At 62.9% G+C, this 104,798-nt stretch carries 135 protein-coding genes, 1 pseudogene and 1 riboswitch (2 of these 137 only partly in view); of the genes and pseudogenes, 84 read left to right on the top strand and 52 right to left on the bottom strand.

Translation table 11 applies throughout. The features are described from left to right. A protein-coding gene (locus ACVWZ5_RS01160) for a methyl-accepting chemotaxis protein (RefSeq protein ID WP_375547227.1) crosses the window boundary here: on the bottom strand, window positions 1–317 show its 5' portion. 1,267 nt of this gene lie to the left of the window's left edge; only the first 317 of its 1,584 coding nucleotides appear in the window; the start codon lies at window positions 315–317; its stop codon lies beyond the left edge, outside the window. A gap of 259 nt (window positions 318–576) precedes the next feature. Continuing rightward, window positions 577–1,779 (bottom strand): NAD(P)/FAD-dependent oxidoreductase, encoded by a 1,203-nt coding sequence (locus tag ACVWZ5_RS01155; protein ID WP_280070872.1) that lies wholly within the window; start codon window positions 1,777–1,779, stop codon window positions 577–579. Window positions 1,780–2,050: 271 nt separating this feature from the next. On the opposite strand from ACVWZ5_RS01155, the gene ACVWZ5_RS01150 reads away from it, so the two are divergent. The 3 genes from ACVWZ5_RS01150 (at window position 2,051) to ACVWZ5_RS01140 (ending at window position 4,091) form a co-directional block, all read left to right on the top strand. Continuing rightward, complete coding sequence (locus ACVWZ5_RS01150; protein ID WP_062573795.1) at window positions 2,051–2,593, top strand: RrF2 family transcriptional regulator; 543 nt, start codon at window positions 2,051–2,053, stop codon at window positions 2,591–2,593. 127 nt (window positions 2,594–2,720) lie between these two features. After that, window positions 2,721–3,626 carry a LysR family transcriptional regulator gene (locus ACVWZ5_RS01145; protein ID WP_028689398.1) on the top strand — a complete coding sequence of 302 codons (906 nt, stop codon included), beginning with the start codon at window positions 2,721–2,723 and terminating at the stop codon, window positions 3,624–3,626. Window positions 3,627–3,833: 207 nt separating this feature from the next. Next, the gene (locus ACVWZ5_RS01140; protein WP_062575712.1) at window positions 3,834–4,091 is read left to right on the top strand and encodes a DUF1652 domain-containing protein; all 258 of its coding nucleotides are present in this window, start codon (window positions 3,834–3,836) and stop codon (window positions 4,089–4,091) included. A gap of 8 nt (window positions 4,092–4,099) precedes the next feature. Here the strand turns inward: ACVWZ5_RS01140 and ACVWZ5_RS01135 are convergent, their stop codons facing one another. Further along, the gene (locus tag ACVWZ5_RS01135; RefSeq protein ID WP_062573796.1) at window positions 4,100–4,387 is read right to left on the bottom strand and encodes a hypothetical protein; all 288 of its coding nucleotides are present in this window, start codon (window positions 4,385–4,387) and stop codon (window positions 4,100–4,102) included. Window positions 4,388–4,506: 119 nt separating this feature from the next. Next, window positions 4,507–4,857, bottom strand: coding sequence for a response regulator (locus ACVWZ5_RS01130; protein WP_062573797.1), 351 nt, complete (start codon window positions 4,855–4,857; stop codon window positions 4,507–4,509). A gap of 253 nt (window positions 4,858–5,110) precedes the next feature. On the opposite strand from ACVWZ5_RS01130, the gene ACVWZ5_RS01125 reads away from it, so the two are divergent. The 5 genes from ACVWZ5_RS01125 to ACVWZ5_RS01105 are packed head-to-tail and all read left to right on the top strand — an operon-like array spanning window position 5,111 to window position 11,618. After that, entirely contained in the window at window positions 5,111–8,578 is a 3,468-nt protein-coding gene (locus ACVWZ5_RS01125) for a response regulator (protein ID WP_280070871.1), read from the top strand. Between the two features lie 4 nt (window positions 8,579–8,582). Further along, window positions 8,583–9,404, top strand: a complete 822-nt coding sequence (locus ACVWZ5_RS01120; protein ID WP_062573799.1) for a CheR family methyltransferase — start codon at window positions 8,583–8,585, stop codon at window positions 9,402–9,404. After that, the gene (locus ACVWZ5_RS01115; RefSeq protein WP_028689404.1) at window positions 9,401–9,976 is read left to right on the top strand and encodes a chemotaxis protein CheB; all 576 of its coding nucleotides are present in this window, start codon (window positions 9,401–9,403) and stop codon (window positions 9,974–9,976) included. The genes ACVWZ5_RS01120 and ACVWZ5_RS01115 overlap by 4 nt, the downstream gene beginning before the upstream one ends. Further along, window positions 9,970–11,196, top strand: a complete 1,227-nt coding sequence (locus ACVWZ5_RS01110) for a hybrid sensor histidine kinase/response regulator (protein ID WP_062573800.1) — start codon at window positions 9,970–9,972, stop codon at window positions 11,194–11,196. Before ACVWZ5_RS01115 ends, ACVWZ5_RS01110 begins: the two co-directional genes overlap by 7 nt. Before the next feature lie 44 nt (window positions 11,197–11,240). After that, window positions 11,241–11,618, top strand: a complete 378-nt coding sequence (locus ACVWZ5_RS01105; protein WP_028689406.1) for a response regulator — start codon at window positions 11,241–11,243, stop codon at window positions 11,616–11,618. 69 nt (window positions 11,619–11,687) lie between these two features. On the opposite strand, the gene pvdN is transcribed toward ACVWZ5_RS01105, so the two are convergent. Beyond that, window positions 11,688–12,968 carry a pyoverdine-tailoring periplasmic protein PvdN gene (gene pvdN / locus ACVWZ5_RS01100; protein WP_084942363.1) on the bottom strand — a complete coding sequence of 427 codons (1,281 nt, stop codon included), beginning with the start codon at window positions 12,966–12,968 and terminating at the stop codon, window positions 11,688–11,690. Next, on the bottom strand, window positions 12,961–14,331 hold the full coding sequence (gene pvdM, locus ACVWZ5_RS01095) for a pyoverdine-tailoring dipeptidase-like protein PvdM (RefSeq protein WP_186599868.1): 1,371 nt from the start codon (window positions 14,329–14,331) through the stop codon (window positions 12,961–12,963). Before pvdM ends, pvdN begins: the two co-directional genes overlap by 8 nt. Window positions 14,332–14,533: 202 nt before the next feature. On the opposite strand from pvdM, the gene ACVWZ5_RS01090 reads away from it, so the two are divergent. After that, on the top strand, window positions 14,534–14,980 hold the full coding sequence (locus ACVWZ5_RS01090; RefSeq protein ID WP_081100272.1) for a hypothetical protein: 447 nt from the start codon (window positions 14,534–14,536) through the stop codon (window positions 14,978–14,980). Window positions 14,981–15,033: 53 nt separating this feature from the next. Here the strand turns inward: ACVWZ5_RS01090 and pbpG are convergent, their stop codons facing one another. From pbpG to ACVWZ5_RS01040, 10 genes are all read right to left on the bottom strand, one after another. After that, on the bottom strand, window positions 15,034–15,960 hold the full coding sequence (gene pbpG, locus ACVWZ5_RS01085) for a D-alanyl-D-alanine endopeptidase (protein ID WP_062575714.1): 927 nt from the start codon (window positions 15,958–15,960) through the stop codon (window positions 15,034–15,036). 131 nt (window positions 15,961–16,091) lie between these two features. Then, complete coding sequence (locus ACVWZ5_RS01080) at window positions 16,092–17,225, bottom strand: tyrosine-type recombinase/integrase (protein WP_457340414.1); 1,134 nt, start codon at window positions 17,223–17,225, stop codon at window positions 16,092–16,094. Continuing rightward, window positions 17,126–17,470 (bottom strand): hypothetical protein, encoded by a 345-nt coding sequence (locus ACVWZ5_RS01075; protein ID WP_232532244.1) that lies wholly within the window; start codon window positions 17,468–17,470, stop codon window positions 17,126–17,128. Before ACVWZ5_RS01075 ends, ACVWZ5_RS01080 begins: the two co-directional genes overlap by 100 nt. A 37-nt stretch (window positions 17,471–17,507) precedes the next feature. After that, window positions 17,508–17,885, bottom strand: a complete 378-nt coding sequence (locus tag ACVWZ5_RS01070; RefSeq protein ID WP_457340348.1) for a hypothetical protein — start codon at window positions 17,883–17,885, stop codon at window positions 17,508–17,510. A gap of 423 nt (window positions 17,886–18,308) precedes the next feature. Continuing rightward, window positions 18,309–18,644, bottom strand: coding sequence for a hypothetical protein (locus ACVWZ5_RS01065; protein WP_457340347.1), 336 nt, complete (start codon window positions 18,642–18,644; stop codon window positions 18,309–18,311). A gap of 73 nt (window positions 18,645–18,717) precedes the next feature. Continuing rightward, window positions 18,718–19,017, bottom strand: coding sequence for a hypothetical protein (locus tag ACVWZ5_RS01060; RefSeq protein WP_457340346.1), 300 nt, complete (start codon window positions 19,015–19,017; stop codon window positions 18,718–18,720). Continuing rightward, window positions 19,014–19,253 carry a hypothetical protein gene (locus ACVWZ5_RS01055; protein WP_457340345.1) on the bottom strand — a complete coding sequence of 80 codons (240 nt, stop codon included), beginning with the start codon at window positions 19,251–19,253 and terminating at the stop codon, window positions 19,014–19,016. Before ACVWZ5_RS01055 ends, ACVWZ5_RS01060 begins: the two co-directional genes overlap by 4 nt. A gap of 76 nt (window positions 19,254–19,329) precedes the next feature. Beyond that, entirely contained in the window at window positions 19,330–20,208 is an 879-nt protein-coding gene (locus ACVWZ5_RS01050; RefSeq protein WP_457340344.1) for a hypothetical protein, read from the bottom strand. Next, window positions 20,189–21,004: a HipA family kinase gene (locus ACVWZ5_RS01045; RefSeq protein ID WP_157966826.1), complete on the bottom strand. Its 816-nt coding sequence runs from the start codon at window positions 21,002–21,004 to the stop codon at window positions 20,189–20,191. The genes ACVWZ5_RS01050 and ACVWZ5_RS01045 overlap by 20 nt, the downstream gene beginning before the upstream one ends. After that, window positions 20,961–21,638, bottom strand: a complete 678-nt coding sequence (locus ACVWZ5_RS01040; protein WP_457340343.1) for a hypothetical protein — start codon at window positions 21,636–21,638, stop codon at window positions 20,961–20,963. The genes ACVWZ5_RS01045 and ACVWZ5_RS01040 overlap by 44 nt, the downstream gene beginning before the upstream one ends. 105 nt (window positions 21,639–21,743) lie before the next feature. Between ACVWZ5_RS01040 and ACVWZ5_RS01035 the strand changes: the two genes are divergently transcribed. Genes ACVWZ5_RS01035 through ACVWZ5_RS01020 form a run of 4 tightly spaced genes read left to right on the top strand, consistent with a single transcriptional unit; the run spans window position 21,744 to window position 22,606 of the window. Continuing rightward, window positions 21,744–21,947 carry a Cro/CI family transcriptional regulator gene (locus ACVWZ5_RS01035; protein WP_457340413.1) on the top strand — a complete coding sequence of 68 codons (204 nt, stop codon included), beginning with the start codon at window positions 21,744–21,746 and terminating at the stop codon, window positions 21,945–21,947. Window positions 21,948–21,976: 29 nt separating this feature from the next. Further along, on the top strand, window positions 21,977–22,189 hold the full coding sequence (locus tag ACVWZ5_RS01030; RefSeq protein WP_263155403.1) for a hypothetical protein: 213 nt from the start codon (window positions 21,977–21,979) through the stop codon (window positions 22,187–22,189). An 18-nt stretch (window positions 22,190–22,207) separates the two neighbouring features. After that, window positions 22,208–22,420 (top strand): hypothetical protein, encoded by a 213-nt coding sequence (locus ACVWZ5_RS01025; RefSeq protein ID WP_457340342.1) that lies wholly within the window; start codon window positions 22,208–22,210, stop codon window positions 22,418–22,420. A gap of 18 nt (window positions 22,421–22,438) precedes the next feature. Beyond that, on the top strand, window positions 22,439–22,606 hold the full coding sequence (locus ACVWZ5_RS01020; protein WP_457340341.1) for a hypothetical protein: 168 nt from the start codon (window positions 22,439–22,441) through the stop codon (window positions 22,604–22,606). Here the strand turns inward: ACVWZ5_RS01020 and ACVWZ5_RS01015 are convergent. Then, the gene (locus ACVWZ5_RS01015; protein WP_457340340.1) at window positions 22,596–22,796 is read right to left on the bottom strand and encodes a hypothetical protein; all 201 of its coding nucleotides are present in this window, start codon (window positions 22,794–22,796) and stop codon (window positions 22,596–22,598) included. The two genes, ACVWZ5_RS01020 and ACVWZ5_RS01015, sit on opposite strands and share 11 nt — an antisense overlap. A gap of 157 nt (window positions 22,797–22,953) precedes the next feature. Here ACVWZ5_RS01015 and ACVWZ5_RS01010 point away from each other — a divergent pair, with 157 nt between their 5' ends. The 10 genes from ACVWZ5_RS01010 (at window position 22,954) to ACVWZ5_RS00965 (ending at window position 28,270) form a co-directional block, all read left to right on the top strand. Continuing rightward, a complete protein-coding gene (locus ACVWZ5_RS01010; RefSeq protein ID WP_457340412.1) occupies window positions 22,954–23,769 on the top strand; it encodes a Rha family transcriptional regulator in 816 nt (271 codons plus the stop codon). After that, the gene (locus ACVWZ5_RS01005) at window positions 23,766–23,942 is read left to right on the top strand and encodes a hypothetical protein (protein ID WP_457340339.1); all 177 of its coding nucleotides are present in this window, start codon (window positions 23,766–23,768) and stop codon (window positions 23,940–23,942) included. Before ACVWZ5_RS01010 ends, ACVWZ5_RS01005 begins: the two co-directional genes overlap by 4 nt. Further along, window positions 23,939–24,694 (top strand): hypothetical protein, encoded by a 756-nt coding sequence (locus tag ACVWZ5_RS01000; protein ID WP_457340338.1) that lies wholly within the window; start codon window positions 23,939–23,941, stop codon window positions 24,692–24,694. The genes ACVWZ5_RS01005 and ACVWZ5_RS01000 overlap by 4 nt, the downstream gene beginning before the upstream one ends. Next, a complete protein-coding gene (locus tag ACVWZ5_RS00995; RefSeq protein WP_457340337.1) occupies window positions 24,691–25,452 on the top strand; it encodes a replication protein P in 762 nt (253 codons plus the stop codon). The genes ACVWZ5_RS01000 and ACVWZ5_RS00995 overlap by 4 nt, the downstream gene beginning before the upstream one ends. Before the next feature lie 169 nt (window positions 25,453–25,621). Then, window positions 25,622–25,843: a hypothetical protein gene (locus ACVWZ5_RS00990; RefSeq protein ID WP_457340336.1), complete on the top strand. Its 222-nt coding sequence runs from the start codon at window positions 25,622–25,624 to the stop codon at window positions 25,841–25,843. Window positions 25,844–26,079: 236 nt separating this feature from the next. Continuing rightward, complete coding sequence (locus ACVWZ5_RS00985; RefSeq protein WP_457340335.1) at window positions 26,080–26,550, top strand: hypothetical protein; 471 nt, start codon at window positions 26,080–26,082, stop codon at window positions 26,548–26,550. Further along, the gene (locus tag ACVWZ5_RS00980; protein WP_457340334.1) at window positions 26,547–27,152 is read left to right on the top strand and encodes a recombination protein NinG; all 606 of its coding nucleotides are present in this window, start codon (window positions 26,547–26,549) and stop codon (window positions 27,150–27,152) included. Before ACVWZ5_RS00985 ends, ACVWZ5_RS00980 begins: the two co-directional genes overlap by 4 nt. Beyond that, window positions 27,149–27,271 (top strand): hypothetical protein, encoded by a 123-nt coding sequence (locus tag ACVWZ5_RS00975; protein WP_457340333.1) that lies wholly within the window; start codon window positions 27,149–27,151, stop codon window positions 27,269–27,271. The genes ACVWZ5_RS00980 and ACVWZ5_RS00975 overlap by 4 nt, the downstream gene beginning before the upstream one ends. Beyond that, window positions 27,268–27,957, top strand: a complete 690-nt coding sequence (locus ACVWZ5_RS00970; protein ID WP_457340332.1) for a hypothetical protein — start codon at window positions 27,268–27,270, stop codon at window positions 27,955–27,957. Before ACVWZ5_RS00975 ends, ACVWZ5_RS00970 begins: the two co-directional genes overlap by 4 nt. After that, complete coding sequence (locus ACVWZ5_RS00965) at window positions 27,947–28,270, top strand: hypothetical protein (RefSeq protein WP_457340331.1); 324 nt, start codon at window positions 27,947–27,949, stop codon at window positions 28,268–28,270. The genes ACVWZ5_RS00970 and ACVWZ5_RS00965 overlap by 11 nt, the downstream gene beginning before the upstream one ends. A gap of 139 nt (window positions 28,271–28,409) precedes the next feature. On the opposite strand, the gene ACVWZ5_RS00960 is transcribed toward ACVWZ5_RS00965, so the two are convergent. Together ACVWZ5_RS00960 and ACVWZ5_RS00955 are read right to left on the bottom strand one after the other, a co-directional pair. After that, a complete protein-coding gene (locus ACVWZ5_RS00960) occupies window positions 28,410–29,126 on the bottom strand; it encodes a type II toxin-antitoxin system HicB family antitoxin (RefSeq protein ID WP_457340330.1) in 717 nt (238 codons plus the stop codon). Between the two features lie 49 nt (window positions 29,127–29,175). Next, window positions 29,176–29,355, bottom strand: a complete 180-nt coding sequence (locus tag ACVWZ5_RS00955) for a type II toxin-antitoxin system HicA family toxin (protein ID WP_457340329.1) — start codon at window positions 29,353–29,355, stop codon at window positions 29,176–29,178. Between the two features lie 103 nt (window positions 29,356–29,458). Between ACVWZ5_RS00955 and ACVWZ5_RS00950 the strand changes: the two genes are divergently transcribed. Both ACVWZ5_RS00950 and ACVWZ5_RS00945 read left to right on the top strand, forming a co-directional pair. After that, complete coding sequence (locus tag ACVWZ5_RS00950; protein WP_457340328.1) at window positions 29,459–29,830, top strand: chemotaxis protein; 372 nt, start codon at window positions 29,459–29,461, stop codon at window positions 29,828–29,830. Then, window positions 29,830–30,147: a hypothetical protein gene (locus tag ACVWZ5_RS00945; RefSeq protein ID WP_457340327.1), complete on the top strand. Its 318-nt coding sequence runs from the start codon at window positions 29,830–29,832 to the stop codon at window positions 30,145–30,147. Before ACVWZ5_RS00950 ends, ACVWZ5_RS00945 begins: the two co-directional genes overlap by 1 nt. A gap of 13 nt (window positions 30,148–30,160) precedes the next feature. Here the strand turns inward: ACVWZ5_RS00945 and ACVWZ5_RS00940 are convergent, their stop codons facing one another. Both ACVWZ5_RS00940 and ACVWZ5_RS00935 read right to left on the bottom strand, forming a co-directional pair. Then, a complete protein-coding gene (locus ACVWZ5_RS00940) occupies window positions 30,161–30,715 on the bottom strand; it encodes a hypothetical protein (protein ID WP_457340326.1) in 555 nt (184 codons plus the stop codon). Window positions 30,716–30,818: 103 nt separating this feature from the next. After that, window positions 30,819–31,034 (bottom strand): hypothetical protein, encoded by a 216-nt coding sequence (locus ACVWZ5_RS00935; RefSeq protein ID WP_457340325.1) that lies wholly within the window; start codon window positions 31,032–31,034, stop codon window positions 30,819–30,821. 85 nt (window positions 31,035–31,119) lie between these two features. On the opposite strand from ACVWZ5_RS00935, the gene ACVWZ5_RS00930 reads away from it, so the two are divergent. From ACVWZ5_RS00930 to ACVWZ5_RS00885, 10 genes are all read left to right on the top strand, one after another. Beyond that, window positions 31,120–31,716 carry a putative metallopeptidase gene (locus ACVWZ5_RS00930; protein WP_457340324.1) on the top strand — a complete coding sequence of 199 codons (597 nt, stop codon included), beginning with the start codon at window positions 31,120–31,122 and terminating at the stop codon, window positions 31,714–31,716. A gap of 32 nt (window positions 31,717–31,748) precedes the next feature. Continuing rightward, entirely contained in the window at window positions 31,749–32,225 is a 477-nt protein-coding gene (locus tag ACVWZ5_RS00925; RefSeq protein ID WP_457340323.1) for a DUF2280 domain-containing protein, read from the top strand. Further along, a complete protein-coding gene (locus tag ACVWZ5_RS00920; protein ID WP_457340322.1) occupies window positions 32,200–33,528 on the top strand; it encodes a phage terminase large subunit family protein in 1,329 nt (442 codons plus the stop codon). The genes ACVWZ5_RS00925 and ACVWZ5_RS00920 overlap by 26 nt, the downstream gene beginning before the upstream one ends. Continuing rightward, window positions 33,528–34,979 carry a DUF4055 domain-containing protein gene (locus ACVWZ5_RS00915; protein ID WP_457340321.1) on the top strand — a complete coding sequence of 484 codons (1,452 nt, stop codon included), beginning with the start codon at window positions 33,528–33,530 and terminating at the stop codon, window positions 34,977–34,979. Before ACVWZ5_RS00920 ends, ACVWZ5_RS00915 begins: the two co-directional genes overlap by 1 nt. After that, entirely contained in the window at window positions 34,906–36,000 is a 1,095-nt protein-coding gene (locus tag ACVWZ5_RS00910; RefSeq protein ID WP_457340320.1) for a minor capsid protein, read from the top strand. Before ACVWZ5_RS00915 ends, ACVWZ5_RS00910 begins: the two co-directional genes overlap by 74 nt. Before the next feature lie 49 nt (window positions 36,001–36,049). Then, on the top strand, window positions 36,050–36,709 hold the full coding sequence (locus ACVWZ5_RS00905; RefSeq protein ID WP_186595600.1) for a hypothetical protein: 660 nt from the start codon (window positions 36,050–36,052) through the stop codon (window positions 36,707–36,709). A gap of 69 nt (window positions 36,710–36,778) precedes the next feature. After that, entirely contained in the window at window positions 36,779–37,552 is a 774-nt protein-coding gene (locus ACVWZ5_RS00900) for a hypothetical protein (protein WP_457340319.1), read from the top strand. Between the two features lie 3 nt (window positions 37,553–37,555). Continuing rightward, on the top strand, window positions 37,556–38,533 hold the full coding sequence (locus ACVWZ5_RS00895; protein WP_457340318.1) for a major capsid protein: 978 nt from the start codon (window positions 37,556–37,558) through the stop codon (window positions 38,531–38,533). Window positions 38,534–38,580: 47 nt separating this feature from the next. Beyond that, window positions 38,581–39,021 (top strand): HeH/LEM domain-containing protein, encoded by a 441-nt coding sequence (locus tag ACVWZ5_RS00890; protein ID WP_457340317.1) that lies wholly within the window; start codon window positions 38,581–38,583, stop codon window positions 39,019–39,021. Window positions 39,022–39,024: 3 nt separating this feature from the next. Continuing rightward, entirely contained in the window at window positions 39,025–39,402 is a 378-nt protein-coding gene (locus ACVWZ5_RS00885; RefSeq protein WP_457340316.1) for a hypothetical protein, read from the top strand. A 6-nt stretch (window positions 39,403–39,408) separates the two neighbouring features. Here the strand turns inward: ACVWZ5_RS00885 and ACVWZ5_RS00880 are convergent, their stop codons facing one another. Continuing rightward, entirely contained in the window at window positions 39,409–39,633 is a 225-nt protein-coding gene (locus ACVWZ5_RS00880) for a hypothetical protein (RefSeq protein ID WP_457340315.1), read from the bottom strand. 40 nt (window positions 39,634–39,673) lie between these two features. Between ACVWZ5_RS00880 and ACVWZ5_RS00875 the strand changes: the two genes are divergently transcribed. The 6 genes from ACVWZ5_RS00875 (at window position 39,674) to ACVWZ5_RS00850 (ending at window position 42,564) form a co-directional block, all read left to right on the top strand. Continuing rightward, on the top strand, window positions 39,674–40,066 hold the full coding sequence (locus tag ACVWZ5_RS00875) for a hypothetical protein (RefSeq protein ID WP_457340314.1): 393 nt from the start codon (window positions 39,674–39,676) through the stop codon (window positions 40,064–40,066). Between the two features lies 1 nt (window position 40,067). Then, window positions 40,068–40,742 carry a hypothetical protein gene (locus ACVWZ5_RS00870; RefSeq protein ID WP_457340313.1) on the top strand — a complete coding sequence of 225 codons (675 nt, stop codon included), beginning with the start codon at window positions 40,068–40,070 and terminating at the stop codon, window positions 40,740–40,742. Continuing rightward, window positions 40,739–41,167: a phage tail terminator-like protein gene (locus tag ACVWZ5_RS00865; RefSeq protein ID WP_457340312.1), complete on the top strand. Its 429-nt coding sequence runs from the start codon at window positions 40,739–40,741 to the stop codon at window positions 41,165–41,167. Before ACVWZ5_RS00870 ends, ACVWZ5_RS00865 begins: the two co-directional genes overlap by 4 nt. 36 nt (window positions 41,168–41,203) lie before the next feature. After that, complete coding sequence (locus ACVWZ5_RS00860) at window positions 41,204–41,857, top strand: phage tail protein (RefSeq protein ID WP_457340311.1); 654 nt, start codon at window positions 41,204–41,206, stop codon at window positions 41,855–41,857. A 9-nt stretch (window positions 41,858–41,866) separates the two neighbouring features. Further along, window positions 41,867–42,250 (top strand): phage tail assembly chaperone, encoded by a 384-nt coding sequence (locus tag ACVWZ5_RS00855; protein ID WP_160290738.1) that lies wholly within the window; start codon window positions 41,867–41,869, stop codon window positions 42,248–42,250. A 62-nt stretch (window positions 42,251–42,312) separates the two neighbouring features. Further along, window positions 42,313–42,564: a DUF1799 domain-containing protein gene (locus ACVWZ5_RS00850; RefSeq protein WP_457340310.1), complete on the top strand. Its 252-nt coding sequence runs from the start codon at window positions 42,313–42,315 to the stop codon at window positions 42,562–42,564. A 140-nt stretch (window positions 42,565–42,704) separates the two neighbouring features. Here the strand turns inward: ACVWZ5_RS00850 and ACVWZ5_RS00845 are convergent, their stop codons facing one another. Then, the gene (locus tag ACVWZ5_RS00845) at window positions 42,705–42,956 is read right to left on the bottom strand and encodes a hypothetical protein (protein WP_457340309.1); all 252 of its coding nucleotides are present in this window, start codon (window positions 42,954–42,956) and stop codon (window positions 42,705–42,707) included. A gap of 200 nt (window positions 42,957–43,156) precedes the next feature. On the opposite strand from ACVWZ5_RS00845, the gene ACVWZ5_RS00840 reads away from it, so the two are divergent. Together ACVWZ5_RS00840 and ACVWZ5_RS00835 are read left to right on the top strand one after the other, a co-directional pair. Beyond that, on the top strand, window positions 43,157–43,576 hold the full coding sequence (locus ACVWZ5_RS00840) for a hypothetical protein (protein WP_457340308.1): 420 nt from the start codon (window positions 43,157–43,159) through the stop codon (window positions 43,574–43,576). Beyond that, window positions 43,573–43,938: a hypothetical protein gene (locus ACVWZ5_RS00835; RefSeq protein WP_457340307.1), complete on the top strand. Its 366-nt coding sequence runs from the start codon at window positions 43,573–43,575 to the stop codon at window positions 43,936–43,938. Before ACVWZ5_RS00840 ends, ACVWZ5_RS00835 begins: the two co-directional genes overlap by 4 nt. A 1,075-nt stretch (window positions 43,939–45,013) precedes the next feature. On the opposite strand, the gene ACVWZ5_RS00830 is transcribed toward ACVWZ5_RS00835, so the two are convergent. The 8 genes from ACVWZ5_RS00830 to ACVWZ5_RS00795 form a co-directional block, all read right to left on the bottom strand. Next, the gene (locus tag ACVWZ5_RS00830) at window positions 45,014–45,259 is read right to left on the bottom strand and encodes a hypothetical protein (RefSeq protein WP_457340306.1); all 246 of its coding nucleotides are present in this window, start codon (window positions 45,257–45,259) and stop codon (window positions 45,014–45,016) included. 152 nt (window positions 45,260–45,411) lie between these two features. After that, window positions 45,412–45,708, bottom strand: coding sequence for a HigA family addiction module antitoxin (locus tag ACVWZ5_RS00825; protein ID WP_435827605.1), 297 nt, complete (start codon window positions 45,706–45,708; stop codon window positions 45,412–45,414). A 23-nt stretch (window positions 45,709–45,731) separates the two neighbouring features. Continuing rightward, window positions 45,732–46,010: a type II toxin-antitoxin system RelE/ParE family toxin gene (locus tag ACVWZ5_RS00820; protein WP_267302207.1), complete on the bottom strand. Its 279-nt coding sequence runs from the start codon at window positions 46,008–46,010 to the stop codon at window positions 45,732–45,734. 819 nt (window positions 46,011–46,829) lie between these two features. Next, window positions 46,830–47,024 (bottom strand): hypothetical protein, encoded by a 195-nt coding sequence (locus ACVWZ5_RS00815; RefSeq protein ID WP_457340305.1) that lies wholly within the window; start codon window positions 47,022–47,024, stop codon window positions 46,830–46,832. 140 nt (window positions 47,025–47,164) lie between these two features. After that, window positions 47,165–47,452 (bottom strand): hypothetical protein, encoded by a 288-nt coding sequence (locus tag ACVWZ5_RS00810; RefSeq protein WP_457340304.1) that lies wholly within the window; start codon window positions 47,450–47,452, stop codon window positions 47,165–47,167. A 247-nt stretch (window positions 47,453–47,699) separates the two neighbouring features. Beyond that, a complete protein-coding gene (locus ACVWZ5_RS00805) occupies window positions 47,700–48,029 on the bottom strand; it encodes a hypothetical protein (protein WP_457340303.1) in 330 nt (109 codons plus the stop codon). Continuing rightward, on the bottom strand, window positions 48,030–48,602 hold the full coding sequence (locus tag ACVWZ5_RS00800) for a hypothetical protein (RefSeq protein WP_186595635.1): 573 nt from the start codon (window positions 48,600–48,602) through the stop codon (window positions 48,030–48,032). A gap of 95 nt (window positions 48,603–48,697) precedes the next feature. Further along, window positions 48,698–49,099: an RDD family protein gene (locus ACVWZ5_RS00795; protein WP_457340411.1), complete on the bottom strand. Its 402-nt coding sequence runs from the start codon at window positions 49,097–49,099 to the stop codon at window positions 48,698–48,700. A gap of 186 nt (window positions 49,100–49,285) precedes the next feature. On the opposite strand from ACVWZ5_RS00795, the gene ACVWZ5_RS00790 reads away from it, so the two are divergent. The 15 genes and pseudogenes from ACVWZ5_RS00790 to ACVWZ5_RS00720 all read left to right on the top strand — a co-directional run bounded on the left by ACVWZ5_RS00790 (window position 49,286) and on the right by ACVWZ5_RS00720 (window position 63,153). Then, window positions 49,286–49,588 (top strand): hypothetical protein, encoded by a 303-nt coding sequence (locus ACVWZ5_RS00790; RefSeq protein WP_457340302.1) that lies wholly within the window; start codon window positions 49,286–49,288, stop codon window positions 49,586–49,588. Between the two features lie 55 nt (window positions 49,589–49,643). Beyond that, entirely contained in the window at window positions 49,644–52,385 is a 2,742-nt protein-coding gene (locus ACVWZ5_RS00785; protein ID WP_457340301.1) for a phage tail tape measure protein, read from the top strand. Continuing rightward, entirely contained in the window at window positions 52,385–52,723 is a 339-nt protein-coding gene (locus tag ACVWZ5_RS00780) for a phage tail protein (protein WP_457340300.1), read from the top strand. The genes ACVWZ5_RS00785 and ACVWZ5_RS00780 overlap by 1 nt, the downstream gene beginning before the upstream one ends. Before the next feature lie 9 nt (window positions 52,724–52,732). Further along, window positions 52,733–53,482 (top strand): phage minor tail protein L, encoded by a 750-nt coding sequence (locus ACVWZ5_RS00775; RefSeq protein ID WP_457340299.1) that lies wholly within the window; start codon window positions 52,733–52,735, stop codon window positions 53,480–53,482. 2 nt (window positions 53,483–53,484) lie between these two features. Beyond that, window positions 53,485–54,240: a C40 family peptidase gene (locus tag ACVWZ5_RS00770; RefSeq protein ID WP_457340298.1), complete on the top strand. Its 756-nt coding sequence runs from the start codon at window positions 53,485–53,487 to the stop codon at window positions 54,238–54,240. Then, entirely contained in the window at window positions 54,237–54,857 is a 621-nt protein-coding gene (locus ACVWZ5_RS00765; protein WP_457340297.1) for a tail assembly protein, read from the top strand. The genes ACVWZ5_RS00770 and ACVWZ5_RS00765 overlap by 4 nt, the downstream gene beginning before the upstream one ends. Window positions 54,858–54,886: 29 nt before the next feature. Next, entirely contained in the window at window positions 54,887–55,345 is a 459-nt protein-coding gene (locus ACVWZ5_RS00760) for a hypothetical protein (protein WP_457340296.1), read from the top strand. 44 nt (window positions 55,346–55,389) lie between these two features. Then, complete coding sequence (locus tag ACVWZ5_RS00755) at window positions 55,390–58,866, top strand: host specificity protein J (protein WP_457340295.1); 3,477 nt, start codon at window positions 55,390–55,392, stop codon at window positions 58,864–58,866. A gap of 301 nt (window positions 58,867–59,167) precedes the next feature. After that, window positions 59,168–60,028, top strand: a complete 861-nt coding sequence (locus ACVWZ5_RS00750) for a hypothetical protein (RefSeq protein ID WP_457340294.1) — start codon at window positions 59,168–59,170, stop codon at window positions 60,026–60,028. A 12-nt stretch (window positions 60,029–60,040) separates the two neighbouring features. Beyond that, on the top strand, window positions 60,041–60,901 hold the full coding sequence (locus ACVWZ5_RS00745) for a phage tail protein (RefSeq protein WP_457340293.1): 861 nt from the start codon (window positions 60,041–60,043) through the stop codon (window positions 60,899–60,901). A 2-nt stretch (window positions 60,902–60,903) separates the two neighbouring features. Next, window positions 60,904–61,500 carry a tail fiber assembly protein gene (locus ACVWZ5_RS00740; protein WP_457340292.1) on the top strand — a complete coding sequence of 199 codons (597 nt, stop codon included), beginning with the start codon at window positions 60,904–60,906 and terminating at the stop codon, window positions 61,498–61,500. Window positions 61,501–61,559: 59 nt separating this feature from the next. Further along, a complete protein-coding gene (locus tag ACVWZ5_RS00735) occupies window positions 61,560–62,012 on the top strand; it encodes a structural protein P5 (RefSeq protein WP_457340291.1) in 453 nt (150 codons plus the stop codon). 129 nt (window positions 62,013–62,141) lie between these two features. After that, on the top strand, window positions 62,142–62,444 hold the full coding sequence (locus tag ACVWZ5_RS00730) for a DUF2514 family protein (protein WP_457340290.1): 303 nt from the start codon (window positions 62,142–62,144) through the stop codon (window positions 62,442–62,444). A 69-nt stretch (window positions 62,445–62,513) separates the two neighbouring features. After that, complete coding sequence (locus ACVWZ5_RS00725) at window positions 62,514–62,888, top strand: hypothetical protein (protein WP_258801906.1); 375 nt, start codon at window positions 62,514–62,516, stop codon at window positions 62,886–62,888. A 77-nt stretch (window positions 62,889–62,965) separates the two neighbouring features. Next, a pseudogene (locus tag ACVWZ5_RS00720) lies at window positions 62,966–63,153 on the top strand (hypothetical protein). On the opposite strand, the gene ACVWZ5_RS00715 reads toward ACVWZ5_RS00720, so the two are convergent. Beyond that, window positions 63,147–63,812, bottom strand: coding sequence for an SOS response-associated peptidase (locus ACVWZ5_RS00715; protein WP_457340289.1), 666 nt, complete (start codon window positions 63,810–63,812; stop codon window positions 63,147–63,149). The pseudogene ACVWZ5_RS00720 and the gene ACVWZ5_RS00715 sit on opposite strands and share 7 nt — an antisense overlap. Before the next feature lie 106 nt (window positions 63,813–63,918). Between ACVWZ5_RS00715 and ACVWZ5_RS00710 the strand changes: the two genes are divergently transcribed. From ACVWZ5_RS00710 to ACVWZ5_RS00700, 3 genes are all read left to right on the top strand, one after another. Next, window positions 63,919–64,212, top strand: coding sequence for a hypothetical protein (locus ACVWZ5_RS00710; RefSeq protein ID WP_028688982.1), 294 nt, complete (start codon window positions 63,919–63,921; stop codon window positions 64,210–64,212). After that, window positions 64,205–64,516, top strand: coding sequence for a hypothetical protein (locus ACVWZ5_RS00705; RefSeq protein ID WP_457340288.1), 312 nt, complete (start codon window positions 64,205–64,207; stop codon window positions 64,514–64,516). Before ACVWZ5_RS00710 ends, ACVWZ5_RS00705 begins: the two co-directional genes overlap by 8 nt. A gap of 242 nt (window positions 64,517–64,758) precedes the next feature. Next, the gene (locus ACVWZ5_RS00700) at window positions 64,759–65,193 is read left to right on the top strand and encodes a GNAT family N-acetyltransferase (protein ID WP_280087908.1); all 435 of its coding nucleotides are present in this window, start codon (window positions 64,759–64,761) and stop codon (window positions 65,191–65,193) included. Window positions 65,194–65,230: 37 nt separating this feature from the next. Here ACVWZ5_RS00700 and ACVWZ5_RS00695 read toward each other — a convergent pair whose 3' ends face one another. The 3 genes from ACVWZ5_RS00695 to ACVWZ5_RS00685 form a co-directional block, all read right to left on the bottom strand. Continuing rightward, window positions 65,231–66,046, bottom strand: coding sequence for a protein phosphatase 2C domain-containing protein (locus ACVWZ5_RS00695; RefSeq protein ID WP_457340287.1), 816 nt, complete (start codon window positions 66,044–66,046; stop codon window positions 65,231–65,233). 61 nt (window positions 66,047–66,107) lie between these two features. Continuing rightward, on the bottom strand, window positions 66,108–66,716 hold the full coding sequence (locus tag ACVWZ5_RS00690) for a hypothetical protein (RefSeq protein ID WP_084942366.1): 609 nt from the start codon (window positions 66,714–66,716) through the stop codon (window positions 66,108–66,110). An 83-nt stretch (window positions 66,717–66,799) separates the two neighbouring features. Further along, entirely contained in the window at window positions 66,800–67,291 is a 492-nt protein-coding gene (locus tag ACVWZ5_RS00685) for a GNAT family N-acetyltransferase (protein WP_062573806.1), read from the bottom strand. Between the two features lie 155 nt (window positions 67,292–67,446). Here ACVWZ5_RS00685 and ACVWZ5_RS00680 point away from each other — a divergent pair, with 155 nt between their 5' ends. The 3 genes from ACVWZ5_RS00680 to ACVWZ5_RS00670 all read left to right on the top strand — a co-directional run bounded on the left by ACVWZ5_RS00680 (window position 67,447) and on the right by ACVWZ5_RS00670 (window position 68,678). Continuing rightward, a complete protein-coding gene (locus ACVWZ5_RS00680; RefSeq protein WP_051555631.1) occupies window positions 67,447–67,818 on the top strand; it encodes a VOC family protein in 372 nt (123 codons plus the stop codon). After that, window positions 67,815–68,126, top strand: a complete 312-nt coding sequence (locus tag ACVWZ5_RS00675; RefSeq protein WP_230962658.1) for a DUF2388 domain-containing protein — start codon at window positions 67,815–67,817, stop codon at window positions 68,124–68,126. Before ACVWZ5_RS00680 ends, ACVWZ5_RS00675 begins: the two co-directional genes overlap by 4 nt. A gap of 72 nt (window positions 68,127–68,198) precedes the next feature. Further along, window positions 68,199–68,678, top strand: coding sequence for a VOC family protein (locus ACVWZ5_RS00670; RefSeq protein WP_062364272.1), 480 nt, complete (start codon window positions 68,199–68,201; stop codon window positions 68,676–68,678). 12 nt (window positions 68,679–68,690) lie between these two features. Here ACVWZ5_RS00670 and ACVWZ5_RS00665 read toward each other — a convergent pair whose 3' ends face one another. Both ACVWZ5_RS00665 and argC read right to left on the bottom strand, forming a co-directional pair. Beyond that, on the bottom strand, window positions 68,691–69,377 hold the full coding sequence (locus ACVWZ5_RS00665; RefSeq protein WP_062573807.1) for a GNAT family N-acetyltransferase: 687 nt from the start codon (window positions 69,375–69,377) through the stop codon (window positions 68,691–68,693). A gap of 72 nt (window positions 69,378–69,449) precedes the next feature. Then, entirely contained in the window at window positions 69,450–70,379 is a 930-nt protein-coding gene (gene argC / locus ACVWZ5_RS00660) for an N-acetyl-gamma-glutamyl-phosphate reductase (protein WP_084942367.1), read from the bottom strand. 284 nt (window positions 70,380–70,663) lie between these two features. Here argC and ACVWZ5_RS00655 point away from each other — a divergent pair, with 284 nt between their 5' ends. Beyond that, on the top strand, window positions 70,664–71,545 hold the full coding sequence (locus tag ACVWZ5_RS00655; RefSeq protein WP_280070869.1) for a LysR family transcriptional regulator: 882 nt from the start codon (window positions 70,664–70,666) through the stop codon (window positions 71,543–71,545). Between the two features lie 49 nt (window positions 71,546–71,594). Here the strand turns inward: ACVWZ5_RS00655 and ACVWZ5_RS00650 are convergent, their stop codons facing one another. Next, window positions 71,595–71,804 carry a tautomerase family protein gene (locus ACVWZ5_RS00650; protein WP_325925755.1) on the bottom strand — a complete coding sequence of 70 codons (210 nt, stop codon included), beginning with the start codon at window positions 71,802–71,804 and terminating at the stop codon, window positions 71,595–71,597. Window positions 71,805–71,820: 16 nt separating this feature from the next. Beyond that, window positions 71,821–72,555, bottom strand: coding sequence for an SDR family NAD(P)-dependent oxidoreductase (locus ACVWZ5_RS00645; protein WP_457340286.1), 735 nt, complete (start codon window positions 72,553–72,555; stop codon window positions 71,821–71,823). A gap of 124 nt (window positions 72,556–72,679) precedes the next feature. On the opposite strand from ACVWZ5_RS00645, the gene ACVWZ5_RS00640 reads away from it, so the two are divergent. From ACVWZ5_RS00640 to ACVWZ5_RS00625, 4 genes are all read left to right on the top strand, one after another. Then, complete coding sequence (locus ACVWZ5_RS00640; protein WP_062573812.1) at window positions 72,680–73,600, top strand: LysR family transcriptional regulator; 921 nt, start codon at window positions 72,680–72,682, stop codon at window positions 73,598–73,600. 66 nt (window positions 73,601–73,666) lie between these two features. Next, complete coding sequence (locus tag ACVWZ5_RS00635; RefSeq protein ID WP_028689424.1) at window positions 73,667–73,936, top strand: hypothetical protein; 270 nt, start codon at window positions 73,667–73,669, stop codon at window positions 73,934–73,936. A gap of 100 nt (window positions 73,937–74,036) precedes the next feature. Continuing rightward, entirely contained in the window at window positions 74,037–74,735 is a 699-nt protein-coding gene (locus ACVWZ5_RS00630) for an MOSC domain-containing protein (RefSeq protein WP_062573813.1), read from the top strand. A gap of 41 nt (window positions 74,736–74,776) precedes the next feature. Continuing rightward, a complete protein-coding gene (locus tag ACVWZ5_RS00625; protein ID WP_028689426.1) occupies window positions 74,777–75,712 on the top strand; it encodes a 5'-nucleotidase in 936 nt (311 codons plus the stop codon). Between the two features lie 38 nt (window positions 75,713–75,750). Here the strand turns inward: ACVWZ5_RS00625 and ACVWZ5_RS00620 are convergent, their stop codons facing one another. Further along, entirely contained in the window at window positions 75,751–76,068 is a 318-nt protein-coding gene (locus ACVWZ5_RS00620; protein WP_028689427.1) for a DUF2388 domain-containing protein, read from the bottom strand. A gap of 191 nt (window positions 76,069–76,259) precedes the next feature. Here ACVWZ5_RS00620 and ACVWZ5_RS00615 point away from each other — a divergent pair, with 191 nt between their 5' ends. Next, complete coding sequence (locus ACVWZ5_RS00615; RefSeq protein ID WP_062573814.1) at window positions 76,260–76,886, top strand: glutathione S-transferase family protein; 627 nt, start codon at window positions 76,260–76,262, stop codon at window positions 76,884–76,886. Window positions 76,887–77,022: 136 nt separating this feature from the next. Here the strand turns inward: ACVWZ5_RS00615 and mrdA are convergent, their stop codons facing one another. Both mrdA and ACVWZ5_RS00605 read right to left on the bottom strand, forming a co-directional pair. After that, on the bottom strand, window positions 77,023–78,915 hold the full coding sequence (mrdA, locus tag ACVWZ5_RS00610) for a penicillin-binding protein 2 (RefSeq protein WP_062573815.1): 1,893 nt from the start codon (window positions 78,913–78,915) through the stop codon (window positions 77,023–77,025). A 152-nt stretch (window positions 78,916–79,067) separates the two neighbouring features. Then, the gene (locus ACVWZ5_RS00605) at window positions 79,068–81,158 is read right to left on the bottom strand and encodes a TonB-dependent siderophore receptor (RefSeq protein WP_081100273.1); all 2,091 of its coding nucleotides are present in this window, start codon (window positions 81,156–81,158) and stop codon (window positions 79,068–79,070) included. A gap of 137 nt (window positions 81,159–81,295) precedes the next feature. On the opposite strand from ACVWZ5_RS00605, the gene ykgO reads away from it, so the two are divergent. Then, window positions 81,296–81,442: a type B 50S ribosomal protein L36 gene (ykgO, locus tag ACVWZ5_RS00600; RefSeq protein WP_023632134.1), complete on the top strand. Its 147-nt coding sequence runs from the start codon at window positions 81,296–81,298 to the stop codon at window positions 81,440–81,442. Window positions 81,443–81,486: 44 nt separating this feature from the next. Here the strand turns inward: ykgO and ACVWZ5_RS00595 are convergent, their stop codons facing one another. From ACVWZ5_RS00595 to ACVWZ5_RS00585, 3 genes are all read right to left on the bottom strand, one after another. Then, window positions 81,487–82,941, bottom strand: a complete 1,455-nt coding sequence (locus tag ACVWZ5_RS00595; protein ID WP_457340410.1) for a PepSY domain-containing protein — start codon at window positions 82,939–82,941, stop codon at window positions 81,487–81,489. A gap of 5 nt (window positions 82,942–82,946) precedes the next feature. Then, complete coding sequence (locus ACVWZ5_RS00590) at window positions 82,947–85,100, bottom strand: TonB-dependent receptor (RefSeq protein WP_457340285.1); 2,154 nt, start codon at window positions 85,098–85,100, stop codon at window positions 82,947–82,949. Window positions 85,101–85,171: 71 nt separating this feature from the next. After that, the gene (locus tag ACVWZ5_RS00585; RefSeq protein ID WP_457340284.1) at window positions 85,172–85,561 is read right to left on the bottom strand and encodes a DUF2946 family protein; all 390 of its coding nucleotides are present in this window, start codon (window positions 85,559–85,561) and stop codon (window positions 85,172–85,174) included. 136 nt (window positions 85,562–85,697) lie between these two features. Continuing rightward, window positions 85,698–85,890: riboswitch (cobalamin riboswitch) on the top strand. 90 nt (window positions 85,891–85,980) lie between these two features. On the opposite strand from ACVWZ5_RS00585, the gene ACVWZ5_RS00580 reads away from it, so the two are divergent. From ACVWZ5_RS00580 to ACVWZ5_RS00570, 3 genes are read left to right on the top strand one after another with little or no spacing between them, the layout of a single operon-like run. Next, window positions 85,981–87,936: a TonB-dependent receptor plug domain-containing protein gene (locus ACVWZ5_RS00580; protein WP_457340283.1), complete on the top strand. Its 1,956-nt coding sequence runs from the start codon at window positions 85,981–85,983 to the stop codon at window positions 87,934–87,936. An 11-nt stretch (window positions 87,937–87,947) separates the two neighbouring features. Beyond that, entirely contained in the window at window positions 87,948–88,673 is a 726-nt protein-coding gene (locus ACVWZ5_RS00575) for a hypothetical protein (protein ID WP_062573818.1), read from the top strand. Then, entirely contained in the window at window positions 88,666–89,589 is a 924-nt protein-coding gene (locus ACVWZ5_RS00570; RefSeq protein WP_062573819.1) for an ABC transporter substrate-binding protein, read from the top strand. Before ACVWZ5_RS00575 ends, ACVWZ5_RS00570 begins: the two co-directional genes overlap by 8 nt. 5 nt (window positions 89,590–89,594) lie before the next feature. On the opposite strand, the gene ACVWZ5_RS00565 is transcribed toward ACVWZ5_RS00570, so the two are convergent. After that, window positions 89,595–90,953 carry an 8-oxoguanine deaminase gene (locus ACVWZ5_RS00565; protein WP_062573820.1) on the bottom strand — a complete coding sequence of 453 codons (1,359 nt, stop codon included), beginning with the start codon at window positions 90,951–90,953 and terminating at the stop codon, window positions 89,595–89,597. Window positions 90,954–91,512: 559 nt separating this feature from the next. Here ACVWZ5_RS00565 and ACVWZ5_RS00560 point away from each other — a divergent pair. Further along, window positions 91,513–94,365, top strand: a complete 2,853-nt coding sequence (locus tag ACVWZ5_RS00560) for an HD domain-containing phosphohydrolase (RefSeq protein ID WP_253249265.1) — start codon at window positions 91,513–91,515, stop codon at window positions 94,363–94,365. A 15-nt stretch (window positions 94,366–94,380) separates the two neighbouring features. Here the strand turns inward: ACVWZ5_RS00560 and ACVWZ5_RS00555 are convergent, their stop codons facing one another. Next, the gene (locus tag ACVWZ5_RS00555) at window positions 94,381–94,734 is read right to left on the bottom strand and encodes a hypothetical protein (RefSeq protein WP_062573823.1); all 354 of its coding nucleotides are present in this window, start codon (window positions 94,732–94,734) and stop codon (window positions 94,381–94,383) included. Continuing rightward, window positions 94,731–95,099 carry a glyoxalase superfamily protein gene (locus ACVWZ5_RS00550; RefSeq protein WP_028689440.1) on the bottom strand — a complete coding sequence of 123 codons (369 nt, stop codon included), beginning with the start codon at window positions 95,097–95,099 and terminating at the stop codon, window positions 94,731–94,733. Before ACVWZ5_RS00550 ends, ACVWZ5_RS00555 begins: the two co-directional genes overlap by 4 nt. A 284-nt stretch (window positions 95,100–95,383) precedes the next feature. Here ACVWZ5_RS00550 and ACVWZ5_RS00545 point away from each other — a divergent pair, with 284 nt between their 5' ends. The 9 genes from ACVWZ5_RS00545 to ACVWZ5_RS00505 all read left to right on the top strand — a co-directional run bounded on the left by ACVWZ5_RS00545 (window position 95,384) and on the right by ACVWZ5_RS00505 (window position 101,355). Beyond that, window positions 95,384–96,217: an urease accessory protein UreD gene (locus ACVWZ5_RS00545; protein ID WP_062573824.1), complete on the top strand. Its 834-nt coding sequence runs from the start codon at window positions 95,384–95,386 to the stop codon at window positions 96,215–96,217. Window positions 96,218–96,228: 11 nt separating this feature from the next. After that, the gene (locus ACVWZ5_RS00540) at window positions 96,229–96,531 is read left to right on the top strand and encodes an urease subunit gamma (protein ID WP_038706005.1); all 303 of its coding nucleotides are present in this window, start codon (window positions 96,229–96,231) and stop codon (window positions 96,529–96,531) included. A gap of 10 nt (window positions 96,532–96,541) precedes the next feature. After that, window positions 96,542–96,859 carry an urease subunit beta gene (locus ACVWZ5_RS00535; RefSeq protein WP_028689443.1) on the top strand — a complete coding sequence of 106 codons (318 nt, stop codon included), beginning with the start codon at window positions 96,542–96,544 and terminating at the stop codon, window positions 96,857–96,859. Next, window positions 96,856–98,559 carry an urease subunit alpha gene (gene ureC, locus ACVWZ5_RS00530; RefSeq protein WP_028689444.1) on the top strand — a complete coding sequence of 568 codons (1,704 nt, stop codon included), beginning with the start codon at window positions 96,856–96,858 and terminating at the stop codon, window positions 98,557–98,559. The genes ACVWZ5_RS00535 and ureC overlap by 4 nt, the downstream gene beginning before the upstream one ends. A 10-nt stretch (window positions 98,560–98,569) precedes the next feature. Further along, a complete protein-coding gene (gene ureE / locus ACVWZ5_RS00525) occupies window positions 98,570–99,055 on the top strand; it encodes an urease accessory protein UreE (protein ID WP_457340282.1) in 486 nt (161 codons plus the stop codon). Between the two features lie 19 nt (window positions 99,056–99,074). Next, entirely contained in the window at window positions 99,075–99,620 is a 546-nt protein-coding gene (locus ACVWZ5_RS00520; RefSeq protein WP_062573826.1) for a HupE/UreJ family protein, read from the top strand. Further along, the gene (locus ACVWZ5_RS00515; RefSeq protein ID WP_062573827.1) at window positions 99,620–100,294 is read left to right on the top strand and encodes an urease accessory protein UreF; all 675 of its coding nucleotides are present in this window, start codon (window positions 99,620–99,622) and stop codon (window positions 100,292–100,294) included. Before ACVWZ5_RS00520 ends, ACVWZ5_RS00515 begins: the two co-directional genes overlap by 1 nt. Before the next feature lie 11 nt (window positions 100,295–100,305). Then, window positions 100,306–100,947, top strand: coding sequence for an urease accessory protein UreG (gene ureG / locus ACVWZ5_RS00510; RefSeq protein WP_028689448.1), 642 nt, complete (start codon window positions 100,306–100,308; stop codon window positions 100,945–100,947). A gap of 165 nt (window positions 100,948–101,112) precedes the next feature. Continuing rightward, the gene (locus ACVWZ5_RS00505; RefSeq protein WP_143514939.1) at window positions 101,113–101,355 is read left to right on the top strand and encodes a hypothetical protein; all 243 of its coding nucleotides are present in this window, start codon (window positions 101,113–101,115) and stop codon (window positions 101,353–101,355) included. A 15-nt stretch (window positions 101,356–101,370) separates the two neighbouring features. Here the strand turns inward: ACVWZ5_RS00505 and ACVWZ5_RS00500 are convergent, their stop codons facing one another. The 4 genes from ACVWZ5_RS00500 to ACVWZ5_RS00485 all read right to left on the bottom strand — a co-directional run. Next, entirely contained in the window at window positions 101,371–101,982 is a 612-nt protein-coding gene (locus ACVWZ5_RS00500; RefSeq protein WP_084942374.1) for a cell wall hydrolase, read from the bottom strand. A 47-nt stretch (window positions 101,983–102,029) separates the two neighbouring features. Next, window positions 102,030–102,947, bottom strand: coding sequence for an AEC family transporter (locus ACVWZ5_RS00495; RefSeq protein WP_280070863.1), 918 nt, complete (start codon window positions 102,945–102,947; stop codon window positions 102,030–102,032). A gap of 128 nt (window positions 102,948–103,075) precedes the next feature. Then, on the bottom strand, window positions 103,076–103,939 hold the full coding sequence (locus ACVWZ5_RS00490) for a LysR family transcriptional regulator (RefSeq protein ID WP_062364478.1): 864 nt from the start codon (window positions 103,937–103,939) through the stop codon (window positions 103,076–103,078). A 55-nt stretch (window positions 103,940–103,994) separates the two neighbouring features. Next, window positions 103,995–104,798, bottom strand: partial view of an ABC transporter permease gene (locus ACVWZ5_RS00485; RefSeq protein ID WP_084942376.1) — the 3' portion only. 45 nt of this gene lie beyond the right edge of the window; 804 of the gene's 849 nt are visible here — the last part of the coding sequence; its start codon lies beyond the right edge, outside the window — the gene reads right to left on this strand; the stop codon is at window positions 103,995–103,997.

Genomic DNA, 104,798 nt, shown 5'->3' with positions numbered 1-104,798 from the left:
CCCATGAAGGTGTCGAACAGGGCGCGGTCATCCGCAGCGTTGATGGTGCGCTCGTAAGTCTTGAGGTCGCTTTCGAGCTGCTGGTTGATCTGGACGATCTTGTCCAGGGTGGCGTGGCGGGCGCTGCTGCTGTCCTCCAGGACACTGCGCAGGGTCAGGGCGCGGGCCCGGCCGAGGTTGCTGCTGACCTCGCCCAGGGCGAGTACGGAGGGCATCCAGGTGAGACGGATTTCGTCGGTGGCGCTGTCCATCCGCCGGGTTTCGTAGAGGGCGATCAGGCCCAGGGCCAGGACCAGGACCCCGAGCAGGGTGAACATTCCTGCTGCCCGAATACCGATCTTCATGTTCCGTAACTGCATGCGACGCTCCTTGACGGTGGCTGGCAGGCGTCAAGAGCGCGGACTGACCGGGCTCGGCTGGAAAGGCTCTCGATGCACTGCGAAAGGGGTTATATCCTCACGGTTCATGTTGTTTTTTCTGAATGATGACATAACGCCACCATTATTGACCAGTCGTTCAATGTAATGACGCATGCAAACAGGCCCGTCACTTCCGGGACGGGCCTATTATTTTCGTTCATGCGACGATCGGAATCAGCGGGTCGGCTGCCGCCAGGGCCTGGGCGCGGTCAGCGGCTGGCGGGTAGATCCATACCGAGTTGATCTGGCGCTTGAGGTCCTTGCCTTCCCGGCCCTGCAGCTTCAGTTCGCGGTTCCAGCCTTCGCTGTACGCGGCGCCCCAGTCGCCAAGATCCAGGCAGGTGACGTACTTGGGCTGGCGGTACGCCACCGGCGCCACGCCCAGCAGGTCGGCCATGGCGTTGTTGCCGCTGTGGCGGCCCATGGGGATGGCGTGCTGGCAGGTCATCAGGGCATGGTTGCCCAACTCGTCCACCGCCGCCCAGGCCACGTCGCCGGTGGCATAGATGTGCGCCTGGCCGATCACCTTGAGGTGATCGTCGACCCGCAGGCGACCGAAACCGTCACGTTCGCCGGCCACCTGCGCGGTCAACGGGCTGGCCTTGACGCCGGCAGTCCAGATCACGGTCTTGCTGGCGATGTATTCGCCGTTGTCCAGGGTCACGCCGCCGGCATCCACCGCCACCACCGAGGTGCCGGTCAACCATTTGACACCCGCCTGTTCGCTGGCGGCGACGATGGCCGGGGTGATCCCGGCGCCGAGGGCGGCACCGACGCTGGCGCCCCGGTCGATCAGCACCACGCGGGCATGACCTTCGCCGAGGATGGCGCGCAGGCGCTGCGGCATTTCGGTGGCGGTCTCGATGCCAGTGAAGCCGCCGCCGCAGACCACCACGGTGTTGCGTGCCGGCGAGGCGGGCAGGCTGGCCAGGCCGTGCAGGTGCTGTTCCAGGCGCACGGCCGATTCCATCTGGTCGACATCGAAGCTGTGCTCGGCCAGGCCCGGCACGGCGGGGCGGGCCACCTGGCTACCGGCGGCGAGAATCAGACGGTCGTAGGCGAGCTGCTGCGGCAGGCCATCGGCATCGCGATAGCCGACCTGGCGGGCAGCACTGTCGATGCTGTCGGCGGTGCCATGGATGAATTCCACGCCCACCACGTCGAACAAGGCCTCCAGCGGTGCCTGCAGCGTGTGAACGTCGGTCTCGTAGAAGCGTGGACGGATGCGCAGTTGCGGCTGCGGGGCCAGCACGCTGATGCGCACGTCGCCGCGCTGGGCCTGGTCAAGCAGGCGGGCGGCGCTCAGGGCGCTCCAGACACCGGCAAAGCCGGCACCGATGATCAGGATACGAGAGGTCATGTGGGTGCTCCGCAAGGATAGGAAAAAGGTCTTCGATGAGGCGTTCACAGCCTGTCGAATAACTACGACTGTATTTGTCGCAGTTTATATCGGCAAGTGTTTTTTCCCGAGGCGTGCGTTCGCAAGCCCTGGTGCATTGGCTGTAGCCAGCGTGCTTACTTGCTTCTGCGGGGCTGTTGATATGCCTGTGCAGCGACGGACGGCGCCGCCCAGCTTTGCCTGTCACCGATGAAGGGCGTACTATTTGCGACATATCTAGTCGGAGATTGACATGTCTCTTTACAGCGCCGGCGTCGAATACGGCATCCACTGCCTGCTGTTTTTGGTGGACGAGCGTGGCGACAGCCGCGAGTCCAGTGTGCGCGACCTGGCCGAGTTGCAGGGCGTGCCCCAGGAATACCTGGCCAAGGTCTTCACCAAGCTGGCCCGCGCCGGACTGGTGGCGGCGACCGAAGGCGTGCGCGGTGGCTTCCGCCTGGCGCGACCTTCCGACGAGATCACCGTGCTGGATATCGTCACGGCTATCGACGGGCCGAAGAAACTCTTCGATTGCCGGGAGATCCGCGAGCGTTGCGCGGTGTTCGAAGGCGCCGCGCCGACCTGGGCCAGCGAAGGCACCTGCGCGATCCATGCGGTGATGCTGGGGGCGCAGAAGCGCATGGAGGAGGCACTGGCCCAGCAGACCATCCTCGACCTGGCGCGGCGCTTCGGGCGCAAGGCGCCGGCCGAGTTCGGACAGAAGGTCAATGACTGGATGAGCGAGCGGCGCGACGGCAAGGGCGGTGCCGGGGAAATTCCGTTGCAGACCGTCTGACGAGGGGGCGGTTTGGCGGCGCAACGGAAAATTGTACTCAACCTCAAGGTAAATCCTTGCCTGGGCGATCGGCGCATAGGCGTCAAGCCGAGGTAAGCTGGCAGAAAAGATCCCGTGAGAGGTCAACGTGGCTTCCTATACCTTGCGCCAACTCAGGTACTTCGTTACCACGGTGGAGGCCGGCAGCGTCGCCGAGGCCTCGCGCCAGCTGTATATCGCCCAGCCGTCGATCTCCACCGCGATCAAGAGCCTGGAAGAGAGCTTCGGCGTGCAGCTGTTCATCCGCCATCACGCCCAGGGCGTGTCGCTGACGCCCAGCGGCAAGCGCTTCTACGCCAAGACCCGGGCCCTGCTGCAGATGGCCCATGAGTTCGAGCAGAACGCCCTGGCCGACAATGACACGGTGGCCGGGCAGATCGACATCGGCTGTTTCGAGACCGTGGCGCCTTTGTACCTGCCGCGGCTGATCGCCGGTTTCCGCCAGCGTTATCCGGGGGTGGATATCCGCCTGCGCGACGGCGAACAGCAGGACCTGATCCAGGGCTTGACGGCGGGCACTTTCGACCTGGCGTTCCTCTACGACCATGATCTGGACGGCACCATTGAAACCGAGCCGCTGATGCCGGCGCAGAAACCCTACGTGCTGCTGCCGGAAAAGCACCGTTTTGCAGGGCAAACCCAGGTATCGCTGCGCGACCTGTGCCCGGAGCCGATGATCCTGCTCGACGTGGCACCGAGCCGCACCTACTTCGTCAGCCTGTTCAATGAGCTGGGACTGACGCCGAACATTGTCTTCAGTTCGCCGTCCATCGAAATGGTCCGGGGCATGGTGGGGCAGGGCTTTGGCTTCTCGCTGCTGGTGACCCGGCCGCACTCCGAGTTTACCTATGACGGGCAGCGCCTGGTGACCCTTGACATCACCGAGCCCGTGGCGCTGTCGGGCTTGGCGGCGGCGCACCTCAAGCGCGTGCAGTTGACCAAACCGGCGCAATTGTTCGTGGAGTTCTGCCGTGAGGAGCTGGCGCAACTGTAGGTGGCGACCACCCGTCGCGAAATTGACATTGACGATCGAACGTCGACCTGCCGGTGCTTTCTTCCACTAAGGTGCTAGAGGCACTTCGACGTAGTCATTGCCTGGGCGAATGGACCTGTACCCAGGCATGGGCAATATCAATTGGTGACACGCCAGCCGAGGGCGTACCACATCCTACAGGCCATCCAGTACAGAGAGGGTCGTACCATGTCGTTGATTGGCGTTTCAATGCTTGAGATGCGGCAGATGATCGAACAGGCCTGCCTGCCTGACCGCTGCGAGGTGAGCTGCCCGGACGGCGAACACCTTACCATTCGCCTCGGACAGGGCGAGAGCCTGGACGACTGCCTGACCGTGACCGGCGTGCCTGTGGCCAGTCTCAATTCGTGCCATGATTTGTTGGGATTGGTCGCTCGTGTGAAAGCACAGCGTGTTCAGCCAGGTGTGCGTAAGGCTATCGCTTAGCGGAAGGTTTATTGCAGCTCAAGTAGCAGGTTGATTCCGCCATCGCCGCATTTGACGTAGTCGCGGACCAGTCCGCGGTAGCTACGCCCCTCCCAGGCGAAGGCGACACTGTGGGCCTTTTCCATCTTCACCGGCAAAGGCGGTTGGATATGCAGGCGCAAAGCTGGGCGACCTTGCAGATTGACGGCGGCCAGCTGAACCTGGCATTCGGCGCGCTGGGCCATCGGTCCGAACAGGGTATCGCGGACGAAGTCCAGTTCCAGCAAGGCGCAGGGGGCGCGGCAGGGCATTTTCATGGTGGCTTTCCGGCGAAAGAGGCATACCTCGAACGTTGGAAGCTTAAAAGCACAAGACGTTCAAAATATTTCAGCCTTTGCCGGACGCCAAGGAGCGGCCTTGTGCCGAAGGCGGTCCGCTATGGCGGGCCCAGAATCTCCTGCACTTTATCGCGCAGTTGATCGATGCTGAACGGCTTGCTGATCAGGTGCATGTCCTCGGGCACGGTGACACTCTCTGCATAGCCGCTGGCGAATAGCACCGGAAGCCCTGGCCGGGCCTTGCGGGCTTCGGCGGCCAGTTCCTCGCCGCGCAGGTCGGGCAGGCCGACGTCGGTCATCAACAGGTCCAGGGCCTGGTCGGGATCCTCGATGATCTTCAGGGCCGCGCCGGCGCTGTCGGCCTCGATAGTGGTGTAGCCCAGTTCGTCGAGCACTTCGACTATCAGCATACGTACGATGTCGTCGTCTTCGACTACCAGAAGGTGCATGGGGCGGATCCTGTTTCGATGGATTGTCTCTACTCTGTGCGCAAGGCGATGGCAGAAGTTCCCAAGCTTAACGGCATGGGCAAATAGATGGAACGATTGCAGCAGACAGGCTTCAAATACTGGCTAAATGCCCTGCCAGATCCACCAAAGCTGGTTAGACTCGCTGTATTCTCCGGCAGTCTGGCACAGGCAGTATTTACAAGACGTAGCCGTCGGACTGTTCAATGGATTTTTTTCACTCGGGCACTTTCAGATGATTCAAGCAGCCTCGATGGACCAACGCAGCTTTCGCAAACTGCTGAGCCGCAATGTCGGCCTGCCCCTGGGCGTGGGGCTACTCGGTGCCGTGGCGTTTGTCGCGGTGATCAACTACCTGCTCTCGGCCATGCAGTGGGTCGAGCACACCGACCGGGTGATCGGCAATGCCAACGAGGCGATAAAGCTGTCGATCGACATGGAGACCGGCATGCGCGGCTTCCTGCTGACCGGCGAGGAGCGCTTTCTGGACCCCTACGAGGTGGCCAAGCCACGTATCCTGGGTAGCCTGGACTCGTTGAAGGTGATGGTGGCGGACAACCCCCAGCAAGTCGACCGTATCGACCGCATCGCGGCCTTGCAGCGCGAGTGGAACACCTTCGGCAACGAAATGATCAGTCAGCGTCGCAACCAGGGCGACGTAACGTCGTCGATCGGTCGTGGGCGGGGCAAGCGCCTGACCGACGAGATCCGCAGTGAATTCGACGCCTTTATCAACTCCGAGCAGCAATTGCGCACGACGCGCAACGAGACGGTGAGCACGGTTACGGTCACGGCGATCTCGGCCTTCATATTGTTCATCGTCACGCTCAGCGCCTTGCTCGCCTACCTGGGGCGGCGCGACCTGCTGGCATTGTCGTCCAGCTACGTGGCGAACCTGGAGGCCCAGCAACGCGCCGCCGAGCGCCTGGAACACCAGGCCTGGCTGCGCGCCGGACAGACCCAGCTGGCCGAGCAGGTGCTGGGGCAACTGACGTTGCCCATGCTCGGCGACAATATCCTGCGCTTCTTCGCCGGCTATCTGGGCAGCGTGGTCGGCGCGCTGTACGTACGCGACGAACATGGCCAGTTGGTGCGCGTCGCCACCTACGGCCTGGACGCCGAACAGCAGGGCAGCGAGCCGCGCCTGGGCGATCATGCCGGCTTGTTGGGCGAGGCGGTGGTTCAAGGGCGCCTGATGCGCCTGGACGCGTTGCCCGAGGACTACTACCGCTTGAGCTCGGGCCTGGGCCAGGGCCTGCCACGCAGCGGCGTGCTGGTGCCGTCCCACGACGACGGGCGGGTCAATGGTGTATTGGAACTGGGCTTCCTGCGCGCGCTGCAGGACCGAGACGTGGAGCTGCTGGAGCGGATCACCGAGAACCTGGGTATCTCCATCGAGAGCGCGCGCTACCGCCAGCGCCTGCAGGAGGTGCTGGCCGAGACCCAGCAGCTCAACGAGGAACTGCAGGTGCAGCAGGAGGAGCTCAAGACCGCCAACGAAGAGCTCGAGGAGCAGTCGCGGGTGCTCAAGGAGTCCCAGGCCCACCTGGAGACCCAGCAGGCGGAACTGGAGCAGACCAACGAGCAATTGGCCGACCGCACCGAGGCCCTGGACCGCAAGAACAGCGAGCTGAACCAGGCCCAGGTCGAACTGCAGGCCCGTGCCGACGACCTGCAGCGTTCGAGCAAGTACAAGTCCGAGTTCCTCGCCAACATGTCCCATGAGCTGCGCACGCCGCTCAACAGCTCGCTGATCCTGGCCAAGCTGCTGGCCGAGAACGCCGAGGGCAATCTCAGCGGGGAGCAGGTCAAGTTTGCCGAGTCGATCTATTCGGCCGGCAACGACCTGCTGAACCTGATCAACGATATCCTCGACATCGCCAAGGTCGAGGCCGGCAAGATGGAGGTGCGCGCAGAGAGCACCCCGCTGGAGCGCCTGGTCGATGGCCTGCGGGGCATGTTCCAGCCGTTGGCCCAGGACAAGGGCCTGGGCTTCGAGGTGAAGCTCGAGCAACCATTGCCGGCGACCCTGTTCACCGATCGCCAGCGCCTGGAGCAGATCCTCAAGAACCTGCTGTCCAACGCCATCAAGTTCACCGAGCGCGGCCAGGTCAGCCTGGGCATCAGCCACCAGGCCGGCCTGGGCATCGTCTTCGCGGTGCGCGATACCGGTATCGGCATCGCCGCCGACCAGCAGAAGGCGATCTTCGGCGCCTTCCACCAGGTCGACGGCACCAGCAACCGTCGTTACGGCGGCACCGGGCTGGGCCTGTCGATCTCCCGTGACCTGGCGCACCTTTTGGGCGGGCAGATCAACGTCGACAGCAGCCCGGGGCAGGGCAGCGTGTTCAGTCTGATCCTGCCCGAGCACTTCGAACCGTTGACGCAGCAAGTCGAGGTGCACAGCCTGCGTCCGGCGGTCGATGAACTGCCGCCGGCACCGGCGGTAGCGGCGCCGGTGCGCACCGAGCGTCCGGCCCCGACCTTCGCCGACGACCGCGCCCAGGCGCCGTTCGACAACCGCTGCATCCTGGTGATCGAGGACGAGCCGAACTTTGCCCGCATCCTCTTCGACCTGGCCCACGAACTGGGCTACAGCTGCCTGGTCGCCCATGCCGCCGACGAAGGCTTCGAGCTGGCCGCGCAGTACCTGCCCGACGCCATCCTGCTGGACATGCGCCTGCCCGACCATTCCGGGCTCACCGTGTTGCAGCGCCTGAAAGAGCAGGCCGGCACCCGACATATCCCGGTGCATATCATCTCGGTCGAGGACCGCGTCGAGGCGGCCATGCACATGGGCGCGGTGGGCTACGCGGTCAAGCCCACCAGCCGCGAGGAGCTCAAGGCGGTGTTCGGCCGCCTGGAGGCCAAGCTCACGCAGAAGCTCAAGCACATCCTGCTGGTGGAGGACGATGACCTGCAGCGCGAGAGCATTGCCCGCCTGATCGGCGACGACGATATCCAGATCACCGCGGTGGCCATGGCCCAGGACGCCCTTGCATTGCTGCGCGAGAACATCTACGACTGCATGATCATCGACCTCAAGCTGCCTGACATGCTCGGCAACGAGCTGCTCAAGCGCATGACCGCCGAGGATATTCGCAGCTTCCCGCCAGTGATCGTCTATACCGGGCGCAACCTCACCCGCGAGGAGGAGGCCGACCTGCTCAAGTATTCGCGCTCGATCATCATCAAGGGCGCGCGTTCGCCCGAGCGCCTGCTCGACGAGGTGACGCTGTTCCTGCACAAGGTCGAGTCGCAGCTGTCCAACGAACGCCAGCGCATGCTCAAGACCGCGCGCAGTCGCGACAAGGTGTTCGAGGGGCGCAAGATCCTGCTGGTGGACGACGACGTGCGCAACATCTTTGCCCTGACCAGCGCCCTGGAGCACAAGGGCGCCATCGTCGAGATCGGCCGCAATGGGCGCGAGGCCATCGAGTGCCTGGAGGCCAACGACGACATCGACCTGGTGCTGATGGACGTGATGATGCCGGAGATGGACGGTTACGAGGCCACCCGCCTGATCCGCCAACAGCCACGCTGGCGCAAGCTGCCGATCATCGCCGTGACCGCCAAGGCGATGAAGGACGACCAGCAGCGCTGCCTGCAGGCCGGGGCCAACGACTACCTGGCCAAACCGATCGACCTGGACCGCCTGTTCTCGCTGATCCGGGTCTGGCTGCCGCAATTGGAGCGAATCTGAAATCTTGACCAGTGAACGCAACACCGATATCGAGATCCGGCTGCTGATCGAGGCGATCTACCTCAAGTACAGCTACGATTTCCGCGATTATTCCGGCGCTTCGATCAAGCGCCGGATCCTCCACGCCGTGCGCCAGTTCGACTGCCGCACGGTGTCGGCGCTGCAGGAGCGGGTGCTGCACGATCCGGGCATGTTCCTCGAGCTTTTGCAGTACCTGACGATCCCTGTCAGCGAGATGTTCCGCGACCCCGGGCATTTCCTCGCCCTGCGCAACGAAGTGGTGCCATTGCTGCGCACCTGGCCGTCGCTGAAGATCTGGATCGCCGGCTGCAGTACCGGCGAGGAAGTGTACTCAATGGCTATCCTGCTGCGTGAGGAGGGCCTGCTGGAACGCACCATCCTCTACGCCACCGACATCAATCCGCACTCGCTGGAGCGTGCCAAGCAGGGCATCTACTCGATGCAGGTCATGAACGAGTACGAGGATAACTACCGCAAGGCCGGTGGCCGACGGGATTTCTCCGAGTACTACACCGCCGCCTACGGCAACGCCATCATGGACTCCAGCCTGCGTGACAATGTGACCTTCGCCGATCACAGCCTGGCCACCGACAGCGTGTTCTCCGAAACCCAGCTGGTGTCGTGCCGCAACGTGCTGATCTACTTCAACAAGGGCCTGCAGGACCGTGCCCTGGGCCTGTTCCACGAGTCGCTGTGCCACCGCGGCTTCCTGGTGCTGGGGAGCAAGGAGTCGGTGGACTTCTCGGCCTACAGTGATGGCTTCGAGCCGCTGGTGCGGCCCGAACGGATCTACCGCAAGACATGAACGGCGTGCGCGCAATCGTCATCGGCGCCTCGGCGGGCGGCGTCACGGCGCTGTTCAGCGTGCTCGGCGCGTTGCCGGCGGATTTCGCCATTCCGGTGCTGTGCGTGTTGCACCTGCCGGACGACCGCCACAGCCAGCTCGCCGAGGTGCTGCAGCGGCGTCTGCAGCGGCCGGTGCACGAAGCCCTCGACAAGGCGCGGATTGAACCGGGCCAGATCTACGTGGCGGGACCGGGTTATCACTTGTCGGTCGAGCGCGACTTCAGTTTCTCGCTCAGCCAGGAAGCGCCAGTGCATTTTTCGCGTCCGGCGATCGATTTTCTTTTCGAGTCGGCCGCCGATGCCTATGGCACGGGCCTGCTTGGCGTGCTGTTGACCGGGGCCAACGAAGACGGCGCCCGCGGACTGTTGCACATCAGACAAAGCGGAGGCCGGACGGTTGTCCAGGACCCCCGCGACGCACAGGTCGCGTTGATGCCGGAGGCCGCACTGGCCCTGCACGACCCCGACCATATTCTTTCCCTTGGCGGTATCGGGCAGCTGCTCGCTACCCTGGAATCCAGCGCATGCTAAGCCACATTACCGCGAAACTGCTGATCGTCGACGACCTGCCGGAGAACCTGCTGGCCCTCGACGCCCTGATCCAGGGCGAGGACCGCGAGGTGCACCAGGCGCAGTCCGCCGAGCAGGCCTTGTCGCTGCTGCTCGAACACGAATTCGCCCTGGCCATTCTCGATGTGCAGATGCCGGGCATGAATGGCTTCGAGCTGGCCGAACTGATGCGCGGCACGGAAAAGACCCGCAATATCCCCATCGTCTTCGTCAGCGCTGCCGGGCGCGAGATGAACTATGCCTTCAAGGGTTACGAGAGCGGCGCCGTGGACTTCCTGCACAAACCGCTGGAACCCCTGGCGGTGAAGAGCAAGGTATCGGTGTTCGTCGACCTGTTCCGCCAGCGCAAGGCCCTGGATCGCCAGTTGCAGGCCCTGGAGCAGAGCCGCCAGGAGCAGGAGCTGCTGCTGGCCCAGCTGCAGTTGGCGCGTGGCGAGCTTGAGCGCGCGGTGCGCATGCGTGATGACTTCATGTCGATCGTCTCCCACGAGGTGCGCACGCCGCTCAACGGCTTGATCCTGGAAACCCAGCTGCGCCGCCTGCACTTGTCCCGTGGCAACCTGGCGGCGTTCAGTGAGGACAAGCTCAAGGCCATGGTCGAGCGCGACGAGCGCCAGATCAACAGCCTGATCCGCCTGGTCGAGGACATGCTCGATGTCTCGCGGATCCGTACCGGCAAGCTGTCGATCCGCCCCCGGACCTTCGACCTCGGTCAGCTTGTACGGGGGCTGGTGGAGAACTTCGCCGCCCAGGCTGGTGCGGTGGACACCCCCCTCGAACTGCAGCGCTGTGACGCCCTGCGGGGCGAGTGGGACGAGTTTCGGATTGAACAAGTGGTGGCCAACCTGTTGTCCAATGCCTTGCGCTATGGTGATCGCAAACCGGTACAGGTGCGGGTGTTCGAAGAAGCCGACATGGCCTGTGTGCAGGTGCAGGACCATGGCATCGGCATCGATGCCCAGCACCTGCAGCGGATCTTCCAGCAGTTCGAGCGCGTCGCCGCGCAGCAGGCCACGGGCGGTCTGGGCCTGGGCCTGTACATCTCCGAGCAGATCGTCCTGGCCCATGGCGGGCGGATCCAGGTCGACAGTCAGGCCGGTGTCGGCTCGACCTTCACCGTGCATCTGCCGCTGTCGGCACAGTCGCAACATTGTGACCCCGCCCGCGCAACCTCTGCGTAGCGCTGGGGTCTGATGGCCAACCTGTTGAATTTGAAGGCGTTGTCATGAGTGAAGATGCACAAGATGTGGTACTGGTGGTCGAGGATGAGCCGGCGATCCGCATGATCCTGCGCGATTACCTGGCCGGCGAGGGCTACCACGTGCTGGTGGCCGAGGACGGTGAGGAAGCGTTCGCGATCCTGGCGAGCAAGCCGCACCTGGACCTGATGGTTACCGACTTCCGCTTGCCAGGCGGGATTTCCGGGGTCGAGATCGCCGAGCCTGCGGTGAAGCTGCGCCCGGACCTGAAGGTGATCTTCATCAGTGGCTACCCGGCGGAGATCGCCGAGTCGGGCAGCCCGATCGCGCGCCAGGCACCGATCCTGGCCAAACCGTTCGACCTTGATACCTTGCACGAGCAGATTCAGGCGTTGTTGCGCTAGGCCAGGCACTTGGCATCGGCGTTGCCGGCGAAAGGGCCGCAGAGCGGCCCGATTACGACGAGTGGTGTCTCAACCAACCTGCGTGCGCAACAGCGCCATGGCCCGGTCGACCTGCTGCTCGTCATTGAGCAGGCTCGGCGCAAAGCGGATTACCGGTCCGACATCGCGGTCCACGGCATCGACCATGACCTTGTTGGCGTTGAGATAAGCCGCCACCGCGTCGGGGTCGCGGTCCTTGATACGGAAGAAGGTGAACCCGGCGGAGAACTCGCGGCTGGCCGGGGTCACCAGCTCGATGGCGCGGTGCTCGGCCAGGCGTGTCTTGAGGTAGTCGTTGAGCTGGTGGATGCGCGCCTGGACATCGGCCTTGCCAAGTGCCAGGTGCAGCTTGAAGGCCTCGCCCAGCGCCCAGCGGTGCTCGAAGGCGTGATAGCCGCCCGGCGTCATGATGGTGCCGAAGTCTTCGTTGCGCGAGAAGGTGGCGAAGGTCGGCGTCAGGTGCTGCATCTGCTCCGAGGCTGCACAGATGATCCCCGTGCCCCGCGGGCCGAACATCCACTTGTGGGTGCCGGCGATGAACCAGTCGCAGTTGAAGTCGGCAAAGCACACGTTCTCCACGCCGAAACCATGTACACCATCGACCACGTAGAGGATGCGCTCGGCCTCGTCGCGGTTGCGGTTGTGCTGGCGTACCAGCTCGCCGATGGCGCCCACCGGCAGCTTGACGCCGCTGCCCGAATGTACCCAGGTCATGCCCAGCACCCGAGTCTCGGGGCGGATGCTGCGGTCGATCAGGCTCAGTACGCGGTCGGTGGAAACTTCGCCGGGCTTGTCGAACAGGCGCAGCTTGCGCACCTGGGTGCCGTGCTGGCGCTGGCGAAACGCCAGGCAGTTGTGGGTCGAGTAGTGCTCGTGCTCGGTGGTGAGGATCTCCTGGTGCGGCGCCACGTGCAGGCCGCCGTAGATCATGCCGAGGCCCTCGGTGGTGCTGCCGGTCAGGGCGATCTGGCGCGGGCGCACCTCCAGGTAGCGGCCTGCCCATTCACGGACCTCATCCTCGCGTTTCCATTCGTACTGGCTTTCCCAGTCCATGCACAGGGCCGGGTTGCGGTCCAGGGCGGCGCGGTGGCGGTCGATCGCCTCCTGCACCGGATGCGGGTGGGCGGTGATCAGGAAGTTGGCGAAGTGCGCGACATCGGGCGCCAGGGGGAACAGTTGGCGCAGTTGGCGCCATTTGTCCGGGCCTTGCAGTGTCGGTGACGTCGGATTGGCGGCCAGGGCGCTGGGCAGCAAGGGCAGGCTGGCCGCCAGGGCGGCGGCCTGCTTGAGGAAGGCGCGCCGGTCAGTCATGGCGGGCTTCCCGGTTGTTGTCAAGCAGGGCCACCGGGTTGGCGGCTTTTTGCACCTGCCCCCACACACGCAGGAAGTTGCCCGCCCAGAGCTTGGCGATATCGGTTTCGGAGTAGCCGCGGGTCAGCAGCTCGGCGGTCACGTTGCGGATCTCGCCGACATTCATGAAGCCTGTGACGCCGCCGCCATCGTTGAAGTCGGAGCTGATGCCGACATGGTCGATGCCCATCTTCTTCACGGCGTAGTCGATGGCGTCGACGTATTCCTTGAGGCCGGCGCGGGGCTCCTCGTCGACGATGGCGTAGAGGCTGCTGGCATATTCGCCGAAGCGCGCCTCGGGCCAGATGGCAATGATCGGGTCGCCTGGCATCAGTGCGTTGGTCAGGCCTTGCAGCGGTTGCAGGTCGAAGCGTGCGCGCAGGGCCTCGAGTTTTTCCAAGGTCGGCTTGCTCAGCGGCTTGAGGTAGGTGGTGAAGGCCACGACTTGCAGCACGCCGCCGCTGTCCTTGATCAGCTGCATCTCCTTGTCGGAGAGGTTGCGCGGGATGTCCACCAGCGCCCGCGGTGCCGAGTGCGAGGCGACGAACGGCGCGCGGCTCAGGCGGGCCACATCTTCCAGGGCCAGGGTGGACATCTGCGAGACGTCGATGATCACGCCCAGGTCGTTGAGCCGCTTGACCGCCTGTTCGCCCAGGGGTGACAAGCCGCCGAGGGCGTCGGGGGTGTCGTTGAAGAACGGTAGCGGGCGCGATGAGTCGGCCCAGGCGTTGTTGCCGGTGTAGCTGAAGCCGAACATGCGCATGCCGCGCTTGCTCCACAGGTCGAGCTGAGACAGGTCGCTGCCTAGCGGGTAGGCGTTGAGCATGCTGATGAAGATGGCGAACTTGCCTTCGCCGTTCAGGCGGCGGAAGTCGTCGGGGGTGTAGGCGATGCCGACCTGATTGGGGAAGTCGCGCACGATTCCGCTGATGATCTTGTAGCGCACTTCCTGCTGGTTGCGGGCCTCGTCGACGAAGCCCGGGGTCGGGCGGTGCGGCGCGTTCGGGCCGTTCCACAGCTCGGGCCAGCCGAAGATGGTCAGCGCCGCGCCCGACAGCCGACCCTTGGCCGCTTTGGCCAGGTCGAACTGGCCACGACCGTCCTTGTCGGCCTCGTAGCCGTCGCTGCCGTAGCCCAGCGGCACGGTGACATGGCTGTCGAAGGAAAGCATATGTTCGTGCAGGGCGTTGGCTTGCTGCACGATCGCACGGGGATAGCCGCTGTCCTGCTTCCAGAAGTAGTAGCCGGCGGCTGCGCCCAGGGCGGCCACCAGGGCCAGGGGCAGGCCGATGTACAGGGCTTTGCGGGAACGGGTCTTGGTCATTGCCATCTCGTTGCGGGGCTGATCGGGTCGGTCTGCCGGCGGGGCAGGGCCTGGGTATCAGGTGGACGAACGAGTGGTGGGCAAATTTACTTCGAGAAGGGAGCACCGCAGGACAGGCCTGCTTTCACTGATTGATGATTCAAGAACGAGGAGGCCTGGCCGATAACTGCCATGTAAGAATCCACCTCAAGGAAGGTAAGAAATGGTTGGAATAACCGCGGCCAATCTCAACATCCCGAGCGTTGCTGGCGCCACATCTGCGGGCGCATCGGCCAACTCGAGCGCCTCGCCCGGCACACCCTCGATCGACGAGCGGGGCGGCCTGGTGTTCAAGGGCGACACATTCAAGCACGAGACCAAGGCCGCAGAGATCGAAAGCAGCCTGGAAAGTAATGAAGATCCGGCCATCAAGGAGCAGCGCGAACAGATCAAGCGCCTGCAGAAGCAGCTGGCCGAAGAGCAGAAACAACTGGCCCAGTTGATGGAACAAGCCAGGCGTGACCCGTCCAAGATGGCGGCGGTCACGGCCAAGCAGGCCAGTATCGCCACCCTCACCGGACTGATCATGGCGGCTACCGCTCAATTGCTCGAAGCGCTGCGCCAGGCCGGGGGCACCAGCGCCGGCGGCTCGGTCGACACCCGCGCCTGAGGCGTAGGGTCAATGCTACAGGGGGGCTGCCTCGCAGCCCCTTGGTCAGGTCTTCAGTCCACCGCCACGCGGGCGCGGTTCTGCCGCTCGCTCTTGTACTGCATGGCCACTGCCGGCGCCGGCTTGGCCGCGCCAGTCTCCAGCCACTGGCGCATGCGGCTGGCGTCGGCGAAGTGGGTGTACTTGCCGTAGGCGTCGAGAATCACCATGGCCACCGGGCGGTTGTCCATCTTCGTCAGCAGCACCAGGCAATGCCCTGCCTCGTTGGTGAACCCGGTCTTGGTCAGGGCGATGTCCCAGTTGCTCTTGTTCACCAGGTGGTCGGTGTTACGGAAACCCAGGGTGTAGTTAGGCTTGCGGAACGCCACGGTCTTCTCGCGGGTGGTCGACAGCTCGCTGAGCATCGGGTACTTGCGCGAGGCCATCAGCAGCTTGGCCAGGTCGTGGGCAGTGGACACGTTCAGGGTCGACAGGCCGGTCGGCTCGACGTAGCGGGTGTGGCTCATGCCCAGGCTGCGGGCCTTGGCGTTCATCGCCTTGATAAACGCGCCATAGCCGCCGGGGTAGTGGTTGGCCAGGGTATTGGCCGCACGGTTTTCCGACGACATCAAGGTGATCAGCAACGTCTCGCGACGGTTCAGCTCACTGCCAAGGCGCACCCGCGAGTACACGCCCTTCATCTCCGGGTTGTTGGCGATGGTCATGCTGAGCATTTCGTCCATGGGCAGCTTGGCGTCGAGCACGACCATCGCGGTCATCAGCTTGGTGACCGAGGCGATGGGGCGCACGCGATCGGCGTGGCTGGCGTACAGCTCCTTGTTGGTGTTGAGGTCGATCAACAGGGCGCTGCCGGAGGCCAGGTGCAGCTTGCTTGGGTCGCGCTGGACCTGGGCCGGGGGTTGTGCAGCAGCGGTCGACGGTAGGGTCGCGGTTCCTGTGAGCAACAGCAGCAGGCTGAGGATGGACAGGGAAGTTTTCACGTTGAGGCTCACTAAATGTTGGTATGTCGTTGGCTGTGCAAGGGTTTTCCCCCAAAAAACCGTTGCATTCTGGAGTATGGCTCAGCGGCTGTCGAATGCCTTATATCTAAAGGGCGCAACGTGAACGAAATTTAATCCTGTACCAATTCTGTACCAATTACCGCTGCCTCAAGCTTGGCCAGCTCGGACCAATCGTTCGCTGAATTTAGCCACTTCGCGTAGGTGGTGAGTAGGACCTGGACGGAGTGTCCAAGCTGTCCGGCGATGAAGGCCGGGTTCATTCCTGACATGAGGCACATCGTGGCATATGTGTGCCTGCAGTTGTACTGTGGCCTCGCTCGGATCGAGGTCGCTTCGATCGCTTCGTTGAAGTGCCCGCCAGGCGTGCTTGGGCCTTTCATGTGGGGCGATCTTCCAGCCGGCTGGAAGACGAATGGAGATTCAGCTGAGACCCGTCTGCCGTTGCGCTTCCTGGAGTCGGCTATGTGTTTTGCTCGCCCGAGAGCTGCCAGGGCGCGACTGTTGAGCATGATTGTTCGGGTGTACTTGGTCTTCGTCCGCTCCACGACCTGGTTCTCTACAACGATCCGGCAGACGTGGGCCGTCTTCTTCTCGAAATCGATCTCGTCCCAGCGCAGCGCCATGATCTCGCCGGTGCGCATGCCGGTATAGAAGGCGAACTCATAGAAGGCTGCGAACACCTGGTTGCAACGTGAAAAGTTCTTGTACATCCAACTGATCAGCTCCTCCGCCTCTTCAACAGTGAAAGGGTCGACCTGCTTCTTGTTCTTCTGCGGCAGTTGGATTGATGCCGCCGGGTTCCTATCCACCACCTCGTCATACACTGCTGCGCGAAACATCGCTTTAACCCGGGTGATGGCGGCGCGTTTGACTGTCGAGCTCTTCCATTCGGTCTTCGCGACCACCTCCCTCAGCACCATCGGCGTTACCGCCTTGATCGGCAGTGTCGCCAGATGGGGCATCCAGTAGTTGTTCATCAGTCCTTTGTAGTTGACTCGGGTGTCGTGCACCACCTCCAGGCTGTTCAGCCAGCTTTGCGCGTATTCGCCAAACATCAGTTCGTTGGCTGGCGCTGTGTAGCTGGAGGCCGGGAACAGTTCGGCGTACCTTTTTTCGTCTAGCACGCCGTGCTTGGCCAGGCTGACTACTTGAGTGCGTAGATCGGCTGCCGCCTTGATCCCTTTGGCGGTTTGGGGATATGCGAGCGTTTCGGATCGACGCTCACCGTTCCAAGTAAAACGGATCCGAATTGACTTGCCGATGAGCTCGACTCCAGTGGGTAGCCCCAGCTTCCTTCCAGCCACGCTTCGTATCTCCTGATGCTGTAAAAAATCCGGCCGTCGATCTTCTTCCAAACCCCCTCAGGGATCACGCCGCGGCTTCGCTTTCCTTCCAAGGCCCGCTTGGTCGTCCCGATCAGTTCGGCCATTTTTTCCTCTGGGACCTTGTCGGATACATAGGCCACCGGCTGGCGTTCTTCGTCTTGCATGTTGGTCTCCACGCCGCCGGTGGCGGCAGGTTGGTGGTCAGGCCGTTGCCGCGGCGATGGCCCGCTCAAAGCGCGAGGCCAGTTCGGCGTTGACCTCGGCCTTGGCCAGGCTGTCAGCGGTGCCCTTGGCGCGGTGCAGGGTTTCGTACTTGCGCAGCTGGGCGGCAGCCTCAACCAGATCAACCAGAAGGTTCGGTGCCTGGGCGATCAGCCGGGCATTCGCCCTGCGCAGATCCATGCTGAGCTCGACAAGCCCAACCTCGGTGAATGTCATAGCATCGCCACAATCGGCGATCATCCAGCCATCGGAGGGCAGCGCCTTCACGCCGTCTCCGCTGTCGGCGCCCAGGCCGGTGAAGACTTCGGTTTCGTTCAGGACTTCCCAGGGGCCTGGCGTGTGCTTGTGTTTCGTCATGGCAGTAGCTCTCCATGCCCGCGCATGTCGGCGGGCTTGAGTAGTTGGGGGAGGGGTTATGCTGCTTGCTTGCGCTTGGGAGGGGACGGTGGATAGCCGAAATGCATCCGGACACGGCCGGTGTATCCGCATTCTCGGCAGCCGGCCGGCTGGTGGGCGTTGTAGCCATAGCTACAACTCGAGCAGTCGCAGCTGCAGCCTGAGCACTCCATCGAGCACACCCCAAGCACCTCGACCTCGCCTTCTCTGCTGATGGAGTAGTTGTGGCGACTGTCCAGGCGGAACCCGGTGATTTTCTCGGCCTCCTCGTAGGTTGCCGGGACTATGCGGAAGCCCCACTCTGCGGAAGGATCGGCAACTGTGCGGGTTACCTTCCTCATCGCGGTGCCCGATAGATCAGATAGGCCATGTAGGCGAGGGCGATCATGGCTTCCACCTCTTGCCGACGCGGTACACCATCATCATGTTGTGATGGAGTGGCACTTTCAGGACGTGGTTGAAGAACTCGCCCTTTCCAGAGATGAATCCGGTAGGCACCTTGGTTCCTCCGGCGCCGAATTCACGCCAGCATTCTTCTCCGCCGTTCTTTTCCCAGTAGGCGCGCTCGCGCTTTGGGATCTCATCGTAGGTTTTTTCGAACACGGAGATATCCGGGATATCGCAGATCCGGCGCCATGCGGGATTGCGGTTGCACCATTCAGCAGCATGCTGAGAGGCTTGATCCACGGAGTAGAATTCCTTGGTGCTTTGTTCGGTCATGGCTTGACCTCCTCTGGCGGATGAACCGGGCACGGCCAGCGCAGTGAGCCGTCGCCGGATGGGCAGGTGCAGGTCATGGCGCCACCTTCAGGCCCTGGGCCTCGATGGACGCACGACACTCATCGATGCCTTCCTTGTGGGCAAATGCGGATTCAGCATGTTGGTAGCGGCGGGCGCCAGCAATTGCGTCGGGCAGCTCCACCACCACAGCCTCGCGAGAGGCCTGCCAGGCCCACCAGGACATGCTCACCAGCGGCGGATTTGCAGCCAGGGTATGGGCTGCGAGTTCGCGCGAGCCTTCACCGAGAACCCTGACGTACTCCTCGACAAATTGAGCCTCGAACTGCTCGCGCATCTTTTCTGCTTTCGTCACAGCTGATACCTCTCATCATTCCAGGCCGCCGGCGCGGCAGCAGGTGTAGGTTCTGGTTGGGTTTCGTGCGGGGAGAGCTGGCGCTCGTTGCCGGCCTGCAGCTGGCTGTCGGGGATGCAGAAGATCGCTTGCCGGCTGCCATAGCTGCCGTACAGCACCCAGCAGGTCGCGCCGCGCTTCTGGTCGTGCACGACGGAGATAAATATATCCATGGGATATACCATGGTCAACTCCATTGGATATAAAAATTTCTTTGGGCATGAAAAAGCCCGCGCTAGGCGGGCTCATCTTGGGGGGGGAATTCCGTGAGGGCTAAGCTACGGCGCGCTCCAGCCTCTGGATTTCTTTCGCACCGTCGAATGCGCTGTGAACCGTGAGCAGGTCAAAACCCTTCTTCTCAGCCATGTCTTGGAGCTGCAGAATTCGTTCGTTGTAGCTTTTCCTGGTAGTCGGCCTCGATGACTCAATGCTTGATTCATAAGGAACCACCAGCATCATTGCAGCACGATGCTCATGCCGTATAAGGGCATCATGGTCCTTGAGCTGTTCAAGCCTGAAAACCTTCGCTGTGGCGGTTTCGAATAGAGACCCAAGGCGATAGTTGGGAGAAATGCTACAAACGTTCACCGCTACCCTTGAAGAGAAGTAGTCGCACTGAAGAGAAAGGGATGCTCCGCGAATCGTCACGTCAACCATGGCATTGAAATAAGGGGTCAAGCCGGCGTCAACCCGTTCCATTGCTTTGCAGACGCGCTTCCAATAGGAAGAGCGATCATGGCTAGATTTTCCTCCCTCCGCATGAATATGACTGAGGCTTGAGCACAGATCGGATCCTTGAGAGATGACGTCCTGTAGGTCGTAGCCAATCCCTTCACGAGCATCACCAAATATCACTCCGTGAATGCCTGAGGTTTGGCCCTTGATGAATCCGCGTTTTGCATGGCGCATAGCCTTGGTAAGCGCGAGGCTCATCATAGCCTTCATCCCAGGAGCGGAGTCACCGTAGAGGCATTGAAGCGCTTTATCAGTGATGGTCAGCTCGCCAGCAACTTGACCGTTTGCCGCAGCCACAATTCCTATGGTCAGTCGTTCGCCGGATTCGACGACGGGCTCGAGATAGACTGGAGCCCACTGGGCTTCGCAGGATGGGAATTCCGGGACTCCCTCAAAATCAGGCACGTGGACGTTCATTGGATAGATCTATGTGAACTTGGCGGAGTCCTAGGCCGCTTTCTAGCAGCGCAGGCATATGGCTGAGTCGGTCCTGTAGGAACTGCATTACTTCGGTAACGTGAGCTTCAGTGACCTTGCATGGGCCTGGGAGAGACCCGCTGCCATGAGCATGGTAGTCGATCTCAGAGAGGCAAAGGGCCTCCTCTTTCAGGCGCTGCTCGGTCCTGCGAAGCTCGAAATTGCCCAAGTCTTCGGATAAGCGAGCAAGAAGGTAATTCTGGACCTTTTCATGCGCTCGAACAATCGGGTGACGTAGCGCTTCCTCGTGGTCAATTAGCCAAATTTTTCCATCGGCGCCCATGAGAATGTTGCGAAGGTTGCGGTCCCCGTTGGCGATCAACTCATCGAACACGATAGCCATACGCACGTGAGCCCACTTGTTAAGCAGGTCATTAACATCATCTAGCCTGGCGATGCGAGAGATAGGTGCCGCGCCGCAGTCCAGACTCGCTACGCAGAGCTCGTAGTCAGATGCGGTACCGACCGTCTGGCCGCGTGCATATACGGGAATCGTTACGGGGATCGGAAGCCCCAACGATTGCCCTAAGAGCGAGCTCAGCACCTCTGCGTAAATCAGCTTTGCTGGGAGCATCTTCACGTAGGCGTTGAATCGTTCGCGACCTTTTACCTGGACGGTGCCATAGAAAAGGGGATGCTGCCCGCAGACCGATGGGTCCGATACACGCTTACCTGTTAGGAACAGCCCTAGATCAATCTGGCTTGGAACCCGTTTTTTTGTTTCGAGCATGGACATTTTTGCTGCCCTGTTCCTTCAGATTTTCTTTGGTTTCTCCATGCTTAACCATGGAGAGGAGGTCATCAGGGCTGTCCCCGCTTTCTGCAGCCTTGAAGGCTGCCCCGATAAGGCCTGCGATATGGCCTGAAAAGCTCGTTCCAGGCTCAATGCCATTCATGTGAATGATTTCATTGCGAAGCTTGATTAGGGTCTCAACCTGCCTCCGAGTCAGGCTTTTTGCCGAAGCCTGAGCAGCTATCACAGAAATGGCAGCCGTGACCTCTAGAAGCAGCTCGTCCGCATGCGAAACCCATCGCGATGTAGTTTCTGGCTCTCTCGGCAAGCCTTCTGGGTACATCGTTGAGGCTATCGCTTTGATCTCTGCATCCAGTCTCTTGCTGTACCTCCCAACCGGTATTCCAGTTAGGGAGTAGATTTTTGCGGCCATTTCCTTATTGAGCGGTCTCTTTCCGTTCAGATGACCGTTCAGGTTCCCCTGGGTCATTCCTAGCTCTGCGGCCAGTTTGTCCTGGGTGAGCCTCATATCCTTCGGCAAAGAGGCGTTATGAACCCTAAGCGCCTCTTTAAGGGCGGCGCACTCGGCTTTTTCCCAGTCTTCCAGCTCTCGCCGGTCAGTGCTCGATCTCGTCATTCCGCAATCCTATTGCCATTGGAAATACTTTGCTATTTCCAATGGGCTTGATAAAAATATCCCTTGGATATAATCTTGACCCGAACACAACCTGAGGGCGATCACATGCGCCGCATACCTCTCAGCCAATTCGCAGACGAGCAGGGGCAGACCCGAGCGGCATGCCTGCTTGGCATGACTCAGGGAGCCCTGAACAAAGCCCTTCGAGTTGGCAGATTGATTTTCGTGAATGAAGGCCCTGATGGCGCCTTCACAGCAGAAGAATTGCGTCCGTTTCCGGTCCAGTCCGCGAAAAGAAGCGCCGCATAACCCATTTCAACGCAAGGAGCAGTACCCGTATGGCCTATGACAACCCCGCCCACAAACGCAGCGAAGTAGTGAAGTCCCGCTACAAGCCGGAGGACGTTCGCATGCTTCGAATGGAAGCCCGCGCGGCCGGGATGCAGTTGGCTACCTACGTTCATGAGCTCTCGATGATCGCCAGGCGCCTGGGCGCAGCTGAGCTGATCCGCGAAATCCACGGCTACGGCAAGCAGGATAAGACGGCTTAAAGGCCTTATGGAGGGCCTATGCCTGAAAGCACCTTCGATTTGCTGGAGAAGGGGGCTCAGGAAGAGGTTCGGCAGTTGAGTGCCGAGCTTGGATGGAGCCTCGAGTACGCCGCCAGCCAGTACCTGGAAGCAGGTCGATCACTGGCGGTGCAGGCCCAGCTGAAGCAGATGCGGCATACAGCCCCACTGCTGTCGCTGGTAGATCACAAAAAGGGCCTCGAAAGGGCCTAAGTAGAGCAGGAGAAGGGCATGAGCGCGAGAGAACCGAGCAAAGCAGAGATTGAAGCCTTGAAGGAAGTGCTCATTGCAGTGCTTCCGAAGACAAGCATGGATTCTCTGGCGGCTGTTGCAGAACAGAGCGCAGCAGCCGTCAGGGCAGCTTTCGAGAAGCTGCATCAGAAGAATGCTATCGAGTGAGAGAGCTGCTTCCCACAGGCATTCCTTTGACCTGCTCAAAGTGCTCAGTGAGCTTCTGATGGGTGGCGATTATGGAATCAGCTTCTCGGCCTGCGATTCCAGATTTCAGTTGTCCTGCTCGAATGAGCTCTATCACCACCTGAAGGGCTGCTGTGGCGGCAGTACGGTTCAAATCAACTACTTCAGCCATGTCCGGTCTCCTTGGACCTTGTTGTGTGGAAGCAAAAAGCTACCACGGAAGTGCCGGACACCCAATGCAGCACCGCAACACCAAATCGCAGAGACAAAAAAGCCGGGTTCGCGGCCCGGCTCTCTGCAATACACAACTTGTGAAGGGAATTATGCATATGCAGACCCCAAGTGTACAGGCCCTGCAAATGGTCGCGCCACAAAACGACGGGCGCGATTCTGTGGCGCGGATGTCCTCCAGAGAGATCGCCGAACTGGTAGGTTCCAGACATGATAGCGTGAAGCGAGCCATGGAGCGCCTTCAGGAAAAGGCCATTGTGAGCTTTTCACCGTTGGTGGAAACCTCTCATCAAGGCCCAGGCTCCCGGCCTGTCGAGGTTTATCTGGTCAACAAGCGCGACAGCTTCGTAGTTGTCGCCCAGCTGTGCCCGGAATTTACCGCGGCGCTGGTCGACCGCTGGCAGGAGCTGGAGGGGCAGGTGGTCGCCACACTGCCAGATTTCACCAATCCAGCTGCCGCCGCGCGCGCATGGGCCGACCAGGTCGAGCAGAGGGAGGCCTCCGAGAAGGCGCGTTTGCTGCTCACTGTCGAGGTCCAGGCCCAGGCCAAGAAGATCGACCACCTTGAGAACCTGTTCAAGGAAGGCATGAGCCATGTCCAGTTCTGCAAGGGCCTCAATGGGGTCAATGTTATGCAGGTGGGCCACTTCCTCGAGCGCCGCAACTGGCTCTACAACGAGAGCAAGTCCGGTACCCGGTACCGCGTGGCTGCCTATGCCCGCGACAAGTACATGACCGAGCATCAGCAGGAGATCACCCCGCACGGGAAAGAGGCGTTCATCAGCTACACGCCGATCCTCCTGCGCAAGGGAGCCGTGCGCCTGTACGAGCTGTACCTGGCCGGCGAGCTGCCCATGAAGAAAAACTGGGACGGCCTGCATACCCACGACAAGGCCGTGCGGGGTGCAGCATGACCTACGACGAGATGAGGGAAGAGGTCGCTGAGGCGATCTGGGATGTGCGCCGGGATCATGAAGACCGGTGCGATCAGGAGCTCGAAGAGCTGGGCAAGGATCATCCCGTTTGGGAAGAAGCTGATTCGGTGATCACCACATTGGCTGGGCTTGGCCTGCTGGTGCTGCTATGAGCATCATCCGCGCGCCTCGTCCCGAAGCCAATTTCTACATGCTCAACAAGTCAATCAGCGAGGACGGGCGCCTGAGCTGGGCTGCCCGTGGCTTGCTGGTATTCCTGCTGGGCAAGCCAGATCACTGGGCCGTGTCCGTTACCCACCTGCGCAACGAGACTGCTAAATCCTCGAAACCGACTGGGCGTGACGGCGTGTACGGCCTGCTGCAAGAGCTGATCGCCGCCGGCTACGTCGAGCGCCGCCAAGACCGTGGCGAGTCCGGTTTGCTGGGCGAAACCCACTACTTCGTCTCGGAAACACCGCTTCCGGCTTTGCCGTATCCGGTTGAACCGCTTCCGGCTCAGCCGTATCCGGCAAATCCGACACTAGTAAGTATTGAAGGTAAGCAAGGACGGAAGGGAGCAAGTACCGACGCTCGCCAAAGCGAGCTGGTGGACTTCGAACGCTTCTGGAAGATCTACCCGCGCAAGGTTGGCAAGGCCGACGCCAAGAAGGCCTGGGCGAAGATCAAGGTCTCCGCTCACCTGTTCGACCTGATGGCCGCCTCCTTGGCTGCCTGGACCGTGTCGACCGACTGGACCAAGAACAACGGCCAGTACATCCCGCACGCCGCCACTTGGCTGAACGGCAAGCGCTGGGAAGACGAACTTCCACAACCGGCAGGCGCCACCCCATTCGCATGCCGCCGCCCGGCCAGCGGCCCTAACTTCAACGACACCAGCTGGGCTGATGACCTGGGGGATCTATGAGCGCACAACCGAAACTGCGAAGCGTCACGCAGATCATGGCGGTGACCAAGAACGTGCCGGCCGAGGTACAGGCCCCGACCAAGCAGCTCGACCCCGGCACCACCGAAGTCGTCAACGCCCTGTTCAAGGAGCTGCAGGCCATCTTCCCAGCGTGGAAGCAGGCCTGGCCGGATGACGAGGCCCTTAAGGCTGCCAAGCGCAGCTGGATCAAGTCCTTTGTCGCCGCAGGCATCAACACGCTCGAGCAGATCCGCTTCGGCATACAGAAGTGTCGGGTGCTGGGTACCGACTTTGCTCCGAGCAGCGGCAAGTTCATCAAGCTGTGCCAGCCGACTCCGGAAGAGATGGGCATTCCGCCTCTTGCGCAGGCCCTGGCAGAGGCGCTGGAGAACTTCCACCCCAGCAGGGCAGGTTCCCGCACCTGGTCGCACGTAGCGGTGCGCCACGCTGCCCTGCAGTGCGAGGCGCAGAACCTAGGATCGATGGAGGTGGAGCGGGCCGAGAAGGTGTTCGCCCGGGCCTACGACATCACGATCCGGATGCTGGTCGCCAGCGAGCCACTGGGCGACATCGCCACCGGCATCGGCCACGACAGCCAGAAGAGCGCCGCTCAGCTGGCGGACGAGTACGCCGCCCAGAAGCAGGTTCGCCTGCTGGAAATCCAGCAGATCCCAACCAGCGCCGCTCAGTGTCGCGCCAGCCTGCTGGCCAAGTTGAACATCAAACGCGCCGGGCAGCCGGCCGGGGAGGGGGTGTGAAGAGTGAAAGCTTGAGCGGGAAAACTGATCGGCCTCTCACCCGCGATGACACTTTTCCGCAAGGTTTCCGCGGGCTTGAGGCCGTTGAGCGAGATTTTATAAATCCGAAAAGTGTTGATCAAGAGGGATGGATGGCTGAGTTAACCATTCGCTTGCAAGGAGGCCGCGCATGACCATCGACAAGCAAAAGCTCCAGCCCCTGCTGTGGTCGGTAGTCGCCTCCTGGCGCGCTGGCAGTGATGCCCTCGAGCGCCACACGGATGCCCTGGACGAGTTCCTCGGCGAGACGACGGTGGAGGAGGTCGCACTGGGCCTGCTGGACGAGATCAGCCAACTCACAGCTCGGGTGCGCGCCGCAGAGAAGCAACTGCAGGAGGTGGCCAATGCCTGACCTCAACATGATGTCTCAGGCTGCCCGTTCCGCTGCCATGCGCGGAGGCACGGACGGCTGGGGACGGGTCGGAGGACTACCGGGCCAAATTCGATACTACGAGCCTGCAAGCGGAATCCGCCGGCTCTGTAACTGCGGATGTCGTCGAAGGGCTACGCACCGCGGCATGGCAAATGGCGTGTGCCTGACCATGGGCTGCGAACTCTCGATGCGCCGCTGGGTGAAGGAGGCGAACCGTGACTGAGAAGATCAGCGTCAACAGCCAGGCCAAGCTCTCCGAAGCGGTGACCAGGCTCACCCGCCTGTTCCGCGACAAGAAGTTCGTCGTCGTCAGCATGCGCCCGGGCAAAGACCGCACCCTGGACCAGAACGCCTTGTGGTTCGCCATGTACGACCGCATCGCCAAGAGCACCGAGATGGGTGACATCGAGGACGTGCGCCGGTACTGCAAGCTGCACTTTGGCGTGCCAATCATGCGCGCTGGCTGCGAGGAGTTTCGCACCGGCTGGGCGGAGTCGTTCATCCACCTGCCGTATGAGGTGAAGCTTCGCCTGATGGGGCCGTGTGCCATGTTCGGGCCGGATGGCTTCCCGGTCACCCGGCTGTTCGACCGGGCCCAGGGCTGCCAGTACACCGACCGCATCGTGGCGGAGTTCGCGCAGCAGGGCGTGGTGTTCAGCGACCTTCTTAGCGAGGAGGCAGCATGACACTGGCCAAGGAGATCAAACCGAAGAAGTGCAAAGCGCCAGGCTGCGGCAAGCACTTCAGGCCGGCCATGACCACGCAGAAGGTTTGCAGCGTCGCCTGTGCTCTGGCCATGGCCAAGGAGCCGAAGGCGCAGAAGATGGCGGCCAAGGCCATCACCAAGCAGAAGCGCGAGGAGCTGCAGGAGCGCCGGGAGAAGCTGAAGACCCGCCGCGAGCACATGGCCGAGGCGCAAACTGCGTTCAACGCTTACATCCGCGAGCGTGACGCCGGCCTGCCGTGCATCAGCTGCGACTCGTTGCCGAGCGATCACGACCTCATCACCGGCAGCCGCTGGGATGCTGGGCATTACCGGTCAGTGGGCGCCTGCCCGGAACTGCGGTTCGAGCCGCTGAACGTCCACCGCCAGTGCGTGAAGTGCAACCGGAACCTGTCAGGTAACGCGGTCGAGTACCGCATCCGCCTGGTTAAGCGCATCGGCGCCGACCGGGTGGAATGGCTCGAAGGGCCTCATAAGCCCCAGCGCCTGACCATCGAAGACCTGCAGGCCATAAAGGCCCTATACCGCCAGAAACTCCGTGACCTCAAGAGGGCAGCAGCATGACCTGGACCACCGAACAAATCGTCGGCCTGCTCCTGCTGGCCATGTTCATCAGCTCCACCTGGTGCGTCACACGCGGCCAGCTCATCGCGGATCGCCGGAAGAAGGAGAACGGCCAATGAAGTGCCAAAGCGTTTTGGCAGCAGTGGTTCGCGCCCTGGCGGCGGATACCGTGAGCGGTGTAGGTGGTGGCGACTTCGAGCCGAAGGTCCAGGCGTCCAAGCTCAAGGGCGAGATCACCGGGAAGGATGCGGCGATGCTGGTGGACTGCTGGGTGCACGCGAGGCTGCACCGAAAATTGATCCCGCGGCACTGGAATGCGCTGACGGCCAGGTTCTCGACCCACAAGGCCAAGAAGGTGGAGGCGATCGGCAAGCTGGTTCCGCTGATTGCCTCCCAGGCGCCGAACCTATTCCGGTACAAGGCGGTGACGGCCTGGGCCATTCCGCCGGTAAAGGGCGTGCACGCTCAGTCGGGCCGAGAGGTGGCCAGCAGGTCGGCTCGAGAGCGAGCAGAGTTCGATTCGCTGCAAGCTGGCGTGGTGCAGCACCTGGCGGGTGGCGAGATGCCCGAGGATGCCGGCCAGGCACGCCGCGAGCAGTACGTGAAGCGGTCCTCCGACATGATCGTGCTGCCGGCCGAGTTCTACGACATCAACACCTGGGACGGGCAAGGCCTCAACCGCACCACCTACTGGCGCTGGAAGAAGGCCATCGAGAAGGTGCTAGACGAAATGGTGGCCGAGGCGCTGGCAGCGTCTAGCAAGATCCTTGAGGAGGAAGGAATTTTGATGGCAGATGCCGCTTGACACCCGTGCAACGATGCAACATTATTTGTTCATCCTGTCATTCTTGCGTGTGTTGAGGAATGATGACCGAGCACTGGCATGCGGTTATGTCACACCCGGGTGGTTGTTGATGGTAGTTGGCCTTGTGGTTCTGTTGGTTATCTGGTTCCTGCAAGCGCTCACTGATTCACCTAAAGCAGTACAACAACTTGGACAAGAAGGGGAAAAACGTATGGGTAAGGCTATTACTAAAGCAAGTGTAAATCTCGCAGCAAATGCTTCTACGGCCTACTACGTCAACAACCTGCCCGCAGTAACCATTGGGGCCGACTGAAATTTTTCAGGGGCCCAGAAGAGCATTAAGCCACTTGTCCGGCTGCCTCAATACGAAACCCGGCCCTTAAAAGCCGGGTTTTTTGTTGCCTGAAGAGGGCCTCAAAAGTGCCCTGCCTTGAGGCTGCGGCTTTTGCCTATTAGGTCAGGCGAATGAACCCGGCTGCGACGCCTGGTTGTTTTTGAACATGCTCGAATTTCCCAGTTGCGACCAAGTCATCGATAACCTCTCGCACGGCTTGCATCGTGTCAGGGTTTTTCGCGTACCGGGTCCGCAGGAAGTGATCGAGAGATTCTTCCTTGACCTGGCTCAGCCCGCCAGTAACTGCCCCAACAAGCATCTTACGGTCAGGGCGCTGCTGCAGTTCATCAATCAGGCGGCCTGCGTAGAACCCTGCTTGACCACCGCCGTAGGGCAGGTTGATCCACTCAGGGTCAGCAGGTGCAACGCGAACAGGGGAATTCAATGCGTCCAAGGCTTTCTCCAGTTGTTCCATTTTCGATGTGTGGGTGAAGTCAACCAGGCGGTCTCCAGTGGTTTGGGATACGCCAAGTTGCCTGCATAACTCAGCCTTCTTCATCCCGCGCCGCATCATCTCGTTCCACAGAGCGATCTTTGCCACGGTGACAGCTGGCAGATGAACAACGTGCTCACCATCTTGGGCAGGCGTCGCCTCAGGAATCTGACGGCGCTGCTCAACGTACAACGACAGGACGGTTTCAATCCCGTCGAGAGCTTCGCGAATGGCGTGCTCTCGGTCATCACCAAAGCTGTTCACTTCTGGCAGGTCACGGCAGAACACCGCCAAACCAGGGGCGCTATCGTCCTTCTCAAATCGTACTGCGTAGTCGTACATGGTCACTCCTGGTGGGTGATAGTCCAGCGGTCGCAGGCGAAGGGGGCTCTCAGAGCCCCAGTTGCTTGATGATCGCCTTGCGGGTCGGCTCGGGCATTTCCTTGCTACCGTGGTCCGCGAAGACAGTCTTGTTGCCGTTCGGGGCGGTGATCTTGAAGTGGCTTCCTTTGCCTGCTTCGAAGGTCACCCCTTGGGCCTTCAACCATCGTCTGAACCCGCTGAACTTCATCACCTCATCTCTGTTGTCTGGATGAATCAAGAATACAACACAAATGTGGTGCTTACAACATTTTTGTGGTGCTTCTCGCTTGAGATTCACCTGGAGAATCTGGATGGACCCGACCGACTTCGGCCCAGGCACAGCCACCTGGCTGGGCGGAACGGGCACTGTCTTGCTGGGCGGCTTTCTCTGGCTGCGCAAATGGCTGTCCAGGGACGCTACCGATAGGGCGATGGACACTGCCGACATCGGCGTCGTCCGGCGCCTGAATGAGCTGCTCGACATCGAGCGCGAGGCCCGGAAAGAAGCCGAGGCCCGCGCCGATCAGTTCGCCAAAGAGCGAAACGACCTGGTGGCCACGGTAGGGCGCCTGGAGGGCAAGATTGAAGCGCTGACCAGCCAGGTCGGCCAGCTCAATGAGCGCGTAGCTGCGCAGAGCGATGAGCTCGCCCGCCTGCGCGGAAAGCTGGGAGGTGCTTCCTGATGGACAGATGCGCACTTGAATTCATCGCCCGCCGCTGGTGGCGCCGGGCAGAGGTCTGGATCATCGCTGCGCTGCTGGTCACCGGCGGGGCGGTCCTGGGATGGCAGTCGGCCTTCTGGTCGATGGCCACGACCCAGGCCAACCAGGTGGCCGAGATCCGGGCCGCCTATGATGCCGCCATGGCCGAGCGCGACAAGCGCCTGGATGAGCTGACCCGGAAGGCCGAGAACGCCGCGACCAAGGCGTCGAGGGCAGCGACCACCGCAACCCAGGCAGCAGACAAGGCTGATGAGGTCCTTAATCGAGCGACGCCGTAGCCTACATTCACTCTCAGCCCGTTGGTTGCACATTATGGGATAAGCATGTTCTGAGAGATTGCTGGTGAGCTTGCAACTGCGCAATTGTTTCGTCGCGGCGAGGTCCTCGGAGCGCATGACTCCAAGGCGGGTCCACAGCTAACTGCTTCTCAAAGTCGGCTATTACTCGCTGAATTGATAGGCAGGGATCAGAAGACTTAGCTCTTCGGTCCAGCTGGGTGTTAAGAGCCTTGTAGTCATCAAGCATACGGTTAGCTTGAGCGAGTTGCAGGTTAGCGAGAGTCAGATCGGCCTCTGACTTAATCACCTTCAGCTCAAGCTCGTGGGAATGCGTTTTAAGCTGGTCAGTTTTTTCAGACAGTATCTTTTTCTCGGCCTGAAGGTCTTTGATCAGAGTCGCTTGTAGCTCAACGGTGGATTGGATCTTACCCAGGCCGACGAGCTTTTCCGCTCCTACACCGAGAAGGTTCAGCAACGGCAAAGCTGCGACAAGGCCCGCACCAAAGGTCGCGGCAAAGCGTAAAAGAGTGCGTGGTTTAGCTCCCGACTGGGGAGGTGCTCTTCTCATCAGTTAATTCGTCTGTGAATGGTGAATATGCGCCTCCTGGGCTGGAGGGCATCGTTATCGGAAAATGCTGGGGAGTGCCGCAGGTGAGTGCGGCACGGCAGGATCACTCTGCTGCGATCTGCAGAGCCGCTTGAATCTGATCTGCGTACAGCGAGAGGCGCTCCATCTCCTCCTTCAGTGCAAGTGCTTTATCCGGGGTGTTGGCGACCTTCGAATTGATGAGCACAAGCGCAGCGCCTACTGCTGCTTCACGAATGCTGAGTCTAGGGCCGACTCCAGACATACCGGAGCGGTTAAGGTTCTTGAACAGGTCCGACATACTGCTCTCCATGCTTTGATTGGATCCCTATCAATACCGGCAACTCGCCACTATATCAAGACTCAGGGGGCACATGAGCAGACCAATGCCTCCGGCCGATCTGCTCGAATCGCTGTGGCTCACTTTGCGCCCGGCAACCGGTGTCTGGGATTGGGTCCAGAGCGAGATCTTCGCCGAAACCGGCAGCATTCATAATCCAGAGCATTCTCACCTGATTGACGCCAACATCGGCGTGCTGTGGGCATCGACTGGGTTCGCCAAGCAGGGGCGGGTAGTTCTCGGCCAGGCTGAGCAGCTGATGTTCCGCGCTGGTGGATGGCAGAAGGCCCGGCAAGAGCAGCAGATGCGGCAGTGGTTCGGCGAGGAGCCGGCCTACCTCATCACTCTGGCTGCCGACTACTGTGCTCAATGCACCGACGCCGAGTTCTGCGCCCTGGTTGAGCACGAGCTTTACCACATCGCCCAGGCGACTGATGAGTACGGCGCACCCAAGTTCACCCAGGACGGGCTGCCTAAGCTCTACCTGCGCGGCCATGACGTCGAAGAGTTTGTCGGTGTGGTGAGGCGCTACGGTGCCAGCAACGATGTACAGCAGCTGATCGACGCTGCAAGCCGGCCGCCTGAGGTGGCCAAGATTAACATTTCGAGGGCCTGCGGAACCTGTCTGCTCAAGTTGGCCTGATTCCCTGACGGGGTTTGACGGATGGCAACCATATGGCAGCACTACGAAGCGAGGTCAAAGCCTACATCGTGCAGGCCCTGGCCTGTTTCGACACGCCGTCCCAGGTAGCCGAGGCGGTCAAGAAGGAATTCGGCATCGAGATCAGCCGGCAGCAGTGCGAGTCGCACGACCCGACCAAGTACGCCGGGCAGAAGCTCGGGCAGAAGTGGGTGGACCTGTTCAACCTGTGTCGGGAGCGCTTCCGCAACGAGACGGCTGACATCCCAATCGCGAATCGGGCGTACCGGCTGCGCGGCCTTGGGCGAATGGCCGAGAAGGCCGAGAACATGCGCAACCTGGCGCTGACCGCCCAGCTGTACGAGCAAGCCGCCAAGGAATGCGGCGACATGTACGTCAATCGCAAGATCGAACCCGACAAGCCCCTGGGCTCCCAGGCGGACCAGCAGCACGCCGTTGCTGAGTACAAGCTGGAGCCAGACGAGAATGTCCCGACTACCCCGTACCTATGAGGCGCCGGTAAAGCTGACGCCCAAGCAGGCGAACATCTATGTCTGGGGCTTCCAGCCTGAGGCACGCTTCCGAGATGCAGTATGCGGGAGGCGGTTCGGCAAGACCTTCCTAGGGAAGGCAGAGATGCGTCGTGCTGCACGTCTGGCTGCGGAGTGGGGCGTGAGCGTCGAGGACGAGATCTGGTATGGCGCGCCGACGTTCAAGCAGGCCAAGCGGGTCTTTTGGCGCCGGCTGAAGCAGGCCATCCCTGAAGCGTGGCGCGCGGCCAGGCCGAACGAGACTGAGTGCTCGATCACCCTCAAGTCCGGCCACATCATGCGCGTGGTCGGCCTGGACAACTACGACAACCTGCGGGGCTCCGGCCTATTCTTCGTTCTGGTGGACGAGTGGGCGGACTGCCCGTGGGCAGCTTGGGAGGAAGTGCTCAGGCCAATGCTCTCGACCTGTCAGTACACGATCCCCCAGACCGGGGAGTCGAGAAAGGGCGGTCATGCGCTGCGCATCGGAACGCCGAAGGGCTTCAATCACTGCTACGACACGTACCGCGACGGGCAGCCTGGCGGGGAGCCCGATCACAAGAGCTGGCAGTACACCTCTCTGCAGGGCGGCAACGTCCCGGCCGATGAGCTGGACGCGGCCCGCCGCAAGATGGACCCGCGCACGTTCCGCCAAGAATACGAGGCCGGGTTCGAGAACTACGCCGGGGTGGTGTACTACACCTTCGACCGAGTCGAGTGCCGTACCAGCGAGCGCATCAAGCCGGGCGAGGCCGTGCACATTGGCATGGACTTCAACGTCATGAAAATGGCCGCGGTGGTGTACGTGGTCCGGGACGGCCTGCCGCTGGCACTGGATGAGTTTCACTCGGTGCGGGATACGCCAGAGATGATTGAGAAGATCAAGGTTCGTTTCTCCGGCCACAGCGTCTCCGTGTACCCAGACGCCAGCGGGCAAAACACCAGCAGCAAGAACGCCAGCGAGTCGGACCTTTCCCTGCTCAAGAAGGCCGGCTTCACCGTCGTGGTCGACTCACAGAACCCCGGCGTGAAGGACCGGATCAACGCGGTCAATTCCATGTTCCTCAACACCTACGGGGAGCGGCGCCTGAAGGTCAACATCGACCAGTGCCCGCAGCTGACTCAGTGTCTGGAACGGCAGACCTACACAGACAAAGGTGAGCCGGACAAGGACCCCAAGAAGGGGCACGACCACATGAACGACGCCGCCGGCTACTTCATCGCCAAGCGGTTCCCGATCAAGACTCAGTCCGCCGGCACCCGCCGCATTGGAGGTTTGGCGTAATGCCTGTTCAATCCACCAATCCAGACTACGACGCTCACATCGAAGAGTGGCGGATGATGGACGACGCACTGGAGGGCGAGGGCGCTATCAAGCGCAGTCCGCGCAACCTGCCCAAGCCCAGCGGCATGGTCGAAGCTGAAAAGCTCGACGGCCAGGGCAATGCGTACCTCTACCGTAACTACACTGACCGGGCCCAGTACGAACACTGGGTGCGGGATTCTCTGCGGTCGATGATGGGCCTGGTTTCGCGGCTGATCCCCGAGGTGAAGCTGCCCGCAGGCTTGAAGGGCTTGGAGGACAACGCCACGGCTGATGGCTTCGGCCTGACTCAGTTGTTCCTGCGGATCGTGCGCCAGGCCATTTCCCACGGCCGGGTGCCGCTGGTGGTCAACATCGATGATGCCGGCCAGCCGTACTTCGCCACCTACGCGGTGCGCAACGCCATTAACTGGGACACCGCCGATCAAGGTGGTCGTCAGGACCTGGTGCTGGCGGTGTTCCGCGAATTTCGGCGTAAGGAGCAGGATCGCTACAGCCACGAGTGCGAAACGGTGTACCGCGAGTTCTATATGGACGGCCTGGTCTGCCGCACAGGCGTGCGCAACGAGGCTGGCGAGCTGATCGAGGACGACCGCCCCCTGGGCACTGTCGACGGCAGCAACAACCTGGTGCGCGGCCTGGGCTACATCCCCGTCATCTACTGCGGTTCCACTGACAACTCGCCTGATGTGGACGAGATCCCGTTGCTGACCATGGCCAGAGCCGCGCTGAAGTCCTACCAGCTGAGCGCCGACTACTTCACCGCGCTGCACCAGACCAGCCACCCGCAGCCGTGGGTCTCCGGCCTGGACGAGAGCGTGGAGCTCAGTGTAACCGGTCCTTCCGCAGCCTGGGATCTCGGGCCGAAGGGGCAATGCGGCTATCTGGAGTTCCAGGGTGCCGGAATCGAAGCTGTTCGCACGGCGATGGCAGACCAGAAGAGCTCGGCCCTCGAGGCGGGCGCCAAGGTCATGGACGTGTCCGGTACGGAATCGGGCGAGGCCCGCAAGACCCGGCAGAACGACCAGCATGCCACCCTGCACAGCATCGTCATCACTGCGGCTGAGGCCATCGAGCAGGCCTTGCGGTACGCCGCAGAGTGGACTGGCTACGATCCGGACGATGTCGTCTTCACGGTCAAGCCGGAGTTCTTGATTCCAGAGGTCAACGCCCAGGTGTTGGCCGAGCTGCAGAAGAGTGTCATGGCCGGCACCATCAGTGCCGAGACCTACTGGCAGTACCTCACCACCGGGAAGCTTCCCGAGCACCCCTACGACGAAGAGGCCGAACTTATCGCCGATGACCACGGCGCCGGCGGCGTCAACTTGGACAAAGATGATGGCGACGAAACCGGAGCAAACGGCGGACGAGAAGCTGCTGGAGCAGGTCAGCCGCCACTCGGTACTGCTTGAGCGGCTCAAGGCTGGCGAGGTCAAGAAGTTCGAGACCTACCTGCGCCGCGCTGACACCCACATCCGCGACCAGCTCACCCGCAAGGAGCTGACCACCTACGGCCGAAGCCGGCTTGAGGAGTTTTTGGGGCGGGTGGGCGGCAAGCTGCTGGAGATCTACAAGGCCTTCAGCGACCGGATGCAGTCCGACCTGGTTGACATCGCGCAGTACGAAGCCGCATTCGAGGGGCGCAGCCTGGCGAAGGCGCTGCTGATCGACGCGGTGATGCCAGCGGATCCCCTGATCCGGGCGGCGATCAACACTCAGCCCCTGCAGGTGGCCGGGGTGGATGGCGGCAAGCTGCTCAAGCCGTTCCTGAGCGGATGGACCCGAACCGAAGCTGACAGGGTCACCAACGCCATCCGGATGGGTGTCGTGCAGGGCCAGACCAACGCCGAGATCACCCAGGCCGTGCGCGGCACCGCGGCGCAGAACTTCACAGACGGAGTACTGGCGGTCACGAACCGGAGTGCTCGGGCAGTCGTTCAGACCGCAGTCCAGCATGTGTCCACCACAGCGCGCATGGAAACGCTCAGGGCGAATACCGAGGTGGTGCCTGGATATCGGATCGTCGCCACCCTGGACCGGAAGACCAGCGTGCAGTGTCGGAGCCTCGATGGTCGTGAGTATGAAATGGGCAAGGGGCCGGTGCCGCCGTTTCATATCCACTGCCGGACGACTATTACGCCAATCACTAGGTTGTCGGCGCTGTTCGGGCAAGGAGCTACGAGGGCGGCTGTCGGCGCAGGCGGTGGCGGGCAGGTCTCTGCAAGCCTCAGCTACTACCAGTGGCTCAAAACGCAGCCAGCGGCCTTCCAGGACGCTGCGCTGGGGCCGGTACGCGGCAAGCTGTTCCGCGACGGTGGCCTGACTGCTGAGCGCTTCGCCTCGCTGCAGCTGGACAAGAATTTCAAGCCACTGACACTGGACCAGCTTAAGGGGCTGGAGCCTTTGGCGTTTGAGCGAGCTGGTTTGGATTGATCAAGCACGCAGCTACGGTATCGTATGACTCCCCCGCAAGGAGAAGCGCATGCTGACTGCAACTAGATCTAGGAAATACTTGACCGACAGTTTTATTGGTACGGACGAAGGGTGCGGAATATTCATCCCTGCAAATCGTATGCTGTATCGATTCGTGAGCGATAACCCCAGCAATACTGACCGAGACCAGATTGCATCTAAGGCGCTGATCATTGGTAGGAGCCTAGCCGCTTCCGCTGAGCGCCGAACCATAAAAGGCGAGCGTTTGTCGTCTGCAGACTTCTTCAACGGATTGGCAGATGCTATTTCCAAGTCAGGCGTAGAAGAGCTGCTTGGCTTCATTCCCCAAGGGGAAGCCATTTCGCGTTCGAGCGCGACTGACGTACATAAGGCGCACGCTTTTCTCTGCACTGCGATTACTGGTTACACAGGGAGAGATTGCAGTAGCTTCGCCTCGAAGTACCTTCACTTCCACAGGCCTAATCACTTTCCAATGATGGATTCTCGAGCACGCACTGCGTTGAAGTGGGTGGCGGAGGAAGAGGAATGGGTCTTTGCGTTCACCACCTCCAGATCCGCGAAAAACTACCCTGAGTACGTGCGCATTTATCTCGACGCCAAGGATGTTTTCGAAGCCGAGTTGGGAAGACGTTTGAGTCTCCGTCAAATGGACAACATTCTGTTAAATAGATACGACAACTACATCTAGAACCAACCCGCTTCGGCGGGTTTTTTTATGCCTGCCAGGCGGGCCAATGAATCCCAAGGGGATAGCCAAATGCCTTTCGACTTCGACCCGGCCGCACACGGCCTCACCCTCGACGAAACTCAAACCACCGCGCTGAAAGCAGTGCTGGGCGGCGAGGTACAGAAATTCTTGGACGGTGAGGTCTCGGGCCTTAAGTCCAAAAACGCCGAGCTGATCGGCTCCAACAAGACCATCAAAGCCGAACTGGACAAGCTGAAAGGTCAGTTCGACGGCCTGGACATCGAAGCAGTCAAGGGTCTGCTGGCCAAGGCCGGCCAGGACGAAGAGACCAAGCTGATCGCTGAGGGCAAGCTGGACGAAGTCATCAGCCGCCGCACCGAGCGCCTGCGCACTGACCTGGACAAGCAGGTCAAGGCCGCCAACGAGCGTGCGGACAAGGCCGAAGCCTTCGCAGCCAAGTACAGCGACAAGGTGCTGGCTGATTCAATCCGCGCTGCTGCCATCAAGGCCGGCGCGCTGCCCGAAGCCGCCGAGGACATCATCCTCCGCGCCCGTGGCACCTTCAAACTGAGCGAAGACGGCGAGCCCATTGCTACCGACCGTGCCGGCGAAGTCGTGTACGGGAAGGACGGCAAGACCCCGCTGTCTCCTCTCGAATGGGCGGAATCGCTGCGCGAAACCGCTACCCACCTGTGGCCAAGGGCTCAGGGTGCCGGGCAGACCGGCGACAACGGTGGCAAGGCCACGAAGAAGTGGGGCGAGTACACCGAGACCGAGCGTGCTGCGATGGCTCGTGACAACCCCGACGCATTCAAAAAACTCCAAGCCACCCGAGGAACCTAACCCATGGCATCTACCCAACTGTCGGACATCTTCGTCGCCGACTACTACGGCACTCTGGAGCCAGTGAATTCTCCAGAGAAGACCGCCGTTTACGAGTCGGGCATCATCACCCGCTCTGCCACCCTGGACAACATCGCCAAGAACGGTCAAGGCACTTCCGAGATCAGCTACTGGCAGGATCTCGATGCCGACGAGGCGCCGAACATCTCCAACGATGACCCCGACGACCTCGGCGCTGTAGGCAAAGCCGAACAGGGCAGCATGCGAGCCCGAACCCTGTACCTCAACAAGGGTTACGGCGTCTCCGACCTGACCGCTGAACTGGCCAACTCCGAGCCGATGCAGCACATCCGCAACCGCTTCGGCACGTACTGGACCCGCCAGTGGCAGCGCTACCTGATGGGCGCCGGCCGCGGCATCATCGCCGCCAACATCGCCCAGAACGGCGGCGACATGGTCAAGGACTCGGGCGCCTCGATCAGCGCCAATGCCTTCCAAGACGCCGCCTTTACCGCTGGTGACGCAGCCGACATGTTCGCCGCCATCGGCGTGCACTCGGTCGTCATGAACCAGATGGTGAAGCAGGACATGATCGAGTACCTGCGCGACTCGCAGGGCAAGATCATCCTGGCCACGTACCTGGGTAAGCCGGTGTTCATGGATGACGCACTGACCTACGCCCCGGGCCAGTACCTCTCGTTGTTCTTCGGCCAAGGCGCCTTCGGCTACGGCGAGGGCGACCCGCACATGCCTGTCGAGATGCAGCGCAAGGCTGATGGCGGCAACGGTGGTGGCGCCGAGGTTCTTTGGGAGCGCAAGACTTACATCCTGCAGCCGGCTGGCTTCAGCTGGCAGGGCAGCGAGAACCGCAACCTCAGCCCGACCGCTGCCCAGTACGCTACAGCAGCGAACTGGAAGCGCGTTTTTGACCGCAAGCAGGTTCCGTTCGCCGCGGTCATTAGCGGCACCGCCACCCCTTGAGCCCATGATGCAGGGCGCCGGTCTGGCGCCCTGCGCAGGAGATCAGCATGAAAGTCATCTATACCAACACCCCAGGCAACGAGCGCGGCACCTGCTATCGCCGTCTGGACCAGTTTTTCGGCGTGATCGACGGCGCCACCTCGGTGTCCGTGCAGGGCGATGCTCCGCACATCGGCGAGGCGTATCAGCGCCAGGGCATCAGTGTGAGCGAGATCGAGGAAGGTCTGCGCCTGGACGGCCCGACTATCGCCCAGTGGCTGGAGCAGGGCTATAAGGCGTCGGCCTACCCGCCGAACGGCTACGCCCCGGTCAGCAGCCAGGCAGAGATCGACAAGGCGATCGAGGACGAGGGCGGTAGCGACGATGAGACCGACCCGCACAAGATGAAGGTCCCGCAACTGAAGGCCTGGCTGACGGCTCAGGGCATCACCTTCGACCCAGCCCTCAACAAGCCCGATCTGCAGGCTCTCATCCCGTCGAAGGAATAAGCTATGACCGACTTCATCACCGTCACTGATGTCGACCAGGCACTCGGGCAGGGCTGGGCAGGCGACGGTGATGCGGTCCTTGCTGTTGCCATGGCCAATGCCTGGCTCACGGCCAAGATCAAGCGGGCGGTGCCAGATCCGGTGCCGGGCGCCATCGTGAGCGCCGGCGCGCAGGTGGCCAAGCTGGCAGCGGCTGGCAAGTTGTACAAGGACACCCAGCGCGAGGTGCAGAGCAAGACCGTGTCGGCCCAGGCCGGCACCTCGACCAGCAAGACCTATGTCGCGGGTTCCGTCGACCGCTCAGCTGGAGAGAACTTCGCCCTCGACCTCATCGCCCCGTGGATCCGGCGCTCTGGCACCGTGATGCTGAAACGGGTGTAACTGCCTTCAGTTTCGCCAGGCCTGTTTCAGCTCCTGATCAAACCACTGCTCAGCTACATCGTTCGCGGGCATCACGCTCTTGAACTCTAGGTAGTGCCCATAACCTTGGGCCCGAAGCCAGTCTTTGAACTCTCCGAAACTCGGATGCCAGCCTGGCGGCTGCTCCTTCGTTCCCGCCCAGGTGTGAGCAAGTTGGCGTATCGCCATTTCGCATTCAGCTTTTTTTGTCATGTCCGATCTCTGTCAAGAGGTTGGGCAGGAGTTTATTTGAATGGGCATGCGAGAAGAAATCCAGGCGGAACTGGCGGAAGCGTTCGACGACCCGGATGGCTTGGCCGATGCAGTGAAGCTTGTGGCTGGCTCCCGCACGGTGAAGGGTGGTTACGACCCCGAGATCGGCGGAACGGTTCCAGCCTCGACTCTCCACTACTCCGGTCGCGGCGTGTTCGGCAGCTATCTGGCCAAGGAGATCGACGGCACACGCATCCAAACCGAGGACGTGAAGCTGCTGGTGCTGCAGAACGAATTGTTCGAGCGCCAGGCAGGCGCTGTAACCGATGTCCCGGCGCTGCCCAAGATCGGCGACCAGGTGAGCAGCTATCGCGTGCTCAACGTTTCCGAGGACCCGGCCCAGGCGACCTGGACCATTCAGCTGAGGAGGTGACATGGCGCGAGGCTCACACATGGCCCAGCGGTACGGCGGGCAGCAGGGAGGATTCGCCGAGGCCATACGGGCGTTCGCCGAGCAGGCTGAGCAAGCCCTGGACGCTACCTTCCGCGAGATCGTGATCGAGATCGGTAGCAGCGTTATTCGCATGTCGCCGGTCGGCAATCCGGAATTGTGGGCGGCCAACGTAGCGCACCGGGCCAAGGCCACTAGGGCAGCCGATGAATACGACTTCAAGGTCGCGGTACGCAACACCCTGATCAACCTGAACCAGGGCAACTTCACCAAGGCAGGCAAGCTGCGCAAGGGCGTGAAGTACGCCAAGCCTCTGACGAAGACGGAGCGGGAGCAGAACTACGCCACCAATGGCATTGTAGCCGGCCAAGGCTACGTAGGCGGGCGATTCCGTGGGAACTGGCAGTTCTCCATTGATTCGCCGGCCACCGAGGAACTCGACCGCATCGACCCGTCGGGCAGCGAAGCCATGACCGCGCTCATCACGCAGGTGCAGGCGCTGACCATCGGCCAGACGGCCTACATCGTGAACAACCTGGCGTACGCAGTGCCGCTGGAGTACGGCCACTCAACCCAGGCCCCGGCCGGCATGGTCAGGGTTACCCTGGCCAACTTCCAACGCATAGTCGACGAGGCCATCAGGAACAACAGCTTATGAGCCATGCACGAGCCCGCCAGGCCATCGAAATCAAGCTGATGGCCTGGGCCGCGGCGCGCCCGATCCGGGTCGCGAATTTCGAGCAGACTTTCGAGCCAGGCCCCGACGAAACCTACCTGCGCGCCTTTCTGCTCCCGGCCAGCGCCACCTGCCGCTACTTGGGCGGTGAGGCCTACGAGTACACCGGCATCTACCAGGTCAGCATCACCTGCCCGGCAGGCCAGGCGCTGGCGACTGCTGAGGCCGTGATTGATGAGCTCACCAGTGTCTTCCGTGTCGACAGCGAGCTGAGTCGCAACGGCTTCGAAGGCCTGGTCGTCGAGCCGGTAGAACAGGGCCCCACCATCCCCGAGCCGTCGACTTACACAGTCCCGGCCAGCTTCACCTACCGCGGCATCGCGGACCAACCGCCCGCTGGGGCATAACACCGCCGCCCGGCGGGCTACCAAGAGGAAACACACATGGCCGCACGCATCCCGCTGCCCAACGGTTCTGTGCTGGAGATTGCCAGCACCCTGGGCACCGCCGTGCCTTTCACTGCCCTGACCAATGCCAAGCCACCGGTGGCGAGCGCGGCAGGCCACACCATTGATGCCGATGACATCCTGCTGATCAGCTCCGGCTGGGCTCTCATCAACGACCGCACAGCCAAGGCTGCCAACGTCACCACCGACGCGTTCTCGCTGGCGGGCCTGGATACCACCAACACCGACCGGTACACCGCAGGTGCCGGCGTTGGCTCGGTCGTACCGGTGTCGGGCTGGACGCAGATCTCGAAAGTGACAGGCTTCACGGTCTCTGGCGGCGAGCAGCAGTTCCTCACGGTCGGTTACCTCGAGAACGACGACGATCTGCAGTTCCCCACCAACCGCAACCCGATCAGCGTGTCGGTGACGGTCGAGGACCAGCCAACAGCGCTGTACGTGCCGGTGGTCGAGGGGTACGACGACTCCAAGGAGCTGACGGTGATCCGCCTGAAGCTTCCGGGCGGCGGGCAGATCCTGATGCCTGGCTACGTCAGCATCACCAGCACGCCGACCATGGAGCGGAACCAGCTGATGACCCGCACCATCTCCGTAGGCCTGTCCGGCCGACCGACCCGCTACAGCGCTTAAGGATCCGTCATGGCGAAGATCAAGATTGCCCAGAACCCAACGTTCACCGCGGTTGTGCAGGTTCCGCGCATCGGCGGCGAGCCGGTGCCGGTTGAGTTCCAGTTCCGGTACATGGACCGTGTGACACTGGCCGGGATGTTCGACCGCTGGAACAAAGCGCGCGACACCTGGGCAGAAAAGGCCCAGAAGGATGGTGCGAGCTGGGAGGAAGTCACCGCTGGTGAAATCACCCTGCAGGCCGAGCAGCTGGGCGAGATCATCACCGGCTGGGATCTGGAGGACGAGTTCAGCCAGGAGGCGATCGTCGAACTCGTGCGCACCTGCACCGGCGCGCCGAAGGCAGTGACCGATGCCTACCAGGCGGCCTACAACCCGGCCCGCTTGGGAAACTGAGGGCGGCGGCGCGGGCACTGTACGAGCGCGGCCCGTCCGCCGAGCAGCTGGCGGCCATTGGCTTGACCCTGGCCGACCTCCCCGAGGAAGAGGTGGAGGTTTGGCTAGATGCTTGGCCGGTCATCCGAGTATTCGAGGCACTGGGCACACAGTGGCGCCTGGGGCAGGGCGGACCTTCGGGTTTGGACTACACAGCCATCCCCGCAGTCGCGTCGATGCTCGGAATCAAGCGCCGAGAACTCACCGAAATTTTCCCCGATCTCCGCATCATGGAACACGAAGCTCTGGCCGTGATGGCTGAAGCGGCGGAGTAGGGCAACGACTGACGCGGCCAGGCCGCAGGAAATGTATATGACGCATGAATTGCAAGAAGTCGCGCAAGCGCCGACGAATGAATCCATTGACGAGCGCGACGTTCTTCAGTGGCTCACGGACATAGCATCGATCAGCGAGCTTATTCCTTCGGTTGTGCTGCCTTTATCTCGTTGATCACCTTCAGGGCTCCTTCGATCGGAGCTTTGTAGTAACCAAGCAATGGCCCTTCAAAGCCCGTCGAGTTGCTGTTTAGGTAGATTTCCAACTGCTTAACCAGCTTCTCCCGCTCAGGGGCATCGCGGTAAACAACGGCAGCAAGGGCTTGAACGGTTCGTACTAGTCCAAGGCCAAACGCATCGTGGCGGCTGAGTTCGTTCGGGTCAATTGCCAAGGTAACCTCCTAGTTACATTGCCCCAGTCCATGGGCTTTCCCGCAACGGACCGGGGCGGTTCGTTGGGAGGCACAACGCTACTATGCCCCGGTCCAAGCCACGTACTGGCTTTCCATACAGCTAGGAGCCGCTCGTCTCAGCCGGTAAAGTGTAAAGCTTTCAGTTTATTCAGTAGGCGCAGAGAACGGTGTAAAGGACTATGGCAGAGCTTGACTCCGCGTCCGATGATAGCGACGCGATATTAGTTAAAAATGAAGGTGCCAATGAGAAAAGGGCCTTATCAAGAATTGAGAGAATTCTGAGCGATGACGAAATGTCACACTCTGGAGTTCAGAAAATGATTTTAGATAGGCTTGATGTCGCAGAAGAGAAGGTTCTAGTTTTAGAACGGGTAAGGGATGAGTGTTACGATGTTAAGAGGGAATTGGCTGTAGCTAAAGCGACTATAGAACGAGTCGCGTCTCTGGATACAATGCAGTCAACCATGCTCGGGGTTGGATGTTTAATTCTTGGATACATTCCTACCGCATGGGGTAACGTGTCTTTAACTATATTGGCATGTGTCACGGGTCTAGGCTTAGTCGGAGGAAGCTATTCTTCAAAGAGGAAAAAGGTATGAGGCTCGAAATCGGGAATTTTATAGAGTCCGGTAACCTCGAAAAAGAAAGGCTTATACTCATCGCCAAGGAAGACGTCGATATTGGGAACTATGTCGTTCTGCGCTCTAGGCGCGGTAATACAGGTAATCCAATATCTGGGAGTAAATCCGCATATTGGCTGCCTGATGTCGAGCTTAAGGCTGGAGATATTGTTGCTCTGTACAGTAAGGATGGAAGTCCTCGCAAGAAAACCTTGGAATCTGGGAAAAAAGTCCATTTTTATTACTGGAAACTGAAGAAGCCGATATGGGGTGATGGCAGTGAAAATACAGCTGTTCTATTGGAAATAGGTAAGTGGTCTCATAAGTCGCCTGTGGTGTGACTTTAGATTTTGGCTTAACTGGCCCAGCCCCGCGCTGGGCTTTTTGCATCTGGGCTCACCCCTGGCTCCGGCGCTTCCAGGCGTGATGCCTACCCAAGTCACTGGCGTGAAATGCCCGCGTGAGATGCGCCTTCTCCAGCTCCTCAGCCCAGGCTATGGCCTCGGCACGCTCCCTGGCGCGCAAGTCGTCGAGCATCGCGGCCCAGTGCTCCAGCGCCTCCATGAATCGCCGGATCTCATTCTCAGGCATCTCCGAACCCTTCGTATGAGTGGTTTGGAGGGGTAAGGATAGCTTGCTGGGTTGACATGGCTATTCAATCCTGCGTCATTAGCTCATGATGGCGCTTCGCCTTCCGCAAGGAGTCGGTCATGGCGTTGCGGTTACGGAAAAGCTTCAAGGTCGCGCCGGGCGAGCGTATCAACCGTAAGCGTTCGGTGAAGTCACTTTTCATGGCTTGGGCGTGCATCTACTTGGCTGAATGCGCGCGAGACAGGATCGCCCTATGATTTGGTGAGTCCACGTCTGATAATGCCTCCGATATCAATATTCAAGGCAGGCCAATAATGGACTACCGTGCAATTCGCTGCGCCCTATTTGCCTTTTCCTTCTTCGTAATGTGCCAGCCAGTACAAGCATCGAAGTGGCAGATTTGCCGTATGGAGCTACATATCACTGATGTGTTGAAGCTTCCCTATCCAAAGCTACAGGCCCAGGTCGTGAAGGTGAGCCAGGCATCGACCACTGCAGAATGCCCGGAAAAGGGGGCGACTATCATATTCGTACCGGAAACTGCTGATTACCAAAGCACGCTCCCACGCAGGCAGTGGCCCCAAAAGGGCCAGTTGATGCACATCAACTACCGATATCTGGATGGGACGTGTAAAGGCGATGGCCATCCCCATGAGTGCCGTATTAAACACTACCCCTTAGCGGGTACTTGGTAAGCGTCCGACGAACACATGTTCGCCACATACAGGTCGAAGAACTTGCGGCCAGCATGGGCCATTCAGCCGATTTCGGTGATAGCCATCCGATAGTCCTTTGGGATGCGAAAGCCCGGCGCTTGGCCGGGCTTCATTGCTGCTCGAAAATCCCGCGCAGCTTCTGGTCGTGTTCTAGCTGTGTTGCGCGGTAGAAGATGTTCCGACCTTGGAGGATCTGCGCCATGCCTCGGGCTGAGGCGAGGTCCCTGGTCCCGACAATGATCACCTCCGCTCGCTCACTCCAAGTGTCGGTTACCTCGATGGTGTAGCTCTCGACCTTGCCGTCATCCCGCTTGGTGTGGCCGAGGCATTTAAAGATGATGGCGGACTCAGTCATGTAGGGCTCAATGATGGCCTCAGGGCTGGCCGTGTATGCACAAAGCCCCATTCTATAACGTATAGAATGGGGCCCCTATGTACGAAATATGGATCTGAGCGGCAGGCGGACAGCCCGCAAGACGCTTGGTGCTCTCTAAGCAAAGCTAACGCCTACGTATCAGCGTTCTCCACAAACCTTTGCACCTGCTGCTGTATTTCTGCTCCGTGCGCGATCTCAGCTTTGCGCAACTCGTACGCAGACTGGAGGTTCGTCCAGAACTGGGGGGTGGTGTCAAAACAGGTTGCGAGGCGCAATGCCACATCGGCCGTGATGCCGCGCTTCTCGTTCACAATATCCAGAACAGTAGGCGCGGAAACGTGAAGCCTACGGGCAACCTCTGTTGCTGTGAGGTCCAGTGGATGGAGGAACTCTTCCTTGAGGATCTCACCCGGATGGACCGGGCGCATACCGTTAGTAAACACAAGTCACCTCAGTGGTAGTCTACAATTTCAACGTTTTCAGGCCCCTGAGCATCCCAGGTGAAGCAAATGCGGTACTGATCATTTATTCGGATGCTGTATTGCCCTTGCCGGTTCCCTTGTAGTGCTTCCAGGCGATTCCCGGGAGGTGCCCTGAGGTCCTTCAGGGCGACCGCCTCATTCAACATCGTCAGTTTCCGCTGCGCGACAGATTGGATTGGCGCCCATCTACGGGAGGAGCCAGTCGTGTACAGCACCTGCGTTTCTTGGCAACGGAAGCTGATGATCATCGTTAACGCTTAACGTGGGTCGTTAATGACGATTGTAGAGGGGAGCCGACAGACCAACGTGATTCCCGATGAACGGAGGCGCCAGCCCGGCGCTTGGCCGGGCTTGAACTACTTGTAATGGCGCTGCCGGAGTACCTCAGAGCAACGTTTGGCAATAGTCAGAAAATGCCAGGAACCAATGAGCATCACGCCTACGATGCCATAAACAGCGATCCCCAATGATGTAACCCCGACTTGCTCTGTAGCGTGCAGGATGTCTGGCGCAACCTCTTTGACTTTCCATAGGTAGAAGCTGCCGACTAGAAAACTGGGGCCGCCTATCAGAGCTAGTGCCCAGCTATTGACCTCCGACCATGGGCGCTTGCTTTCATTTCGGATCAGCTGCATAGCTTTTTTGAACAGCGTCACTGGACCCCCAAGCTCTGTTGTGTCGTTCAGAGGCACAACGCTACTACGGCTTGATCCAATCCTGCCACTGGGTTTCCGTCCAGGGTGGATGGGTGGACAGTCAGACAGATCCCTCGATTTTGCTGCCTCGTAAGTGCTAGATTCGAGGGAACTGGATGTTCTCAACAGGGATCAAGGCAATGGCTAGCGTAAAAAGGAATTATGGTGTTCGAGTTCATTGGAGAAAGCGCTCCGATGGAACGACTGGAGACCGTGGGTTCGAGGTAAAAGCATCAAGTCAGACCGAAGCAGAGCTTCTAGCCCGGCGTGAGGCAGAAGTCAGAAGCCCTGGGTGCGATTTGCTTGAGATTCGAGTGACAGAGCGTCAGTAACGCCGAGCCCAGCCCCGCGCTGGGCTTTTTGCATCTGGGCTCACCCCTGGCCCCGGCGCGTCCACGCATAGTGCTCCCATAGCGCGCTGGTGTGGAAAGCCCGCATCAGGTGCATGCTCCGTAGTTCTTCGACATGGGCAATGGCCTCGATCCGATCCTGGGCGCGGATCGCAAACACAGCCTCCGCCCAATGCTCCAGCGCCTCGACAAATCTCCGCTTCTCATCGTCGGGCATCTTCGCACCCTTCATGTGAGTGGGTAAGGATAGACTGGATGGGATGGGATGGGATGGGATGGGATGGGATGGCGGGTAGGGGTGTCTGTCGGCCGGGCGGAAACGAAAAGCCCGGCGCTTGGCCGGGCTTTTTGTAGTCGCTACTTGAGCTTGCTCTTCAGCATTTCAAACATGCTTGCCTTCGCTCGGGCGACAAACTCATCTTCTGACTCACCTTTCTGCGGAAGGCCTAGCTGAGATTCAAGTTCGTTCAGGAAGTCGTCGCTTGTGATGATGGTTGCCGCGTCGTCCGCAAACTGAGTCGCTTTGGATTTGCCAAGCACACCTCCAAGAGCTGCAACTGTTGCGAGTCCCATCTCTGCCCTTGTGGCGACGGCGAGCGTTCCTTCCTCAGAGTTTGAGCGCATGATGTCGGCTAGCGATTTCATTGCGCACCTCCGGTGTTCGCTCTGAAGTACTCCCGAAATACTTGGTCCATAAGGTCGGTGAAAATCTTGCAGATATTCTCTTTCTGATCTTCAGAGAGTGAGGACCAAATCTGGACCAATGAGGTGAAAATCTTTACTAGCACGTCAAGCACGTGGCGCTCCTTGTAGTGGTGCAGTGGCTATTGGACGGTGTCAGTTATTGGTTAGCGTCGTTCAGAGCCTGGGCGGCGCTGGGCCGGGCTTGCAGTTATCTAGAAATGGGCATGTGGCGGAAGTAATGCAGCACGCCGCATACCTGACCAGCCTCAACCTCTGCGGCGTTCTGCCAGAAGGATGCAGCAAGTGGCTGGTCGACAGTGAAGAGGCACACGATCACTCCCTCGTCTAGGTCGTACACAACACGTTCAACTTGCGGATCGATCTGCTGCCCCGAGATGGTTTCCCACATTGTGGTGCTTGTGCCTTGCTCGAAACGTATTCCCTCGGTCGGGACAAATGGCAGCTCCAAGTCGCGGTAGTAACCGCGGATGACTTTGCCGTGTTGGATGACCCGGACAGCAAGCATAACTTTATGCACTTAGAGATTCTCCTGGTGTTCGTTTGGCATGTTCACGGGCTCCCATTGCCCTGAGGGCTCTACTGCATCTAGCCGGTACATGGTGAGAACACCAGCTGCGTAGCTACCCGCTACCCCCGCGAAGCCGATCTTTTCCCCATCCTTGAATCGTCCGTCATAGATTTGCTTGGCCTCACCGCTCTGAGGAGCCAGAGATACAGAAACTCTTCCTGAAGGCCGGCAGTGAATAAGCATGATTGCATTTGTGCGGTGCCCGTTTGGTGACTCATCGAAGGCACGCACGATGTCGTGCCCATCAGGCTGGAGACAGATTTTGGCTGGAATAGTCGCTGAAAATCCTTCTGCACTAGTCTCATCACCGTAAGCAGATGGCATGTAGAACATCAGATTGAGGCCTATCAGCGCCTTGGCTGGTAGCGGTGAGAGCCAGTCTTCAAACGTGTTCCTGGTGCCGACCAGGGCCGGCTCGAAATTCTCCTTGAGCAGGTCGGTGGAGGCTTCTAAGAGTGCGCCTCCGACTGCAGCGGATAAGGCCAGAAGGCTGCTGGACAGATGCTTTTTGAGTGAGGGCATTGTTCGCTTCCTTGCGGATTGAGGTTGACGAACCCGCGAAAAATTGTGGGTTAAAAAATGAACGGCGCTTGGCCGGGCTTGGGGTTACTCAAGACTTAGCGAATGGCGGTTTGGATCGCAGTGCGGAGCAGAGCTAAGTCCTTTGTCGGTATGACATAGGTTCTCGAGAGCATGTCACCGACCCGCTGGCACCTTGCGGACTGCGTGTAGATGAAGATCGTTATGATCCCCAAGGGCACCTCAACGTGCCTGGTGAATCCGCGAATCAGAGCCTGAACAAGCGTTGGCGGTCCGCCTGCTCCGTTGATAACGGTCAGCCCAAAGGCGCACTTGCCCGGGGTCCTACCTTTGAAAAGCCATTCGCACAGTGGGTATAGGAATAGGTGGACGAAGACCAGTTCAAACCCTGCGAACAACAGGGTCTCTTGATTGGCAAGCCACAGACCGATCAGGACGATTGCTCCGTAATCGATGATATACGCCCCTATGCGTTTCATCAGAAGTGAGGTCCTAGAGACTTCCATCGGGTGCTCCGTGCTGTGGCTATGGCGAGTGCGTGGAGCCCAGCGCTTGGCCGGGCTTGGCTATTATTTTGCCATTAGCACTGAAGGCCCCGCAATTGCGGGGCTATGGCGCTTCCTGTTCATAGTGGTAGATTGCCCTCATTAACAAGGAGGGCGCGCATGAAGCGTTTGGCATTGATGGCCCTGGCCGGGCTCGTCCTGGCAGGATGCGGGGAAAGCGATATCGACCGGGCGCGTAAGGCTGCCGCCTATCACTTGAAGGATCCGGAGTCCGCACAGTTTCGTAATGACAGAGTGGTAGGGAAGGACGGAACGGTCTGCGGCGAAGTAAATGGAAAAAATTCACTCGGCGCCTATGTAGGATTTTCCCGATATGTCGCGTTACGGAAGGACGATGGCAGCTATATGGCTCTGGTTGACGCAGACGGACAAAGTTCCATTGTGAGCTCAACCTGCGATTAGCAGACAATGATAATTGAACCCGCTTCGGCGGGTTTTTTAATGCCTGGAGAACTAGATGAGTCAGGGTGATATTGCCGTCCTCGGCATCAAAGTCGAATCAGGCGATGCAGTGACTGCTGCAGGAGATCTCGACAAGCTAACGAAAGCCGGGGAGCGCGCGGAAGTTGCTACAGGTAGCGTTGGTGCACAAGCCAAAAGCTCTGGCGTGTCGATCAGGGACTTGGCGGCAAGCACTCAGTCTGCCGAACAGGCAATAGACCGATACACCCGCCAGGCCCAGGCTGCTGGTATGTCGACCAAGGCTTACACCGCAGCTCTGCGCGGCGTGCCAGCGCAGTTCACGGACATTATCGTTTCGCTGCAAGGCGGGATGAATCCGCTAACCGTCATGCTTCAGCAAGGCGGCCAGCTCAAGGACATGTTCGGTGGAATCGGGCCGGCAGCCAGGGCACTGGTGGGATATGTCGCGGGCTTAGTCAATCCGTTCACCGTCGCCGGCGCGGCAGTTGCTGGGCTGGGCGTGGCGTATTACAAGGGGGCAGAGGAGGCGCAGGACTTTCGCAAAGCGCTCATCCTCACAGGAAATGCAGCTGGGACCAACGCCGGTGCCATGTCCGATCTGGCTCGCCAGATCAGTACCACAGTGGGCACAACCGGGGCTGCTGCTGAGGTGCTCGCTCAGCTCGCAAGCAACGGAAAAATCGCCGGTGACAGTATTGGCACTGTTGCGACTGCTGCCCTGCAGATGAAAGATGCTACGGGGCGCGCGGTAGAGGAGACGGTTGCTGAGTTTGTGAAAATCGGGAAGGACCCGGTGGCGGCAGCCAAGGAGCTGAACGAGCAGTACAACTTCCTTACCGCGAGCACCTACGCCCAGATCGTAGCCCTCAAGGAACAGGGCGATACGGTGGGTGCGGCCAAGCTCTTGACTGATAGCTACGCCCAAACGATCGATACCAGATCAAAAGAGATCGTCGAAAACCTCGGCTGGATCGAAAAGGCCTGGCGCGGTGTTTGGGGCATGACAAAGAGTGCTGGTGATGCGGCATTGAATTTTGGTAGATCGCAAGGCTTGGAAGAGCAGCTCGCGAACGCAAAATCCGAGTTGGCGACTATCGACAGAATGTTTGCGGCGAATCCTATAGCCGCAGCAGGCAAGGAAAACCAAGGAAGGCGAGACCTAATTGTCAGTACTGTGCAGACTCTTGAGGAGCAGCTGAAGACTCAGGCTGCTATCGACCAGGCCCAAGAGAACTACCGGAAGCGCCAGCGCGACTCGATCATCGCCATGCACGAGGTCGACACTCTCGAAAAGTCCGCCTGGACCAACGTGGAGAAGCGTGCCGACGCTTTGCAAAAATACGACCGTGCGCTGGAGAAGATCCGCAAAACCGACCCGAACGACGCACGGCTCAAGCCAGAGACCATTGCGCGCGTTCGTGCCGACATCGAAGAGCAGTACAAGGATCCCGCCACTAAGAAGACCCCTGCATACCGAGAAGACGCCGGCACCAAAGCCCTTGACCAGGCCCGCCAGCAGTACTCGGTGCTCCAGCAGCAGAACAGCCTGATCGGTGCCCAGCGCGGCGAGATGCAGAAGCTGGGTGAGGCTGGCCAGGCTCTGGTGAAGTGGGAGCAGCAGTTGGCCGACATCAAGGACAAGAAGGTACTGACTGCCGACCAGAAGTCGCTACTGGCCAACCAGCAGCAGATCACCGTCCAGCTCCAGAAGAATGCCGAGCTGGAGAAGGAGATGCAGCTGCGCAAGGTGGCCACGGAGGAGGCGCAGAAGCTAGCGGCCTTTCAGGGCAACCTGAACAGCCAGCTGCAGCGCGCATCGCTAGGTCTCGACAGTAATCTGGCCAGCATGGGCCTGGGCGATGTCGCCCGCCAGCGCATGCAGGAGCGGCTGAGTATTGAGCAGCGGTACCAGCAGCAGCTGGACAACCTCGAGCAGCAGCACAACGAGGGGCGCATCAGCAAGGGGCTTTACGAGAAGGAGTCCGACGCCCTGCGCAAGGCGCTGGATGATCGCCTGGCCATGCAGACCAAGTACTACGAGGATGTTGATGCCGCGCAAGCCGACTGGTCGCTGGGCGCGCGTTCGGCGTTCGCTTCGTACCTGGAACAGGCCAGGGACGTCGCCGGCCAAACCCGTACCCTGTTCAGCAACGCTTTCTCCAGCATGGAGGACGCTGTGGCGAACTTCGCCATTACCGGCAAGCTGTCGTTCTCCGACTTCGCCAAGTCGGTGCTGGCTGACATGGCCAGGATTGCGACGCGACAGGCGATCACCGGCATTGCCGGCAGCCTGTTTGGGTCGGCCATCAGCGGCTTCTTCGGCGGCGGGGCTTCGGCGGTGGGGGAGGGGACCATGACCGGATTCAGCGAGGGCTCCTTTGTGCCCAATGCCAAGGGCGGGGTGTACGACTCGCCGAGCCTGTCGCACTTCAGCAACCAGGTGCACAGCACGCCCCAATTCTTCGCCTTCGCGAAAGGGGCGGGCGTGTTCGGCGAGGCGGGCCCGGAGGCGATCATGCCACTGACCCGAGCGCCGGATGGAAACTTGGGGGTTCGCGCTGTAGGCGGATCTGGCGCTGGTGGCTCCACGTCCATCTCAGTCAGCGCACCAGTGAACATCAGCGTCCCCGATAGGAGCGGCGAGGGGATGGAGCTGGACCAGGGCCTGCTACAGCAGAACATGCAGAAGCAGATGGAAATCGCCGCCCAGAAAGCCGTCGCAGAGTCCTGGCGGCCAGGCGGAATCAGCCACCGAAACGCTACGCGGAGAACCTGATGGCCATTGAAACCTTCCGCTGGGCTACTGAGCGCGGCGAGACCCCCGATATCCAGTACAGGGTGCGAGAATCTCGCTTCGGCGGTGGATACCGACAGGTCGTTGGCGACGGCCCGAACAACAAGGAAGACAGCTACCCGGTGACCATCACCGGCAGGAAGGCCCAGGTGCTGGAGGTCATGGCCTTCTTCGACCGGCACGCTGGCGCGAAGGCGTTCCTCTGGAGCACCCCGCTTGGCGAGCTGGGCCTGTTCACCTGCGTCGATCCCAAGCCGACGCCGATGGGCGGCGAGCAGTTCAAGGTCACCGCCACCTTCCAGCGGGCCTTCCACCCGTAAGGAATCACCATGTCACTGATCAAAGACATCCAGCTGCTCCAGCCGGGCAGCGAGGTGCTGTTGTTCGAGCTCGACGGCTCGGACTGGGGCGCCGATATTCTGCGCTTCCATGGGCACGCGATCCCGCACTCTCCTGCAGAACTGGCAGCGGCCGGCGCGGATGCCGACCAGCTGCCGGCCAAGTCGATCTGGTGGCAGGGCAACGAGTACGACGCCTGGCCGATGCAGATCGAGGGCATTGAGGCGAACTCGGACGGTACCGCCGTGCGCCCGACGATCTCTGTTGGCAACGTCAACGGCAGGATCACCGCCCTGTGCCTGGCCTTCGACAACCTGCTCGAGTTCAAGCTGACCATCCGGCAGACGCTGAAGCGCTACCTGGATCCGGCGAACTTCTCCGCCGGCAACCCGGAGGCCGACCCGACCCAGGAGAGCACCGAGATCTGGTACATCGACCAGAAGGTGTCGGAGAACGGCGCAACGGTGTCGTGGGAGCTGGCCAGCCCTGGCGATGTAGGCGGTGAGAGCATCGGCCGGCAGATGACCCAGCTCTGCCACTGGGCCATGACCAACGGCTACCGGGGGCCGAACTGCGGCTACACCGGGCCGTACTTCGACTTCGACGGGAACCCCACAGACGACCCGGCCAAGGACCAGTGCAATGGCTGCCTGGACACCGGCTGTGTCGCGCGCTTCGGCCAGGGAAACCAGCTGCCGTTCGGCGGCTTCCCGGCCGTCTCCCTGATCGCCAGGAGCTGATCATGCTGAAACACATCCTCGCTACCGTGCAGAAGCACGCTGCGGCGGAGTACCCGCGCGAGTGCTGCGGGCTGATCCTGGCCGTGGGGCGGAAGCAGGTCTACTTCCCCTGCGCCAACGTGGCCACAGAGCCGACCGAGGAATTCCGCATCGCGCCGGAGCAGTACGCCGAGGCGGAAGGCCAAGGCCAGGTGATTGGCATCGTGCACTCGCATCCCGACGCCACCAGCAGGCCTTCGCCGCGTGACCTAGCAATGTGCGAGGCCACGGGGCTGCCATGGCACATCCTGTCGTGGCCGGAGGGCGACTTGCGCACCATCACGCCCACTGGCGAAACACCACTGCTTGGGCGCCCGTTCGTGCACGGTGCCTGGGACTGTTGGCAGGTCTGCGCCGACTGGTACCAGCGGGAATGGGGGCTGGACTTCCCGTCCTACACCCGCGAAGACGGGTGGTGGGAGCAGGCCGCCGGCCCGAGCCTGTACGAACAGGCATACGCGGCCGCCGGATTCTACCAGGTCGACCGGCCCGAGCGCGGCGACATGATCGTCATGGCCGTGGGGCGGACGGTGCACCCGAATCATGCTGGCATCTACCTCGGCGGCGATCCCAAGCTGCCCGGCGAGCAAGACGATCTGTACGGCCCCGGTCCGTTCCTGCTGCACCACCTGTACGGCAGGCCGTCCGAGGTCATCATCTACGGTGGCCCCTGGCACGACCGGGCCCGCCTGATCCTGCGTCACAAGGAGGCCCGATGAGCGCAATCGGCTACAAGCCAATGACGACAATCAAGCTGTCCGGCTCGCTGGCCCAGAAATTCGGCCGCACGCACCGGCGGCAACTCGATAGCGGCGACACCTGGGAGGTGTTCAAAGCTTTGAATGCCACCTTGGACGGGTTTGAGGATGAGATCCGGCGCCTGGATGGCATGGGTCTGCGTTTCGCGGTTTTCCGAAACCGGCAGAACGTAGGGCCTGAAGAATTTGACCGTGGCGGCGTCCGTGAATTGCGCCTGGTGCCGGTGATCGGCGGGAGCAAGCGGGGCGGCCTGCTGCAAACGGTGGTCGGTATCGCGCTGATCGCCGCGGTGACCATCTTCGCGCCGGCCGGACTCGGCGCCATTGGTGCTGGTGGTGCCTGGGGTATCACTGGTGCGGTTGGCGTATCTCTGGCGCTCGGAGGCGTCATCCAGATGCTCAGTCCGCAGCCAAAGGGGTTATCCACCAGTGCCGCGCCAGAAAACAGACCGTCCTACGCCTTCGGCAGCGCGAACAACACAACCGCCAGCGGCAACCCGGTGCCGATCTGCATTGGCGAGCGCCGCTGGGGTGGGGCGATTATCTCGGCGTCGATTTACGCGGAGGATAAAAGCTAGGTACTGTTGCGCTCTACAATGGAGGCAGCATGCGCGCGATAGTACTATCAAATGAAGGATTTCCAGCGTCCTACGTCAAGTCTGGCATAGTCAGGCTGAATTATGTCCCGCAGAAATTGGACTTTCCATTCCTGCTGTTGGCCGACATTGACCCTTTTGAAGCGCCGAAACGCTTTAAGTGGCTGGCGAGGGTAAGCAGCTGCAGTATAAAACCAGGGGTGGAGGCCGTTGAGGTTCAGCTAGATGGGTATTGGGCACTTACTGGCACTTCGCGTGAGCTCCAGTCTTTGATTGAGCTGGATTTTGTCGGCTCTAAGTATTACGCCACGCTTAAGGAGGAAATCTGGCAAAAAGCCGGAGCTCCTTCTCCTGAGGGCTACCCACCCAGTGAGTCGCCAGGTTTCCTGAGCCTGAAAGAGGCAACTCTCCGATTGGCCTCAAGCTATGGGGTTCCGGAATCATCAGTCAAAATATCGATCACAAACTAAATCAAGCCCGCAGATTGCGGGCTTTTTTTTGCCCGGAGGAAAGCATGGGCGCAGCACTTCAACCTACCGTCACCGGCGCCAAGGGCGGCGAGAAGAAGCCCAAGGCACCCTACGAGGCCCCCGACAGCCTTCGCTCGACGAACATTGCCAAGATCCTGCTGGCCGTGGGCGAGGGCGAGTTCGACGGTACGCCGACCGACTGCGACATCTACCTCGACAACACCCCGATCATGGACGTCAGCGGCAACGTGAACTTCCCTAGCGTGAAGTGGGAGTGGCGCCGCGGTACCGTAGAGCAGGACTACATTCAGGGCATTCCGGCGATCGAGATCGAGACATCTGTGAATGTCGAGCTGCGTGGTGACGCGCCGTGGACTCGCGCCCTGAGCAACACCCAACTGTCGGCTGTGCGCCTGCGTTTCAACTGGCCGCGCCTGATGAGCCAGAACACCAGCAACGGCGATACCAACGGCTACACCATCGAGTATGCGATTGATATCGCCACCGACGGCGGCGCCTTCGTTGAGGCGCACCGCAACGCCGTCAGCGGGAAGACCAGCGGCGGCTATCAGCGGTCCGTGCGAGTCGACCTGCCCGCCGCCACATCGGGCTGGGTGATCCGCGCCCGGCGCCTCACGCCGAACGCCAACACCGGCACCATCGCAGACACGATGACGATCGCGGCCTACACCGAGATCATCGACCAGAAGCTGCGGTACCCGAACACTGCGCTGCTCTACATCGAGTTCGACGCCGAGCAGTTCCAGAACATCCCGTCGGTGACCGTGAAGTGCAAGGCCCGGCGCTGGCCGGTACCGACCAATTACGACCCGATCGCCCGCACCTACACCGGCACCTGGGACGGCACCTTCAAGCAGGCCTGGACCAACAACCCGGCCTTCGTCACCTATGGCCTCTGCGTCGAGGACCGGTTCGGCCTGGGCAAGCGCATCAAGCCCTGGATGGTCGACAAGTGGGAGATGTACCGCATCGCCCAGTACTGCGACCAACTGGTGCCGGACGGGGTAGGGGGCCAAGAGCCGCGGTTCCTGTGCGACATGAACCTGCAGGGCAAGGCCGAGGCCTGGACGCTGCTGCGCGACCTGTCGGCCATCTACCGGGGCATGGTGTACTGGGCGCAGGGCGCGCTGTTCATGCAGGCCGACATGCCCAGGGCGCAGGACTTCGACTTCGTGTTCACCCGGGCGAACGTCATCGACGGCGAGTTCACCTACGGTGGGGCCGAGCGCAACACCCATTACAGCCGCGCAGTCGTCAGCTACGACAACCCGGCCAACAACTACGACACCGATGTAATTCCGGTTACCGACCTGGCCCTGCAGCGTCGGTACCAGGATCGGCCCATCGAGATCTCGGCCATCGGTTGCACCAGGGCCAGCGAGGCCCAGCGCCGCGGGAAGTGGGCGCTGCTGAGCAACAACCAGGACCGCACCGTCACCTTCAAGACCGGCATGGAGGGGCGCATTCCGCTGCCTGGCCATGTCATCCCGGTGGCCGATGAGCTGCTGTCTGGTCGGCCCAATGGCGGCCGGATCGCTGCGGCGGCCGGTAAGGTCGTGACCCTGGACCGTGACACGCAGATCAAGGCCGGCGACCGGCTGATCATCAACCTGCCCAACGGCAGCGCCCAGGGCCGCACCGTGCAGTCGGTTGCCGGCCGTGCCGTGACCGTGACCACGGCCTACAGCGTGCAGCCGGAGCCCGAGCTGCAGTGGGCGATCGATTCCGATGACCTGGCCATCCAGCTGTTCCGGGTGCTGAAGACCTCGCGCACCGCCGAGGGCGAGTACGAGATCACCGCGCTGGAGTTCAACCCGAGCAAGTTCGCCGCGATCGATACCGGGGCAAAGCTCGAGGAGCGGCCGATCAGCGTCATCCCGGTGACGACCGTGCCGCCGCCGGCGAGCGTGACCCTGACGTCCGACTACGCGATTGCCCAAGGCCTGGCGGTCAGCACGATGACCATCGCCTGGCCGGCCGTGGAAGGGGCGGTGGCGTACGACGTCGAGTGGCGCAAGGACAGCGGCAACTGGATCCGCCTGCAGCGTACCGGCACTGCTTCTGTCGACGTGGTCGGCATCTACGCCGGTCAGTATCTGGCTCGCGTGCGCGCGGTCAGCGCCTTCGATATCACGTCGACCTGGCGCAGCTCTGTGCTCACCGACCTGAAAGGGAAGGAGGGCACACCGCCAGCGGTGACGTTCCTCACGGCGACCAGCGAGCTCTTCGCGATTCGCCTGAAGTGGGGGATGCCGCCCGGCGCCGAGGACACCCAGCGCACGGAGATCTGGAGCAACGCGACCAACGACCTGACCAGAGCCACCAAGCTGGCCGACCTGGCCTACCCGCAGTCGGAGCACGTGATGTCAGGCCTGGCCGCCGGCGCGTCGTTCTTCTTCTGGGCGCGCCTGGTCGACCGGACCGGAAATATTGGGCCGTTCTTCCCGGTGCCACCGACGGCTGTGCAGGGCATCGCCCAGACCGACCCCGGCCCCATCCTCGACATGATCTCCGGCGAAATCGACGAGTCCATGCTCGGCGAGGAGCTGAAGAACAAGATCGATGGCCTGCAGGAACAGATCGACGCTCTGGACGGCCTGAAGGCATACGACAAGAACACGGCCTATGAAGAAGGCCAGATGACGGTGGTCGATGGCCGGATCTATCAGGCGGTGCACGATGTTCCTGCTGACCCAAGCGGCGCCAATGCTCCACCCAATGTGGCGTTCTGGATCGACGTGGGGCAGTCCATTGAATCAGCCAACGGACTGGCGCAGCAGGTCCAGACCAACACGGCCAAGATCGAGGAAGTCGACGGCAAGGTCACTTCAACAGCTGAGAGCGTGCAGGTCCTGCGCGCATCTGCTCGCGACGATGGCGCGGAGGGAGAGCTTGCCGGCGCCCTGAATCTCTGGAACTCGACCGCAGCGATCGCCCGCGAGCAGCTCGTGCGGGCGACCGAAACGGATGCCCTGGCGCGCAGCTCGGAAACGCTCGAGGCCAAAGTTGGAGAGACCAATGCAGCAGTGCAGACGGTCAGCCAGGCCCAGGCGAACTTCGAAGGCAAGGCCAGCACGATGTGGTCGGTAAAGATGCAGCTGAACGCCCAGGGACAGTACGTCGCCGCCGGTATCGGGCTTGGCATCGAGAACGGTCCGGCCGGTCTGCAGAGCACCTTCCTGGTGTCCGCCGACCGGTTCGCAGTGGTGAACAACATCAACGGCACGCTGTCCTCACCGTTCGTGGTCCAGGGCGGGCAGGTGTTCATCAACCAAGCGTTCATCAACACGGCCTACATCCAGCAGATCGTCCTCGGCATGACGCTGAGGTCGCAAGCTGTCGACTCCCAGGGCCGGCCGCTGATCGAACTGAACATGGTCACCGGTGCATTCACAGTGCGTGGTCAGGATTCGACAGGCTCCACGCTGATCACCAACGGCCAGGTCAACACCTACTACGCCAGCGGTAACCCTGCAACGAAGATGGGCATCGGCATATGAGCACTGGATTTCTTGCATTCGCTGAGGACGGATCGGTCATTTCAGATATGACGGTGTTAATTAGCCAGACGCAAGGTGGTGTAGTTACTAATGGAACAGCAGGAAGCACTACGCTGCCTGCTGTTCCAGCAGGAAGGAATCGCTTCTACATGATTGTTGCCCTGGTTGATCTGAACCGAGAGAAGGGTAAAAAGCCAGGTGTAACCATCTCGGGGAACACAATGTCATGGGCGTACTCATACAGCACAAATGGCTGGGGGTACTTTTCAGCTAATTGCCGAATAGATTACGGTTTTTACTGATGACTGGAAAATTTGTTGCGTACAGGCAGTCTGATCAACAACTGCTCTTTGATACGGAGCTTATATCTTACGGGTTACGAAAAAGCGGATTCTTAACATTCGTTGCGAACTGGCCTCAGAAGTATCTTAGAAGCGTGGGTCTTGATCCAAATTATGGCGGGAACTGGAATGATGATGCCGTCGCTAAAGAGCCAATATACGGTATAACGCTGTCCTCTTGGACTGCGCCTATTGCTTTTCTTGTAGGTGATGGCAGCCCTTGTGGTGAAATCGTGTCTGGATCCGCTAAAACCCTGCTTTTTACAGGTGCATCGGCCTCAACGAAGTGTTACGTGTTTGATCTGATGGCTGACCTTGGGCCCATCACCGGGCTTAAATGCTTCAGGGATGCCGACCAAAAGTTGACGTTCAATTCGGCACAGCCTCCGCTAAACATTATCGCAGCTGTTCAAGCTCCACAGCCTGGTCAGCAGGTTTCACCTGGATTAGATTTCAGATACACGGCATATGCCGGCGGATACAACTCATTTCCAGGCGATGGCGGTGGCGCACGATACCCACAGATAAAATCGTATGTTGATGTAGCTGTGGGTTCTGGAGAGTTCGCGGCATCGATAAATTTTACGCGATCAGCTGCGTGCAGCGCCCCACAGGCATACCCATCGGCCGGCTTTTACAGCTGTCAAGAAGGGTGCTCAGGTACAACTGGAGGGGTTAGATTTATGTTCACTGTTGCTGCATGTACAACAAGGGAGTTTCCTGGTAGCGCGCCGTACAACTACTGGAGGCAAATTCCTACCGATAGATTTCCTGTTGCTTTTGTTATAAGCACCAACAGACTTCCATTTCCATTTAATTGAGGGCTTCGGTCTATGCCATGGTACAGATCTGGCACGGTATCGATCACTGTCGGTCAAACAACGGTTACCGGAACATCAACTGACTTCGCCTTGAACGCCCGAGTGGGTGACGCGTTCCAGGGTCCCGATGGACGTTGGTATGAAGTTGCGAACATCGCGAGCTCCACCGTATTGAGCATCCTTCCGGCTTATCAGGGTCCTACAGCGACTGCAGGATCCTATGGCCTGGCGCCGATGCAAGGTTATGTGAAGGAGGCGGCTGACCGACTGCGGCAGCTTGTGGAGCAGTTCGGCAGCACGCTGGCCTTGCTCGGCAATCCGGCCGACGTAGCGGCTCTGCGCGTGAACATCGGCGCTGCCTCGAGAGGGGCAAACAGCGACATTACATCGATCACGGGCATGACGACGGCCCTTTCTGTCGCCCAGGGCGGTACCGGTGGAACGACTGCTCCTGCAGCACGAGCCGGCCTCGGTCTGAAGTCGGCGGCCATTGCCGACATTGTAGGTCCGGTGAGTCAAAGTAGTGGAACCCCCACTGGGGCAATCATCGAGCGCGGCGCGAATGCCAGCGGAAACTACACGAAGTTTGCAGACGGAACTCTTATCTGTTGGGGGTATGTGTCTGCTGTCAACACCAACCTAGGCACCAGCAACTTCCTGGGAACGACATCTGGAGGAACTTATTACCAGAACATAAACATCACTTTCCCTGCGGTTTTCTCTGGCAGCATTTCTCTGATCCCGACTTTGGCATCAGGCGGCGGCTTCGGTGCGCGCCCCACTTCGGTTACGACAAACAGCGCTATTGTTCAAGTCTACTCAGGGACTGCTGGTAACAACGACATGTGCTGGATCGCAATAGGACGGTGGTAATAATGATTATTAAACTTTCCCCGGTTCGCTCAGACTCGACACTCAGCGTTTTCAGGCGCGGCGATCTCCTGGTTATAAACGATGTGGCTTTTGACTTCAGTAAGCTAACCGAAGGCGCAACGATCCCGTCTGAGGCTGTGGGCAGTAATGACGTGCTCGGCTCTGTCGAGCGAGTCGGCGGCAGGCTGATCATCACGCTGCTCCTGCCGCACGCCGCTGATGCGCCGGAGTCTGCCCGCTTCCCGGCTGACATCATCGATCCGGCGGATGGCGCGGTGAAACTTCCAGGGCTTGACCTGGTTCCAGCGAATCCTCCATCCACCGGAGTGATCGATTGGACGAAGCTGGTCACCACCGAACAGAAGGCCCAGGCCGCTGCCCAGCGGCTTCTGGTGCTTGTGCATGCAGAGACAGCGCAGCGCCGAGCTGCTGCTGACGCAGCGATCGCACCACTGCAGGACGCCGTCGATCTCAACGACGCAACCGAAGCTGAAGCCGCGATGCTCAAGGAGTGGAAGCGGTACCGCATCATGCTCAACCGTCTACCTGACCAGGCTGGCTACCCGCACACCATCGACTGGCCCGCGCCACCCGCATAAATCTACACATCCGACAGACAACCGCCGCATGGCGGTATTTTTTTGCCTGGAGAAACCCAATGACCCAATCCACCGCACGCGGTGTACGCAACAACAACCCCGGCAACATCGACTACAACCCCCGCAACGCCTGGCAGGGGCAGCTGGGCATCGAGGTGGGCGTGGCCAAGCCGCGCTTCGCCCGTTTCGACTCGCCCGAGAACGGCATCCGCGCCCTGGGCAAGCTGCTGATCAGCTACCGCGGCAAGGACGGCATGCCCGGCGTTGGCGGGAAGGGCATCGACACCGTGCTGGAAACCATCAACCGCTGGGCGCCGAGCAACGAGAACGACACCCAGGCCTACGCCGCCGCCGTGGCCAAGCGCCTGGGTGTGGGTATCACCGACCCGATCGACATCAAGGATCGCTCCACGCTGTGGATGTTCGTGGAGAGCATCATCATCCACGAGAACGGGGGCAACCCGTACAAGGGCGCGATCATTGATGAGGGTGTGCGGCGGGCCTTGGCGTGAACGGCTGGGGCGTGCGGGCACTCGTGTTGCTGGCCGTGGTCGGGTCGCACTGGCTCGTCTACCAGCACGGGCGATCTGTGGAGCGCACCGAGGCTGCAGCGGCATCAGCGCGCCGACGCGCTGGAGGAGGTGAGGGCGCATGCTCAGGAACAACGAACGATCGCTGAAGGTGCTGCTGCTGGGGCTGGTGCTGCTGGCCAGCGGCTGCACGACGAAGCCGGCAAACTCGCTGCCACCGTCGGTTGCCACGGCCAGGATCCCGCCGTTGCCGCTCGAAGCGAGGCAGCCCGCCGCGCCGCCATGGTGCTCTCCGACCTGCTCGCACGGGCTGATGCTCGAGCGGGAGAGCTGGCGGCAGCGTTTGACCGCGCCAGAATAGCTGGGCTTGCCTGTGAGAAATCCTATAATGCGTTGATTAAGCCGCCAGGATAGCTTCGGCCGTTCGAGGTAGGTATGAAAGTGTGAGTATTTTGCTCTGCTCAGGTCGAAAGGACGTCGTCGATGCGTAGTTTGTTCATGTGTGCTGCACTGTGTTTGTCAGCCGTTGCCCAAGGTTCGAATTTTGAAATGGACAGTGCAAAGCCGCAGGTATTGAAAGTGGATCGTTGTGCGAATGCGGCGTTTATTGCTGTATCCATTTTGGAAGATAGTGATGATGGAGTTAAACAACATCTCGCATTAACGGGCGCTTTGCAGGGGCTGAGCAAAGGTAAGCTGGGGGAGGCAACACCTACTGCGCTGGAACTGAAGGTCACCCATCAGTATGCCTATCGAGAGTCAATTGGCATGACTCGCCCCTTCGGCAAGCGTGAACATGACTGGCTGATCGCCCAAGCGGCAGGGGGATGTGTCATGTGGATGCCGCTTGAGGGGTAGGAGCTGGTGCGTGATGCACAACGGCGCAATCAGCACCCTTTGGCAGGAGAAATGTCGTGAAACGAACCATCGAAGGAATGATTGAGGCGGGTGAACCACTTATCAACGCGGCTATTGAAGCGTTGCGCACATACCATGACGCTCAAGACGCCGGTGCACCGGAAGAGGAGGTCGAACGCCTTCGAAGAATCGCCGAGTCCGCTTACCAGCTGTGACCGACTACCAACTCTTCGCGCTGGGGCACCAGCCTCTGATCCGTCACTGAGCTGGTTCTATCAGCGTTGCTCCCTCGTTCCGCACGTTGCCAACGGCAGTTCCAACGCGGTGCCACTCGAACGCCTCTGCCGGCTCGCCCAGATTCAGCACCAATTGTTCCGCGTGCTCGCTGGGCATCCCTGCTGCGATCCACTCAACAGCCAGATCAGGTGACAGTACGACCGGCCGGCGGTCGTGCACATCGACCAGGCCGCCCTGGGCATCGGCGGTGATGATCACGAACCCGTCGTGCTCATTGCCGACGAACTGACCGATCGAGGCGCACAGGGCAGGGCGCCCATCTCGCCGGCAGATGAAATAGGGCTGCTTCTTCGGGCCGCCTTCATCCACCCACTCATACCAGCCATCCACCGGCGTGATCGCTCGATGCGACCAGATCGCCCTGAAGAAGGGGCCGTGGGCCACCTTCTCGACGCGGGCGTTTATCGGAGCGGCGCGGTCGGTCGCCCAGTGCGGCCGCCAACCCCACCTCACCAGGTCTGCCCTCGGGCCTGCGTCATCCACCCGGAGCACGGCGACCTGCGTGGTCGGCGCGACGTTGTACCGCCCCAGGTCCTGGTCACCGACGTTGTTCCGCCAGGCTTCTGGCATGCTCAGCGTCTCAACGAAGTCATGGATCCCGCGGTACTGGCTCAACCTTCCGCACATGTCCCGTCCTCCTGCTTGAGCTAAAAGCATAGCCCGCCAAGCGGTACTGGCCTGACTATCCGTTTGGATGCTCAAATACTGTATCGATATACAGTATTGGTGCCGCATGTACTTCCTCCTCGTTCGCCGCCGTGTGCGCGGTGTCGCCATCCCTAACGAAAAGCTTGCCAAGGTCAAGCCGCTGCGCGCAGACGTGCACATCGAGTACGGCCACAGCAAAGTGCTCGGGCGCCCGTGCATTGAGGCCTGGGTGTTCAACCCGACGCCGAGCGGCGACATCATCCCGCGCCTTCACGATGCCTGCGTCAACGGCATGGCCCAGATGGGCATGAACATCACCGGCTTCGAAGAGGTCGACGGCGTGCTGTACTCGCAGTCGTGGTGGTGCCGTGTTGAGTAGCCTGGCCGGGATACCGCAGCCGTGGCTTGATGAGCTGGGCGACCAGTCGGCCCTGGTCACAGATCCAGATGGGCGCGCTGCGGTGCTGGCAGAAATGGCCTATGCGGCCAGCCGCCGACGAGAGGTAGATGCCTGCGTGCTTTCCGACATGCTGGAGCTTGCCGAGGCGGCCAGGACCTGGGCGCTACTCGAGCACGAAGAGGCCTGGGCCATCGGCCTGCTCAGGTATGAATCTGCAGAGGAGTGGAAGAGGGACGAGCCAGGACGGATCGTGGTCGGCAGGACGCCGCGGGAGGGGATGTAACTCGTACCAATTTTTGTACCAATGATCGTGTTTTGGTGTGTGGCGCAGAGTTATTCAGTGGGGCGAAACCCCTGATTTCATTGGGTTTCGCCACCTTCTGAAACTCACCAAAACGCGGAAAACATCTCTGGAGTATGGCTCAGCGGCTGTCGAATGCCTTATATCTAAAGGGCGCAACGTGAAGTAAATTTAATCCGGCGCGTTTGCGCCTCCTTCCTACGTGGTCAACCGGACGACCTGTCATGACGCTCACGATCGATTTCACCGACCAGGCCACCAGCCTGCATCACGATGCGATTCTCAAGCCTTTGCGCGCTTTCAACGACACTGTGATCGGCTCCCCCGAAGCGGCTACCGTCGCCTGGACGCTGCGCGATCCCGCCAGCGATGAAATCGTCGGCGGGCTGTATGCCAGGCTTGGCGGGCGCTGGTTGTTCGTCGAGCTGCTGGTGGTGCCCGAGCGCATGCGCGGGCAGGGCACCGGGCGCGAGCTGATGGCCCAGGCCGAGGCGCTGGCGAGGGAGAAGGGCTGCTGCGGAATCTGGCTGGATACCTTCAGTTTCCAGGCGCCGGACTTCTATCGCAAGCTGGGGTTCGAGGTGTTTGGCGAACTGGCCGACTTTCCGCCTGGGCATACCCGTTATTTCCTGCGCAAGCGGCTGGCTTCGCATCTTTAGACGCAGGCCTGCCCTGGCGTTGAGAGCTGAGGGGGGCTCAGCCAACCCGCAACCAGATCGCCGAGGCATCGTCGCTCATCTTGAACCGCGGGTAGCGCAGGCACGCGGCATCGTCCTGCTCGATACCGCGCAGTGTCCGTGCCAGGTCATCCAGGCCTTGGCTTTGCAGGCGCTTGAAGAAACCTGCCGGCTCATAGGCCCGGTAGGTGTCGAACAACGCCGCGAAGCCATCGCTCATCAGCAGGACATCATCCCCCACGGCCACCGGCGCACGGCTATAGAGGGTGCCCTCGCGGGACAGGTCGGCATCGACGCCGAGCACGGCCCGCGGGCGCTCGCGGGAGGCGCGGCGATCGGCCAGCACGGCCGGGGTACGTACGCCATGGGCACCGGTGCCGGGACCGAGGGCGGCGGCTTCGGCTTGCTCGGCCTCGCGGTCCGGCTCGGGGGTGAGGAAGCGGATACCTTGTGCGCCGCGATGCAGCACCACGCAGTCGGCCAAGTGCGCGCAGACCAGTTCCTCGCCCTCGATGGCCACTGCGGCAAAGGCGGCGCGCGGCAACTCCCAGGTGGCCAGCGGCTCGCGCCGGCGGTCCTGCCGATAGGCCTGGGCTAGGGTGTCGAAGACCGTCTCGCAGACCTCGCGCAGTGGCCCCGAGGCATTGGCGAAGGCGCGCTGGGCCGTGGCGGAAAGCCAGGCGGCGCCGCCGCGTTCACCGAGCAGGCCGGGGGCGCCGAGGTCGGTGGCGCCGTCGATGACCCAGGCGTGGCGGTCGGCACTGCCGATACGGTCGTCATTGGGCACATCGTGCTTGCCGGCCAGGCTCAGGGACTGGATCAGGTCGAAATGCATGTCGGGCTCCGGTTCGGTGGGATTCACCGACCTTGACCGTTGCGGCGCCCTGCGTCAAATGTCACGGTCTGATCGGGCGATCCCAGCAGTCGCTGTCCAAGGCACAGACGCCGAATTGTCGATCCATCAACGCCATGCGCCGCAGGTGGGCGTCGATGATGTCGCGGTTCACTTCGCTGTCGATGATGTAGCGGCTGTAGCGGTCGATCAGGCGGACCTTCCAGGCCTTGCGGGTGGCCGCATCCAGGGTGTCGGGCGCATTTGCCAGGCGTTGCAGGGTCAGGTCGTCGGCGCGCTTGAGCTGATCGGTGAAGGTGGTGATGTAGTGGGCACGCTGTGCTTCCTTGTGGCGCGCGGCGTCGGCATCGAAGGCGTCGAGGTTGTGTTGCCATTGCGCCCAGTAGGCGTCCGGCAACTGAAGATCGCGCTTCTGGCGCAGCTCGGCGACGACTTGCGCGTTGCTCTGACGCGGTGGTGGCTGGCGGTTCTGGCTGGCCAGCGGGTCGAGGGCGAGGGCTTGGGCTATCCAGGCATTGCGCGCCTCGCTGTCCGGCAGGATCGGGCCCAACGGTGGGGCGTCTTCGCTGGTCGAGTGGGGCAGGCCCTTGCAGCCGGTGAGCGAAAGGAGCACTGACAGCACCAGCAGCGCAGGGAGGTTGTGACGCGGCATGAGTCTTCCTTGAGTAACTGCACAAGCGTGCATCCGGATGGATGCATGAGGGCTATCGGCGCTCGTGCGTCTGACTTGAACGTTCAGCCGAGTGTCTTGGCCATTTCCGCGGTCGGCGCCCAACCCAGGCCGGCATACACCGGTCGCCCAGCCTCGGTGGCGTGCAGCACCGCGAAGGCCAGGCCGCGCCGGGTAAACTCCAACTCGGCCAGACGCATCAGTTTCGAAGCCAGGCCCTGGCGTCGATGGGACGGCTCGACATAGACATTGAGCACATAGCCGCGCTGGTCCTGGCAGGGGTGGGCCGGATGCGGCGGCCAGTCGATCGCCATCAGGCCGATTGCCGCCACCGGCAGCGCGTCGTCCAGCAGCACGAAGCCGTAGTAGCGACCGTCCGCCAGTCTTGGCCGCAGCCAGGGGCCGAAGTGCTCGGTCATGCTTATGAGCCGCCGCGGGTCGCCGCCGGCTTCAAGGAACATGGCCTCGCGGTGGGCGCAGACCATGGCGTGGTCGCCCGGCAGCAGGCGGCGTAGGGTCAGGCCGGGAAAGTCGATCTCAGCTGGCAGGTCGTTCATGACGGGGCTCGTTGATCCAAGGCCTTGATCCTAGGCCCGCGCGACGTCGGCGGTTAGATACAGATGGCCCGCAAACGCAGCATACAGCCCCTTGTCGCTCCCCATGATTACGGCGATGATCCGCGGCAACCCGTTTGCCGACGAGGAGGCTTCGCATGCCCATTGCCCCGCTTTTGCGCTGCACCGACCTTGACGCCACCCGCCGTCATTACCGCGATGTGCTGCAGTTCACGGTCACCGACACCACGCAGTCGACCCTGACCGTGCAGTTGCGCGATTGCAGCCTGCTGTTCACCGAACAGGACCTGTGGCGCCTGCCGCCGGGGTGCGCCGGAACCTTCTACCTGGTGGTCGAGGACGTTGACGGCTATTACGCGCAAGTCCGCGAACTGGCGGATATCGCCTGGCCGTTGCACGACACGGAGTATGGTTCGCGGGAATTCGGCGTGCGTGATTGCAACGGCTATTACCTGGCCTTCAGCCAGCGGCATGGCGACGCCGTGCAAGCCGCACGGGTCGCCTCGTGATCCTGCGCGGCCCTGCGCTCCTGGCGATGTTGCTGCTTGCCGGCCCGGCCTTGGCCATGGACGGCAAGGGCAACTCGACTGATCACTTCACCGTCGGCTCGAGCCTCGCCACCGCCGCGGTGAGCGGCTCCACCAGCCATCCGGCGCGTACTTACCAGGCCGCCCGCGACGATGCGTTGCTGTTCATCGCCAGCGACGGGCGCCTGCGCGGCGCGCGGCTGGAGCAGGCACTGGGCGAATACCGCCAACAGCACCCGAACAGTTCGCTGAACGACCGTGACTTGGCCCAGGCAATCGCCTGCCGCTGATCGCGCGTTTGCGGGCATGCCAGTACAGGGGGCTAGACTCGTGGTCAACGAGCTGGTTCCCAGGAGCCTGACATGACCGCCAAGAACACCATTTGCCTGTGGTATGACCACGATGCCGAGGACGCGGCGAACTTCTATGCCAGCATATTCCCCGACAGCCGGGTGACCGCCGTGCACACGGCGCCCGCCGACTATCCCTCGGGCAAGGCAGGCGATGTGATCACGGTGGAGTTCACCGTGATGGGCATCCCCTGCATCGGCCTCAATGGCGGCAAGGCGTTCAGCCACAGCGAGGCGTTCTCGTTCCAGGTGGCGACCGACAGCCAGGAGGAGACCGACCGCTACTGGGATGCCATCGTCGGCAACGGTGGCAGCGAGAGCGTGTGTGGCTGGTGCAAGGACAGGTGGGGCCTGTCCTGGCAGATCAGTCCGCGGGTACTGACCCAGGCGGTCGCCAGCCCCGATCGTGCCGTGGCGAAGCGGGCGTTCGAGGCGATGCTGCAGATGGGCAGGATCGACATCGCCGCCATCGAGAAGGCCATCAAGGGCTGAAGGCGAGAGGCCTCAATGCACGGTCTTGCGTTCCCTGACGCACACCCGTGCCTGCTCCGTCAGCGTGTCCAGTCGCTCGTCACGCAGGCGCTCGGCGTCCATCATCGCAGCCTCGCCCTGTTGCTTGAGCAGGTAGGCATGGATCTGCCGGACCTCCACGGTCTGGTAGATCGGCGCGATATCCAGCCGCCCGATCAACGCACCGCTGGCCTGGCCGGTGCTGCTCATCAGTACCTGCGGTCCGGTGCTGGCGACCACCTGCAGCCCCATGTTCTCGAACCACGGCACCTGCTGGGCGAAGGTGCTGAGCTCGACGCAGGCATAGCGTTCACGTGCTGCACTTAGCAGGCCACGGGCAATGCCCTGCCGGCGGTGGTCGGGAGATACTGCAAGGTAGGCCAGGGCGCAGGCCTGCGGGTTGTCCTGGGCTGGCAGCACCAGGGCGAAGCCGAGCAACTGGTCCGGCGCCTCGGCATCCAGGGCCAGGGTCAACTCGACGGCCAGGCCGCGGGTGCCGTCGAGCGCCATCAGGTACTGGTGCACCTCCAGGCCGACACCGTACTGGTACAGCGGGTAGAGCGGATTGTCCGGGCTGATGGCGACACTGCTGAGCTGGCCGACGTGGTCGATCACCAGCTGGCGAATCTGGTTCTGGAAGGATTCGGGCGGCACGCCGTCGAGGCGGCGGAGGATGAACATCGCGGGTCGGGCTCCGGCAGGATTGAAACACCCGCCCCGGAACGAGGCGGGTGATCATTCTACCCGGTGAGGCTAGCGCAGCCCAGCCAGCATCAGGTCGAGGTTCTGCACGGCGGCGCCCGAGGCGCCCTTGCCCAGGTTGTCGAACACCGCGGTGAGCAGCACCTGGCCGTGCTCGGGGTTGGCGTACAGGGCCAGGCGCAGGTCGTTGCTGTCGTTCAGCGCCTGCGGGTCCAGCGCCGCCGCCGGGCCGTGCTGGTGCAGGGGCATCACCTGCACATGGCGGGCGCCCTGATAGTGCCGCTCGAGGCAGGCCTGCAGTTGATCGGCGTCGACCCCGGGCAACAGGCGCAGTTGCAGCGGGATGCTCAGCACAATGCCCTGGCGGTAGTCGCCGTAACCGGGCACGAATACCGGTCGCGCGTTGAGCCCGGCGTGCTGCTGGATCTCCGGCACATGCTTGTGCGCCAGTTCCAGGCCATACAGCTGGAGGGTCGGCAGGTAGGCGTCGGTGCGCTGCTCATGGCGCTCGACGGCGGCCCGGCCGCCCCCGGAGTAGCCGGAGATGGCGTGGATGCTCAGCGGGTAGTCCGCCGGCAGCAGGCCGGCCTTGACCAGCGGATGCAGCAGGGCGATGGCGCCGGTGGGGTAGCAGCCGGGGTTGCTCACCCGGGTGGCCCGGGCGATGCGCTCGGCCTGTTGTTCGTTCAGTTCCGGCAGGCCGTAGACCCAGCCGGGCGCGGTGCGGTGCGCGGAGCTGGCGTCGATCACACGTACCGCCGGGTTGCGCAGGGTGGCCACGGCCTCGCGGGCGGCGTCGTCGGGCAGGCAGAGCACGGCGATATCGGCGCTGTTGATCGCCTCGCTGCGCCGTGCCGGGTCCTTGCGCTCGGCCTCGGGCAGGGTGAGCAGGCGCAGGTCCTGGCGGCCTTGGAGGCGGGCGTGGATCTGCAGGCCGGTGGTGCCTTGGTCGCCGTCGATGAATACGAGGGGGTGGTGCATGTCGGTGGTCCGCTGATGGGGAAGGATTGCCGTATCCTCGTCGTTCGCTGGGCGAAATAAAATTTGAATATAATGATCGCTGCATTCAGGAATTCTGAACTTGAGCGCATTGTCCTGTAGGAGATCGCCCAGCCCTGTGGGAGCGGCCTTGCGTCGCGATAGGGGCGTGCAGCGGCCCCAGATTCCGAGCGTCCATCGAAATCGTAGGGGCTGCTGCGCAGCCCTATGCCGACGCAAGGCCGCTCCCACAGGGTCCAGCTAAACCAGTGAGTTGCCGAGATTCCATGCGAGAAATCAGCCTCGACCGCTTGCGCACCCTGGTGGTGATCGCCGAGCGTGCCTCCTTCGCCGATGCCGCCCGCCAGCTCAACCTGGCGCCCCCCACCATCAGCCTGCACGTGGCCGAGCTGGAGGAGCGCATCGGCGTGCCCTTGCTCACCCGTACCCGCGGCCACGTGCGGCCCACCGCAATCGGCGAGACCTTGCTGGCCCGCGCCCGGCGTCTGCTGGCCGACGCCGACCAGGCCCTGGACGAGGTGCGCCGCCAGGTCGAGGGCCTGACCGGCCGGGTGCGGCTGGGCGCCTCGACCGGCGCCATCGCCCACCTGTTGCCCCAGGCCCTGGAAACGCTGCGGGTTGATCATCCGGGGATCGATGTGCAGGTCCAGGTGCTCACTTCGCAGGCCTCCCTGGCGCGGTTGCGTGAAGGCACCTTGGACATCGGCCTGGTGGCGCTGCCGCAGGTGGCGGGCAAGGGCTTGCGGATCACCCCGTGGCGGCGTGACCCGATCATGGCCTACGTCCCTGCCGACTGGCAGCCACCGGCACGGGTGACGCCGGCCTGGCTCGCCGGACGGTCGCTGATCCTCAACGACAGCACCACGCAATTGTCGCGGGTGACATCGGAGTGGTTCGCGGCGGCGGGGCTGTACCCTGAACCGCGGATCGAGCTGAACTACAACGATGCGATCAAGAGCCTGGTGGCCGCCGGCTACGGCGCCACCTTGCTGCCGCAGGAGGGCGAGGTACACCTGCCATCGCCGCGTATCGCCCGGCGGCCATTGCGGCCGGGGTTGTGGCGTCAGTTGGGGATCGCCTGTCGCGAGGGGGCGCTGGAACGGGCGACTGGGCATGTGCTGGAAGCGTTGGGAAGGTTGCGGCAATAGGCGGGGCTGAGCCTGTGGGAGCGATGCTGGCCCGCTCCCACGGCGTCTGTCATTGGTTGCGTTCGCGTGCGCGCAAGGCTGTCACCGTCTCGCCGCCGACACCCCAGTTGTCGGTGGCTACTTCCTCGATCACCACGAAGGTGCTTGCTGGCGGCTTGTTCAGTACCTGCTCCAGCAGGCGGGTGGCGCCTTCGATCAACTGACGCTTGTGTGCTGCCGTGACCCCTTCATCGGTCACGCGGATATGGACATAAGGCATGTGCGTCGCTCCAGGTTCAGTGCCAGGTGCCGGCGGTGCTGCCACCGTCGACGGGCAGGATGACACCGCTGACGAAACGGGCGTCGGTCAGGTACAGCACGGCGTCCACCACATCCTCGGGCGTGCCGGTGCGCCCGCTTGGCGACAGCGCGCCGAGCCCTTCGGTGTGGCCGCCGTGCAGCGGGGTGTCGATGATGCCAGGGGCCACCGCGTTGACCTGCACGCCGATTGCTGCCAGCTCCAGGGCCAGGCCCTTGACCGCCTGGTTGAGCCCGCCCTTGACCAGCACCGGTAGAAGTGCCGGGACGCGGGTGTCCGGCTGCAGGGCCACCGAGGCGGTGATGGCGACGATATGCCCGTGCCCTTGGGCCTTCATGACCCGGGCTGCGGCCTGGGCGGGGTAGAAAAAGCCCTTGAGGTTGGTGCCGACCAGCGCGTCGACATCGGCCTCGGTGTAGTCGGTCACCGGCTTGGGAATGAAGATGCCGGCGTTGTTGACCAGGATGTCGACCCGGCCGAAGGCCTCCAGGGCGGTGGCGAACAGCCGTTCGGCGGTGGCTTTCTCGGCGATGTCGCCAGCCACGCCGATGAAGCTGGCCGGGTTGCCCAGGCGGGCGGCGGCCTCGTCGAGGCGGGCCTGGGTGCGGGCATTGCCCACCACGTTGTCGCCACGCTCGAGGTAGGCCTGGGCCAGGGCGAAGCCCAGGCCGCTGGAGGCGCCGGTGATGATGACGGTTCTTGCGTTGCTCATGGGAGGATCTCCGATCGTGCGAGGTGTTGCTCGGGTATGGAGTCACTGTAAGTTGCAACGACAGCTTGAAAAATGAGGCGTATGGCATTTCAATCAATACATCATGTAATTAATCGAGCCCGCCATGACCCGCCATTTCGATGACCTGCAACTGGGCAGCCTGGAGCTGTTCTGTCTCGCCGCCGATGCTGGCAGCTTTACCGAGGCGGCCACCCTGGCGGGCGTCACGCCAGCGGCGGTGAGCCGCTCGGTGGCGCGCCTGGAGGAACGTCTGGGCGTACGCCTGTTCGTGCGCACCACCCGGCAGATGCGCCTGAGCGAGGCCGGCCAGGCCTATTACCAGCATTGTCGCCAGGCGCTGGGCCAACTGGTCGAGGCCGAGCGCCAGGTCACCGGTGGCCAGCTCGAGCCCGCTGGCCGCTTGCGCATCAGCGCGCCGACGCCCTATGCCCATCACCGCCTGTTGCCGCTGCTGCCACGTTTTCGCCAGCGTTATCCCGGGGTGCAGGTGGATGTGCATGTCAGCAACCGCAACGTCGATTTCGCCGACGAACACTTCGACCTGGCGATTCGCGGCCGGGCGCCGGCCGATTCGCGCCTGGTGGCCCGGCGGCTGGAGGACGCCGAGCTGGTGGTGGTTGCCACACCCGGCTACCTGGCCCGTGCCGGTACGCCACAGACCCTGGAGGACCTGGCTGGGCACGAGTGCATCCAGTTCGAGTTGCCCAGCAGCGGCAGGCGGCCGCCCTGGAGCTTTCGCCGTGACGGACAGCTGGTCGAGTTGCAGACCCAGGGTGCGTTCACCTGTCTGGGTGATTTCCTCGCCACCACGACCCTGGCGCGCCACGGTGGCGGCCTGATGCAGGCCTACCGTTTCACCGTGCAGGATGCGCTGGACAGTGGTGAGCTGGTCGAGGTGCTGGCCGGGCATGGCGGGACGTCGCGGCCTTTCATGCTGGTGTATCCGCAGGTCTGGCACATGCCGTTGAAGGTGCGGGTGTTCATCGACTTCCTGGTCGGCGAAGTTGCACTACCGTTGGGCTGAAGCCCCGGCGGGCGTGCGCTGGCGAACTATGCTCTGTGCTGCATCGGTTCCCCAGGAGAGCACGCCATGAAATCCATGACATTGTTAGCGATCACCTGCGTACTGAGTTTTGCCGCCCACGCCGAGGATGGCCCGGCGACCAACTGCGATGCCAAGATCAATGATCTGGAGAGCATCAGCAAGACCGATGGCCAGGCGCTGCACGGCGGCATGGCCCACGACTATCACGAGCTGCTCAAGCAGGCCAAGGACGCCCGGGACAAAGGTGACATGGCCAAGTGCCAAGCCTCGGCCGATCGCGCCAAGACCATCTACAACAAGGCTCGGGGCAAGTAACGCTCGGTACAGGCTTTGCAGGAGCGGGCTTGCCCGCTCCCTGAGGTATTACCCAGCGCTCTGGTGTAAGCTCTTGCGGACCTTTCCACGAGACCGCCGCATGACTTCGCCCAGCCCGCGCCTCGACAGCCTGCTTACCGGCTGCGCCCGACCGTTTACCCGCCCAGGTTCGCACAGCGCCATCGACAAGCAACCTCGTCAAGGCCCGTTGGCGGTGACCTTCCTCGGCATCGCCGGCGACGAACAGGGCGATCTGCGCGTACACGGTGGCGTCGAGAAGGCCATCCACCATTATCCCCTTGAGCACTATTCGGACTGGGCCGCCGAACTGGGCGAGCACCCCTTGCTGACCCGGCCCGGCGCCTTTGGCGAGAACTTCAGCAGCAACGGCTGGCGCGAAGCCGACGTCTGCCTGGGCGACCGGATCCGCGTCGGCACGGCATTGCTGGAAATCTCCCAGGGGCGCATGCCGTGCTGGAAACTCAATGACCGCTTCGACGTGGCGCAGATGGCGTTGCGCGTGCAGCAGAGCGGGCGCACTGGCTGGTACTACCGGGTGCTGGAGGAGGGCGTGGTCGAGGCGGGCGATGCCCTGCAGCTGGTCGAACGTCCCCATGCCCAGTGGTCGGTGGCGCGGCTCTCGGCGGTGCTGTTCGACAAGCGGCTGGAGCCCGACCTGTTGCGCGAATGCCTGGCGTTGCCGCTGGTGCCGAACTGGCGCAGGACACTGGAAAAGCGCCTGGAGCAACACCAGGTCGAGGACTGGACCTCGCGCCTGCAGGGCCGCAGCGAAGGCTGACCGGCGTCGCGTTCAACATTTATCAAGACAAGGAAAGCCCCATGGCCTTCGAACTGGATGATCGCCTGGTCATCGGTGTCGCCTCCAGCGCTGTGTTCGATCTCAGCGAATCGGACGCGGTGTTCCGCCGCGAGGGCGAGGCGCAGTACCGCAAGTACCAGGAGCAGCACCTGGACGTGCCGCTGGGAAAAGGCATCGCCTATCCCTTCATCAAGCGCCTGCTGGCGCTCAATGACCTGCGCGGCGATCCCGAGGACCCGCTGGTGGAGGTGGTGCTGCTGTCGCAAAACGATCCGGACACCGGCATGCGGGTGATGAAGACCATTGGCCACTATGGCCTGAACATGACCCGGGCGATCTTCACCCAGGGCCGTTCACCCTACGAGTACATCCCGGCGCTGAACATCGCCCTGTTCCTGTCCGCCGACAAGCAGCATGTCGACGCCGCGATCAAGGCCGGCTACCCGGCGGGGCAGGTACTGGACTCGAAGTTCGATGATGATGAAAGCGACGACAACCTGCGCATCGCCTTCGACTTCGACGGTGTGCTGGCTGGAGACGAATCGGAGGCGGTGATGCAGTCGGGCGGGCTGGACAGTTTTCATGCCCATGAAGTGATCAACGTCACCCAACCGCACAACCCCGGCCCGCTCAAGGAGTTCTTCGTACGCATCGCCCGTATCCAGGCGGCCGAAGAGCAGCACAAGCTGGCGCATCCCGGCTACGAGAACCGCCTGCGGGTGTCGATCGTCACGGCGCGCAATGCGCCATCCCATGAGCGGGCGCTCAACACCCTGAAAAGCTGGGGAGTGATGGCCAATGACGCGTTCTTTCTCGGGGGCATCGAGAAGCGGCGGGTGCTGCAGGTGCTCAAGCCGCACATCTTCTTCGATGACCAGTCAGGCCACTTGAAGAGCACCAGCACGGTAGTGCCGTCGGTGCATGTTCCGTTCGGAGTGACCAACCGGGCGCGCTGAGCCATAGGGGCCGCGCAGCGGCCCCGGGTTTCCTGCGATCAGTGATCGGCCAATCCGTCATCCTGCGACAGCAGCGCCCTGGCCAGCTCCTCGTCACTGGCTTGCAATCCGGGATTGGCCTGGCGGACCTGCGCCAGTGCCGACTCCAGGTAAGCCCCGCGAATGGCGCCGCCACTGGCGACGAAGGCCGACAGTTCGTCGCGGGCGGGAATGATCCGTTTGTCGTCCTTGAAGGTCGAGTACAGCGAGGCGGAGACCCCTGCCGAGGTGGCGACATCCCCGGCGTCGACACGGGCCAGGGCGGCACCGGCGGGGAGCAGGAGCAGCAGCGATGGGATGAGCAGTAAATGACGCATGGTGAGTCCTCCGCGAAGGTGAAGCCCAAGGGTGTTACTGCATGATGTTAAGAGCGCTGCGACGCGCTGGGAGTTCCGGCACGCTTGTGATATTGCGCCTGCAATACTGAGCCACGTTGTATTTGACCCACAACCCTCGCGCATGATCTTCTCGCAGTCCTGCCGTCCGTCAATCAAGGGAATGTGATGCCATGACCGAATACACGCTCCACTGCTTCGCCGAATCCGGCAACGCCTACAAGGTTGCGCTGATGCTGGAGCTCACCGGCCAGGACTGGGCGCCGGTATTTGTCGATTTCTTCCACGGCCAGACCCGCGGACAGGACTGGCGCGACGCGGTCAACGAGCAGGGCGAGGTGCCGGTGCTGGAGCATGCCGGCGAAAAGCTCACCCAGTCGGCGCTGATCCTCGACTACCTGGCCGAACGCACCGGCCAGTTCGGCCCGCGCGATGACCATGAGAAACGCGAGATCTGGCGCTGGATGCTCTTCGACAACCACAAGTTCACCAGCTACTACGCGGCGTTGCGCTTCATCTTTTGCCTGAAGCAGATGGGTGAGTCGGATGTCACCCGCTTCCTGCGCGAGCGGGCCAGGGCGGCCTACCAGATCGTCGATGCGCATCTGGCCAAGACGCCGTTCATGGTAGGCGGGCGCCTGACCATTGCCGACCTGTCCCTGGCAGGGTATGTGTACATGCCCGAGGACACGGGGTTGGCGCTCAGCGAGTTCCGTCATGTCGAAGCATGGAAGGCGCGTATTCAGGCAGTGCCGGGATGGAAGCATCCTTACGACCTGATGCCTGGAACCGCTGCTTGATCCAATTCAGGGCCAGTAGTGCGGGTTAACCTGCGATCACCGACGCAGCCGCTGCAGCGTATTGAGCCTGTTGTGCTGAAGGCGGCTCCGATCACAAGCGCGCCCTCCATGAGACCGGGGCCGCGCCTGTGTCGGTCTAGGAGTGTGGGATGCTCCTGGCCTGCTGCACGCCGGCATACTGCGCCTTCAAATGCCCCTGCTCATCCAGCAGGTACGCATCCATCACCTCACGCACCACGGGGCCCGCGACCCGACCACCGGCCTCGCCGTTCTCGATCATCACCGCCACCACCATCGCCGGGTGCTCGGCCGGGGCGAAGCCGACGAACAGGGCGTTATCGCGGTGGCGCTCGAGGGTCTTGTCGCGGTTGTAGCGCTCGCCCTGCTTGATCGCCACCACCTGCGCCGTGCCGCTCTTGCCGGCGATGCGGTATTGCGCGCCGGCGGCGGCGGCACGGGCGATGCCGCGCGGGTCGTGCATGACCATCTGCATGCCCTGGCTGACCTGGTCCCAGGCGTGCTTGTCGTGCAGCACGATGTCCGGCATCGGGTTGGGGTCGACCGGTGCCTGGCCACCGATGGTCAGCGCCAGGTGCGGGCGGTGCCACGCCCCCTTGCTCGCCAGCAGGCTGGTGGCCTGGGCCAGCTGCAGCGGCGTGACCTGCATGTAGCCCTGGCCGATGCCGAGGATCAGCGTCTCGCCGGGGAACCAGGCCTGGCGCCGGGTGGCGCGCTTCCAGGCCTGTGACGGCATCAGCCCCGGTGCTTCCTCGAACATGTCCAGCGAGACCTTCTGGCCCAGGCCGAACTCGGCCATGTAGTCGTGCAGGCGGTCGATGCCCAGCTTGTGCGCCAGGTCGTAGAAGTAGGTGTCGTTGGAGCGCATGATCGCCGTGTACATGTCCACCCAGCCATCGCCCGTGCGGTTCCAGTTGCGGTACTTGTGGTCGTAGTTGGGCAGCTCGTAGTAGCCAGGGTCGAAGACCCGGCTGGCGGGGCTGATCACGCCGCTGTCGAGGCCGGCGATGGCCACTTCGGGCTTGACCGTCGAGCCGGGTGCATACAGCCCGCGCAGCACGCGGTTGAACAGCGGCCGGTCGATGGAGTCGCGCAGGGCGGCGTACTGCCTGTAGCTGATGCCCTTGACGAACAGGTTGGGGTCGAAGGCCGGGTTGCTGACCATCGCCAGCACATCGCCGTTGGCCGGGTCGAGCACCACCACCGCGCCACGCCGATCGCCCAGGGCCTTTTCGGCGGCTTGCTGCAGGTGGGCGTCGAGGCTCAGCACGATGTCCTTGCCTGGCACCGGGTCGTGGTGGTTGAGCACGCGCATCACCCGGCCCTGGGCGTTGGTCTCGACTTCCTCGTAGCCCACCTGGCCGTGCAGTTCGTTCTCGTAGAAGCGTTCGATACCGGTCTTGCCGATCGACTGTGTGCCGCGGTAGGCGGTGCTGTCGAGGGTCTTGGCTTCCTTTTCGTTGATGCGCCCTACATAGCCCACCGAATGGGCGAAATGCTCGGCCAGCGGGTATTCGCGGATGAACTGCGGCTCGACCTCCAGCCCCGGCAGGCGGAACTGGTTGACCGCGATCAGGGCGATCTGCTCTTCGCTCAGGCCCACCAGCAAGGTCACTGGCTCGAACGGCTTGCGTCCGCGGCGCAGGTCCTTGTCGAACTGGTGGCGGACGTCCTCAGGCAGATTGAGGATCTGCGCCAGGCTGTCGAGCACCCGTGCCGGATCGCCGGCCCGCTCGCGGGTCATGGTCAGGTTGAAGCTGGGCTTGTTGTCGGCCAGCACCACGCCGTTGCGGTCATAGATCAGGCCGCGCTCGGGCGGGATCGGCAGCACATGCACGCGGTTGTTCTCCGATACCGCGCTCTGCTGGTCGTGCTGCAGCACCTGCAGCACATAGAGCCGGCCCACCAGCACCGCCACCAGGCTCATCACCAGCAGGGCACAGGCCAGCAACCGGCGGTTGACCAGGTGCTTTTCCTTTTCGTGGTCCTTGAGAGGGATGGGCTGGGGCATGGACGTCGTGGTGCTACGGATGGGGCCGCGATGCTACGCGGGCGGGCAGGGGGGCTCAAGGCGGGGCCGGCTGCCACGCGTCCCCGCGATGCCCGCCGGCCCCCGGTGCCAAGGGGCTGGCGGCGAACATGAAGTTTCCTTCATGTGCAGGGTCACAGGTTGAGCGTCACGCTCACACTGACATTGCGCGGCTCGCCCGGCAGCACCCACGCGCTGTTGTACGAGCGTTCGTAGTACTTGCGATCGAACAGGTTGTTGAGGTTCAGGCCCACGGTAACCTGTTCGCTGGCCTTGTAGTGCGCCAGCAGGTCGACCGTGCTGTAGGCATCCAGGGTGAAGTGGCTGCCGGCCTGGCCGGAACGCTCGCCGACATAGTTGAACGCCGCGCCCACGTCGGAGCCGCGCAGAGCGCCGTCCAGGAACTCGTACACGCCCATCACGCTGCCGCTGTTGCGGGCAATACCCAGCAGGTCGCTGCCCTTGGGCAGGGCCGCGTCGCCCTTGGTGACCTCGGCATCGATGTAGGCATAGGCGCCGATCACCCGCACGGCGTCGGTCAGTTGGCCGCTGAACTGCATGTCCAGGCCCTGGCTGCGCGCCTTGCCGGCCGCCACGCTGTCGCCGAGCGCGTCGGTGGTGATGACGTTCTCCTTGTCGATATGGAACAGCGCGATGGTCGCGCCCAGGCGGTTGTCGAGCAGGTCGAGCTTCAGTCCGGTCTCATAGCCCAGACCTTTCTCCGGCTTGTAGACCTGGCCCTGGGTGCCAATGGTATTGGGCTTGAACGAGGTCGAGGCGTTGGCGAACACGCCGACTTGTGGGGTCAGCTGGTACAGCAGCCCTACGCGCGGCGTGGCGACGTCCTTTTCCTGGCTGTCGCTGGCACCCGTGGCGCGGTTCTGCGAAATCTGTTCGATGCGTTCCAGGCGCACGCCCACGAGCCCGCGCAGGCGTTCGGTGAAGGCGATCTGGTCCTGCAGATTGAGGGCATGGCTTTCGGTGTGCTCGAAGAAGTCGTTGGGCCGGGCGATGGCCGGCTTGGGCTTGCCGTACACCGGGTTGTAGATGTCCAGGCCATAGCCCGTCGAGGTCGCGCTTTGCGGGTACTTCTGGCTGTTGCGGTAGTTTTCGTATTCAAGCCCGATCAGCGCCTGGTGTTGCCAGCCCCCTAATTCGAACTGACCGTGCAGCTCGGCCTGGGTGATGTTGTCGTTCCATTCGAAATCACGTTCGCGATAGAAACGGGTGATCGTCGTGCCGACCAGGGCCTGGGGCTCGGAGCTGTTGCCCTTGAGCGTGCCCTGGGTGTAGTGGTTGGCCAGGCGCAGTTTCCAGCTGTCGTCGAGAAAATGTTCCAGCGCCACGTCGAGGGTCTGGTTGTCGTTGCGGATCTTGCCGTCGTTGGGCTCGCCGAGAAAGGTCGAGCGCTTGACCGAGCCCATCTCGCCATTGACTGCCGGAATGCCTCGGTCAAACACCGACTCGGTGCGGGAGAACTCGGTGTCGATCAGCAGCCGGGTATCGGGCGACAGCTGCCAGCTCAGGGACGGGCTGACGATACGACGCTCGCTGCCGACATGGTCACGGAAGCTGCCGTTGTCCTCGACCGCCAGGTTGATCCGGCCCAGCAGACTGCCTTGGCTGTCCAGCGGCGAGTTGGCATCCAGGGCGGTGCGGTAGCGGTCCCAACTGCCCGCGCTCAGGCTGAGGGTGCTGAAGGTTTCGGCCTGGGGGCGCTTGCTGACGATATTGACCAGCCCGCCAGGGTCGCCGCGGCCATAGAGGCTGGCGGCCGGGCCCTTGAGCACTTCGATGCGCTCGATGCTGGAGGTGTCCGGGGAACTGTAGCTGCCGCGGTTGATGGCAAAGCCGTTCTTGTACAGCTCGCCGGTGGTGAAGCCGCGCACACTGTAGTTGAGGAAGGTCAGGCCGCCGAAGTTGTTCTGCCGCGACACGCCGCCGGCAAAGTCCAGGGCGCGGTCGATGCGGGTGGTGTTGAGGTCCTTGATCACCTGGGCGGGCACCACCTGGATGCTCTGCGGGGTGTCGCGGATATCGCTGTCGGTACGGGTGGCGGTGGCCGAGCGGGTAGCGCGGTAGCCTTGCACCGGGCCGTCGGCGCGTTCTTCGAGGTAGGCGTCGGTGATCGAGGTTTCTTCCAGCAGCAGGGGTTGGGCTGCCGAGAGGGGTTGGCCGAACAGGCCCAGGGTGAGGCCGGCCAGAAGTGGTGCGCGAGGGTTCACGAGGGATCTCCAAATAATATGTAATAACGTAACACTTATCGATGCACTGACGCCATAGCGAAATGAGATCTGAGGATTGATTGCCAGATGAAAATGATTCGCGTTATTGTAATGTTATTACGTAACCGGAGGTTCCCATGCAAGTACTGTCCTCACTCAAGCAAGCCAAGCGTCGTCATCGTGATTGCCAGGTGGTCAAGCGTCGTGGCCGGATCTATGTGATCTGCAAGTCCAATCCGCGGTTCAAGGCCCGGCAGGGCGGGGTGAAGAAGAAGCGGGGGTAGCCTGTAAGGTGAGCGAAGGGGGCCGCTTAGCGGCCCCAGTGAAGTTAACGGAGCGTCCTGCGCAAACGCCGCCAACCCAGCACCACGCCACTGAGGGCAATCACCAACCCACCGCTACTCAGGACGATGATCAGCCCTTCACGCAGCAGAGGCCGCGCCAGCAGCGGTTGCCAGTCCCAGCTGTGCAGCAGGTTGAACAACCAGCGCCCGGTGCGTTGCGCCCGGTCATGGTTGGCCACCATCATGCCGCTGGCCGGGTCCAGGTAGACCCAGGTAGCGGCCGGGTCATCGAAGCGCAGGCGCAGCACGGGCAATGGGCGGGATTGGAAACCGTACATGCTCTGCGGGTCGCGGGCGAAGTAGTGGAAGTCGTAGGCGCTCTGCCAGTCGTCTTGCACCGCAATGCCCGCGGCCATGGCCTGCGCGGCCGCCAGCAGCCGTTGCCGGGCAAACGCCCGGGTCGGCGGCGCGCCGTCTTCGAGGATACGGCTGTCGCCGTTGGCATTACGCGCCACCATGTAGGTGACGTCGGCCAGGCGCTGCCACTGCAACTCGACGGTGTTGAAACCTGCCTCCTCGCGCAACCGCGCCAACGCGGTGGCAACCGGCAGCTTGAGGTCGGCGGCGTGCAGCGGGCCGGGTTGCAGGGCGATCTGCGAACGGCTGTCGGTCAGGCCCCAGGGGCGCATCGACATCAAGCCGCTGAACACCCACAACACCAGCACCCCGCCGAACAACAGCCCACCGATGTGGTGCCAGCGCAGCCAGCCGCCGGGGTAGGGGCTGCGCGAGCCGCTGCGATAGCGCTTGCGCAACCGCAGGCGCAGGATGCCCACCGCCATGCCCAGGATCGCCATCAGCGTACCGAGCACGGACAGGCCGATCACCAGCGTGCGCCAGCCGTTGTCGAAGCCGAACCCGCTGCGCAGGGGATAGAGCCAGTGCAGCCAGGCTCCGACCCAGTTCCAGGCGCGTTCCTGCGCGGTGGCGTCGCGCAGCACTTCACCAGTACGCCCGGACAGGTACAGCCAGGTGCCGGCGGTATCGTCCACCCGCACCTGGTGCAAGGGCCGGTCGCCGTCCAGGACCCGGGAGTGGGTCCACATGTCCTCGTCCACCGTGCCTTGATAGGCCAGTGCCGAGTCACCGGCGTACTGCCGCGCATTGGCCAGGGCCCAGGCGGCATCCGCATGAACCAGGGGCTCGCCGCTGGTGGCATCAAGGGTGACGCGGCGTCCGTCGGCCAGTTCCAGCAGGTAGTGTGCTTGACCGCCCAGACTGGTCAGGCGCAGCGCCTTCAACGGCTGTTGCGCCCACTGCGTCGGCAGTTCGGCGCAGCATCCCGCCGGCAGTGCCGGCAGGTGGGCCAGGCGCTCGGCCGGGGTCAGCTTGGGGTAGCCGACATACAGCATGACCACCCCGGAGACGAACCACAGCGCCATGAACAGGCAGGCGACGATGCCCAGCCAGCGGTGCCACAGGTACAGCTGGCGCTTCAGGCCCATCAGTAGCGCCACTGCACAGCCACTTCCAGGCTGCGCGGCTCACCCAGGTAGTACTGGGTGTTGGTCTGGTGGATGAAGCGCGCATAGACCTCGTCGGTGAGGTTGCGCAGCCGCGCGCTGAGCTGCACGTGCTGGTCCAGGTCGTGGGTCATCGACAGTCCGTAGACGGTGTACGACGGCACCCAGGCGGTGTTGGCGGTGTTCGCGTACACCGACGACACATAACGGGCGTCGGCGCCGACCTGCCAGCCCGGCGCCAGGTCGTAGGTCAGCCACAGGTTGGCGACCCGGTCGGGGATGTTCACCGGGTGCTTGCCCTTGCGCGAGTACACCACGCCGCCGATGGTTTCGTTGAACTCGTCGTACTCGGCGTTGACCCAGCTGAAGTTGCCCGCCGCCAGCAGCTTGGGCGTGACCTTGAACGAGGCCGCCAGCTCGATGCCGGTGGAGGTCTGCTGGCCCGCCTGCTCGGTGGTGTTGGGCACGGTCGAGGAGGGCACCGAGATGTTCTTGCGCACGATGCGATAGGCCGCCGCGGTGGCCGAGCCGCGCCCGTCGAGGAAGTCGAACTTGCTGCCCACTTCCACCTGGCGTCCGGTGCTCAGGTCGAAGTCGCCGACCTGGCTGAGCGAGGCGCCAGTGAGCGAGCCGCCTGGCGGCTCGGCCGAGGTGCTGTACTGGGTGTACAGGCTGACATTGGACGTCAGGTCGTAGACCAGGCCCAGGCGCCCGGTGAAGGCGTCCCAGCGCCGGTCCAGCTTGGCTCGGGTCACGTGGTCGACCACGTCGAAGTCGATATGGTCGTAGCGCAGCGCGGTGATCAACGACAACTGGTCGGTCAGGCGGGTGCGGTTTTCGACAAAGCCCGCCGTGGTGTCGGTGGTGGTGCTGCGGCCTTTGGCGCGCGGCGCGTCCATACCGGGGATGTCGAGGAAGTGGTCGGGCTGGAAGCCATTTGGGTCGATGATGTCGAAGGCACCTTTGGACAGCGGATAGGCGGTCTGCTGGTTGCGGCTGTAGTCCACGCCGAACGCCCAGTCGCTGGCCAGATCGAACAGCTGGCCTTGATGGGTCAGTTCGGTGCGATTGCCGTTGACCTCCTGGTCGTGGCGCTGGCGGTAGCCACCAGAGCGGGCGATGTTGGTGTTGCCGGCGTTGTAGCGATACACCTCGAGGTTGCGATAATCACGCTGGCCGTTGTAGTGATAGAAGGTGTTGCGCAGCTGGTTGCTGTCGTCGATGCGGTAGTCGGTGATCGAGCGTAGCCAGCGCGTGCGCTGCTCGTAGCGGCCGTCTTCGACGTTGTAGTTGTTGAAGCGATTGTGCTTGTCGATGTGCAGGGTGCCGACCGCCGGCTGCAGCACCGGCGTGCCCCAGTACGGGCTGTCTTCCTTCTCTTCCAGGTACTCGATGGCCAGGGTGTGCGAGAGCTGCTCGTTGATGTCGCTGAGCAGCGAGAAGGCCAGGTTGCCGGCACCGTTCTCCTGGCGGTCGATGTAGCCATTGGTACTGGTGCGGCTGTAGTCGAGCCGCGCGTAGTGGCGCGGGCCGTCGCCGCTGTTGAGCGCCTTGTTGAAGCCGACCGAGGTTTCCATCGTGTCGTAGCGGCCGTAGCTGACGCGTCCTTCGAAGCTGTCCTCGTCGCGGTTGGCCAGCTTGGTGATCATGTTCAGGCTGCCGCCGACCGCGCCACTGCCGTTGAGGAACGACGAGGGGCCGCCGAGCAGTTCGACGCGGTCGTAGATCCATGCGCCAACCGGGCGCGCCGTGGCGCCGTACTGCAGGTTGATGCCGTTGAACAACTGGCTGACCTGGGCGCCGTTGAAACCACGGTAAGACACGTAGCCGCCCCAGCCGGGCGGTGCCGAGGCGTTGACCCCGGGCAGGGCGTTGGCGGCGTCCTGGAAGTTGCGCGCGCCGATGCGTTCCATGGTCTTGCGGTCGGCGACGCTGACCGAGGCGGGGTTTTCGCGGGCGCTGAGGTTCAGTCGCGAGCCGCTTTCGATCGGGCGATCGAGGTCGAGCGTGGTGGCTTCTTTGGGTTGGTCGGCGGTGGCCGTGACGTTGCTGGCGGGCAGGGTCAGGGTGTCATCCTGCGCCCAGGCGCAGGTTGCGCTGCCTACGAGCAGCGCCAAAGTGGTCATGCGGAACATGCAAGGCTTCCTGGCTGAAATCGGTGGGCGCACGCCCGCTGCCGATCAGGCAGTACTTGGGCGTGGCGATGTCAGAACGCGAGAAGCGAAGCGGGGGAGGCGCGCGGATTGACCAGGGGCCAGCGCTGCTTGGGCAGGGGCGGCGCGGGTTGTCTGGGTAAGGGTTTGCTCGACTCCCCGGCGAGCAGGGCCAGCAGGCCGAAGAACACCGCCAGCAGGGTGGCGCTGAACAGGCTGGCGATCACGCAGTCGCCGCCGGCAGGCAGCACCGGGTCGGTGATGTCCTGGTCGCCCTTGAACACGCCGCTGCTGTCGGCCGCGCACCAGGCGGCGTCATCCAGGCCGGCCAGGCGCAAGCCTGCCATCTGTCCATGGCCCAGGGCGCACAGCAACGAGCCGAACAGGATGCTGAAATACAGCACCCAGGCGACTTGCGATCGTGTGTGGCGGGCCAGCTTCATCGGCAAAGCTCGAAGGGAATGGGGTGGGCGAGCGGATTCTACAACTTTTGACACATCTGCCTAGAGCGTTCTGGCGATAAAAAGCATTCGAAACGATTCGCCTGCCTGGCTTGACGCCTCTGGGCCCCAGGTGTTCAGATGCCGACCGATTTCAGGTGTCCCATGCCGCCGCGCATGGGGTGAAACGGGAAACCGGTACGAGTCCGGTGCTGCCCCCGCAACGGTATGCAAGTGATGCCTCCAACAGACCACTGTGGCCAATGCGCCATGGGAAGGTGAGGGCGTCTAGTCTTGCGAGCCCGGAGACCGGCCTGGAATGTGGTAGGCAAACTCCTGCGGTGGGCGGGCATGGGCCGGTATTGGCGTGTGCGCGATCCGTGCTCCTGCGTGCTTCTGCGAAAGTCACTTTCGAGAAGAGCATGATTGCTGTGATTCACTCACGACGTTTCTCCCCCAAGGCCCGGACCCTGCTTCTGGGATGCCTGGCCAGCCCCCTGGCACTGGCCGAAAACGCCCCCCTGGTCCTCGACCAGCAGATCGTCGCCGCGCCGTCGGTGGAGTCGACCACCGTCGCCGCCATGGCCCAGTACGGCAGCAAGGTCGAGATCGTCAGCCGTGAGCAGATCGAGCGCGCCGGCCCCGGCGCCGACATCACCCGGGTGATGCAGATGTTCATCCCCGGCTTCTACGTCGCGCCGAAGAATGGCCCGTTCGACTACGGCACCTACTCGCTGCTCGGCGGGCGTAACGACGACACCCTGATCCTGCTCGACGGCGTGCGCCTGAACAACCGCCTGTACGGCGGCCTGTACCTGGACACCCTGCCGGCCAACGCGGTGGAGCGCATCGAGGTGCTCAAAGGCGGCCAGAGCCTGTTATTCGGTACCCAGGCGGTGGCAGGGGTGATCAATATCGTCACCCGCAGCCCGCAGAACCGCGAGGCTTCGGGTGAGGTCAACCTGGGCCTGGACAGCTTCGCTGGCAGCAGCAAGGACGCCCGCGTCGAGCGGATCTTCAGTAACGGCTTCGGCGACCTGGGCCTGCTGGCCTATGTCAGCCACAACGTCTCCGACGGCTACCAGCCGTTTCGCAACCGCGACTACAGCGGCAACGTCAGCGACAAGAAACGCGGCTACGAGGTGACCACCTTCGGCGGCAAGGCGGTCCAGGCCTTCGGCGACGATGCGCGGCTGGAACTGTTCTACCAGTACACCGACGCCAACCTTGATTTCGCCCGGCCAGTGAACAACTACAAGACCACCAACGACCGCGTGCAGCAGATCGCCACGGCGACCTTCGAGCAGCGCCTCGACGAGCGCCTGAGCTACTTCATCAAGGGCCACGTCAACGATTGGGACACCCGCTACACACGGATCAACAACCGTGACGATGGCAGCCGCAACGTGGTCAACCACAACGACTACTGGGGCTTCACCGACTGGGGCGTGCAGGCCGAGGGCAAGGCCGAACTCGACGGCGGCCATGTGCTGGTGTTCGGTTCCGACAACCAGTGGTTCAAGGGCCAGGACGATGTGCTGGTGATCGACGACAACAAGGCCCAGGCCAATGCGCTGTATGCCCAGCTGCGGCCCAGGATCAAGGCCTTGCCGAACTGGCACCCGAGCCTTGGCGTGCGCCACGAGGCCATGAGCGGCGGCGACAGCGCCACCGTCGGCATGCTTACCTCGCTGTACGACCTGAACGACAACTGGCAACTGCGTGGCCAGTACGGCAGCGCCTACAAGCTGCCCAACGCCGAGCAGCTGTTCGTCAACGAGCCCGGCGACGAGATCGGCAATCGCGACCTCAAGCCCGAGAAGAGCCGCAACGCCGAGCTTGGCCTGGACTACCACGGCCTGCTGCTGGCGCGCGAATTCAGCGCCAGCGTCACTGTGTTCCGGCGCAAGATCACCGACCTGATCACCCTGGACGGCAGCCAGTGGGTGAACGGCCAGGGCCAGGTGCAGATGCGTGGTTTCGAGGCCGATGCACGTATCCTGCTCGACGACCAATGGAGCCTGCAGGCCGACATGACCCGTAACCTCACCGAGTCGCGCACCGGGGCGACGATCAACGACGTGCCGAGTTTCTTCGCCCGCTCGCGGCTCGGCTACGAATCGGCGGACCGCATGTGGGGTGCCGGAGGGGCCATTCGCTACATTCGCGATGTGGTCAGCTCCAAGGGCGTCGACTACGGCCATTACTCGGTGGTCGACGCCGATGCCTACCGCTATCTGGACGGTGCCCGCCAGCACCGGCTGAGCCTGCTGGTGGAGAACCTGTTCGACCGCGACTATGTCACCAGCCGGGCGAGCAACGTCGACAATCTCGGACGGCCGTTCACCAGCGAACTGCGGTACACCTACACCTTCTGAGGGGCGTGAGCATGGACTACCAGCGCGTGTTGTTCGTCGGCCCTGGCCTGGGCGGTGGCTCTGCGGCCGAAGCCTTTGGCGCCGAGGTTCGCGACCTGCGTGGCCGCGAGGCGGGTCGGGATATCGTCGACACCCTGGAGGGCTTCGATGGGCTGTGGGTGGTTATCCGCGAGGCCCTTGACCAGGGTGTTGAGCGCTTGCTGGTAGTGGACCTGGAACCCACCTCGGACAGCGCCTACCTCGACTGGCTGCGCGATGAGCTGGGGCGTCTGGCGCAAGGTCGGGCCGGTGTCTGGGTCACGGCCCAGGCCTTGGGCCGTCGCGGCCTGGACGCGCGGGCGGCCTGTGCCAGCATCGACGAGCACACCCGCCACCTGCCGTGCGACCAGGTCAACGCGGTGGCCAGCGATCCGGACTGGTCGCGTGTGCCCGAGCATGCCCGCCAAGTGTTCCTGTGCACCGGCCCGCGCTGTGTGCGGCGCGGTGCCTTGCCGTTGTGGAAACGCCTGCGCCGCCTACTGCTGGAACGTGACCTGATCGAGACCCCGGGCGGGGTGTTGCTGACCCGCACCGGTTGCCAGTTCCCCTGCAACCTGGGGCCGGTGCTGACGGTGCACCCGGACGGCTGCTGGTACCGGGTGCGTGACGATCGGGAGGTGGAGCAGTTGGTGGAAACCCACCTGCAAGGCGCAAGGATCGCCGAAGGACTGCTGATCAAAGGAGCGTGCGATGCGTAAAGCCTGGCTGCTGTCGCTGGCCTTGTGCTGTGGCACACCGGTCCTGGCCGACAGCTATCGCAACTGTGGGCAGGACTGGCAACGGCCCGCTGCGGCGCCTGCGCGTATCGTCGCCCTCAACCAGCATGCGGCCGACCTGCTGCTCGCCCTCGGCGCCGGGCCATCGATGGTCGGCGTGGCCTACCTGGACGACAGCGGCGCCGCCTACAAGCAGGGCCGCTACCAGGGCGTGCCGGTGATCGCCAGGGAGTACCCGGCCAGCGAGGTGCTGTATGCGCAAAGGCCTGACCTGGTGGTCGGCGGATTCGCCTCGGCCTTTGGCGACGGGGTCAGCTCGCGAACACGGCTGGCCGGCAACGGGATCTTTAGCTATTTGCTTGAATCGGCCTGTGCCGGCCATTCGCTGGATTACTACGGCCATGTCCGGCGTGACCTGACCCTCCTCGGCGAGCTGCTGGGCCGGCAGGCAAGGGCCCAGGCGCTGATCGAAGCGATGGACGCGGACCTGGCGCGGGCCAGGGCGATCGCTGCGAACGGCAGGCCGTTTTCGGTGTTCTACCTCGACAGTGAGGTCAGGGGGCTGGACAGCGAAGGCGGGCGGGGTTTCGTCACGCCGTTGCTGGCCGCCGCCGGAGCGCGCAATGTGCTTGGTGGGCTTGACCAGTATCGCGTGACAGTCAGCCGCGAGTCGCTGCTGAGCAGCGACCCCGATGTGATCCTGCTGGCCGACGCCCTGTGGTCGCCGGCCAGTCGCAAGCGTCAGTTGCTGACCCGCGACCCGGTGCTCTCGAGCCTGCGGGCGGTGCGCGAGAACCGCTTGATCGATATCCCATTCACTGAGTTGGTGCCGACGCCGGCCAGCGGGCGGGTGGCCCTGGAGCTGGCGCAGCGGCTCAGGGAGATGGCTGTTCCATAGCTGGCCTACTCGCCGATGACCAACTGTCGCGCCAACTGGTTGTGACGCTCCAGCACCCGCGGCAGGTCGACGGTGGTGATGCGTCCGTCCTGCACCACCACGCGCCCGTTGATCACGCTGGTGTCGACATGGGTCGGGGTACAGAACACCAGCGCTGCCAGCGGGTCATGCAGGGCGCCGGCATAGGCCACATGACCCAGGTCGAAGGCCACGAAGTCGGCGACCATGCCCGGGGCAAGGGCGCCGATATCGTTGCGGTTGAGCACCTTGGCGCCGCCCAGGGTGGCGATCTCCAGCGCCTCGCGGGCGGTCATCGCATCCGGCCCGAAACCGACCCGTTGCAGCAGCAGCGCCTGGCGCACCTCGCCGATCATGCTGGCGCCGTCGTTGGACGCCGAACCATCGACCCCCAGGCCCACCGGCACGCCGTGGTCGCGCATCTTGCGGATTGGTGCGATACCCGAAGCCAGGCGCATGTTCGAGCACGGGCAGTGGGCGACCCCGGTGCCGGTGCGGGCGAACAGCTCGATGCCGTGCTGGTCGAGCTGCACGCAGTGGGCGTGCCACACATCGTGGCCGACCCAGCCCAGGTCCTCGGCGTACTCGGCCGGGGTCATGCCGAACTTCTCGCGGCTGTAGGCGATGTCGTTGACGTTTTCCGCCAGGTGGGTGTGCAGCGACACGCCATACTGGCGGGCCAGCACCGCCGCCTCGCGCATCAGGTCGCGGCTGACCGAGAACGGCGAGCAGGGCGCCACCACCACGCGCAGCATCGAGCCGTGGCTGGCATCGTGGTAGTCCTCGATCAGGCGCTGCGACTCCTTGAGGATGTCGCTTTCCTTCTCCACCACCGAATCCGGCGGCAGGCCGCCCTGGCTGCGGCCGACGCTCATGCTGCCGCGCGCGGCGTGGAAGCGCATGCCGATCTGCTCGGCGGCGTGGATGCTGTCGTCGAGCTTGCAACCGTTGGGGTAGATGTACAGGTGGTCGCTGGAGGTGGTGCAGCCCGAGAGGATCAGCTCGGCCATGGCGGTCTGGGTCGACACCGAGATCATCTCAGGGGTCAGCCGTGCCCAGATCGGGTAGAGGTTGGTCAGCCAGTTGAACAGCTCGCCGTCCTGGGCCGCCGGCACCACGCGGGTGAGGCTCTGGTACATGTGGTGGTGGGTGTTGACCAGGCCCGGGATGACCACCTTGCCGGTCATGTCGAGGATCACGTCGGCGTGCTGTGGCAGGGCATCGCTGGGGCCGACCTGCTTGATCACGTTGTCTTCGATGTAGAGCCCGCCGCGTTTGATCTCGCGGCGCTCGCCGTCCATGGTCACCAGCAGTTCGGCGTTCTTGACCAGTAGTGTCTTGGGCATGAGGGTCCCCTCCCGGTTGGGGTGTGTTTTCTGAGTGTAGGGAGGCACCCGGCGTTCGCACCGGGCGCGACTGAGCTGTCAGGCGCGGCGAGGCCGGGCGTCGAAAGCTGGGGCGAACGATGTGCCGTGCACGCGTAGCGCCGGTGAGGGCATTGGCAGCGTGTGGGCAGACGGTAGCAGGACGGATGCGGCGTCCAGGACGCACGGCATTCGAGCAGGGAACCCGATGAGGGTGGGCGGTAGCGGATGTCGCATGGCTTGTGCCTGTCGCAATACGCAACGGCGATGACCGTTGTCGTAGGCGCGGCGTAGTGTAAACAGAATTGCTTTTTTTTGTATACGGGATATTTGCCGGCGAATCCATGAGTGCCATGAAGACGGCGTGGGCGATGGGGCACTGCAGGCTTGATGTCGATATGCCAGTATGCGACTGTCTCGCTGCCGACTACGCTGTGGCCGGCATGTTCGCATTGGCTGATTACACTGTGGAAATCATCACACGGGGAGTACCTGGAATGGGCTGCGCGTTGATCGAGCATGCGCCAAGGCGGATGTCTGCATGGGGCGGGCATTGATGAACAACCGTGGCCGGAGCATTTCCCTGCAGTGGCTGGTGGCGCTGGCGATCATGCTGGGCATGCTGGCGCTTGGCTCGGCCCTGGCCTGGCAGGGCTACCTGGGCGTGCGCCAGACGCTGGTGGCCGCCGCTGGCGATGCCGCCCAACAGGTCGGCCGGACCATCGACGAACGCGCCCGGCGCCTGGTCGATCCGGTGCAGAGCAGTATCCGCCTGCTGGCCTTCGATGGCTCTGCGGGCACAATGGCGCAGCACCTGGAGCGCCTGCCACAACTGGTCGAGAGCCTGCGCGCCAATCGCATGCTCAGTGCTGCCTACCTTGGTTATCCCAATGGCGAGTTCCTGCTGGTCCGTCGCCTGCGTGACCCACAGTTGCTTCAGCGTTTCGCGGCCCCGGCGAATACGACGTTCCTGGTGCAGACCGTCAGCCTTGGCGCAGACGGTGCGTTGCACGGCGAATGGCGTTTCTACGACCAGGCAATGACCCTGCTGCTGCAACAGCCCAAACCGGATTATCGCTACGATCCGCGCCAACGGCCTTGGTTCATCGAAGCCTCGGCGCAATCCACCACTGTGCTCACCCGCCCATATGTGTTCTTCACCACCCGCGAGATCGGCCTGACCATGGCCCAGCGTAGCGTCGATGGCGCGGCGGTGATCGGCATGGACGTCTCGATCACCGACCTGGCCAGCGAGAGCCGCGACCTGCGCATGACCGCCGGCACCGAGATCGCCGTGGTCGATGACCAGGGCAGCGTGGTGGCTTATCCGGACCTGCAACGGGTGATCGTTCGCGAAGGCGACGCGGTGCGTCTGTCGCGCATTGATGAGCTGGGTATTGCCAGCCTTGCGCGGGTCCACACCGATGCTCTCCAGGGTACGCGTCCGCAGCCGTACCAGGTCGAGGGGAAGACCTGGTACGGCATGCGCGTGCCGCTGACCACCGTGGCCGGGCAGGACCTGCAGGTGCTGATCGCCGTGCCGGGCCATGAGCTGCTGGCCGGAGCGCGCCAGGTGCTGTTCGAGCAACTGCTCTGGGCCGCGGCGCTGGCGGCCGTGCTGTTGCTGCTTGGTGGCTTGCTGGGCCGGCGTATCGGGCGCCCGCTGTGGCGGCTCACCGAGCAGGTGCAGGGGCTGGCCGCTTTTGATTTCAGCCGCGAGGTGGGGGTGCTCTCGCGGGTCTCGGAGGTGCGTGAGCTGAGCCGGGTGCTGAGCCGCATGTCCGGTACCATCCGCAACTTCCAGGCGATCACCCTCACCCTCAGCCGCGAGACCCAGCTCGAACACATGCTCGACAGCGTGCTCAACCATCTGGTGGCCGCCGCCAGCGCCAGTGCCGGTGCGGTGTACCTGTACGATGCGGACAACGCTCGCCTGCGCCTGGCCGCGGCCTGCCGGGCCCAGGGCTATCCGGCTGAGCTGGCGGTTGGCGAAGGCGACCATCAGGATCTGGCCGGCGCCATGACCCAGGCCCTGTCGTTGCAGGGGCGCAGCCTGGCGGTGGTACTCAACGACCGTGGCCAGGCGCTGCTCGGCATCCTGGTGCTGCAACTGGAGGACGAACATGCAGGGCAGGCGTTCCGGCGTTTCGTCGACGAGTTGTCCGGCGCCGCCGCCATGGCCATCGAGACGCGTCAGCTGATCGAGTCCCAGCAGCGCCTGCTGGATGCCATGATCAAGCTGCTGGCCGATGCCATCGACGCCAAGAGCCCCTATACCGGCGGCCATTGCGAGCGCGTGCCGCAGCTGGCGCAGATGCTCCTGGACCAGGCCGTTCAGGCCGACAGCGGCCCCTATGCCGCCTTCACCATGAACGAGGCCGAGCGCTATGAGTTTCGCGTGGCCGCCTGGCTGCACGATTGCGGCAAGATCACCAGCCCCGAGTACGTGGTCGACAAGGCGACCAAGCTCGAGACCTTGTACAACCGCATCCACGAGGTGCGGATGCGCTTTGAAGTGCTCTGGCGCGACAGCGAGATCGCCTACTGGCAAGGCGTGGCCAATGGCGACGACGAGGCGGCGCTGCGACGCCAGCTGGAGCAACGCCGGGCCGAACTGCAGGACGAGTTCGCCTTCGTCGCCAACGCCAATATTGGCGGCGAGTTCATGCAGGAGGCCGACATCGAGCGCCTGCAGCGCATTGGCCAGCGCCGCTGGTGGCGGCACTTCGACAACCGCCTGGGCATCTCCCGCGACGAGGCCGCGCGCTTCGCCGACACGCCTGCCGGGTCCTTGCCGGTGGAGGAGCCGCTGCTTGCCGATCGCGACGAGCACCAGGTGTCCTGGGGGCCGCGCAAGCCACCGGTGGCCAAGGACGACCCACGCAATCGCTGGGGCTTCGACATGCGCCTGCCGGCCCATGCCAGCAACCACGGCGAGCTGTACAACCTGTCGATCCGCCGGGGCACACTAAACGACGAGGAGCGCTTCAAGATCAACGAGCACATCGTGCAGACCATCATCATGCTCAGCGCCTTGCCGTTCCCCCGTCAACTGCGGCGTGTGCCGGCGATTGCCGGCAACCACCACGAGAAGATGGACGGCAGCGGCTATCCACGCCGGCTCGGGCAGGACGCGCTGGGCATTCCCGAGCGGGTGATGGCGATCGCCGACGTTTTCGAGGCGCTGACGGCGGCGGATCGGCCGTACAAGGCGCCAAAGACCTTGTCCGAGTCGGTGAAGATCCTGGTCTTCATGGCACGCGACAACCATCTCGACGGGCAGTTGCTGCGGCTGTTTCTCAGCACCGGCGTGTACCGGCAGTATGCCGAGCAATTCCTGCGCCCCGAGCAGATCGACGAGGTGGACGTGGCCTACTGGCTGGCGCAACTGTAGGCGTTGCCGGGCCTGTCAACGCAGGCGCCGGTTCCAGTCGCCCCCGTGATCGCGCCAGCAGGCTTCCTCGCTATCGAAACGCACATGCCAGGCCACATGATCCAGCACGATTCCAGCATCCGCCAGCGCCTGGGCCGTCAGCGCGATCATCCGCCCCTTGTCCGCGCCGGCCAGGGCCCGGGCCTTGTCGGTGTCGTCAGTGAATACCCAGGTGATGCGCAGGCTGGCGGGGAAGTCGTCGAGGTCCACCTGGTGGGTGAGCCAGGCGAAGCCGACGATCTCGCCCTGGGCGGTGGCGCAGGCTTCGGTCAGGCAGGCGACCATTTCCCGCTCCAGGCGCGCCAGGGCACGTTTGCCTGTAGCCATCAGACGTTGTCGATCTGCTGGCAGAAGCGCAGGCGGTTGCCGAACGGGTCGACCACTTGCATTTCCAGGCCCCAGTCGACCGCCTCGGCCTGTGGGCGCGCATAGCCATAGCGCTTGGCCATGAGCTCGCCCTCCAGGGCCTTGAGGTCCTCGACCCGGGCGAACACCGCCGCGCCCGGCGTGGCGTCGCCGTGATGCTCGGACAGGTGCAGGATCAGGCCGTCGCGGTGGACCTGCATGTACAGCGGCAGGTCCGGGGCAAACCGGTGTTCCCAGTCGAGCTGGAAGCCGAGGAAATCGAGGTAGAACTCCCGGGCTTTGTCGACCGAGAAGATCCGCAGGATCGGGATGGCGGGGGCGAATTGCATGAGGGTGTCCTTGGCTCGAAAAAGGGCAGGGTGGTCACTTTAGCGCAGTTCGCCACGGAGGCTGGCACTTGAATTGCGCACCGGGGCGCAGCCGCTCTGGGCCGCAGCCTCGCGGCGTGACTGGCGGTCCGAAAGTTTCATCATCGTTCATCTGCGCAGTTGGCCCGTTCCCTGCTATATCCCCTCAGCGAATATTGATCGAGTGGTCAGCCCGGCGTGCCCGCAAGCGCCCCGCGCAGGATCCTTCATCCGGCCGCCAGGCCATGGATTTCAGGGGCTTCAGGATGTCGTTGGCGCAACAGATCGACCCACCGCAGGCAGACCCAGGCTGGAGCGCCCACCTGCAATTGCGCTTCGTCCAGCGCGAGGGCGTGACCCGCCTTGGTGCACGCCGTCATGTCGGACCTCTTTTGGTGCAACGGCCGTTCTATCCGGAGGGCGCACCGTGCCATGTCTATGTGCTGCACCCGCCTGGGGGGATCGTCGCTGGTGACCGGCTGGAACTGGACATCCACCTGCAGAACGGCAGCCACGCCTTGCTGACCATGCCCGGCGCCAGCAAGTTCTACCGCAGCATCGGCCCCACTGCACGGCTGGCCCAGCGCTTTCACCTCGCCGCCGGCAGCACCCTGGAGTGGCTGCCCCAGGACAGCATTTTCTTCAACGGCGCCCGAGCCCGCCTGGACAGCCGTTTCACCCTCGAGCCCGGTGCCCGCTTGCTGGCCTGGGAGACGCTGTGCCTGGGCCGCCCGGTGATGAACGAACGCTTCGAGCAGGGCGCCCTGGACAGCCGGCTACTTGTCGAATTGCCCGGTGAGCCCGGCCTGCACGAGCGCCTGCGTATCGAAGGCGGGCAACTGGACAAACTGGCCGGGCACCCGCTGGTCGCCACGTTCTGCGCCGCGCCGGCCGACCAGGCGCTGCTTGAGCAGGTGCGCCAGGCCCTCGACGAACTGGCCACGCCCGCCGGCGCGACCCTGCTCGGCCCGCTGCTGGTGATCCGCCTGCTCGACCACGACAACCAACACCTGCAACGCAACCTGCAGCGCCTCTGGCACCTGCTGCGCCCGGCCGTGCTCGGCCTGGCGCCGTGCCCGCCGCGCATCTGGGCCACCTGAAGAGAGCCGCCATGGAGCTGACCCCGCGAGAGAAAGACAAACTGCTGCTGTTCACCGCCGCCTTGCTGGCCGAGCGGCGCCTGGCCCGTGGCCTGAAACTCAATTACCCGGAAGCGGTGGCACTGATCAGCGCCGCGGTGCTCGAAGGCGCCCGCGATGGCCGCACCGTGGCCGAGCTGATGAGCCTGGGCCGCGAGGTGCTGGTGCGCGAGCAGGTGATGGCCGGCGTGCCGGAGATGCTGCACGACGTCCAGGTCGAGGCGACCTTCCCCGACGGCACAAAACTGGTGACCGTGCATGAACCCATCGTTTGAGGAGGCCGGCATGATCCCCGGAGAAGTCCAGGTCGCCGAGGGCGACATCGAACTCAACGTTGGCCGCCAGACCCTCAGCGTGAGCGTGGCCAACCATGGCGACCGTCCGGTGCAGGTGGGCTCGCACTATCATTTCTACGAAGTCAACGACGCCCTGGTGTTCGAGCGCGAGCCGACCCGTGGCTTTCGCCTGGATATTGCGGCCGGCACCGCGGTGCGCTTCGAGCCGGGACAGGCCCGCACCGTGCAGTTGGTGGCCTATGCCGGCAAGCGCGAGGTGTACGGCTTTCAGGGCAAGGTGATGGGCGCGCTGGAGGGCAAGGCATGAGCCGTATTTCCCGTCGGGCCTACGCCGACATGTTCGGGCCCACCGTCGGCGACCGCGTGCGCCTGGCCGACACCGCACTGTGGGTGGAGGTGGAGAAGGACTTCACGATCTACGGCGAAGAGGTCAAGTTCGGCGGCGGCAAGGTGATCCGCGACGGCATGGGCCAGGGCCAGATGCTGGCGGCCGAGGCCATGGACCTGGTGCTGACCAACGCGTTGATCATCGACCACTGGGGCATCGTCAAGGCCGATATCGGCGTCAAGCACGGCCGTATCGCCGCCATCGGCAAGGCCGGCAACCCTGATGTGCAGCCCGGCGTGACGGTGCCGGTGGGGCCGGGCACCGAGGTGATCGCCGCCGAAGGCAAGATCGTCACCGCAGGCGGCATCGACTCGCATATCCACTTCATCTGCCCGCAGCAGGTGGACGAGGCGTTGACCAGCGGCGTGACCACCTTCATCGGCGGCGGCACCGGGCCGGCCACCGGCACCAACGCCACCACCTGCACCCCCGGCCCCTGGTACCTGGCGCGCATGCTCCAGGCCGCAGACTGCCTGCCGATCAACATCGGCCTGCTGGGCAAGGGCAACGCCTCGCGCCCCGAGGCCCTGCGCGAGCAGATCGCTGCCGGCGCCGTGGGCCTCAAGCTGCACGAGGACTGGGGCTCGACGCCCGCCGCCATCGACTGCTGCCTGGGCGTGGCCGAGGAGATGGACATCCAGGTGGCGATCCATACCGACACGCTCAACGAGTCGGGTTGCATTGAGGACACCCTGGCCGCCATCGGCGAGCGCACCATTCACACCTTCCACACCGAAGGGGCGGGTGGCGGCCACGCGCCGGACATCATCCGCGCGGCGGGGCAGGCCAACGTGCTGCCTTCCTCGACCAATCCGACGCTGCCCTACACCGTGAACACGGTGGACGAGCATCTCGACATGCTCATGGTCTGCCACCACCTGGACCCGAGCATCGCCGAGGACGTGGCTTTCGCCGAGTCGCGCATCCGCCGCGAGACCATCGCCGCCGAGGATATCCTCCACGACATGGGCGCCTTCGCCATGACCTCGTCCGACTCCCAGGCCATGGGCCGGGTCGGCGAGGTGGTGCTGCGCACCTGGCAGGTGGCGCACCAGATGAAGCTGCGCCGTGGCCCGCTGGCGCCGGATGGCGCCTACAGCGACAACTTCCGGGTCAAGCGCTACATCGCCAAGTACACCCTGAACCCGGCGCTGACCCACGGCATCGCCCACGAGGTCGGTTCGGTGGAGGTGGGCAAGCTTGCCGACCTGGTGCTGTGGGCGCCGGCGTTCTTCGCGGTCAAGCCGGCGCTGGTGCTCAAGGGCGGGATGATCGCCACGGCGCCGATGGGCGATATCAACGGCTCGATCCCGACCCCGCAACCGGTGCACTACCGGCCTATGTTCGGTGCCCTGGGCGCGGCGCGGCATGCCACGCGCATGACCTTTCTGCCCCAGGCCGCCCTGGACCGTGGCCTGCCCCATGAGCTGAAGCTGCAGAGCCTGATCGGCGTGGCCCATGGCTGCCGGCGGGTGCGCAAGGCCGACATGGTCCACAACACCCTGCAACCGCTGATCGAGGTCGATGCCCAGACCTACCAGGTGCGCGCCGACGGCGAGTTGCTGGTGTGCGAGCCGGCCCACGAGCTGCCGCTGGCGCAGCGCTATTTCCTGTTCTGAAGGAGCGAACATGATTGTCCTCACCCGTCGCATCACCCAAGCCGGCGCCATCACCGGCACCGTCACCCTCGATGTCGACAGCCGCATCAAGAGCCGTCTGCGCGTCACCCTCAAGGATGGCCGCGAGGCCGGATTGATGCTCGAGCGCGGCCATCTGCTGCGTGGCGGCGAACTGCTGAGCGACGCCGAAGGCACTCAGGTAATCCAGGTACTGGCCGCGCCGGAGGCGGTGTCCACGGTGCGCTGCGCCGACCCGCACCTGCTGGCCCGCGCCGCCTACCACCTGGGCAACCGCCATGTGCCGCTGCAGATCGAGCCGGGCCTGTTGCGTTACCAGCACGACCATGTGCTCGACGACATGCTGCGTGGCCTGGGGCTGGAGGTGATCGCCGAGCAGGCGCCGTTCGAGCCCGAGGCCGGCGCCTACCAGAGCGCGCCACACGGACATTCCCACGGGCATGACCATCCGTTCGTACGCCTGCCAGCCCATTCCTGACCTCACCCTGGAGCCCACAATGAAAAAGACTTTCGCCCTGGTACTGCTGATGGTGGCCCTGCCGGCCTTCGCCCACCCCGGTCACGACGCCAACCCGTTGCAGGACGGCCTGCTGCACCCGCTGACCGGCCTCGATCACCTGCTGATGCTGCTCGGTACCGGCGTGCTCGCCGCCCTGACCCGGCGCAACCTGACCCTGCCGCTGGCGACCCTGGCGGCGATGTTCGGTGGCGCGGTGTGCGGCCATCTGTTCGGCGACGTGGTTGGCATGGAGCAGATGATCCTCGGCTCGCTGCTGGTGGCTGCCGCCGCCATGCTGCTGCCGAGCCGCCAGTTGCTGCTGTCGCTGATCATGCCGGTGTTCGCCCTGTTCCACGGCTGGGCCCATGGCGTGGAAGCCACCCCCAGCGCGTTCTGGCAGTTCAGCGCCGGCTTCGTCACGGTCAGCGGCCTGCTGCTGGCGCTGGGGTTCGGCGTCGGCTGCCTGCTGCGCCGTCATGCCGGCCTGCAGAAAGCCTTTGGCGGCGGCCTGCTGGCCGGTGCCGCCCTGGTGCTGGCCGGCTGATGACCAGCGACCTGGCGTTGCTGCGCCTGTTGCAGCTGGCCAGCCCCGGCCTGCCCGTGGGCGGCTTCACCTACTCGCAAGGCCTGGAGTGGGCCGTGGAAGCCGGCTGGGTGAAGGATGCCAAGGGCTTCGCGGCCTGGCAGCGCGAGCAGTTGCACGACACCCTCGGCCATCTCGATTGGCCGCTGCTGGCACGCCTTTACCGGGCATGCCAGGCAGACGATGCCGATGCCTTCGCCCACTGGAGCCTGTTCCTGCTGGCCAACCGCGAGACTGCCGAGCTGCGCCTTGAAGAGCGCCAGCGCGGCAGCGCCCTGGCACGCCTGCTCGATGGCTGGCAACTGGCGCAGGCCCCGGCCTGGCGCGCCAGCCTCGAACTCAGCCAGCTGGGCGGCATGGCCTGGCTCGGCGCGCATTGGTCGATTCCGCTGCGCCAGCTCGCCCTGGGCCATGGTTTCGCCTGGCTGGAAGGGGCGGTGATGGCGGGGGTGAAGCTGGTGCCGTTCGGCCAGCAGGCCGCCCAGACCTTGCTGCGTGACCTGGGCGAGGAGCTGCCCGCGGTGCTCGATCATGCCCTGGCACTCGACGACGACCAGCTCGGCGGCGGTCTGCCGCTGCTGGCCATCGCCTCATCGCGTCACGAAACCCAATACACCCGTTTGTTCCGTTCCTGAGGACTGCCTAGATGGAAAACTACCAGCAACCCTTGCGCGTCGGTGTCGGCGGCCCGGTCGGATCCGGCAAGACCGCGCTGCTCGAGTGCCTGTGCAAGGCCATGCGCGACCACTACCAGATCGCCGTGGTGACCAACGACATCTACACCAAGGAAGACCAGCGCATCCTCACCGAGGCCGGGGCCCTGGCGCCCGAGCGCATCGTCGGCGTCGAGACCGGTGGCTGTCCGCACACCGCCATCCGCGAGGACGCCTCGATGAACCTGGCCGCCGTCGAGGCATTGGCGCGCAGGTTCGGCAACCTCGAAGTGATCTTCGTCGAGAGTGGTGGCGACAACCTCAGCGCCACCTTCAGCCCGGAGCTGGCCGACCTTACCATCTACGTGATCGATGTGGCCGAGGGCGAGAAGATCCCGCGCAAGGGCGGGCCGGGCATCACCAAGTCAGATTTCCTGGTGATCAACAAGACCGACCTGGCGCCCTATGTTGGTGCTTCGCTGGAGGTGATGGAGCGTGATACCCGGCGCATGCGCCCGGAGCGGCCATGGACGTTCAGCAACCTGAAGAAGGGCGAGGGCTTGCAAGCGGTGATCGATTTCATCGTCGAGCGGGGGATGCTGGGAGAAAGAGGCTGTAGGAGTTATGGAGCGTGAGTGACTTACTCGACTGATTGCCTACTGTTCTGAAGAGGGTTTCGGGCGGCGGAGTGGGCTTTTCCTAAAGCTGAATGGCCCGGCTGACAGATAAAGTCTGTCGGGCTGCAGGGGAAAGAATTCGCCAGCGGTAAACGAAACCAAGACTCACTGAAAGGACACTGTATGAAAAAGGCCGTATTGGCAGCGTTTTTGGCATCTGCTGGTTTGATCCAGGCTGCCCATGGCGATGAACTGGCGGGCGTTGTAGTTGCCAAAGCGCATTCGCCGTTCAGTCGCGACGACGTTGCAGAACAGGGGCTGCAGCTTGCCGCTGGATACATTGGTGATATCAGGTATGGATCATGTCCGCATGGAACGGCGCGGACACCGGCTGGATCCTGTCAGGCGCCCTTCGATTTTGATTGACCACAGGCACATAGCCTACCGAGCCAGCGCCTGGTTCGGTGTGTAGAACAGGAAGTGCGTGGTCTCGGCTGTCTTGCGGTAGGCCTTGGCCCACTCCGGGTTCACATTACGGTCATGGAAGTACAGCGCGCCGCCGGTAGGGTCCTGCAACTGCTGGTTGAGGGCCTTGCGAGCGATTTCCTTGGCTACCGCGTAACGTTCCTCTTCTTCCACCTGGTCGGGGCGCCCGTCGCACCACCATGAGAACTGGCAGCTTTTGCTTTCCACCCCTTGCTTGACCACCCCGCAGATGCTGTCTGGGAAGCCCTCGTGGCCCAGGCGGTTGAGCACCACGCTGGCCACCGCGCTCATGTCCTTGGTGTCGGCGCCCTTGGCCTCCCAGTAGATGGTGCGCGCCAGGCAGGTGATGCTGTCGTCCATCGGCGCCTGGCCGGCCGGGTCGACGGCCTGGACTTCACCGGGGGTGAGGGTTTCCTGCTTTTTCGGCGGTGGCGCATCCTCGACCACTTTTTCTTCCAGCACCTGTGCCTTGTCTTCGGCAACCGCGGCCTTCTGGCTGTCGGCGGCGGGGAGGGGGCCTGCAAGCAGGCTCAGGGACAGGCCGAGCAGCATCCACGATAGGCGCATGATCGAGTTTCCGCGAGGTTGGCTGTCCACAGTCTAGCCGTGTCGCATCAACTCAACGTCAAAGTCAGCACCAGTGGCAGGGTTGCGGCGGCGGCGACGGTCTGCAGGGCGATGATGGTGGCCATCAGCGGCGCGTTGCCGCCCATCTGCCGGGCCATCACATAGGACGACGAGGCGGTGGGCAGGGCCTGGAACAGCACGGCCACCACCGCTGCCTGGCCGCCCAGCCCCAGCAGCCGGCACAGGCCCCAGGTGGTCAGCGGCATGACCAGGAACTTGAACAGCGACGCGGCCACCAGCGGTTTGACTTGCTGGCCCAGGCGCGCCCCGCCCAGCGCCGCGCCGACGCACAACAGGCCCAGGGGCAGCGCCGCCTGGCCCAGGGCCTTGACCGTGGGTTCCACACCGGCCGGCAGGCCCAGGCCGGTCAGCCGTAGCAGCAGCCCTGCGGCGCAGCCGATGATCAACGGATTGGCGAAGATCGCCTTGAGCACGGTGGCTGGTGAACTGTGGCGTGCGCTGAAGCGGGCGAAGACCAGCACGCAGAGCAGGTTGACCAGTGGCACGATGGCGGCGTTGGCCACCGCCGCCAGGGCGATGCCGGCCGTGCCGTAGATCCCGGCGGCCAGTGTCGCGCCAATATAGTTGTTGAAGCGCACGCCACCCTGGAACACCGAAGTGAAGTCGGCGCCGTCATGACTGGCCGCGCCCTGGTAGAGCACCAGCAGCAGGGCGCCGAGCAGCGTCGAGAGCATCAGCACGCCGACCATGCCCAGCACCGGCACGCCGTCGAGGTTGGCGGTGGCCAGGCCGTGGAGGAACAGCGACGGCAGCAGCACGTAGTAGCTCAGGCGCTCGGCACCGGGCCAGAAGGTTTCGGCGAGAAAGCCACGCAGCCGCAGCCAGGTGCCCAGGGCGATGAGCAGGATGATCGGGACAAGGGTGGTGAGCAGCAGAGGGAGCATGGGCGCGGGTCCGTGGTCGGGTACGGCCACAGACTAACGGAGTCGAGTAAGCAGAAAAAACGCTGTTTTCTTTAGCGACTCTTGAGGAAAACTGCATGGATCTGGGGCTGCTTCGCCGCCCTTGGGAGTCATGCCTCGAGCGCAGTCTTGAGTACGGCGCTTAGATGCCGGCGTTGACTCTTCTCGTGCTCCAGCAGCACCATGCGCCGGGTCAGCTGCGGCTCGCCGAAGGGCAGCACAGTGGCGGCTGGCAGTCGTTCGAGGTCATCGTCGCTCATGGGGATGACCGCCACCCCCAAGCCCATGGCGGCCATCCGCGCCAGCGCCTCCTGACTGTCCAGTTCCATCTGCTCGTTGACCTGCAGGCGCTGGCGGCGCAGTTCCTGTTCGATCTGCCGGCCGGCCCAGGCGCGCTTGTCGAAGCGCAGGAACGGCTGGTTGGCGAGCAGTGTCGGCAGGCTCTGGCCGGCCAGGTCAGGGCTGGCGATGGCCCAGAAACGGTCCTCGAACAGCGGCGTGTACTGCAGGCTCTGCGGGTACGGACTGACGGGCTCGGTAGTGATCGCCGCGTCCAGTTCGCCATCCTCGACCCGGCGGGCGAGTTCCGCCGACATGCCCGAGACCACGCTGACATGCAGCTCGGGGTGGTGGGCCTTGATCCACACCAGCGCTCTGGGCAGGCGCCGGGCAAGCACCGTGTGGATCGCGCCGATGCGCAGGCGCCCGCGCAGGCTCGGGCCACTGGCCAGGGTGTCGGCCAGCTCGTCGTAGGCAGCCAGGATGCCTTCTGCGCGCGCTACCGCCAGTTGCCCGGCCTCGGTCAGCACGACTTGCCGGCGGCTGCGGTCGAACAGGGCGACCTGCAACTCGTCTTCCAGGGTCTTGATGTGCAGGCTCACCGCCGAAGGGGTCAGGCTCAGCAGGTCGGCGGCGCGGGCGAAGGTGCCGTGGCGGGCGATGGTGACCAGGGTGCGCAGGGCTTTGAGGGACACGCGTGGCAGGCTCCGGATGCTGGCAGGGCTCGGGTACGATACGCGAATGTGGGCCTCAGCGCCCGTGGCGACCATAGGCCTGGCTGATGCGGTCGATGACCATCGCCAGGGCGACGATCGCCAGCCCTGCCTCGACGCCCTGGCCGACGTTCAGGGTCTGGATCCCCGCCAGCACATCCTCGCCCAGCCCGCGGGCGCCGATCATCGAGGCTACCACCACCATCGACAGGGCCATCATCACCGACTGGTTGAGCCCCGCCATGATGCTCGGCAAGGCCAGCGGCAGGGCGATGCGTCGCAAGCGCTGCCAGCGGCTGGCGCCCAGGCCGTGAGCGGCCTGCAGCAGTGACGGATCGATCTGCGCCAGGCCCAGGTCGGTCAGGCGTACCAGCGGCGGCAGGGCGTAGATGAGGGTGGCGAAAACCGCAGGCACCTTGCCCAGGCCGAACAGCATCAGCACCGGAATCAGGTAGACAAAGGCCGGCAACGTCTGCATCACGTCGAGCACCGGCAGGATCAGGCGCCGGGCCAGGGGGCGGGTGGCCAGCAGGATGCCCAGCGGCACGCCAACCAGCACACACAGGCCGGTACTCACCAGCACCAGGGCGAGGGTCTGCAGCAGCTTGTCCCACAGCCCGAGCATGCCGATCAGCGCCAGCAGCAGCGGCAGCACCACTGCCCGTGCCAGGCTGCGGCTGGCGTGCCAGGCCAGCAGCCCTACCAGCAGCAACAGCAGCCACCAGGGCAGCAACCGGAGCAGGTTTTCCAGGCCCACCAGCAGTTGCAGCAGTTGGTCGGAGATGCTGCGCAGGTGATCGCCATAGTGCAGCACCAGCCAGTCGACCAGGCGGTTGACCCA

The organism is Pseudomonas sp. TE6283 (assembly GCF_054060555.1).
This window is presented reverse-complemented; position numbering and strand designations above follow the sequence as displayed.

Bases quoted from the DNA above. Each gene is read 5' to 3' on its own strand.
- ykgO (WP_023632134.1), top strand. From the start codon at position 81,296: ATGCAAGTACTGTCCTCACTCAAGCAAGCCAAGCGTCGTCATCGTGAT.
- ACVWZ5_RS01150 (WP_062573795.1), top strand. From the start codon at position 2,051: ATGTCTCTTTACAGCGCCGGCGTCGAATACGGCATCCACTGCCTGCTG.
- ACVWZ5_RS00940 (WP_457340326.1), bottom strand. From the start codon at position 30,715: ATGAGAAGAGCACCTCCCCAGTCGGGAGCTAAACCACGCACTCTTTTA.
- ACVWZ5_RS00535 (WP_028689443.1), top strand. From the start codon at position 96,542: ATGATCCCCGGAGAAGTCCAGGTCGCCGAGGGCGACATCGAACTCAAC.
- ACVWZ5_RS01130 (WP_062573797.1), bottom strand. From the start codon at position 4,857: ATGCACCTTCTGGTAGTCGAAGACGACGACATCGTACGTATGCTGATA.
- pvdM (WP_186599868.1), bottom strand. From the start codon at position 14,331: ATGACCAAGACCCGTTCCCGCAAAGCCCTGTACATCGGCCTGCCCCTG.
- ACVWZ5_RS00725 (WP_258801906.1), top strand. From the start codon at position 62,514: ATGCGTAGTTTGTTCATGTGTGCTGCACTGTGTTTGTCAGCCGTTGCC.
- ACVWZ5_RS00665 (WP_062573807.1), bottom strand. From the start codon at position 69,377: ATGTTCATCCTCCGCCGCCTCGACGGCGTGCCGCCCGAATCCTTCCAG.
- ACVWZ5_RS01000 (WP_457340338.1), top strand. From the start codon at position 23,939: ATGAGCATCATCCGCGCGCCTCGTCCCGAAGCCAATTTCTACATGCTC.
- ACVWZ5_RS00865 (WP_457340312.1), top strand. From the start codon at position 40,739: ATGAGCCATGCACGAGCCCGCCAGGCCATCGAAATCAAGCTGATGGCC.
- ACVWZ5_RS01045 (WP_157966826.1), bottom strand. From the start codon at position 21,004: ATGTCCATGCTCGAAACAAAAAAACGGGTTCCAAGCCAGATTGATCTA.
- ACVWZ5_RS00785 (WP_457340301.1), top strand. From the start codon at position 49,644: ATGAGTCAGGGTGATATTGCCGTCCTCGGCATCAAAGTCGAATCAGGC.
- ACVWZ5_RS00790 (WP_457340302.1), top strand. From the start codon at position 49,286: ATGAAGCGTTTGGCATTGATGGCCCTGGCCGGGCTCGTCCTGGCAGGA.
- ACVWZ5_RS00800 (WP_186595635.1), bottom strand. From the start codon at position 48,602: ATGCCCTCACTCAAAAAGCATCTGTCCAGCAGCCTTCTGGCCTTATCC.
- ACVWZ5_RS00920 (WP_457340322.1), top strand. From the start codon at position 32,200: ATGTCCCGACTACCCCGTACCTATGAGGCGCCGGTAAAGCTGACGCCC.
- ACVWZ5_RS00930 (WP_457340324.1), top strand. From the start codon at position 31,120: ATGCCTCCGGCCGATCTGCTCGAATCGCTGTGGCTCACTTTGCGCCCG.
- ACVWZ5_RS00935 (WP_457340325.1), bottom strand. From the start codon at position 31,034: ATGTCGGACCTGTTCAAGAACCTTAACCGCTCCGGTATGTCTGGAGTC.
- ACVWZ5_RS01135 (WP_062573796.1), bottom strand. From the start codon at position 4,387: ATGAAAATGCCCTGCCGCGCCCCCTGCGCCTTGCTGGAACTGGACTTC.
- ACVWZ5_RS01055 (WP_457340345.1), bottom strand. From the start codon at position 19,253: ATGGAGTTGACCATGGTATATCCCATGGATATATTTATCTCCGTCGTG.
- ACVWZ5_RS00505 (WP_143514939.1), top strand. From the start codon at position 101,113: ATGAAAAAGGCCGTATTGGCAGCGTTTTTGGCATCTGCTGGTTTGATC.
- ACVWZ5_RS00770 (WP_457340298.1), top strand. From the start codon at position 53,485: ATGCTGAAACACATCCTCGCTACCGTGCAGAAGCACGCTGCGGCGGAG.
- ACVWZ5_RS00620 (WP_028689427.1), bottom strand. From the start codon at position 76,068: ATGCGTCATTTACTGCTCATCCCATCGCTGCTGCTCCTGCTCCCCGCC.
- ACVWZ5_RS01035 (WP_457340413.1), top strand. From the start codon at position 21,744: ATGCGCCGCATACCTCTCAGCCAATTCGCAGACGAGCAGGGGCAGACC.
- ACVWZ5_RS00625 (WP_028689426.1), top strand. From the start codon at position 74,777: ATGGCCTTCGAACTGGATGATCGCCTGGTCATCGGTGTCGCCTCCAGC.
- ACVWZ5_RS00825 (WP_435827605.1), bottom strand. From the start codon at position 45,708: ATGCGCCCGGTCCATCCGGGTGAGATCCTCAAGGAAGAGTTCCTCCAT.
- ACVWZ5_RS00945 (WP_457340327.1), top strand. From the start codon at position 29,830: ATGGACAGATGCGCACTTGAATTCATCGCCCGCCGCTGGTGGCGCCGG.
- ACVWZ5_RS01070 (WP_457340348.1), bottom strand. From the start codon at position 17,885: ATGACGAAACACAAGCACACGCCAGGCCCCTGGGAAGTCCTGAACGAA.
- mrdA (WP_062573815.1), bottom strand. From the start codon at position 78,915: ATGCCCCAGCCCATCCCTCTCAAGGACCACGAAAAGGAAAAGCACCTG.
- ACVWZ5_RS01115 (WP_028689404.1), top strand. From the start codon at position 9,401: ATGAACGGCGTGCGCGCAATCGTCATCGGCGCCTCGGCGGGCGGCGTC.
- ACVWZ5_RS00545 (WP_062573824.1), top strand. From the start codon at position 95,384: ATGTCGTTGGCGCAACAGATCGACCCACCGCAGGCAGACCCAGGCTGG.
- ACVWZ5_RS00880 (WP_457340315.1), bottom strand. From the start codon at position 39,633: ATGACAAAAAAAGCTGAATGCGAAATGGCGATACGCCAACTTGCTCAC.
- ACVWZ5_RS00975 (WP_457340333.1), top strand. From the start codon at position 27,149: ATGACCTGGACCACCGAACAAATCGTCGGCCTGCTCCTGCTGGCCATG.
- ACVWZ5_RS00915 (WP_457340321.1), top strand. From the start codon at position 33,528: ATGCCTGTTCAATCCACCAATCCAGACTACGACGCTCACATCGAAGAG.
- ACVWZ5_RS00870 (WP_457340313.1), top strand. From the start codon at position 40,068: ATGGCGCGAGGCTCACACATGGCCCAGCGGTACGGCGGGCAGCAGGGA.
- ACVWZ5_RS00630 (WP_062573813.1), top strand. From the start codon at position 74,037: ATGACTTCGCCCAGCCCGCGCCTCGACAGCCTGCTTACCGGCTGCGCC.
- ACVWZ5_RS00690 (WP_084942366.1), bottom strand. From the start codon at position 66,716: ATGCCGCGTCACAACCTCCCTGCGCTGCTGGTGCTGTCAGTGCTCCTT.
- ACVWZ5_RS00590 (WP_457340285.1), bottom strand. From the start codon at position 85,100: ATGTTCCGCATGACCACTTTGGCGCTGCTCGTAGGCAGCGCAACCTGC.
- ACVWZ5_RS00925 (WP_457340323.1), top strand. From the start codon at position 31,749: ATGGCAGCACTACGAAGCGAGGTCAAAGCCTACATCGTGCAGGCCCTG.
- ACVWZ5_RS00830 (WP_457340306.1), bottom strand. From the start codon at position 45,259: ATGACTGAGTCCGCCATCATCTTTAAATGCCTCGGCCACACCAAGCGG.
- ACVWZ5_RS00760 (WP_457340296.1), top strand. From the start codon at position 54,887: ATGCGCGCGATAGTACTATCAAATGAAGGATTTCCAGCGTCCTACGTC.
- ACVWZ5_RS00565 (WP_062573820.1), bottom strand. From the start codon at position 90,953: ATGCCCAAGACACTACTGGTCAAGAACGCCGAACTGCTGGTGACCATG.
- ACVWZ5_RS00900 (WP_457340319.1), top strand. From the start codon at position 36,779: ATGCCTTTCGACTTCGACCCGGCCGCACACGGCCTCACCCTCGACGAA.
- ACVWZ5_RS01040 (WP_457340343.1), bottom strand. From the start codon at position 21,638: ATGACGAGATCGAGCACTGACCGGCGAGAGCTGGAAGACTGGGAAAAA.
- ACVWZ5_RS00560 (WP_253249265.1), top strand. From the start codon at position 91,513: ATGGGGCGGGCATTGATGAACAACCGTGGCCGGAGCATTTCCCTGCAG.
- ACVWZ5_RS00585 (WP_457340284.1), bottom strand. From the start codon at position 85,561: ATGAAGCTGGCCCGCCACACACGATCGCAAGTCGCCTGGGTGCTGTAT.
- ureE (WP_457340282.1), top strand. From the start codon at position 98,570: ATGATTGTCCTCACCCGTCGCATCACCCAAGCCGGCGCCATCACCGGC.
- ACVWZ5_RS00775 (WP_457340299.1), top strand. From the start codon at position 52,733: ATGTCACTGATCAAAGACATCCAGCTGCTCCAGCCGGGCAGCGAGGTG.
- ACVWZ5_RS00700 (WP_280087908.1), top strand. From the start codon at position 64,759: ATGACGCTCACGATCGATTTCACCGACCAGGCCACCAGCCTGCATCAC.
- ACVWZ5_RS01025 (WP_457340342.1), top strand. From the start codon at position 22,208: ATGCCTGAAAGCACCTTCGATTTGCTGGAGAAGGGGGCTCAGGAAGAG.
- ACVWZ5_RS00910 (WP_457340320.1), top strand. From the start codon at position 34,906: ATGGCGACGAAACCGGAGCAAACGGCGGACGAGAAGCTGCTGGAGCAG.
- ACVWZ5_RS00895 (WP_457340318.1), top strand. From the start codon at position 37,556: ATGGCATCTACCCAACTGTCGGACATCTTCGTCGCCGACTACTACGGC.
- ACVWZ5_RS00950 (WP_457340328.1), top strand. From the start codon at position 29,459: ATGGACCCGACCGACTTCGGCCCAGGCACAGCCACCTGGCTGGGCGGA.
- ACVWZ5_RS00670 (WP_062364272.1), top strand. From the start codon at position 68,199: ATGACCGCCAAGAACACCATTTGCCTGTGGTATGACCACGATGCCGAG.
- ACVWZ5_RS00860 (WP_457340311.1), top strand. From the start codon at position 41,204: ATGGCCGCACGCATCCCGCTGCCCAACGGTTCTGTGCTGGAGATTGCC.
- ACVWZ5_RS00995 (WP_457340337.1), top strand. From the start codon at position 24,691: ATGAGCGCACAACCGAAACTGCGAAGCGTCACGCAGATCATGGCGGTG.
- ACVWZ5_RS00575 (WP_062573818.1), top strand. From the start codon at position 87,948: ATGGACTACCAGCGCGTGTTGTTCGTCGGCCCTGGCCTGGGCGGTGGC.
- ACVWZ5_RS00875 (WP_457340314.1), top strand. From the start codon at position 39,674: ATGGGCATGCGAGAAGAAATCCAGGCGGAACTGGCGGAAGCGTTCGAC.
- ACVWZ5_RS01005 (WP_457340339.1), top strand. From the start codon at position 23,766: ATGACCTACGACGAGATGAGGGAAGAGGTCGCTGAGGCGATCTGGGAT.
- ACVWZ5_RS01090 (WP_081100272.1), top strand. From the start codon at position 14,534: ATGGTTGGAATAACCGCGGCCAATCTCAACATCCCGAGCGTTGCTGGC.
- ACVWZ5_RS00990 (WP_457340336.1), top strand. From the start codon at position 25,622: ATGACCATCGACAAGCAAAAGCTCCAGCCCCTGCTGTGGTCGGTAGTC.
- ACVWZ5_RS00495 (WP_280070863.1), bottom strand. From the start codon at position 102,947: ATGCTCCCTCTGCTGCTCACCACCCTTGTCCCGATCATCCTGCTCATC.
- ACVWZ5_RS00885 (WP_457340316.1), top strand. From the start codon at position 39,025: ATGACCGACTTCATCACCGTCACTGATGTCGACCAGGCACTCGGGCAG.
- ACVWZ5_RS00750 (WP_457340294.1), top strand. From the start codon at position 59,168: ATGACTGGAAAATTTGTTGCGTACAGGCAGTCTGATCAACAACTGCTC.
- ACVWZ5_RS01020 (WP_457340341.1), top strand. From the start codon at position 22,439: ATGAGCGCGAGAGAACCGAGCAAAGCAGAGATTGAAGCCTTGAAGGAA.
- ACVWZ5_RS00685 (WP_062573806.1), bottom strand. From the start codon at position 67,291: ATGAACGACCTGCCAGCTGAGATCGACTTTCCCGGCCTGACCCTACGC.
- ACVWZ5_RS00715 (WP_457340289.1), bottom strand. From the start codon at position 63,812: ATGTGCGGAAGGTTGAGCCAGTACCGCGGGATCCATGACTTCGTTGAG.
- ACVWZ5_RS00650 (WP_325925755.1), bottom strand. From the start codon at position 71,804: ATGCCTTATGTCCATATCCGCGTGACCGATGAAGGGGTCACGGCAGCA.
- ACVWZ5_RS00765 (WP_457340297.1), top strand. From the start codon at position 54,237: ATGAGCGCAATCGGCTACAAGCCAATGACGACAATCAAGCTGTCCGGC.
- ACVWZ5_RS01155 (WP_280070872.1), bottom strand. From the start codon at position 1,779: ATGACCTCTCGTATCCTGATCATCGGTGCCGGCTTTGCCGGTGTCTGG.
- ACVWZ5_RS00655 (WP_280070869.1), top strand. From the start codon at position 70,664: ATGCGAGAAATCAGCCTCGACCGCTTGCGCACCCTGGTGGTGATCGCC.
- ACVWZ5_RS00735 (WP_457340291.1), top strand. From the start codon at position 61,560: ATGACCCAATCCACCGCACGCGGTGTACGCAACAACAACCCCGGCAAC.
- ACVWZ5_RS00615 (WP_062573814.1), top strand. From the start codon at position 76,260: ATGACCGAATACACGCTCCACTGCTTCGCCGAATCCGGCAACGCCTAC.
- ACVWZ5_RS00960 (WP_457340330.1), bottom strand. From the start codon at position 29,126: ATGTACGACTACGCAGTACGATTTGAGAAGGACGATAGCGCCCCTGGT.
- ACVWZ5_RS00780 (WP_457340300.1), top strand. From the start codon at position 52,385: ATGGCCATTGAAACCTTCCGCTGGGCTACTGAGCGCGGCGAGACCCCC.
- ACVWZ5_RS01050 (WP_457340344.1), bottom strand. From the start codon at position 20,208: ATGAACGTCCACGTGCCTGATTTTGAGGGAGTCCCGGAATTCCCATCC.
- ACVWZ5_RS00815 (WP_457340305.1), bottom strand. From the start codon at position 47,024: ATGCCCGACGATGAGAAGCGGAGATTTGTCGAGGCGCTGGAGCATTGG.
- ACVWZ5_RS01010 (WP_457340412.1), top strand. From the start codon at position 22,954: ATGCAGACCCCAAGTGTACAGGCCCTGCAAATGGTCGCGCCACAAAAC.
- ACVWZ5_RS00635 (WP_028689424.1), top strand. From the start codon at position 73,667: ATGAAATCCATGACATTGTTAGCGATCACCTGCGTACTGAGTTTTGCC.
- ACVWZ5_RS00980 (WP_457340334.1), top strand. From the start codon at position 26,547: ATGACACTGGCCAAGGAGATCAAACCGAAGAAGTGCAAAGCGCCAGGC.
- pvdN (WP_084942363.1), bottom strand. From the start codon at position 12,968: ATGACTGACCGGCGCGCCTTCCTCAAGCAGGCCGCCGCCCTGGCGGCC.
- ACVWZ5_RS00955 (WP_457340329.1), bottom strand. From the start codon at position 29,355: ATGAAGTTCAGCGGGTTCAGACGATGGTTGAAGGCCCAAGGGGTGACC.
- ACVWZ5_RS00905 (WP_186595600.1), top strand. From the start codon at position 36,050: ATGCTGACTGCAACTAGATCTAGGAAATACTTGACCGACAGTTTTATT.
- ureG (WP_028689448.1), top strand. From the start codon at position 100,306: ATGGAAAACTACCAGCAACCCTTGCGCGTCGGTGTCGGCGGCCCGGTC.
- ACVWZ5_RS00695 (WP_457340287.1), bottom strand. From the start codon at position 66,046: ATGCATTTCGACCTGATCCAGTCCCTGAGCCTGGCCGGCAAGCACGAT.
- ACVWZ5_RS01015 (WP_457340340.1), bottom strand. From the start codon at position 22,796: ATGGCTGAAGTAGTTGATTTGAACCGTACTGCCGCCACAGCAGCCCTT.
- ACVWZ5_RS00970 (WP_457340332.1), top strand. From the start codon at position 27,268: ATGAAGTGCCAAAGCGTTTTGGCAGCAGTGGTTCGCGCCCTGGCGGCG.
- ACVWZ5_RS00570 (WP_062573819.1), top strand. From the start codon at position 88,666: ATGCGTAAAGCCTGGCTGCTGTCGCTGGCCTTGTGCTGTGGCACACCG.
- ACVWZ5_RS00890 (WP_457340317.1), top strand. From the start codon at position 38,581: ATGAAAGTCATCTATACCAACACCCCAGGCAACGAGCGCGGCACCTGC.
- ACVWZ5_RS01065 (WP_457340347.1), bottom strand. From the start codon at position 18,644: ATGACCGAACAAAGCACCAAGGAATTCTACTCCGTGGATCAAGCCTCT.
- ACVWZ5_RS00795 (WP_457340411.1), bottom strand. From the start codon at position 49,099: ATGAAACGCATAGGGGCGTATATCATCGATTACGGAGCAATCGTCCTG.
- ACVWZ5_RS00500 (WP_084942374.1), bottom strand. From the start codon at position 101,982: ATGCGCCTATCGTGGATGCTGCTCGGCCTGTCCCTGAGCCTGCTTGCA.
- ACVWZ5_RS00835 (WP_457340307.1), top strand. From the start codon at position 43,573: ATGAGGCTCGAAATCGGGAATTTTATAGAGTCCGGTAACCTCGAAAAA.
- argC (WP_084942367.1), bottom strand. From the start codon at position 70,379: ATGCACCACCCCCTCGTATTCATCGACGGCGACCAAGGCACCACCGGC.
- ACVWZ5_RS00520 (WP_062573826.1), top strand. From the start codon at position 99,075: ATGAAAAAGACTTTCGCCCTGGTACTGCTGATGGTGGCCCTGCCGGCC.
- ACVWZ5_RS00540 (WP_038706005.1), top strand. From the start codon at position 96,229: ATGGAGCTGACCCCGCGAGAGAAAGACAAACTGCTGCTGTTCACCGCC.
- ACVWZ5_RS00515 (WP_062573827.1), top strand. From the start codon at position 99,620: ATGACCAGCGACCTGGCGTTGCTGCGCCTGTTGCAGCTGGCCAGCCCC.
- ACVWZ5_RS00645 (WP_457340286.1), bottom strand. From the start codon at position 72,555: ATGAGCAACGCAAGAACCGTCATCATCACCGGCGCCTCCAGCGGCCTG.
- ACVWZ5_RS01075 (WP_232532244.1), bottom strand. From the start codon at position 17,470: ATGCAAGACGAAGAACGCCAGCCGGTGGCCTATGTATCCGACAAGGTC.
- ACVWZ5_RS00745 (WP_457340293.1), top strand. From the start codon at position 60,041: ATGCCATGGTACAGATCTGGCACGGTATCGATCACTGTCGGTCAAACA.
- ACVWZ5_RS00740 (WP_457340292.1), top strand. From the start codon at position 60,904: ATGATTATTAAACTTTCCCCGGTTCGCTCAGACTCGACACTCAGCGTT.
- ACVWZ5_RS01125 (WP_280070871.1), top strand. From the start codon at position 5,111: ATGATTCAAGCAGCCTCGATGGACCAACGCAGCTTTCGCAAACTGCTG.
- ACVWZ5_RS00640 (WP_062573812.1), top strand. From the start codon at position 72,680: ATGACCCGCCATTTCGATGACCTGCAACTGGGCAGCCTGGAGCTGTTC.
- ACVWZ5_RS00810 (WP_457340304.1), bottom strand. From the start codon at position 47,452: ATGAAATCGCTAGCCGACATCATGCGCTCAAACTCTGAGGAAGGAACG.
- ACVWZ5_RS01030 (WP_263155403.1), top strand. From the start codon at position 21,977: ATGGCCTATGACAACCCCGCCCACAAACGCAGCGAAGTAGTGAAGTCC.
- ACVWZ5_RS01110 (WP_062573800.1), top strand. From the start codon at position 9,970: ATGCTAAGCCACATTACCGCGAAACTGCTGATCGTCGACGACCTGCCG.
- ACVWZ5_RS00580 (WP_457340283.1), top strand. From the start codon at position 85,981: ATGATTGCTGTGATTCACTCACGACGTTTCTCCCCCAAGGCCCGGACC.
- ureC (WP_028689444.1), top strand. From the start codon at position 96,856: ATGAGCCGTATTTCCCGTCGGGCCTACGCCGACATGTTCGGGCCCACC.
- ACVWZ5_RS00680 (WP_051555631.1), top strand. From the start codon at position 67,447: ATGCCCATTGCCCCGCTTTTGCGCTGCACCGACCTTGACGCCACCCGC.
- ACVWZ5_RS00755 (WP_457340295.1), top strand. From the start codon at position 55,390: ATGGGCGCAGCACTTCAACCTACCGTCACCGGCGCCAAGGGCGGCGAG.
- ACVWZ5_RS00820 (WP_267302207.1), bottom strand. From the start codon at position 46,010: ATGATCATCAGCTTCCGTTGCCAAGAAACGCAGGTGCTGTACACGACT.
- ACVWZ5_RS00840 (WP_457340308.1), top strand. From the start codon at position 43,157: ATGGCAGAGCTTGACTCCGCGTCCGATGATAGCGACGCGATATTAGTT.
- ACVWZ5_RS01140 (WP_062575712.1), top strand. From the start codon at position 3,834: ATGTCGTTGATTGGCGTTTCAATGCTTGAGATGCGGCAGATGATCGAA.
- ACVWZ5_RS00710 (WP_028688982.1), top strand. From the start codon at position 63,919: ATGTACTTCCTCCTCGTTCGCCGCCGTGTGCGCGGTGTCGCCATCCCT.
- ACVWZ5_RS01105 (WP_028689406.1), top strand. From the start codon at position 11,241: ATGAGTGAAGATGCACAAGATGTGGTACTGGTGGTCGAGGATGAGCCG.
- ACVWZ5_RS00965 (WP_457340331.1), top strand. From the start codon at position 27,947: ATGCCGCTTGACACCCGTGCAACGATGCAACATTATTTGTTCATCCTG.
- ACVWZ5_RS00855 (WP_160290738.1), top strand. From the start codon at position 41,867: ATGGCGAAGATCAAGATTGCCCAGAACCCAACGTTCACCGCGGTTGTG.
- ACVWZ5_RS00550 (WP_028689440.1), bottom strand. From the start codon at position 95,099: ATGCAATTCGCCCCCGCCATCCCGATCCTGCGGATCTTCTCGGTCGAC.